The sequence below is a fragment of the Yoonia sp. SS1-5 genome (assembly GCF_038443705.2).
In the GTDB taxonomy this organism is placed as follows: domain Bacteria; phylum Pseudomonadota; class Alphaproteobacteria; order Rhodobacterales; family Rhodobacteraceae; genus Yoonia; species Yoonia rhodophyticola.
Window position 1 is genome coordinate 171,542 of sequence record NZ_CP151764.2, and the last position, 115,343, is coordinate 286,884.

The window sequence follows — 115,343 nt, forward strand, 5'->3', positions numbered from 1 at the left end:
TCGTCGACAATCCGTTGGCGTTCGATTTCTTTTGACTGCGTGTCCTGATCCTTGGCGATCCGCGCTTCGGTCAGGTTCTTGTCCTGGGCGATGCGGGCCTTCTCAATCGCCTCTTTGGCGGCAATATCAGCGGCCTGCGTGTCCTTGTCGGTCTTGATCCGGGTTTCGGCGAGAACCTTTTCTTGCGTGATACGTGCCTTTTCCACCGCCTCGCGGGCAGAAACCTCTGCCTCGTCGATGGTTTTTTGACGCTCGATCTCCTGCTGACGGATCTTACGTTCCGAGGCGATACGCGCCTCAGCAATCATCTCATCATTGGCGATGCGGGCTTTCTCAATCGCTTCCTTACTGGTCAGCGTCGCTTCTTCGCCCTCTTTCTCGCGCTCGCTACGTTCCTTGGCCAACTCTGCGCGTTGTTGCGCGCGGCGGAATTCAACGTCGCGTTCCTGTTCCAGACGCGCCTCTTCGCTTTCGCGCTCGATGGCAAGCGTCTCTTTCTCTGCTTGCAGATTGCGCTCGCGGATTTTGATCATCGTGTCCTGTTCGATGTCATTGCGCAGCTTGCGACGCGCTTCCACGGATTCGATGACACTGGTCAGGCCGATGGCGTCAAATTGATTGGACGGATTGAAATACTGAATATCGGTCTGATCGATATCAGTGATCGCCACGCTTTCCAGCTCCAGCCCGTTCTTGTCCAACCCTTCCTGCGCAAGCTCGGCCACCCGGGCAGTCACTGTGGTGCGTTTCATATGCAGATCGTTCAACGTCATCTCAGCGGCGACAGTCCGCAACGCGCTGATGAACTTGCCCGACAGCAAGCGATGCAAGCTCTCAGGTTCCAGCGTCCGCCGCCCCATGGTCGCAGCAGCAAGACTGACCGCAGCGGGGGTGCCACGGACCCGGACATAGAATTCAGCGTCCACATCGACACGCAGGTTGTCGGCAGTGATAAGCGCCTCTTCCTTCTCCCGAGAGATCGCCAGATCCAGCGAGTTCATGTTCACCGGCGTGATATCGTGGATAATTGGCCAGACGAATGCGCCGCCATCGATCACCACCCTTTCGCCCCGAAACCCGGTACGCACAAAGGCTACTTCCTTGGTTGAACGACGATAAAGCCAGTTCATCACCCAATAGAGGATGAACACGACGATCACGGCCATGATCAGCCATAAGATGAGTTGTCCGATAATTTGTCCGGTCATGAGATGTCTCCTCAGCGTCCGATTTTCTTGAACGCGGCGGTTTGCTCGCGCAGCGCAATTTCTGTGGGCAGACGCTCCATCGAGGACGCCCCGTAAAAGCCATGGCAGTGTCTGGTGTTCTTGAGCACGAAGTCCGCATCTTCGGGCATGGCCACTGGCCCGCCGTGGACCAGCACAATGATATCCGGGTTGACCTTGAGCGCGGCAGCGGCCCAAGTGTCTGTCAGCTCAGGTGCCTGCTCCAGTGTGACGGCCGTATCCGCACCGATGGCACCGCCCGTGGTCAATCCAAGATGCACCACGATGATGTCCGCGCCTGCTTCGGCCATGGCTGTCGCGTCATCTTCGGAGAAGACATAAGGCGTTGTGAGCATGTCCCGTTCATGCGCCAGGCGGATCATCTTAATCTCGTGGGCGTAACCCATCCCGGTTTCTTCCAAATTCTGGCGGAAGGTCCCGTCGATCAATCCAACGGTTGGAAAATTCTGTACCCCCGAAAAGCCTGCAGCTTTCACCTCGTCGAGGAACTTTGGCATCAGGCGAAAGGGGTCCGTTGCACAGACACCCGCCAGCACAGGCGTCTTACTGACGACGGGCAGTACCTCGCCGGCCATTTCCATCACAACGCCATTGGCGTCGCCATAAGGCATCAACCCGGCCAGCGATCCGCGCCCGGCCATGCGGTAGCGGCCCGAGTTATAGATGACGATCAGGTCAATCCCGCCTGCCTCTTCGCATTTGGCGCTAAGCCCCGTACCGGCACCGCCGCCGATGATCGGCTCACCCGCATCGCGCATTGCACGAAATCTCGTCATCAGCTTGGCACGATCAAACATGTATCAGGCTCCTTTGGCGGTGCGCTGCTGCCCGTGAAAGGACTGGAATGTCCGAACAATCAGGTCAGCAAATGCAGGGTCGTTAATGTTATGCGGCACGCGCACAAGTTGGCGGTTGGCGGTCGCGTTCACAGTGGATTCAAGGCTTTGGAACAGCGCGCGGTCAGCCTTTGGGTCCCAGAACGGCTGGCCAGGTGCGTCCAACAGGCTGACCCCGCCTTCAGGCAGGAAGAAACGCACAGCACTGGTCATCTGGTTCAGCTTATGGCCGATGAAGCGGCCAATCTTGACGTTTTCCTCAGGCGTTGTGCGCATGAGCGTGATCTGGGGATTATGTTCGTAAAAGAGACGCCCCTGATAACGGTCCGGGACAGTCTCGGGCGCGTTGAAATTCACCATGTCCAGCGCACCACACGCCCCGATAAAGGGCAAACCGGACCGGATTGCAGCATCAAAGCGCGTCTCATGGGCAGCAAAGACACCGCCTGCGACCATGTCACATACCTCGGTCGTGGTTAGGTCCAGCATCGCGTCCAGCTTACCGCTGTCCATCAGCTTTTCCATCGACCGCCCACCGACGCCCGTGGCATGGAACACGAGGCAGTCGTATGTTTCTTCCAGTGCAGCAGTGACCGTCTGCACACAAGGGGTGGTCACGCCGAACATGGTGATCCCTACAGCCGGTTTGTCACCGCCAATATCCGGTTTGCGCCGTTGTTGGCCTCGTACCATCCCCGCCAGCGCATTGGCTCCGTTCGACAGGACATCGCGGGTGATCGAATTGATGCCCTGCACATCCGCGACCGAATACATCATCGTGATATCGGACGGCCCGACGTATTGTTCAGTATTGCCGCTGGCCACGGTAGAAATGATCATCTTGGGCACGCCAACCGCCAAACCGCGGAATGCGGGCGCCACAAGAGCGGTGCCGCCTGAACCGCCAGCCGACAGGACACCGCCGACATCGCTGCGCCCCGCCATCCATCGCGCGAACGCCTCGGTCATGCCTGCAACGGCCGTGCCCCTGTCGCCCGTAAAGACAGCACTTGCGCCGCGCGGATGGGCTGCTGCAATGACATGCGGTGGGACATCGGCATGACTTGGCGCACCGGATGTGGACAGATCTACCAGCTGCACCGGCAGGCCGTTGGCCCGTACGATGTCGGTCATGAAATGCAGCTCTTCACCCTTGGTATCCAGCGTGCCGCAAACGTAGACGACCCGACGCGCACCTGATGCAGCCGCACTCTGTACCGCGCTCAAGGGTATGACCTTGTCGTCTACCGATGCCGTACCCACCGCTGTGACCGTGCGTGCCTGCTGTTCGATCACGTGCACTGGAACGGGTCGTGTCCACCGGTTCGGTACTTTGGGGTTTGAGATATAAATCCGCGTGACCGACGGCCCGGTTTCAGTGGGGGCCTCGATTGCGGTCGGCTGATCATCGGTTTCGTCGTGGGCATGTCGGCCCACCCCCAACAGCGCCTGTTGCAGGTCGCGATCACCGGCAAGGATACCACTGTCCATCACCCGATTGATCTGGCCGTTCACCATGATCGCCACTTGAGAGGCAACAGAACAGGCTACTCCGATATTCTGCTCGATAACCAATACATCGATCTCGCCTTCCTGTCCGAGACGGATCAGCATCTCTGCAACCTGATCCACAACGACAGGAGCCAACCCTTCGGTCGGTTCATCCATAACAAGAAGTTTCGGGTTCAACAGCAGCGCCCGACCGATGGCCAGCATCTGCTGTTCGCCGCCTGATAGTTGTGCGCCGCCGTTTGATTTTCTCTCGCCCAAACGGGGGAAGGTGGAATAGACCCTTTCAACGGTCCACGGACCGTCCCGTGTCGCGACAAGCTTCAGGTGTTCATCAACGGTCAGCGAAGGCCACAGCCGCCGCCCCTGTGGAACATAGCCGATCCCCATACGCGCAGTTTCTGAGGGGCCCAGTCCAGCGATACTTTGTCCACCGAAGGAAATTGCACCCGAGGCGACCGGCACCAACCCCATGATGGCCTTGCACAGCGTCGTCTTGCCCATGCCATTGCGGCCCACAACTGACACGACGCCGCCACCCAGCGTCAGGTTGACGCCCTGCAGCGCATGGCTTTGGCCATAAAAGACATTCAACTCCTTGATCTCAAGCGCGCTCAATGTGCGTCCCCCCCAAGATAGAGGGCCTGAACTTCGGGGTCTTCTTCGATCTCGGACGGCTTACCCTCTTTGAAGATCTTGCCGTTGTGCATCATGGTGACGTAATCCGAGACGCGCAGTGCGACATCCATGTCATGCTCGATGATGATGTATCCCATATGGCCGGGCAGATTGGTCAGGATCTCGATCAACTCACGCCTTTCGGTGGGTGATAGTCCGGCAGCTGGTTCATCAAAAAGGATGAAACGCGGGGCGCCCGACAGCGCCATAGCAATCTCTAGCTGGCGTTGTTGGCCGTAGGACAGATCACTGACCATCGTGTCGCGGTCGTCCCACAGATTGACCCGTTGGGTCAGCTCTTCGGCAGACGACACGAGTGCATCGTCGCGGCGGGGCCGCAAAAAGGAAAACCGTCCGCGGCTGACCCCAAGGCACGACAGATAGACGTTGTCGATCACACTCAAGCCCATGAACAAAAGCGAAATCTGGTAGGTGCGGCGCAGGCCCCTGCGGATCCTCTCATGGGGGGGAAACCCGGTAATGTCTTCGCCGAAGAAACGGATCGACCCTTTGCTGGGTGGAAAATCTCCCGTGATGCAGTTGAACAGCGTCGTCTTGCCCGCACCGTTTGAACCCAGAACGGCGCGCCGTTCGCCCGGCGCCACTGAGAGCTCGATGTCTGATAAGGCTGCCAGAGCACCAAATCTTTTGGACATGCCGCGCAGTTCAAGCGCATAGGCGGTATCGTTGGAGGTGTTCATGACCGACGCTCCCCTGTTAGGGGATCACGGTTGCGGCTTTCGCGCAGACGTCTCCAAATCCCAAGCAGCCCGTCGTTTGAGACATAAACGACAACCAAAAAGCCAAGGCCAATCAATAGTTGAAAGCGATCCCCACTCAGACCAAGCGCAATCAGCACATCGACCGCAAAGGTCTTTAGCAGCACGTATAAGAATGCCCCAATAAAGGCTCCTGCAGGGTGGCTGAGTCCGCCAACCACGGCGATAATCAAGATATCAATGGCGGGCTGAATGCTGACTGTCCCGGGGCTAATTTGCGCCGATTGCCAGGTCAGCAATATGCCACCCATGCCCGCTGGGATGGCAGAGAATGCATAGGCCGCCACCCGGTGCCCAGTCACGCTGAACCCTAGTGCCGCCATCCGGCGCGGATTGTCCCGCACACCTTGCAAGGCCAGTCCAAAGGGTGCGCGCGACAGATACAACACGGCAAAATAGGTCAACACCGCCCAGAACAGCGTCATGTAGTAAAAGGGCACGGGCTGCCGCCAGTTGACCCCAAATAGCTGCGGTGGGATGATAGAGTTAAAGCCCTGAAACCCATTGAATATCTCGTAGTTCTGTCGGGTGAAATAGAAAAATGCCGCAGCGATCGCCAGCGTGATCATGATCGTGTAGATGCCTTCGGTACGGACAGCTAACCAGCCTATCGCAGTGGCAAATAGCACCGTGATGATCAGTGCCAGCGGGATAACAATCCACCATGGCCAGCCCTGACTGATATTGGTAATTGCGCTGTCACCGAAGATGGCAATCATATACCCGGCAACACCAGCAAAGGTCATTTGTGCAAGGCTGACCATGCCGCCATAACCTGCCAAAAACATCAGCGAGGTTGCGATCATCCCCAAGATGAAGGTCCAGCCAAATATCTGGAACATCACAAAATCAGATGAAAACGCGGGGATAATCAGCAGCACAAAACCAACAACCCAATAGGTAACGGGAATGCGCTCGATCCATGGCCTGCGCCCGGCGCGACTGGCGCGGCTTGCATCGATCCTGTTGGCGAAGTCCTGCATGCTCATTGGTCTATGTCCCCAACAAGCCCTGCGGGCGGAAAGCCAATACAACCACCATAATCAGGAAGGTCAGCACCACAGCATAAGTCGGAAAGTAAACAGAGCCAAACTGCTCTGCCAGACCGATAAGAAGTGCGCCCAATGCAGCACCGGGAATGGACCCCATGCCGCCCACGATCACAACTACGAGCGAGGCAAGAAGGAACCGCACATCCTCTCCCGGGGCTGCAGACTGAAACGTTGCACCGACGACACCTGCCAACCCCGCCAGACCGGCACCAAAGAAGAAAACCCCGACAAAGACTAACTGGATACGGGCGCCGGTGGCGCTCAACATGTCGCGGTCGTCGACACCTGCACGTACCAACATGCCGATACGCGTTCGGTTAAGCACCAGCCACATCGCGACCCCAATGGCGACCGAGGCCAGAAATATCACGATCCGGACAGCCGGGTATTTCAGGTAGCTGGTGACAACCTCACCAGAGTTGCGGACCCGCTGACTGGTCACCAGATTGGTTTCAACCGGGCCGGACAACCACGCTGGCGGGGAAATGTTGTAAAAGTCGCCGCCAAAGCCCCAAAGCATCAGGTCGGCTATGACGATTGAAATGCCGATGGTCACAAGGGTTTGGCGCAGGTCTTGCCCTTCCATGCGGCGGAAGACGAAGATCTGCATCAACACACCCAGAAGGCCCACAATGATGAAGGCAACGGGAAAGGCCAACAGCCAATACCCGGTCCAGTCCGCGACAAAGAAACCAATATAGCCGCCCAGCAGATAGAGCGATCCATGCGCCAGATTCACATTGCGCATCAGTCCAAAAATCAGGGTGAACCCAGAGGCAACAAGAAAATAAAGCCCGCCCAGCGTGATCCCGTTAAAAAGCGCGTTGAGGAAGATTTTCTTACGACCGATGGCGTCGATCAACCACTCTGGCCAGATCGCAAAAACCAAATAGAGCAATATCAGCACAAAGAGCGCGATAAGCCCGGCCCAGACCGGATGACGACCCGCGAACGCCCTCATGCCGACGCTCCAAATACCCACGAGCGGGCCAGGATATCGCCCGGACCTGTCGTCATATCGGTTCCTCCCAACCCAAGACGCCTGCTGCGCCTTGGTAGGAAAGAGCCTAGATGACAGTTCCGATTTGGGCCGTATCCAGAAGTATTAAGGGGTTTCTCTTGGTCGCTAAATCGCGCGGGTCAACTGACCCTTGCAACGCGACGATAATCTGTCGGCGATATGCCAACATTCAGCGAAAAGAAACGTGTGAATGACGCTTGACTGGCAAAACCCAGATCATGGGCAATATCGGTCACGGTCTTATCCGTCGACAACAGATCCTCGATGGCGCGTTCAGATCGCAGAGTATTGAAATAGACATTCGGTGTGACACCTGTTTGCCGTTTGAACAGCTTGAAAAAATGCGGGCGTGACAGGCCAACTTCGCAGGCCAGCGCGTCCAGGCCGCCATGATCGCACAGATAGTTTTTCATCAGTTGCTGCGATCGGCGTACCCGAAAGTCGCTGAAACTGCGGACCGATTGCAGATCGGTAGGGCGCGTGCGACCGGCCCATGATGCCTCGTAGCAACGGGTGGTAAGATCAATCAGCAGCTCTTCGACATTGATATCGAAGCTATCGGACAACATCAGCCGCACCAAACGATGCAAAATGTTGTGCAGGTCTTCGGTGATCTGCAACCGCATCCGTCCAAAACTGAGTGCAAAATCAGACGATCCGGTATTCTCCAAAAACCACATGGGGCGAATATACAGCACAAGGCACAAGGCGGCCTTGCCCTCAATTGGTGAGAACGAATGCTGCGCCCAAGGGCTGACCGCAGCGGCGATGGCCTCATTACATTCAAATGCCTTGTCACCGATCGCGACCCGCGAATTGGTACCTCCAATCATAAAGATCAAGTGCCCCTCGCGGTGCGCATGGGTTGTAATTGGGCGATCCAACTCATAGAGCGCCGCACGACCAAAATAGCCATGCGACACAGCAAGCGCCGTACTCATGGTGTTCCTCCCTTGCCCGGATATTTTTTTTCCGGTGCAGGTATTCGGGCCTCGAATCTGATTCGAATCAACTTTTTTGGTCCAGAATCAGACGAATTGGTACAAATCGCGATGATTCGCGCCCTTTATGTCAGGCTGCGGTATAGGCCGTTTTGACCGTCGTGAAGAATTCAGCGGCATAGCTACCCTGCTCTCTAGGCCCAAAACTGGATCCCTTGGTGCCGCCAAACGGCACATGATAGTCAACGCCAGCGGTGGGCAAATTGACCATGACCATCCCAGCCTGCGCATGGCGTTTGAAATGGGTGGCGTGTTTCAGCGAGGTGGTACAAATGCCGGCTGTGAGACCGAATTCAGTGTCATTGGCTAAATCCAACGCATGATCATAATCGCGCGCGCGGATGGTCGTGGCGACAGGGCCGAATACCTCGTCACGGTTGATCCGCATAGCCGGGCTGGTGTCGGTAAAGAGTGTCGGCTCTAGGTAAAACCCCGGCGTTGCACACTTCACCAATGCGCCACCCGCCCGCAGATTGGCACCGTCTTTGCGCGCGCTGTCGATAAAGCCCACGTCTTGGTCCAATTGCGTTTGGTCGACCACCGGGCCCATCTGACTGGCAGCATCCAGCGCGGGCCCTACCCGCAGCGCCCGCGTCTTTTCTGTCAACATTTCAACAAATCGGTTGTGAACACCTTCTTCGATGATCAAACGCGACGATGCTGTACAGCGCTGCCCGGTCGAGAAGAATGCACCATTCAGCGCCGCGTCGGTCGCGATATCGAGATCGGCATCGTTCAAGACAACCAACGGGTTCTTCCCACCCATTTCAAGCTGCATTTTGCGACGGTGGCGCAGGCAAGCCTCGGCCACGATTTGACCGGTTCCGACGGAACCGGTGAAAGTAAGCGCGCGGATCGCCGGCGCTTCCAACATTGCAGCACCCACAACGCGCCCCGGCCCCATGACAAGGTTGAACACGCCATCAGGCAGGCCTGATCTGCTGATAATCTCGGCCATGGCCCAGGCGCTTGCGGGCACCAGTTCGGCTGGTTTGAGGATCACGCTATTGCCATAACATAGCGCTGGCGCGACCTTCCACGCCGGGATTGCGATTGGGAAATTCCATGGCGTGATAATGCCAACGGGGCCGACAGGTTCGCGCATCAGCTCCACACCGACACCGGGGCGCGATGAAGGCAGGGTTTCGCCACCCAGGCGCAGCGCCTCGCCCGCAAAGAAATCAAAAATCCGGGCCGCGCGTTCTGCCTCTGCGATGGCTTCGGGCAGTATTTTCCCCTCCTCGCGGGCCAAAAGGTGCCCAATCTCATCCTTGCGCTGCATCAGTTCATCTCCAATGAACTTCAGCACATCATGGCGCTGTTGGACGGGCGAGTGCGACCAGTCAGCAAATGCATCAGCTGCGGCGGCAATCGCGGCCTCTGTTTCCGATGTCCCGGCTTGAGCGTAGGTGTCGATCACATCGTCGGTGTCTGACGGGTTGATGTTGGCAAGGGCGTGGCTTGTTTCTGTCCATGCCCCATTGATCAAAAGCAGTTTCATGAACCGACCCTAATAGACTTCTTCGACAATGGTGTTCAGTCGCCTTGCAACGGGATCGGGTACATGAACGCGCGCGCGCGCGTCACTGACGGCACGCTGCACATCTGCCAGCGCGTAACCCATTTCACGCAAAGATCGATTGAGCGGAAGAGGGTCCAACATCCGTTCCACACTCTCTGATAGCGGTGTATTGCTGCCGGTATCCAGCACGCGCATCACAAGCGCCTCTTCCGTGCCCGAGATCAGCTTGAGATCCCGCAACAGACGCGGCAGCAGGATCCGTTGCAACGACCCGCTGTCAACATCGCCATGCGTCAAACGCGTGAGCGCATCCGCGATCGCCTGCACGAGGCCCGGCCCCTTTTGCTGCGAGATAGATCCATTCAATGAGGCCGCCATCAGGTCGCGGCTCTTGGTACTCATCAGGCCGTCATCCGGTAAAAGCGGCAGTGTCATCGCCAGCCGCCGCAGCCCTTCCACCGCCATGCCATCAGCCAGAGGGTTAAAACTTGATCCCCCAAAGGTGGCCAAACAGCGGCCCAGCGAAATCGCAAAGGCGTTGGCAACATCCGCGTGTTTTGAACCTGCAAGGATTGATGGGTCACAGATAATGACGTTGGGCGGCATCGTCTTTTCGCCTGCCGTCGCGCCGCTGGCCATACAAGGATCGGGCAGCCCATCAACGCCCGGTATGGCGAAGAAATCAGGAAGAAAACTGCGCGCACGCTTTACGCGCCTGTCCTTTTCGGAAAGCTCTGCATGGCGCGCTTGTGCCACCGCATGACGGCACTTCCTCCCATGTGCAATCGCACGCGCCGATCCGCATGCAACAATCGCATCCAATGGCCCTTCACTGTCATGCCCTAGCGCGAGTGCGGCAGTATCGTATTTGGTGTGCTCACCGTTGACCCACACCATATCGCGCCACACACTGTCCGGCATACCGATCTGGACGCGTTCCATCATCTGCCGGTTCACCTTGTCCGCATCCGCCACAAGCAGGACTTTGCGGTGCTGGCTTTCTTCCAGTTCTGCGCGCAATGCCTCTTCCAGCACGTCACTGGCAAAGTGGATCCGCGATTGAAAGGTGATCAAGGTCATCTTGGATACAATTCACAAAAGGGTCTGACACGCCGCGTGTGCGGAGCACGTCCGCATTGGGTGAGGTGGCGCGCCGCGGCGCGCCACCTGCTCTTGGTTGGTATGCCTCAATAAGAACTCTGGCAGGCCGGTGTTTCGCGCGACGGCAGACCGATGGCGGCAAAGGTACCCGCATCCAGACCCAGGGTCTGGTTGACGTTCTCTTTCAGCGCCACAAGCTGGGTCACCAGATTGCCATCGGCGTCTTCAACCACCTCAGACACAAAGTTTGTGCCAATGGCCTGCCGGTTTTCGTCCAACGTAATGGTTCCGTTCGGGGCCTCTAGCGTCAGATTGCTCAGGCAGCTGCGTAAATCCGACTGACCTTCACCCAGATTGCCGCCGACTTCATCCACGCATTGCAGCATTGCAGAGGTCGCGTTGTAGTAACCGGTGGCAAGCAGTGACGGACTGGGGAACCGCTGATCAGGTGGGAACGTGTCCTGATAGGCTTTGACATAGTCCTGCCAAGCCGGGTTATCCCAAGTGTCGGCCTGTGGCCCTGCCGAAGGTGTACCGACTAGCGCGTTCTTGGCGTCCCCTCTGGAATTCAAAACCGTGCCATCGACCATGATGGACCCGCCGATCAGATTGGCGTCACCCCCGGCCTGCTGGTACTGGTTGAGAAAGTTGACTGCATCACCGCCGCCAAGTCCAAGATAGATTGCGTCCACATCATCAGGCAAGGCTGCGATGATCGAACCAAAGTCCTTTGTGCCCAGAGGCACCCACAGCCGCTCGGTTACCTCACCGCCGGCCGCGCAAAACTCAGTTACCAGACCAAAGACCTGCGTGTATACGAAAGAGTAGTCCTCGCCCACTGTGGCAATCGTCTCGTAGCCTTTTTCGTTGTAGATGTAGTCACCCAGGCCGGCAGACCACTGGGCGCCGTCAGTGTTGAATCGAAAAAAATTCTCGGACGGTGTGACATACGTGGTTTCCATCGCGCCAGAGATACCGTTGATGAAAGTGACGTCAGGCTGGGTTTTGGAATAATCGCGAATGGCGATGCCCTCAGACCCCGAAAGCGGCCCCAGAACGATTTCCACACCATCCTGTTCGACCAGCTTGCGGGCACCACGAACGGCACTATCGGGGCTGGTGTCAGTGGACTGGATTATCAACTCAATCTCGCGACCTGCGGCCATACCGTCGGCCTGCGCCAAGGCGGTACGCACACCGCGGACACCGTCCTCGCCCAAAGCGGTATAGGTGCCTTCAAGCGTGGCCAGTACACCTACTTTCAACGGGCCAGTGTGCCCATCGGCCAGCGCCGATCCAGCGACAACACTAATCGCCAAGGCTGATACGTCCAATTTCAATGATCTGTTCATGTGATCCTCCCTTAATACCACGCAGCAATGGCTACGTCGGCTGATAACATTGAAGACTAGCGGCACGGGACTTGGGGATCACAAGAGGTGCGGGCACATTGCGATTGGTCTGCTTTTTTTTATATCCCCGTGTCATTTGGCGCGCCGACTGCCTTTGGCGCGGCCCGGCAAATACAGGGCCGCGCCTATTTGCAGCTTGCGATTTACTGATCGAGACTAAGCACTTCATCGCCATCGACCAGCGCCACCTGATCAAGAGCCTCTTCGCCCTGCCACTTGAAAATGCCAAAGATGCCAGCTGGCACCCCGGTATCGGTGTATTCCATCGACCCGGTCACACCGTCATAGTTGATCGCCTCACCAGCCCGAATAGCAGCAATGCCATCAGCATAGGTATAGACGATCTTTCCGTCGCCGCCGGTCACCTCATACATCGCAGTCGTCCACGCCTCGGACTCAGTTGTTCCAGCCTTCTCGATGGCCAGTGCCGTGGAAACAAGCAGGTCATAGTACTGCATCGCATAGGAGTTGCCTGCATCGCCGATCTTACCGGCATAGGACGAGGCATTCACCGCAGGTTCATAGAAATCCCAGGCTGGACTGCCCGAATTGGAATATGCGGCCAGAACGACTTCTTCATGTTTGGCCGCAGCCTCTGCTGTCAACGTTTGAATAAAGCCAGGTTCCTGCCATTCTTGGGTGCCGACAATGAACCAACTGTTGCCAGCTTCGGCAGCATTCTTGACGAAAGCACCGCCATCAGCGGGGGCCGAAAAGACGATAACCGCATCAGGTTCCAGTCCGGATATGCGGCTGACCACACTGCGATAGTTGGGCTGGTTTGGCTGAATGTCGATCGTTGCCAACACATCCATACCCAGCCTTTCCGCTGCAATGACCCCTGCATTCTTTTGAAGCTGCGAGCCCGCAACTTCAGTCGCAACGATCACGATGCTCGCTTTCCCAGCATTTGACGCGTGCAGGATCGCAGCAGCACCCTGCGCACTGTCCATCGGTGAGCCGCGGAAAAGCGGTTCTGCACCGCTGCCACCATATTCAGCTTCAATGGCACCGCCGTGCACAGAAGGCAAAAGTGGGCCGCCACGGTCACCGACCTTATCAAGGATGTAGTCCCGATAAGACAGATAGTTATGGGCCGCGTTCAGCAGGATGTCGATGTTTTCACTGTCGACCAATTTGCGCGCCGCGCGCGCCTCACCAATCGTGCCGATGTCCTGATGGATCGGGGCCAATGCCCGACCTAAAGGCGGGTCTTCATTAATCACCTCAAGTGCGAAATCAGTGACCGCATCAAAGAATTCTCCAAATCCACCGTATTCGCCGGTGTGATAGGTCAAATGACCCACTTTGATGTCCTGCGCCACAGCCCCTGTTGCAACGAGGGCAAGCATGGCCGTTGTTACCGTAAATCCCTTATTGATCATTGTCTTCCTCCCAATGGCCACGCGTATGCATGGCAAGTGTTTGGGCCGATGTCAGATATGATAGGCCTGCATCAGCCGTTTCATGCTGAGGGATTTTGCCTCCTCCAGCAGGTGCATCCGTCCAAGGCTCAAAACGAGAACCCGGTCGGCAATTTCCATTGTTTTCTTGGCATTCTGTTCGGCCAGAATAATGGCCAGACCGCGCTTTTCGCGGGCCTCGGCGATTGTCTGAAACAGTGTGTCGACATAGAGCGGCGACAGCCCGGCCGAGGGCTCGTCTAGCAGCAGCAGTTTGGGATCCTGCATTAGCGCCCGCCCGACGGCCAGCATCTGACCTTCGCCCCCCGAAAGACTTCCGGCACGCTGATCTTTACGCTCAGCAAGGCGCGGGAACAGGGTGTAAACCTCATCCAACCTTTCGTCTTTGGGGCGGGTGCCTACCAGTGCACCCAATGACAGGTTTTCGGCGACTGACAGGTTTGGAAACACGTTGCCTTCCTGTGGCACGTAGGCGATGCCGCGGTTGGACAACTCATGCGCAGGTGTGTGTGTCACCTGTTGACCATCCCATTCCAGCGCGCCCGCCCGCAAAGGCAGAACCTTTGCAAGCGTCTTGAGAAGCGTGGTCTTACCCGCGCCATTGGCCCCCAGAACTGCAAGAACTTCGTTGCCGATGCCAAATGTCAGATCAGACAAAACCTGCACATCACCGTAACCGCTGCTGAGATTTTGGACGTCAAACATCAATCAGACCCCCATGTACTTTTCAGCGACTACGCGGTTCTTTTTGACCTCCTCGGGGCCACCTTCAAACAGGATTGATCCTTCCGAGAGAAAATGGACATATGCACAATTCGACCAGATCAGATCAAGGTCGTGCTCTATAATGACAACCGTCATCTCACCCGCCTCGACCTTCTCCTGAACAAGGCGCATGACGTCTTTTGTGATCTCGTCAGGTAAGCCCGCCGTTGGCTCATCCATCAACAGCATTTGGGGTTTCACGATAATGCACCGCAAAATATCCAATAGCTTCTTCTCGCCGCCCGATTTGGCATAACCACCCGGGTCGCTGAATGGAAAACGCGTCAGCAAGGTGTCGATTTCGTCCTCAAGCGCGTCGTCTGCGGGGGGCGTGCGCCAGACGCTGCGCCAATCCTGCCGCGCCGGCGATGTCGCGGCCATCGAAAGACTGTCGCGGATGGTCAGGCTTTCGAAATCCTGAATGCGCTGGTTGGTTTTGACCAGACCAAGCCGCGCGACCTCGAACGACTCCAGATCCATCAGCGATTGGGCTTCTCCGTTCTTGGCAAAATGCACAGTCCCGGTGGTGGCTTCGATGCGGCGGGTCAGGCAACCCAAGAGTGTCGATTTTCCTGCGCCATTGGGGCCAATCAATCCTTCAATGCCGTGGTCACCAAAGCTGGCTGCAGAAATGTCCAGCACAGGGTGGCCTACATAGGATTTCGTCAGATTTCTCGCGGTCAGCTTCATGAAGCCGCCCCACCATCTTTGTCCGCCTTATCAGCCGCGGGATTTGAAGCGTCCTTCTTCGAGATCGGTGACTTTGGATTGACGGCGCCGTCCAGAGCTTTGATCCCTTTTTGCGCGATGGTGAGCGCAGTACCTGAGCCTGTTTTCATCGTCGTGCGCAGGCTGTCCCAAACCTGCTCTGGTGGTGTGGTCGGCGCAAGAAATCCAGTTGGTCGAAAAACCAGCACAGCCATCAGCAACAGGCCATAGAGAAAGAGCTTCAGGTTGGGCACAACCACGGCAAACTCTGGCGAAACCGGTGCATAAGTCTCGATCAGAATGTCGAATATCCCGAATGTCACAAAAACCCCAACCATCGCACCCAGCGAATGTTCCTTGCCACCAAGCACCAGCGCAATCCAGACCGCGAAGGTCACGGAAGGCACGATCATGTTGGGTGTCAGAAACTGGTTCAGTGGGGCCGACAAGGCACCCAAGAGGCACATGGCGACCGAAGCGGCGACAAACCAGAACATCTTGATCCGAAACGTATCCTTACCCAACGAGGCGCAAAGCTCTTCATTGTCGCGGATCGCCTGCAATAGCCGACCCGTAGGTGATTTATGCAGCCGCAGCACTAGGACTTGCATACCGACGACAAGGGCAAGCAGAAATGCGAAATAGAGGTACTCAGTGCCGTCCCCAATTCGGATCGGATACCTGATGGTCCCCAGCCCCACGACACCCATCGTCATCCACTTTTCAGTGACAATGAGCAAGGCGACGATGGCCGCAAAGGCAATCGTCGCGCATAAGGTGGCTTGCGGATCTAATCGCAGCACCAACCAGCCCATCAACCAAGACACGGCTGCCGACAGAACTGCCACGATGACGAATGCGTCCACAAACGAAAGGTCCAGCTGCACCTGAAACACGCCCATGGCGTACATGCCAACGCCCCAAAACCCCACGACGCCAAAGTTTGCAACGCCCAGCAGCCCGAACTGAATATGAAGGGCCAGCGCAAGGCCCAGATAGATCAGCAGCAGCGACAGCGAAAAGATCAGATAGGCCATCTACGCTACCCTCGGCCCGCGTTGCCACAGGATCAGGATGAAGGCCATAAGCAGGGCAACTTCGGCATAAAGTGGCTTTGTAATGAGTGTGATGGCCGACGTCAGGATACCTGCAACGATGGCCGCGATAAGGGCGCCTCGTACACTGCCGACACCACCAATGATCGACACCATCACGGTGATGAGGATCAGGTTCCACCCCATAAGCGGATTCACAAGGGCAAATACACCCTGAAAGATACCTGCTAGACCCGCAGCACAGCCTGCAATGAACCAGACATAAATCGAGATGCGATGTGGATCGATACCGCTGACCTGGGCAAGCTCTGGATTGTCCGCCAGCCCCCGTACTTTTTCGCCAAAGCCGGTTTTGTAGATCAGCCAATAAAGGTTGAAAGCGAAAGTGAAGACCAGAATCAGGGCGATGAATTGCAGGCTGGTCGCACCGGTCCCTGCGAATGTAAAGAACGCGATTGGAGGCTCGTCAAGAAACACATTTTCGGCCCCGACCATCAGGATCAAACCATAGCGCAGGACAAAAGACAGACCGACCGACAGGATGATCAACTCCGATGGCTTCACGCCACGCTGGATCGCGGGCCGAAAGACATAGAGATACGTCAGAACACTGACAGCCCCCGTCATAATCGCCGCTGGAATGATCGAAATGTAGAAACTCAATCCCAGTGAAACGTTGAGAAGCGAGGCGAAATAAGCCCCATAGGTGATCCCTTCACCGTAGCCAAAATTAATGAAACCGTTGAGGTAGTAAATCAGTGTAAAGCCCATGGCTGCGAGGATCAGCGGCGAGGCCTGCAACACACCGATAAAGACGGCGTCAATAATGAATGACACTTTGACCTCCCACTTGCGTCCGCCGTTCCAACCATTGTCAGTTCGCGGATCGCCCTAGCGTCAGTCACAGATGCCGGGCCAGTGAATGGCTGAATGGATCACAGCATTGCCAATCATCTGCTTTTGTCGGTGTCAGGGGCGCTGACGGCTTGATCGATGCCCTTCAGGAACGGCAGGCTTGTGAAATACAGCCGTGACAGGTCCGCAGAAAGGAACCACCGATGTCAAATGCTTTCAAAGACAATCGACTGCCCCTCGTGGTCTCTGCCGTGGCATTGGCCGTTGCAACAGTCATCGGGATCGTACCGGTCGTGCAGGACAATCGCCGTGCGGACGACAGGGCCGTAGCCCTAGTCGATGTCAGCTCTCTGGAAGAACGGGTGGCGTCACTGGAAAATGCCCCACCACCTGAGGTCGGATCGTCCATTGCGGACATCCCCGAAAATGCTGGCAACGCCCGGCTGCGTCAGGAGATCGATTTGATCACGCGGGGGCTGGCCAATCAGACGGGCCGTGTGTCGCGTCTGAAGACCACGGTCGAGGGCATAGTGGATGAGAACGGCGCGCTCGTGCCATCCCCGTTGGTGTCTGATGAAATCGCGTTGGCAAAGCGTGGTCTGGCAAATCTGACACGCAGGATCAACGCGCTGGAGGACCGGTTCGATGCGCTTGAGACGGCCGCAGCAGATATAACGCGGCTGCAACAGCAGATGGCGAATGTTGATCGGGCCTTTATGCGTTTGGCCCGCAATAGCAATGTCGCGCGGGACGAACGCGCGTCTTTGCTGGCTGCGTTGGATGCGTTGCCGGGCGGACGCACGGGAATTGGTGATGAGACCGATGCCAATAGCATAGAGGCCAAACTAGACGCGATCCTTCAGCAACTACAGGACTAAGGGGACTTCTCCAACTGTCGTCTGGGCTCAACTGCCTCATAACAGGTCGTTCACTGCCACGCTGGAACGGTTTCGTTTATACCTTTTCAAAGGCAAAACAGTCATTTCATGCCTCGCTGACCTCGACAGAAGATTGTTGGGTCATAAGCCACTCACATACGACATCTTATGAACAAAAGCGTATCCATGTTCCAGCGAAGCTCCAGGATTGTTGGACTGCGGTCCAACCTCAAAGCTAACTCCAAACATCCGATTGAGCACGATACAAGGCGATTTCATGTTGCACATTTAGTGCACATGCCACCGGTTAACAAATTGAGTTTAATAAATAACATGTCCAATCCATCACCGGAAAGACGCAAAAACCATCCTCGAATGACCGCTTCATACCAGACTTCAGACTTTGGTGCACATTGCAGCATCGGTCAAAGTTGGGCTCCCTCCCATCATTCGCTGCGTTGTTCACGAATGACCGCTGTTCCTCAAGACGGGTCTTATGCAGGCTGAGATTGATGAAAGCTCAATGAAGTAAGTGATCTCAGATGTAAGCGCGGCATAATCCGAAGCTCGGCATTATGGGCGAGCTCATGCGCCCAGACCCCGTAGAAGTTCCGCGGGTTCTCGAACCTGGAAATGGATGGCATGAACACCTTGTCCACGGGCGGTAGGTAGTAGGCTTCCGTCCCGGTGAAGACGGTCGTGATGTCAATGGCGTCGAAAAACGCCTGCATATGCGGGATGGGCTCGGACGGCGGATGCTCGGGCACGGGCTCCGGGTCGGGGAAGAAGCTGTCGGGCAAGCCCTCGATCTGGCAGGCATTGAACACGCGGTAGGATTTCTGGAATCGGAAGATGCGGGCCTCCTCGGAGCGATCATCCCTGTCGCTGCAGTCGTCCGCGCCATCGGCGTCTTTCCGGCTTTGGCCGTAATATACGACTACAGAGGATTTCTCTCCCTTGCGGACCTTTGCTTCCAGTGCATTGGCCTGCGGCAGCGTCATCCAGAAAGGTGAGCTATAACCCGCCATCACCGTTCGCATGGTGAGCAGGAAGTTGTTGACCCCTTGGTAAGGCTCTCCTCCAACGCGCAGAGGACGCGAGCTGCCACCTGCCGTCCAGGGTTTGCGCCACGGCAAAACGCCGCGCTCGATGATGCGGATGATTTCGTTGGTGATGACCTCGGAGGCATCGAATTTGGGCGTGCGGGATCGGGCCATGGCTGGCCTCCTTTCGAGTTTTGGTGAGAGGGAATGGTGATCAGATTGACTGACGGGGCCTCGGATCGTTGATGATCCTGGCACCGAGGGCTTCGACCGTGTCGATGTAGTCGGTCAGCGAGACGGACCTGCCAAGGGAAAGCGCTCGATCGGCGCGAGGGTCGACACGGTGGTCCAACCGAGGTGGAGGAATGTCCCGCCGTCTCCGCAGATCACATGCGCATTTGGCAATGACGCGGCCTGCTTGAGATAGCCGAGATCGCGGAGAACGGCTGTCCGCTCGAGCTGCCGTGCCAGATCCTTCTCGCCGGTTCGGCGCAGCTCTCTATGCCGCCACCAAGAGGCAGCGGTCGCGCGCAGCACGCGCAAGACACCTGTTTGCATGGGAATGCCCTTCATCCGGAACGACAGACCGGAATCCGGCCCGGACCCATCTGAGGGACCCCAAAGGCCCTCATCCGTCAGTCACAAAACCCGAAGGACACTTTTACTTTCCGACCGCCAACTGGACCGCGGAAACTGACAAGAATCCGACACCACTGCGGTTCACAAGGACTTCATGCAGTCAGTGCCGGTTGGGGTCCAAGATCGGCAAGGTATATCGGCAACCCCAGCCCGACCGCAGCAGTCTTTGTCATATTATCAATAACTTATCTGATGTTCTCGATCGGCAAAAAACGCGCCTACTGCGACTTTTCAGGCCCAAAAATTAGGATTTCCGACGCTCAGAGCTATACAGCGTTACGGATTAGCATGGGAAACGAAGGCACAGCACCTCCTGACAGCTTGAATTTCAGCAATATTGTCGCTATATACCGTCAGTATCACTGTAGGGGCATAGATCATGCACATCACGAACTTTGCTGAAGCTGGGCAATTCGAACCGCGCAAGATCGCCGCGGTGCTACGCACATCAGCAGAAGAGATCGCATTGACCGTCGGCTTGGGCAAAGACGCGTTGCAGAGGCGAACCCGCATCGGTTCGGACAAGACGCAGCGCCGCCTGCGCGAATTGGTAGAGGTGCTCAACAAAGTCGAACCCCGCTTCGGCTCGGAACTGATGGCCTATGCATGGTACCGGTCAGAGCCCCTGCCCGGCTTTGATGGCCGGACAGCCATGCAGCTGGTGCAGGAAGGCAAAGCTCAGCAAGTTCTGGAATACATCGATGCGGTCGATGCGGGCGTCTTTGCCTAAAGCGCGCCCCGCCAAGACATGAGACACCAAGACCCTGTCACACTTCATGTTCTCGGGACATCGGTGTCACACACATTATTTTTGAATGGCGGGGCGCAGAGATGCCGCTGAAAGATGGACGCTACTCAGGGCCGCTCTACCGCGCCCTAAACCCGGTCTATGCGCGTGAACCTCTGTCCGGACGAGGCGCTGAACTCTATGGAGGGCGCTTTAATGCCAAGGGCACCCCTGCCCTCTACACCTCGCTGGATCCCGCGACCGCTCTTAGAGAAGCCAACCAGGTCGGCAGCCTGCAACCCACTATCCTGGTGTCCTACAAGGCCGACCTTGGGCCTATTTTCGATACCCGCGATCAGGACAGGCTCGAACGGTATGGTGTGACAGCGTCAATGCTTGCCGACCCTGCATGGCGCATGAAGATGCTCGATGGCCAACCTGTGCCGACACAGGATTTAGCAATCGGCCTCATAGCGGATCGGTTTGCTGGGCTTCTGATCCAGAGTTTTGCGAAGGGCGCGTCATCATTGGACTTGAACATCGTTTTGTGGGCCTGGACTGACAATACTGGTTATTTGGAAGTGGTGGATGACGAAGAGCGGCTGTCACGCATGTGAGTTGTGAGACTTGGTGCCTGATCTGTCCACCGCGGTGGACATCAGCGGGTCGGAGGAACACGGATTGACCGTGCGTTATCGCCCTAGTTGCCGTCCAGACGTCCACCGCGGTGGACACTACGCGGTTTGCATAGCAGTTTTGGACAGACGCTTGATCAATACCACTGGATCAAACTGGTCTTGACGTTGGCCCAAGGTGATACTGTGAAAATACGCTCCAAAGTCCCTGATACGTTGTCCAAGTTGTAGCATGATGAAGATCGCGCATGACGCTTTCTGAGCTCCTACTGCATTCTTGGCTTTCTCGAATGTATCTGGGTGAATCCCCATCATGGGTGCAAGTGTTCGAGCATGGTTTTCAATGTCCAACCAGTTTCTAAGTCTCTCTGTGGAGAACGATGTCGCTTGATCGCAAACTGAGGTTAGCAAGTCTGGTTTCAGAGCTTCATTGCCTAGGTTGCTATCTAAATCTTTTTTTTCCTCTTCAGACTTAGATTGGTGCCGGACAGTTTGTCCGTCATTGGCGGGCAATTCTACAGCTTCTGGTGGGTCATCTGGGGTATGCAAACTCTGGCATTCTCTGTCTGTGTCTGCGAGCAGCGCGTGGTATTCAGGGAGGCTCAGCTTCCTGCGTAGAGCTTTCCGTGCGTGGTTGATGAATGTGTTGCTGGGATCATGCTCTTCCAAATGGGCGAGCTTTGTAAGGATCTGTTTGCGGGCAAATATCCGATCCCGTCGGTTATTTTCCATCTCATGTGCGATGGCGACAAGCTCGTTCGCGCGCTGGAGGAGGGGGGCTAGAGACAATCCATAGCTGATGCAATGACCGCCGGATGAGCGAACGCGGTAGCGCTTTCGGTTCGAGCTGTCATTGCGCTTGATGAAACCGAGTTCAACGAAACGGTTGATGTGTCTGCGGAGGGTCCGTTCATCGATACCGCCGACGCGCTGGCAAATCGAGTTGTTGGACGCGAAAACCGTTTCGCCGTGGCCTGGTTTCAAGAAACTGAGCATTGCTTGAAGTGTTTGTATATGGCCAGGACGTAGACCGAACACGCTACGTGCATCTCTCAGTGCCCTGAAGATGGTCCAAATGTCGGTTTCAGCCGCAGAAATTGGACCGCGTGATGCATCAGCGCCAGCGGTTCCGATCGATAGTTTTGTAAATGCCATGGTTTGTTCACGACGACCGTTTGGCCCACAACTTCCCTGTCTCTTCCCAAAATTTCGCTCAGGAAAAGGCAATAAAAATCCGTCCACCGAATCGGTGACTCTTGACCGGTTTGCTGGAGGTTGCTACATCATGAGTGCTGATCGAATGATGAGGGCTCTCCAGGGGAAGCTTTGGGGGGCTCTTTTCTTTCTGGTCTTCGCTTTTCTCCTCTGCTCGCGTTACTCTGTGTGGCTTGGGTTAGGACCCAGAGCCGCTCTCATTCCGCCACTGTTCGAAGAGCTGCAAAAGTGTTGCCTCCGCGCGCTCTTCGAGCCATCGGCCGAATTCTGGGTTGTCCTTCTTGGCGATCTTGATGGCGATCGTTTTCTGATCGACTGTCAGCGTTCCCACAGAGCTACCGTCCCCATCTTTGACGACGGACGTTAGGCTGCGGTTGTCTTGCTTCTTGTTGCTACGCGCCTTGTTCGAGCAAGCCGAGTAGACTGCCTGAAACTTCTCCGCGCTTGGAGTGTCGTCGGGCAGGGCGGCAATCGCCTCTTTGGCCGTGTTCACCAGATCTATATTTTTCGAGAACGCGGCCAGGTCACCCCATTGCCGTCGTCCGATGCCATGTGCCGGCCCGATCAGCTGTACAAGCCCTTCTGGCAGTTGCTCTATGACGACGCGATGGTTGGATACGCCCTGCCGTGTCAAGCCTAGAGCATCCTGAATTACGTTTGGCTTGTAACCTGATTCCTGCATCTCTTTGATAAAAAGAGATTTCTCGATGAATGACGGGTCTAGTCGGAGGTTGTTCTCTTGGCCCTGTGCGATCAGAGATGCGTCGTCATCCAAGGTTCGAACGATCGCCTTGACCGTTCCGCCGACCATGCGGATTGCTGCAAGTCTGCGTCGGCCGTAGATGATACGGTATCTGTCCGGTTGGGCCGATGGACGGACCATAATTGGCACTTGTTGCCCATGCTTGCGAATGCTTTCGGCCAACTCATCAATACTGGAATCCTCCAGCACCAACCGATCGCGCAGACCATCCATGTCAATCTGATCGGGCTCGATGTCCCGAATGGAATTCGCGGTGATCTCGCGCAAAGAGTCGCGCAAGCCGCCAACAGATCCTGGCAGTTTTGCCGCTTTCGGCGGGGTAGGGGAGGGGGCCGCGCTCTCCTTCTCGTCCTTTGGAGGCTGATTGAAGATATTTCGGGCCATCAGCGACGCCCCCAAGCCATTTGGATTGTTTGTTCCAACTCATCGCCAACGCCGTTCACGCTGGTCAGAGCGCGATCAATCGTTTTCCTGATGAACTGGCTCGGATCAACTTCGTAGACGGTTTGCTGGGTCATACCGGCGTCCGAGATTGCTGTAGACTTCAGCATTGGCTCAGTCATGACCTGTCCGGCCAAGATCGATCTCAGGTAGCCCGCCATCTGGGTCTGAGGCCCGTCCGACGGCTCGTATCTCGTGATCAAGAACTTTACAAAGTCCCATGTAACGCGCCGGCCAATGGCTTCTTCGACAGCCTTTACCGTTTCCGAAGCAAGTTTCAGGAACTGGCTCATTGAAGCAATGTCGAGCATGCCTGGTACGACCGTTACCAGGAGTCCCGTCGAGGCCGCCAACGCTGTTAGGGTCAGAAAGCCAAGTTGAGGCGGGCAGTCAATCAGCACGATGTCGTAACTCGCCTCAACTTCCTCAAGCGCTAAGGCGAGGCGCTCCGCAAATATGGGCTGCACCCGACGGGCGAGGGCGTTTGCCGTCTCAGTTTCGTATTCCGAGAGCATTAGGCCCGCCGGAACCATATCGAGCTTATGGAAGTAGGTCGTTTGGATGACGTCGGAGAGTGGAACTTGCTCCTCATATCTCAGAGCATCATAGATTGTGCCGCCTTCAGCGAACTCGAGCTCAGGCCGAAAACCGAAAAAAGTGGTCAGACTTGCTTGTGGATCGAGATCCAAAACCAATACTCGGTAGCCTCGCAAGGCATACCGTTGTGCAAGATGTATCGTTGCTGTCGTTTTTGACGATCCGCCTTTGAAATTGACGACAGATATCACCTGGAGACGATCGCCCTCACGCCGACCAGGACGGTAACTTTCTGCGTTCTTTCCAGTGCGCCCTAGAATATCGCGCAACTTATCAATCTCTTGGGCTGTGTAGAACCGGTGTCCGCGGTTGTCTGTATGCACTTCCGGGAAGCTGCCGTCCTTGTGCCGGTTGCGCAGGTTAGATGTGCTCACGCGCAGGAGGCTGGCGACCTCGGTAGAACTGAAACGGCGCAGGGACTTTCGTTCTTCGGGCTCGAAAGCGATCTTCATCTGGCGATCCAAAGACTCAGCCAGATTGTCGGCAAATGCTCCGATGTCGGAAGAGCCTATGCCTTGCGCGTATCCAACGTTACGATCATCCATATCCTGCCGCCCACTCTCGGCCTCTGTTGAGGCTCTTGGTCATTCTGACGGTGTACAGCGTATCTGACGCGTTTTGCCGTCAGAATGGGAATGCCACGATCCAGTGAGTCCGGCAAGAAGAATCTAGATGTAGTGTGAAAGTTATCCACAGCACCAATACGTTCAGTCGCATCAGGATAGCCGCAAACGTTTGATTTTATTGCATTAAGTCGACGTGATCGCGCTTCAAGCTACCAATCCGAATTGTTTGGATGGTTTCAGCTAAACCCATGCAACCAATGGCACAATTGACCTTCTAAAGGCGTCTGGAGCGATAGATTCAGTTGAATGAGTCCCTGCTAGTTACAGTCGGGAGTGAGCCGATTCTGATGAAATTAGACCAAGTCGCTCCGCTCGTTCGAGCAACATCTTGACCGAAGACGGCTGCCAGCTAGTGCGGCCTCGAGGGGTGCGCTCACGCATCGATTCCAGCCGGTCGCAGATCGCCTGCAGTGTGATTTCGGGGTCCGAGCCTTTGATGGCAGCCACGATAGCCGGCAGGCGGTCATCGGTTTCGCGACGTCCGGCGCGGCCAAGCACTGCATCTGGTAGAAACTCGTTGCGCACATATGCCTTCACAGCGCGGAGCAGGCGGCTTTGGGTCCAATGACGATCATGGGGCAGGGGGGCATTGATAATCCGCAGGACGTCTTCCCAAGCCATATCGGGGCGCAAACGGCGCACATGGGGCACCCAATCCTGCGCAGACTCGTTCAGGCGCTCCATGTAGCCGTCCTGCCGCGCCAGCCGCACCTTGCGCAGCGCGGCGGGGTCCTTGGCGCGAAGCCCTGGGTTGCCACCTACGCGCCCTTTGGCGCGTGCCGAGGCAAGCCCAGCCTTGGTACGCTCGCGGATCAGAGCACGTTCAAACTCGGCCGCAGCGCCCAGAACCTGCAATGTGAACTTGCCCTGCGGGGAAGCGGTGTCGATGGGGTCCTGCAGGGAGCGGAAGAAAGCTCGCTTGGCCTCCAGACGTTCGATCACCTCCAGCAAATGCGACAGAGATCGCGCAAGCCGGTCGATCCGCACAACGACCAGCGTATCGCCGCTCTGGACGCGTTCGAGCACGCGTGCCAGCACCGGTCGCGCGCGATTGCCGCCCGAGGCGTGCTCTTCAAAGATCTCGATGCAACCCGCAGATTGGAGGGCCTCCAACTGGGGCAGGGGGGTCTGATCCTCTGTGGATACGCGCGCATAGCCTATCAGGGACATGAAATCGGGCCGTTTCCAATTTAAGGTATCGCTATTAAACGACCGTTTGTAAACGAATGCAATGGCGCTCTCTATGGCCTTGCTCAACGGAAAGCCCTTGCTTTCCATAGGCTGAGCGCGATGAGAGAGCCCTCGCCGAACATCGCCCGCGCGTCCTATATAAGGAGCATAGGTGCACTCTGAAAAGACCCTTGGGTAAAGTGCATAATTTCAGTATTTTGCACACATGAAGACTCAAGCGACTGCTTTTTATGATGAATCGGATTATCACTTCTTTGACGCTGAGGAGGTGGAACAGTCGTCCGAGGACGATCTTTGGTTGTCGCGTTTAGTTCCCGATTTCAATTGAAGCGGTAAGCTGGAACCCAAGCGTCCAGATTTCACCTTAGCGTTTCACTAAGGCAGCAAGGATCGAAAGCTTCAAAGCCCCGCTGCCTTGGTGAGGTTGACCCGGAACCTGTCGCGCCTGCGCTGGTACCGTCGGGTCATCTCGGCCGACGTATGGCCGAGCTGTTTCTGCACATTCCGTTCATCGACTTCCGCCGACGAGGCCAGCCCGGCGCGCAGGCTGTGGCCCGAAAACATTGCCAGCTGTTTGGCTTCCGGCAGATCGGATCTGACGCCACTCTTCAGAACGGTTGCCTTGATCAGTCGAGCTACGTGCTTGTCGGAGAGGCGAGTCTCAAGGGCACGTTTGCCGTCCCGCGATGTGCGCACGAAGACCGGCCCAAAGTCGATGCGTCCGAAGTGCAGCCATTGCTCCAGCGCGTGCACCGGGCAGGTCTGGTCGCTGGACCCGCGCCCGATCTCAACCTCGCGCCATCCGGTCTTGGCATTGAGTGGCAATAGGGCACCCCCATCCAATACCTCGATCCAACCGCCTGAGTCCGGTGTGTCGTCCTTGTGCACATCGAGACTGATGATCTCCGACCGCCGAAGTCCCCCAGCAAATCCAATGAGAAGGATCGCCCGGTCCCGAAGCCCGCGGAGATCATGAGGAAGGGTGGCGACCATGGCGAGGATATCCTCCGGCAGGATTGCTTCCTTCTGCACCGGCGGGCGCGCATGCTTGCGTTTGATCCCGGCCAGGACCGTCGCGATGTGCCGGTCCCTGCGATCGAGCGTGAACCCGCGCTGTGTGTAGTTCCAGGAAAGTCCAGAGAGACGGCGCTCGATCGTGGAGACTGAAAGGGCAGGGGCCTTCCCGGCTGGTGCAGCCAGATCAGCCACATAAAGTCCAATCATCTCGGGCGCGGGGGGCAGAGGTTCCGTGCCTTTCAACCGGCACCAGCGGCTGAAGTGTTTCCAGTCGGCAGCGTAAGCCTTGTTTGTGTTCTCGGCTGTCGAGGCCTCGGCGTATCCGCGCGCCGTATCGATCAGCTGGTCGAGGGTGCCGGAGCCGGCGACATGAGCAGGCAGGACGATTGATGCACTTTCTACCTGTTCTCTCTCGTTGTGCTCGCCACCGTTCGGCGCGTCATCGGACGCTGAACGCGAAGTCTCGCGCTCTGGGGTGCCGGAACCCTCGATTTTGGTGCTGCTATTTGTGAGACTGCCCATGTTTTCGGGCATATCTTTCTATGTCCGATAATGCAAACTTATTGGACATAGAAAAGACCCGCAGAGTGGGGCGGTTTGTACACTATATTGTAGCGGAAAGCGCCGCCGTGCGATAGTCTTGTGGTATGACCTATGCCGCTGACCGCTTCGATACATTACCCAGAATGCCATCTTGGGTCACCTCTACGCGACCTGAAACCCCTGAAGATGTGGCGTTTTTGTCGGGCGCGGCGCTGAGCCATCTGCATCTTGTACTGGAGCGGGAGGAGGTCCCCCAGACCTTGCTGCGCGCGCGGCTGGCGTTGCGCGCGGCAGAGGTATGTATGACACATCAGGGACGCCCGGAACGGGCAGGGGAGTTGCGCGATGCTGTGGGATTTCTGCAGCCGGGCGATCACCCTGGTCCTGCGGGCGCGGTCTACCAGTCTTGGCAAAGGTCCGTAGAAAGACCTGTGTCCGTCAATGCACTTCACCGGGCGTTGCCTGATCTGGAACCAGAGCAGATTGCGACCTGGCTCGACGGGTGCGACCCGCGCGGCGCAGGGCAGGGGGCGCCGATCTCGCGGGTGGCAGGCGTTCTGCAGACAGCTCTCGCAGACCGACCCCGCGACCAGACCGCCGCTCTAGTCCATGCCGACGCGGCTTTGGCGCAGGCGCTCGGGTGGAGCCATGTAGTGCCGCTGCTGGCCGTTGGCCTAAAGCGCGCCGATTTACGGAAGACCGGCGTGGACCTGCGCATGGCCTGCCATCGGGCGATCGCGGCGGCCACAGTCCAGGTGACGCGGGAGGCCACTGATCTTGCCCGACGCGTGGCCCGCTTGAAGACGGTCGCACCGAAGCTTCGGGCGAAGGGCGCCGACGCGGCCGTCGCGCTTTTTCTGAGCCGGGACGCAGTCGCGCCGACGTCGCTCAACTCGCTCCGGTCTGGTCGTGCGGCACGCCGGTTCTGTGACCGGCTGGTCGAGTTGGGGGCCGTGCGCGAGTTGACCGGGCGCGACACTTTCCGTCTCTACGGGGTCTGAGTGATGGCGAAGGATCATGCCGACCCCGAGTTGGATCGAGACTTGGAGGAGTTGCCGCCTGAGCTGCGCTGGCGCGAGTGGATGCGCCGGATTGAAGCCGTGCTTTTTGCGAGTGCATCGCCTGTGCCGCCCGAAGACCTGGCACGTGTTGTGGGGCAGGGGGCCTCTGTCGGTCTTTTGATCGACGATCTGATGGCCGATCTTGAAGGGCGGTCCTTTGAAGTCGCCAAAGTTGCCGGCGGATGGATGCTGCGAACGCGGCCGGCCTATGCGGCGGCGATCCGGACCGCGGCGGATGTGGGCGAGCAGGACTTCGACCTGCGCGAATACGACGTCGCGGTTTTAGCGGCTATCGCGTACCACCAGCCGATCACGCGAGATGGGCTCAAGGATATCTTCGGTAAGGAGATCAGCCGCGACTTGATCGGGCGGTTGCACGCGCAAGGTTTGATCGCGGCAGGCCCGCGTTCGCCGCGACGTGGGGCGCCATACACCTATGTCACGACCGAAAATTTTTTGATCGCGTTCGACATGGAGACTCTGCAGGATTTGCCGGACCGGGAGCAGCTGGGTTGGCAGACGGATGTAATTTGAGCAACAGAAAATTGGCAGACCTTTGATCTTAATCGTGATGACCTCAAAAATGAATCCTCCGCGATCATTTCACCATGCCTGACGGTCGGGGATTGAATACTGACGCGGAGACCACTCTTAATGTGTAAAACTTCAGACTTGATCTGACGGACATCTCAGCTTGCGACGCTGAGAACGGGTTGCGCACTGTCCGATTGGTCGTGCGTTTTGATCGTCTTCTCGACAGCGATGTGTAGCGTTTCGCGGAAGGTCTGCATAGGTGTTTTGCCATAGCAGTGACGTCCCGAATGTGGCCGCTGTTCGTTGTACTTTGCCAGCCACGCATCCAGATCGGCCTGCAACTCTTCGACTGACCGATACAGTTTCTTGCGGAATGCGATGTCGTAGAACTCATCCTTGATGGTGCGATGGAACCGCTCGCAGATGCCGTTTGTTTGCGGAGAATTGGCCTTGGTTCGGGTGTGGTCCACGTCCTCGACGGCCAGATAAAGCTGGTAGGCGTGGTTCTCGACCTTGCCACAGTATTCCGTGCCCCGGTCTGTCAGGACGCGCAGCAGGCTGATCTCATGCTCTGCAAAGAACGGGATCACGCGGTCGTTCAGCAAGTCGGCCGCGGTGATTGCCGTCTTTTCAGTGTAGAGCTTGCAGATCGCCACGCGGGCATAGGTATCGACAAAGGTCTGTTGATAAATGCGTCCGACGCCCTTCATTGTGCCCACATAATAGGTGTCCTGGCTGCCCAGATAGCCAGGGTGGTGGCTCTCGATCTCGCCATGGGCTTCTTTCTTGGCCTTGGCTTTTTCCAGCGCGGCCAACTGATCCTCGGTGAGCAAGATACCCTCTTGGGCGGCACGGGCCTCCAGGGCCTTGAGGCGCTTTTTCATGGTTTCCAGATCATTACGCAGCCAGATCGACCGGACGCCCGACGATGACACCATGATGCCTTTCTGCTGCAGCTCCCACGACGCCCGTTTCTGACCCAGAGCCGGGTTGTCGATGGCCAGTTCGATGACCGCCTTCTCGACATGTTCTGGCACGCGGTTTTTCATCACCGGCTTGCGGCGGCTGAGATCCATCAGGGCTTCTTCGCCACCCTGATCGTAAAGTTCTCTGAACCGGTAAAAGCTGTCCCGCGAATAACCCATCACTTTGCAGGCCTGCGACACGCTTCCGAGCTGTTTGGCCAGTTCCAACAGCCCCAGCTTCGGCTTGATGATCTTCTCTTGAATACTTGTCATTGATCGACACTCCTTGATTGCGCTCCAGAAGAGCAGAAATGTCAGATCAAGTCGTGTGTTTTACACTTAATGTTGCCTCACCTTTAAAAAGGAAAGCAGTCGTCACAACACGTCAAAAACTGACCCAAGATCGTCTTGCTGTTCGTACTTGCGTTGCGCTTTGGTGATGGGATGCTTGGCATAATGCTCATCGAATACTTTCCCGAGACCCTTCGCATTCACCTTTGTGATCAGGGAACGGACGTCGGGGCCGGTTTTGAGGTCGACGCAGTATCTTTCGGTCTCATTTGAAATGGTTTCAGCAAGTTTGAGCGCATCTTCGGTAAAGGAACCGGAGGTCCAAAACTCAAAGCTGAATGCGCGACTCTGCAACGTCTCTTGTGCTCGGAAGTGTTTATGCAGACGGTGTGCTTTCGTACGTATCCATGCTTCGACCTCGTCGGCATCCACGCGATGTGTTGGCGCGTAGCCCTTACACTCAATGAGCCGGACGTTTTCGGCCGAAACGCAAAAGACGTCTATTTCGTAGCTGTCGCTGGGGCCAAGCTGCACTTTCTTTCCGATGTCGATCGAACCGCCGCCCTGCAATGTTGCGATATGCCCGACGATAAGTTCAAAGAGCGCGCCACGCAGGTTGCCAGCTGCACCTTCAATGTGGCCAAGCTGGCCGAACAATTGCTCGATGACCTCTGGGTTCTTGGCTGCAATTGCACTCGCATGCCGCAGAGTCTCAAGAAGGCCCGCGAGGCCGCGTGCTACATCACGTCCGAAGAGTGCGGACGGTTTTGTAGCGATGATCCCGTTGGCGCGTAGTGCAAGGAAGGCATCGTGGTGAAAGCCGTCGGCGATGATCACTGGAAGGAAGGAGGGCAGGCGGCGCATTGCGCGCGAACTCTCGCATTTGCGGAGGAACGCTTGGGCCGCTGCGGCGTCGATTTCGCCAACATACGCATCGACAACGAGAAATCCGGGCGCTGGCTTTCCATCTTTGTATCTCACCATTGGTGTGAGGTAACTGGGGGCGACCAGATCAAAGGCGTGTGTTCCGAATTGAGGGAGGGGCACGCCGCGCTCGCGGATCTCGACTTTGTTGTAGCTGACCATGCCAAGCTTTCGGGCCCAATCAGCGATTGCTTCAAGAAGCACCTGCTGGACGGTCAGCTGAGCCGCGTACCCGTCGAAATCCACGTGAAAACTGGAATGATGTGTAAAACACACGACTTGATCTGACATTTCTGCTCTTCTGGAGCGCAATCAAGGAGTGTCGATCAATGACAAGTATTCAAGAGAAGATCATCAAGCCGAAGCTGGGGCTGTTGGAACTGGCCAAACAGCTCGGAAGCGTGTCGCAGGCCTGCAAAGTGATGGGTTATTCGCGGGACAGCTTTTACCGGTTCAGAGAACTTTACGATCAGGGTGGCGAAGAAGCCCTGATGGATCTCAGCCGCCGCAAGCCGGTGATGAAAAACCGCGTGCCAGAACATGTCGAGAAGGCGGTCATCGAACTGGCCATCGACAACCCGGCTCTGGGTCAGAAACGGGCGTCGTGGGAGCTGCAGCAGAAAGGCATCATGGTGTCATCGTCGGGCGTCCGGTCGATCTGGCTGCGTAATGATCTGGAAACCATGAAAAAGCGCCTCAAGGCCCTGGAGGCCCGTGCCGCCCAAGAGGGTATCTTGCTCACCGAGGATCAGTTGGCCGCGCTGGAAAAAGCCAAGGCCAAGAAAGAAGCCCATGGCGAGATCGAGAGCCACCACCCTGGCTATCTGGGCAGCCAGGACACCTATTATGTGGGCACAATGAAGGGCGTCGGACGCATTTATCAACAGACCTTTGTCGATACCTATGCCCGCGTGGCGATCTGCAAGCTCTACACTGAAAAGACGGCAATCACCGCGGCCGACTTGCTGAACGACCGCGTGATCCCGTTCTTTGCAGAGCATGAGATCAGCCTGCTGCGCGTCCTGACAGACCGGGGCACGGAATACTGTGGCAAGGTCGAGAACCACGCCTACCAGCTTTATCTGGCCGTCGAGGACGTGGACCACACCCGAACCAAGGCCAATTCTCCGCAAACAAACGGCATCTGCGAGCGGTTCCATCGCACCATCAAGGATGAGTTCTACGACATCGCATTCCGCAAGAAACTGTATCGGTCAGTCGAAGAGTTGCAGGCCGATCTGGATGCGTGGCTGGCAAAGTACAACGAACAGCGGCCACATTCGGGACGTCACTGCTATGGCAAAACACCTATGCAGACCTTCCGCGAAACGCTACACATCGCTGTCGAGAAGACGATCAAAACGCACGACCAATCGGACAGTGCGCAACCCGTTCTCAGCGTCGCAAGCTGAGATGTCCGTCAGATCAAGTCTGAAGTTTTACAAATGATGATGAAAAGCGATTGCTGGACTGCCACCAAGATCAAGCTCGTCGACAAACCCGATCCCCTTAAGCCGCGCCAGCACCGCGTCGCTTCCAGTCTTCTTCTTCTGTTTGATGGAGGCGCCGGAGATGATCGGGAAAAACTCTTTTGGGACGATACCGCCCTTTGCGATCATTGCTGCGATGGCAGGTCCATATGTCGGACTTCCTTCCGTCAACGCACGATACTGTCCGTCGTCAGTGATTTTGGAACAGAAGTTTGCCGGAGCTAAGAGAGGATCTGGCGCATCTGTTTGTTTTGATTATGCGGCAGATTTGCGGTGAAGCAAGCGCCGGTTTTCGATTGTCTTTCGTTTGATCCTTTCTCGTTGTTTCAGAATGGTCTGGCCACGTCCGAAGTAGACATCGGCAGGCGTGAGGTTCTGCAGGCTCTCGTGGTAGCGCCGGTGGTTATAATGATCGACAAAGGCACCGATCCTCTGTCTGAGATCGCCGGGCAGGTAGTAGTTTTCGAGCAGGATGCTGTTCTTCAGGATCTGGTGCCAACGTTCGATCTTGCCCTGGGTCTGCGGGTGATATGGCGCACCTCGAACATGTTCCATCTTCTGATCTTCAAGCCAATCAGCCAGGTCACCAGAGATGTAGCTCGACCCGTTATCCGAGAGCAGGCGCGGCTTGTGTAGCACCGTTGCCTGATCACACCCCGATGCCTGCAACGCCAAGTCGAGGGTGTCGGTCACATCTTCGGTCTTCATCGTCGTGCAGAGCTTCCAGGCGATAATGTATCGGCTGTAATCGTCGAGGATTGTTGAGAGATAGAACCAGCCCCAGCCGATGACCTTGAGGTATGTAAAGTCCGTCTGCCAGAGCTCGTTAGGACGCGTGGTCTTGTCCTTGAACTCATCAGCGGCGGACAGAACGACATAGGCCGGACTGGTGATCAGGTCATAAGACTTGAGAATGCGATAGACGGAAGCCTCTGATACAAAATACTTTTCCGTGTCAGTGAACTGAACGGCCAACTCGCGCGGCGACAGCTCGCTTTCCTTCAAAGCCAAATCTTTGATCTTCTCGCGCACCGGTTCGGGAATACGGTTCCAGACGCGGGATGGCCTCGGGCTGCAATCCTCAAGTGCTTCGGGACCGCCGACCAGATAGCGGTCGTACCAGCGGTAGAAAGTGGTTCTGGGAATGCCGAGCTTATCCAGCGTGCGCTTCGTTGGCAGGTGCGAGCCTTCGACAAGACGGATGATCTCCAGCTTTTCGGATGCGGGGTATCTCATTCGTCGTCCTCCCCATCTGCGATCATGCTTTTTTTGAGCAGTCGAAGTTCCAAGGCCTGTTCAGCGACGACCTCTTTCAAATCGCGGGATTCCCGACGAAGGTCTTTGACTTCGGTCGAAGTCGCAGCACGGGCCGTGTCGCCTGCCAGGCGCTTCTTGCCAGCCTCTAGGAACTCTTTTGACCAGCTATAGTACAGGCTCTGAGCAATGCCCTCGCGGCGGCACAGCTCCGCGATGCTGTCTTCGCCCTTCAGGCCGTCCAGCACGATCCTGATCTTCTCTTCGGCAGAATACTGTTTGCGCGTCGCACGGCGGATGTCCTTAACAACCTTCTCACCGTGGCTCTTACGTGTTCCGGGTTTCTGTCTCATCTCCACTCCTTGGTGGTTACGATGTGCCAGAAACCCTCTCTTATCAAATCGACCTAGACTGTCCCATTGGTGCTGACGTCAGACAAGCTATTTTTCTACTTTTTGGGAAATAACTCATAAAAACAACTGTTTATGATCTGTTCATTGGACATTTTTGATAGGTTGTACAGCCGTCATTGAGGAATCTGCGACAGGGTTGTTGACAAGTGGTTGATGCTTAGTGATAGTATTTACTATCTTATCTGGAGGGCATCATGAAAACTTCATATTTGTTCGGAATTGGCGCCGCTGCTGCCCTTGTCGTTGGATCAGTTGCGTGGAACGCGCTGCAAGAGAACGCAGCTTCCGCTCCAGCACCGCCCACTCTGGACCAGATAGCATTTGCAGAGACTGCAACGCCCTCTGATGCTGAGCTGGCGGCGGTCTATGACCGATCCTGCCGCGCGTGTCATGCGTTGGACGGGGGCGGGGCGCCGCTGACAGGCCATGCAGCAGATTGGCGCGCCCGCGCTGAAGAGCGCGGTGGACTGCGGGCACTGACCGTATCCGCCATAGAAGGTTACGAAAACATGCCCGGTATGGGTCTGTGCAATGACTGCTCAGAGGGTCAGATCGTTGACCTTATCGAATTCATGATCGGGGAGGAACTCTGATGCGTATGTCACGGCGTACTGTTTTGAAGACGAGCGCTGCCGTTGGTGTCGCGGCTGCGATCCCCGGTGTACCGTATGTGAGATGGTCTACGCATGATCGTGAACGCACGGAGTATCAAGAGTCGGCGCAGAGGCTTAATGATCCAGCCAAATGGCACAATTGGTCAGGCGTTGAAAGCGCCACGCCGGAAGCGATCACAGTGCCGGAGAATGAGGCCGAATTGGCGGACCTGCTCGCCAATGGTGGCGGCAAGATCCGGCCAGTCGGAACCGGTCATTCCTTCACGGGATTGGTGCCAACAAATGGAAAGATCGTCGACCTGGCCAAGTTTGCAGGACTCGTTGAGACAGATCCGGAGCAAATGACCGCACGCATATGGGCAGGAACGCGACTGCGCCGAGGCGCGGGCTTACTCGCAGAAAAGGGGCTTGGACTGCACAATCTGCCCGACATTGATGTGCAAACCTTTGCTGGATCCTTTTCGACGGCAACGCATGGGACCGGCGCAAACCTTCCGGCGATCCATGACCATGTGATCGGGATGCGTCTTGTCACACCTTCCGGCGACGTGCGCGACCTGACCGCCACAAATGACCCCGACCTCTTTGCTGCGGCCAAAGTATCTCTTGGTGCGTTGGGGATCATTACCCAATACACGCTCCAGCTCCGGGAAAACTACAATCTCAACCGAAAACTCTATATCCGACCGATGGCGGACATTTTTGACGGCGCCGAGGAAAAGTTCAGCGCACATAGGCACTACGAGTTTTTCTACGGACCATCATCACCGTTGGGCTTGGAGGTTGTTCATGACGAGTATCAAGGCGAACCCTACGGTCTGACTGAGACCGAAGACAGCAACGAGTTGCTCGATGCGTTGGAAGGCATTCGCAACCATTTGGGTTGGTTCCCCTGGCTCCGCCGGCAGACTGTGAATGCGCTCTTCCCACAAGGTGAAATGGAAGATGTGGGCGACCAATACTGGCGGATGCTGACATCCTCACGGCCGTTCAAATTCAATGAAATGGAATATCACCTGCCCGCCGAGGACGGGATCAAAGCGGCGCGGGAGATTGCTGTGATCCTCGACAGCAACCCCAACAATTTCTATCCGATGGAAGTCCGCAAGATCGCGGAAGACGACGCGTGGCTTAGTCCATTCAACGGTGGGCCACGTGTTTCGATCGCTGTCCACGCCGCCCATACGGAAAGCTACGCGCATTTCTTCAAGGACATCGAACCTGTCTTTCAAAAATATGGTGGCCGTCCTCATTGGGGCAAATTGCACTCGCTCACCGCGACTGACCTCAAAGCGCTTTACCCTCGGTTTGATGACTTCATTGCGCTCAGGCAAGAGCTTGATCCAACCGGGCGGATGCTAAACCCCCATCTTTCAGCGCTTTTCGAAGACCAGACCTCCTGAGGATCTGACACAGGTTCACTTGCGCACAACGCGTTCCGGCCAGGGCAGGGGGCCTGCTCTTTCGACAAATTCACGAACAGTGGGGCACACCATGTTTTTCGCCATCCTCATGCTGACGCTGCCAGCCGCACTCATCTTTCTTGCACAAAGGATTCCTGCATTAGACCGCCTCGGTGTCGTCATGCTCACCTTTGGTTTGGGATTTCTGATTGCGATCTTTGCTGGCGACAAGCTTGCGGAGGTCCGAGACATTCAAGGAACTCTGTCAGAAGTCAGCGTGGCGCTTGGCCTGCCATTGATCATCTTTTCGACAAATGTGTTGATGGCACTGCGGCGATCCAAGGGCGCCCTGCTGGCCATGGGATTTGCAATGGTGTCCGTCTGCGTTGCCAGTTTTCTGGGCGCGCTTGTCTTTGCCGGCAGCGTGTCGGAGGTCTGGCAAGTTTCGGGCATGGCGGTCGGTGCCTATACTGGCAGCGGGGTGAATTTGAGCGCGGTAAAGGCGGCAATAGACGGTAGTGAAGACATTTTCCTCAAGATGATAACCTATGATCTTGTTTTTTCGGCAATCTACATGCTGGTTATTCTCAGCGTCGGCCAACGTCTGGCCGGTTTGGTGCTAAGACCATATGCGCCAGTCGCCGTCGGCGGTTCCGATACATCCAAAGAGTTCGAGCATCTATCCGATGAAAGTGCCGCAGGTTACAATCGCCTGATCAATCGCAAAAATATTGCCGGTACGTTGTTGGTCCTTATTGCCTCCGGGGTTGCGGTTGGCATTGCCGTCGCTTTGGCCGGTTTTGCGCCGCGGGCTTATGAATCCCTGTTCATCATCCTTGGCCTCACCAGTCTGGGTATTGTTGGGTCCTTCATCGGGCCGCTGCATCGCGTTTCGACGAGCTTCCATCTGGGGATGTATCTTATCTTGGTGTTTTGCCTGACAACAGCAACGATGCTCGATACGTCCATTTTTACCGATATGGATTGGGCGCTCGGAGGTTACTTCGCAGCAATCTTGATTGGTGCAATGATCCTCCAGATCGTCCTATGTCGTCTCTTCGATATTGATCGCGACACCTATCTTATCGCGTCGGGTGCCTCGATTATGTCGGTACCCTTCATTCCGGTGATCGCTGGCGCGCTGAAAAATCGTGACCTCCTTATCCCAGGTATGGCCATTGCTGTGCTTGGGTATGCCCTAGGAAACTATCTGGGCGTTGTAGTGGCCTTGGCGACGCGATCCATGATCGGACAATGATACGCAATTTTTGGTATTCTGGTTTCATGCTTTTGAAAACCTGCGCGCTTGGATTCATCATCGTGCCACAAGCAGCATGGGTGGCCGCCCGTGCGGCACGGCTACCCGAAGCGTCTGGAGAACGGACCGGCGCATCTGGAACCGGGCCAGCCTTGAGCGTGATGACACTTGGTGACAGTTCGGCGGCTGGTGTCGGCGTGGAACATCAACGCGACGCACTGGGCGGGCGACTGGCCGCAGAACTGGCAAAGCGTTTCACTGTGAGGTGGGATATCGTCGCAAAGTCAGGTGGCACCGTGCGGAGTACAACCAAAATCCTGCGCTCCATACCCCCGCGGAAGATTGACTTCGTGCTGATTGCTTTGGGTGTGAACGACAGCAAGAACGGCGTCTCACTCAGAAAGTGGCAGACCGGTTACCGCAAATTGTTGGATGAGATTTCGGACAAGTTTGATGCGCCGCAGATCTGTGCCTCAGGTCTACCACCTGTTCGGCATTTCCCGATCCTTCCGCGACCGCTCCGCACCGTTCTGGGGGATCGGGCCGAACTGTTCGATGTGCATCTTCGTCAAATTGTATCGACGCGCGCGAACACACACTATATTCCGATTGATTTCACGCTTGATACGACCAAGATGGCACGTGACGGCTTTCATCCCGGCCCTGAGATTTATGCGCAATGGGCGAGGCTGGCATCCGATGTATTCGAAACCAGCCTCGGCGATCAGTTGCCCTGAGAGACATGCGCGGACATGCCTCTCAACTCTTTGCGCAAGACCTTTCCGATGTTTGACTTCGGCAGGTCGGGAACAATCCGAATTTCGCTCGGAACCTTGTAAGGCGTGAGGTGGGTTCGGCAATGTGCCTGGATTTGCTCTGCGGAGACGTTTGATGTCTGCAATACAACGTAGAGACAGACCGACTCACCGGTTTTCTCGTGAGGGATGCCCACCGCCGCGCATTCGGCGATTTCAGGCATCAAGGCTGCAGCGTTTTCCACCTCAGCAGGATAGACGTTGAACCCTGACACGATCACGATATCCTTTTTTCTGTCAACGATCCTCAGAATGCCGTTTTCGTCTTGTGTCGCGATATCGCCTGTACGCAACCACCCATCCGAAGTCAGCGTCTCTGCCGTGATTTCAGGTTTGTTCCAATACCCTTGCATCACCTGTGGACCCCGAACCCAGAGCTCGCCCGCTTCGCCCGGCGCAGCGACCGCGTCATCCTCATCACGCAGGCTTATCTCTGTTCCGGGGATCGGTTTGCCAATGGACCCGATCACTTCCTGGCCTGGCAAGTTCGCCGCCACCAAGGGCGATGTTTCGGACAAACCGTAGCCCTCAGTCGCTGTGCATCCCGTGGTCTGACGCCAACGATCCGCCACATCTTGCGTCATTGCGGCCCCGCCTGTGATCGTGAGAGATAACGCATCGAAATTGAGGTCCCGAAAACCCTTGTCGTTCATCAAGGCCACCATGAGCGTATTGATGCAGACCATCCCGGAAAATCGCGTGGTTTTCAGCGTCTTTACGAATCCGGGAATGTCACGCGGATTGGGGATCAGGACGCTTTGACCACCCAGGGCTGTCAACAAGCCATTGTGCACAAAGAATGCCAGGATGTGATAAAGTGGCAAAGGAGCGATCCAGCACTCGGACCCCTCGTTGATACACCCGTCCAGATGTTCCAGGGTTTGTGTGATGTTGGCCATAAGATTGGCATTGGTGAGGATTGCAGCCTTTGGCAGACCCGTCGTCCCACCCGTATATTGAAGCAACAGGGTATCATCGGGTGCCCCGGGATGGACTATCGCCAGATTGCGGTGCCCGATCGCCATGGCGGCGCGGAAGGAAATGGCGCTGTCGATCTGATAGTCTGGCACCATCTTTTTGACGTGACGCACGACCGCGTTGATCAGAACTCTCTTTGCGGGCGGGTGAAGATCTGCGAGCTCTGTCACAACGACCGTGTCGATTGGTTCCTCCCTCAGCGCCTCGGCCGCCACATGAGCGACATTGGCGAGCGTCACGAGCGCTTTGGGTTTGCTGTCTCTCAGGATGTGGACAAGCTCCGTCTTTGTATAAAGCGGGTTGAGGTTCACAATGGTTAGGCCGGCCTGCAATGCACCCAGCATTGCGACAGGATACTGGAGAACATTCGGCAATTGGACCGCGATGCGGTCCCCCGGCTTCAATCCCCGCGATTGCAGAAAACCGCAAAAGGCGCGGGCAGCATTGTCGGTCTCACGATAGCTAAAGCTTACGCCCATACAGCTAAACGCGGTCTGGTCTGGCCACTTCTGTACAGCACGTAGAAACAGCTCATAAAGTGATGCGCAACTTGCGACTTCGGTAGATGCGTTCGTGATTGATGGGTGTGTATGTGCGTTCATTGAAAATTCCTCCCGTTTTTCAATTCGGATGACATCACGCGCTCATGGGCAGCGGGTCCATCCAACCTGCAAATTTGTGATCCTTGATGGTTGCGATCGGTCCAAACTGGAGCATGACCGCCTCACTCTGTGTCGGCCTGAAGAGCACAAAATCATCTGGCTTGAGGGTCATGTCTGAGGGGCCCACAAGAAGTTCCTGGTTCGAAGATCGACCAATCAAGGAGGCGTGTTTCAAACCGGCGGGGTCCACAGGGACCGCCTTCCAGTATCCGCCGTGAATAAAGACCGACTTGCGCTTTTGGCGTGCGAACAAGTTCCGTATTGGATCAAGCCATTCGAGCACCGGCATTTGCACACCGTCCAGCACCTTGAGCGCTGGTGTAGCGATAAAGGCAGCCGGCGCAAAATGACTGAGGTGGGGCAGATCAAAATCCGTCGGCTTCACCAATACGGAGCCCGCAGAGATATCATTTACGATGTCTGCGTCCTTGTAGAAGGGCAGGGTGGGGCTGCCTGCCCCATTCCTGATGATCCGTTCAGATACGTCATTGCCCAAAACAGCGCGAATGATATCAAGCGCAGCTTCAAACCGCTTTTTGGTCTTGGCTTCCGCGCTGCGCTGAAGGCCAAAAGCCGTTGGGGCCTTGCCGACATGGGCATCATACCCCATCACGCCAGTCAGGTTGAGCTGCGGACAGTCCGCAATTTGGTCGAGCGCCGCAACAAGAGCGTCCTTGCGGGCAAAACCACCGCGATGCAATCCGATGTCAAGTTCAAGGCAGATGTTCAGAACGGTCTTTGTGTCTTGCGCGAGTTGACCGTATTGCGCGAGGCGTTCGGGCGTATCGATCAGCCAATGCACCTGGGCGGCGTCTCCACCCTGGGTGAGGAAGGCCTTCGCTGCGGCAACAGGAAAGGGCTTGCCCAAAAGATGGTCGAGTTGAGGCATTGTCGATGCCAGCGTTTGCAGCATTGGCAGGTTGAACGTCATGACGCGTTTCGTGTTTGCGCGTTCTAATGCGCGCTGGATGAGATCGGGTATCGGAAGGGATTTCACCACAAGGCGAAATGCCATGTCCGCCGGAAGCATCGACAGAAGGCGATCAAGGTTGCGATCAAACAGATCAAGATCAACAACTATTGTGGGTTGGGTAACACCCTCGGACTTCAAGGCCTGGCGCACCATTTCGAAATAAGGGTGCCGTCCTGGACGGTTCTCGCATTCATTTTGCATTTCGACTTCAAAGTGGGCATCAATTCGACTGCTTTTCGTCGTGTCGGCATTGCCGCGCTTGAGTGGTTTTGGTTTGGTTTCGATCATTGGCATGCCACATGCTCGCCGCTGAGCGATGCCTTGATCAGCGTCATTGTTTCGTCCCAAGCGCGCGTGGCAGCCGGGACAAATGGGACTAAGTTCACCATCGGATGGACGAGATCGTCGAAAACCCTCACATGGGTCGTAACGCCTGCGTCCTGCAGCTTTTGGGCATAGGCAAGTCCTTCGTCTCTAAGAGGATCAAACCCTGCGATCAGGACCACCGCCGGGCACAACCCTTCGGTGGTACCCAAAAGAGGCGAAGCTTTGGGGTTTTCGGCGTCTTGGGCTGATTTGACGTAGTTGTCGATGTACCAGTCCATCGTCGGTTTTTCGAGAAAATAGCCGACATCAAAGAGCTCGTAGGAACGCGTATCGGTCCGCATTTCCATCCAGGGAACCCAAAGCACCTGCAAGGCTGGCGGAATAGGTGCATCGCGCCGTTGTTGCGCAAGAACCGCTGTAACATTTGCACCGGCGCTGTCGCCCCCGATGATGATACGCCGTGGATCGATGCCAAAGGTCTGTGCGTGGTCCGCAATATGGTCATAGGCGGCCAGACAGTCTTCGATACCGACAGGGAACGGGTTTTCCGGGGCAAGGCGGTAATCAATGGCAAACACCGTGCAACAAAGCTCCTTCGCAAGCCTGTGAGCGACGGGGCGGTGCGACATCAAGGACCCGCCCGAATGGCCGCCACCATGAAAGAAAAGGAAAGCAGGCGCAGGACTTGTTTGACCAACGCGCTGATGAACCTCGCAGTTGATCGCCCCATGTGGGCCATCGATTTGAATGGTCCGGATGCCAATTGACGGGTCAAGCGGTTTTGAAAGCCAGGTTGCCTGAATATCGAAGGTGCGGCGAAGGGTATGAAGTTCGGGCACTTTACCAGGTGGGTCAGCAAACCATCTCAGCGTCAGCTGAATAAGCGGATCGAGTTTTTGGCCGTCGATGGAAATCGCAGGCCCGGCCAATCGCTTTATGAGCGGTTCGGGCAGACGGCAGACACAACGCGCACCAAACCCCATCAATTGATCAAGAACCGTTGCTCGGTTTGGGTTGCTAAATTTGTGATCGACCATGACGCTCGTCCTTGTTCCGAGGGTAGCTGAAGGACCGACATCCTGCTTAGGCGCCCGCCGCCCAAGCCGTTCTCGGTAATGGGTTACTTCTTGATCTTGCTATTGACGAAAGCGCGAAACAGTTTTCCGTATGGTGGCCGCACCATCTTGAGGACATCGAAAGGTGATTGTTGAAAGACACCCTTCTGATGGCTGAATGTTTTGAAACCATCCTTACCATGATAATGACCCATCCCGGACGAACCGACCCCGCCAAATGGAAGGTCATCCTGAGCGATATGCATGATCGTGTCGTTGATCGTCACGCCGCCCGATGTCGTCTGCGCGAGTACCTTCTTCCGCTCGGCCCGGTTCTTGCCGAAGAAATATAGCGCAAGCGGCCGATCACGTTCGTTCACGTAGGCAAGTGCGCCATCTAGGGTGTCGTAATTCACGATCGGAAGCAACGGTCCGAAGATCTCTGACTGCATGACCTCCATATCACTCGTCGCGCCCAAGATGAGCGTCGGGGCAATCATATGTTGATGCGTTGTCCCACCACCCGATGCGGTTCCAAGAGGCAAAACCTCTGCGCCTTTTTTGTCAGCGTCGCCCATCATGGCAATGATGCGTTTGTGATGGCGTTCACCCAAAAGCGCGGTGTAGTGCCCTGATTTACCAAGGCCCTCTGGGAACATGTCCCGGGTCGCATTGGCAGCGGCGTCGGCGAATTCATCCTCTTTGCCCTTGGGCAAAAGAACATAGTCCGGGGCAATGCAAATCTGGCCAGCATTAAAAATCTTACCATGAAGTATCCGCGTCGCAGCAGTCTTGATGTCGGCGTCAGGTGCCACAACCACTGGCGACTTCCCCCCTAACTCCAGCGTCACTGGTACGAGATTGTCGGCGGCTGCGCGCATCACATGCCGCCCGACAGCAGTCGAGCCGGTGAAGATGATATGATCGAACGGTAAGCCGGAGAATGCTGCGCCAACGTCGGCTTCGCCTGTGATGATGGCAAATTCGTCCGGCTTAAATGCCTTAGCGACTGCGTCCTGCATCAAGTCAGAGGTGCGGGGGGTAAACTCGGACGGCTTGGCAAGGGCGCGATTGCCGGCCGCAAAGACACCGGCAAGGGGCGAAAACACCATCGAGATCGGAAAATTCCACGGGGCCATGATGCCAACAACGCCTTTGGGCTGGTACTGGACAAAGGACCGCGCTCCCGTGAGGTTCAAGGGAAACTCAGTATGGCGGCGTTCGGGCCGCATCCAGGACTTAACGTGCTTGCGTGCGTGCCGTAGGGCATTCACCGAGGCCCCAATGTCCGCGAAAGCCGACAGGTCGGCGGAACGGTAGCCGAAATCTCGGCTAATAGCCTCCTCAAAGGCGGCACGCTTATCGACGAGGAGCGACACTGCACGGCTTAGACGATCAATTCGTTCCTCCGCAGAAACGTCCGGGCGCGCCAAAAAGGCCGCCCGTTGACCGGTGAGAAGACGATCCATTTCAGAACCTTGCGCGGTTTGTGAGTCGAGCATCTTTGCCACCTCCAATTTAGGATAGTAAATACTATCAAAATAGATCGGTCAAGCAAAATGGCGCATCAGTCGTGCTTCGTCCTATTTTTCAAGGTGAAACAGAAAGATATCAGCGGTATCAGCGATCAATACGTTAGCATCGAGGTCAGGGTTCTCAGCGATCATCTCGATCAAGCCATTCCCAATCTCAACCAGAAGCCTTGCGCGCAAATGGGCCGCGCGCTCGCCAAGGCGCTCGGATAGCTCGGGCAGAATAGCCAGGATCGACTGCGTCGCATCGTTATGTGACGATAGACGAATTTCAGCCAATTGTGGCGTGGCATAAAGTGTCTTGAGAATGCCGACGCCGCCGGGATGCTCCTGCGTGACCACTACCTGTTGGCGCAAGACGTCGATCATCAATTCACGGGAAATGCCCTCTTCCCTCACTTTGGAGCCAATCCGAACAAGTTCTGAATTCTGCAACTTCATGAGTCTGAGAGCCAGCTCGGACAAAATCGCGTATTTATTCGGAAAATAACGATAGAGTGCTGGCGGTGTCATACCAGCTGCGGCGCAAATCTTGTTGGTTGTCAGCTTTTCAAAACCTTCATCCTCCAAGAGTTCCGCAGCGGTTCTGAGGATCAGGTCAAAGGTTTTGTTCGCTCGCTTCTGAGAGGGTTCTTTTTTGGTTTTCAGGTCTTCTTCTTGCATTGCTCGTGATCCTGTGACGTTAGGTCAGACCAGTTTGGTCGCCGGTCTCATTTGACAGACGGCATTTCATAAGAATAGTATATACTATCTTTTTGGGAGGCGCCATCCATGTCCGATGCTTTTGAAATATCACACTCTGCACAAATTGCTCATCTTAAGTTTACACGCGCAGACAAGTCTAATGCGATGGCTCATGCGTTCTGGAGCGACTTCCATCCCGCAATTGCCGAGCTGAATCGAGACGGTCAAACCCGTGTGCTCGTGATCTCGGGGGAGGGGAGGCATTTTTGCTCAGGTATGGATGTCTCGATGTTCATGGGGGACACGCCAAAAACCGTGACACCGGACGATCGAGAAGCCTTTGTTGAGGTTGTTCGAACGATGCAGATCGCCATCTCTGCGCTTGAAGAGGCGCGGTTTCCCGTCATCGCCGCCGTGCAAGGGGCTTGCCTGGGAGCTGGCTTCGATCTTGCGGCTGCCTGTGACCTTCGGTTTGCCAGTCGGGATGCAAAATTCCGTATCGAGGAAACGAATATCGGTATGATGGCTGATCTCGGCGTGTTGCAGCGACTGCCCAGACTTGTGCCAGAAGGCATTGCACGGGAAATGGCCTATCTCGGAAAATCCTTACCCGCGGAAGAGGCCCATCGCTTTGGTTTGGTAAACGGACTGGCAGAGGATGCGGCTGGCGCTCTGGACCTCGCGATGGCCGCCGCCAAGCAGATCACGCTGAAGGCGCCACTTGCGATTGCAGGAAGCAAAGCATCGATTACCTACGCCCGATCGCACAGCACGCAAGAGAGCCTCGCACACACTTGCCTTTTGCAGTCAGCGCTGTGGAAGCCGGAGGACATCATGACTGCGTTTGGTGCCCGCACCCAAAAGAAAGATGCAGAATTTCAACCTCTCAAAGCGTTGGCCAAATTTCCTTAGGCCCAGCCCGATTGCAACCACAGAATCCAAAGCGGAGGATTTCCTCAATGTTTGATGCCAATGCCGATCAACCTTATCCCCACCTGTTTGCGCCGCTCGATCTGGGTTTTCGCACCCTAAAGAATCGTGTGCTGATGGGGTCTATGCATCTTGGCCTTGAGGAGCAGGATGGTGGCTTTCAAAAAATGGCCCGCTTTTATGCTGAGCGCGCGCGCGGAGGTGTTGGGCTGATCGTAACGGGCGGGATTGGGCCCAATCCGGAAGGGGCGGTCATTCAAGGTGGTGCAATACTGAATGACGAATCAGAAATCCCGCATCATCGCCTCATTACCGATGCCGTTCATGCCGAAGGTGGTGCCATCGCGATGCAGATTCTGCATACAGGTCGCTATGCGTACAATCCCAACCAGGTTGCGCCGTCCTCGGTCAAAGCGCCGATCAATCCATTTACCCCCAAGGAACTTGACCAAGCCGGTATTGAAAAACAGATCTCTGATTTCGTGCGCTGTGCCGAGCTTGCGCAGAAGGCGGGGTATGACGGCGTAGAAGTAATGGGGTCCGAAGGATATCTCATCAATCAGTTTATTGCCGAACGTGTGAATCAGCGCACCGACAGTTGGGGCGGTGCCTTCGAAAACCGCATTCGCTTCCCAGTCGAGATCATCAAACGCATGCGCGCGGCGGTCGGGTCGGAATTCATCATCATTTTTCGGCTGTCGATGTTGGATCTGGTTGAAGGCGGCAGCACCGCAAAGGAGGTCATAGAGCTCGGCCTGGCAATCGAAAGGGCAGGTGCCACGATCATCAATACGGGCATCGGCTGGCATGAAGCGCGGATTCCCACCATTGCCACGTCGGTGCCGAGAGCCGCATTTACCTGGGTCACTGCGCAAGTCCGCAAGCATCTCAGCATTCCGATTGTCACCTCCAATCGTATTAACACGCCAGATGTGGCCGAGGACGTCCTGCGGCGTGGAGATGCGGACATGGTCTCGATGGCGCGCCCGTTTCTCGCAGACGCAGACTTCGTCAGGAAGGCGCAGAATAATCAAGCCGATGATATCAACACGTGTATCGGGTGCAATCAGGCATGCCTTGATTTTGTATTCCGGGGGAAAGTCACCAGTTGCTTGGTCAATCCGAGAGCGTGTCACGAAGATGAATTCGATGTTCCGCTCGCGACCAAACCCAAACAGATCGCAATTGTTGGGGCGGGTATGGCCGGATTAGCTTGCGCAACTGCCGCTGCGGAACGGGGACATAAGGTCACGCTCTTTGAAAAGGCGTCCGAAATCGGCGGACAGTTTAATCTCGCAAAGCGCATCCCCGGGAAAGAAGAATTCTACGAAACTCTCAGATACTTTCAGGGCCGTCTTGATAGAACCGGTGTTGTCCTTAAGTTGGGCCGCGCGCCAAGCAAAGATGATCTGTCTGACTTTGATGAGATTGTCTTTGCGACGGGCGTTCAACCGCGGACACCGGAGATTGAAGGGATCGATCACCCGAAGGTGCTATCCTATGTTGATGTCATCAACGGCGCCGACGTCGGATCGAAGGTTGCGATTATCGGCGCCGGCGGCATTGGCTTTGATGTCGCTGAACTGCTCGCGCATGCTGGGCCCTCGACAAGTCAAGACGCCGACGCATTCCTGCGTGAATGGGGGATTGATGTCTCCCGCGAAGCACGGGGCGGCATAGAAGGCCAAGTGCCCGACTTTGAGCCGTCGGAACGCGAGATTTGGTTGTTGCAGCGCAAGGCCAAAAAACCAGGTGCAGGTCTTGGTCCGACAACAGGCTGGATCCATCGTGCAAATCTATCCAAGCGTGATGTGAAAATGCTGGCGGATTGTTCTTATGATCGCATTGATGACGCTGGGCTACATCTGACGATCGCGGGCGAAGCGCACATACTTGACGTCGATCATGTGATCATCTGCGCGGGACAGCGAAGCGAGCGGTCTTTCGCAGATCAAATCGAAAATTGCCCGGTCCACGTGATCGGCGGTGCGGACGTCGCGGCTGAACTTGATGCGCGGCGGGCCATTGAACAGGGCATGCGCACGGCTTTGGCTCTTTAAACCAAGAAATACCTCCCTGAACTGACCCGGCTGTCCCGCCGGGCCTTTTTTTGTTATACTTGAGGATATCTGGCAGGTGAAATTTCGGGGGGTGCAAGGGTCATTTTCTGGCGATATTGCACAGGGGTCATACCTGTCCATCGCCGAAATGACCTATGGAAAGAGCTTACTTCGCTGAAGCCGCACTTTTCTGCAATCTCCATGAGATCCAATCGCGCCTCTTGAAGCAATACACAGGCGCTTTGTGTTCGCAGTTCATCTTTGATTTGTTGAACAGATGTGCCTTGACTGCTGAGGCGACGATGCAGAGTCGATACAGATGTGTTAAGTTCTGTGGAAATTGCAGTTGTTGTCAGTGGCGAACTTCCTGCGTGCCGAGCCAGAATATGGCGGACAGCGGCAGCAGTGTCACCGGGCTCTAATTGCAAACGCAGCAGGCTCAGCGGGTAGTTGGCAATCAGGTCCGTGATTGTGTTTTCGGCTTGAGACGACACGCGTTCCAGATCTTTTACACGATATGTGACTGCAGCGCACTTGGACTCAAACACAATATGTTCAGCCGTCACCAAAGGAGAAATAACCGCATGCACGTCGCGCAATCCGACAAGCTCGAGCCGGACAATGGGCAGTTCGGTGTTTGCCAGCCATGATGCGAACCGACACCAGATCAACATTCCAAAATTTGCAAGATATCCAACATCATCACACGTGTTCGGGTCCGGCGGAAGTTGAAAACGGATAAGCCGATCTCCCTCATGCACCACCGGTGATCTCTCAATACCCTTTATGATACTGAGAAAACGGATCGCGCGGGTCAGCCCTTGACGGACCGATCCACCTGACAGCGCACATTGGCACAACACTCGAAAAGACCCGTTGGGAACATTTCTCGTTCCCGGCAATCCGAAGAACTCGTCCTGAAAATATGCGATGGCAGCGCGATAGTGAGATCCAAATTCACGCTTACATGGTGGGTAAGATGATGAGCGCTCCGGCCTTACCGCGCCTCGTGCAAGTGCCCCAAAAACAGAGGAAGGAGACGCTTGTCTATCGCGGACAGCGATTTCTAAAGTGTCGAAAAACCACCGCGTGGTGGGATCCGTTTTCCTAGTTGATCCGACATTTGGTTGCGACAAACGGCTCCTCCTCTGTGTCGCAGATGGCATCTCATGGTTAACAAGGCAGTCTGACACTACAGGTTCATAAAACGATAGTAAATGTTATTGAAAACGATGTCTATAGCGATCACGCTCCTGCGATAGTCCAGGGGAGGGAAGTTATGAGACGGATCGCACAGACCGCATTTTTCATGGCAACGATTACGTTTGGCGGAAACGCTTTTGCGGCAGGTTTCGAGTTGGGAGAGCGCACGCTTGACCCGTTGTTTGAGGAGGGTGGTTATGCCGAAATTTCCACCTTTTCGGTGGATGTGTCGGTGTCAGGAACGGCTGCGGGATTTCCAACTGGAGATGTGGGTGACGATTTCTTCACAGGTAGTCTCGCTCTCAAAAATGATCTATCAAGTGAGTTGTCGTATGCGCTGATCATCGACCAACCTTTTGCCCGCGACCTGACATATGGGGTGGGACCTTTTGCGGGCACGGAAGCCCATTTGTCGAGTTTGGCCGTAACAGGTTATCTGCGCTACAAGTTCGAAAACCGTGTCAGCGTTCATGCCGGCCTCCGCGCACAATGGCTCGACGGGGTCTTGTCGGACCCGACTACACGCATCCGGTTTTCAGATGATTGGGGATTTGGATATTCGCTGGGTGTTGCTTACGAGATTCCTGAGATCGCTTTAAGAGCCTCTCTCACATATGATTCCGCAATCAAAACTGAACACAACACGCGCTTCAACGGTGCCAGCGTTCCGGGGCTGACAAACACTTCGATTGAGACCCCACAATCGGTCAACCTGAAGTTTCAAACTGGCGTGCGGGAAGATACTCTGGTCTTCGGTGGAATACGTTGGACCGATTGGGACCAGGTCACGCTCGATCCAGGAAACGGAGGTGGACCAGACCAATTTGGTTTCCGTGACGGCCTGACCTACACGATTGGTGTTGCACATGTCTTGAATGATCGCTGGACAGGGTTTGCAGTTGCCGAATTCGAAAGAAAGACCAATCTTCCGGCATCCAGTCCGATTGACGTCGACGACAACAGCCGTGCACTGACGCTCGGCGCCCAATATGTCGCTGGAAATGCGACGATCACAGGATCAATCACATACGTTGATCTTTATGATCGCAATGGGAGCATCGGTGGTGCGCCGGTGAGCTTCTCGGACAACAATGCAGTCGCACTTGGCCTCAAGGTCGGGTGGTCATTCTAGCCGTGCTTGGTTCGAAACAGCTGGCGATGTCACATCTAAGACCGTCAGCGTTTTCGGCCGAGTGGAAGAATAGTCGCCTCCCAAGCCGCGTAGAGCATTGTCTTGGCCTCTTCCATTGCGAAATCGCCCAGATCGTCCTCAAGGCTGACGGCAGTTGTGACAGCCGCGCCGCCGAAATTGATGAGGATCAAGAGCGCGACTTTCGCTTGCTCATGAACCTCTGGCCGGAACAAATGGCGTGATGCTTCGAAGATGAAGTCGCGATTGCGAACACTATCATTGTCATCGATGTCGCGGAGCTCTTTGTCAGCATGATATCCGGCCCAGATATCGCGTACGACAGGATCTTGTTTTTGAAGTCTATAATATTGATCGAGGAGTTCCGTGACCGTGCTGGCCAATTGAACCAAGGAACGTGGCTTGTCTGTCAGGATGTCTTCATTGCGGCGGGCGTTCTCTTGAAGAATTTGTTCCGCCAGGGCGGCTATGATGGCACGTTTGTTGGGGAAATACTGATAGATTGAGGCCATCGAAATACCTGCGGTTTCTGCAATCTGGTTCATCTTTAATGCTGCGGCCCCACGATGTGCGATGAGTGCCCGCGCGGCTTCAAGAATTTGAGAAACACGCATTTGGCTGCGCGCTTGCACGGGGTTGCGGATGACTTCAATTTGACTGTCTGGCATCTTTACACCCGATACATGACTAAATGTCAGATAAACATATCCGATTTTTCTCAAAATATAGCGAAAAATGACTTGCCGCAAGCTGGAAATTCGCAAACTTGCTGAAAATACCTGACGTAAAATCAGTTTTCACTTGACGTTTTCAGCATGCGCACTCAAAAGCTGACACATCGTCACATTTTGAAAGTGGAGATCTGAAATGCACACGAAGGCACTGAATAGCCTGGCGAAATCTATCATCGGCTTGATGGTCTTGGCTTTGTACTTGAGCACCAACTCTACCGCCTTTGCCCAAGATCGCCCGGTTCTGGTAAAAACAGCAATTGTTGAACCAGCCCCGAACGGCACCGATCGTAGTTTCTTTGGGAAGGTTGCAGCTCGACAATCAGTGGATCTGGGTTTCCAGGTAGCAGGACGGATCATGACTTTCACCGCGCCTGAGGGGGAGTTGGTCCGCGAGGGCGAGGTTATCGCCGAACTGGACCAGACACCGTTTCAGATCAAAGCAGATCGCGCTCTTTTGGCCAAACAGCAGGCCGACCGAACGGTCGCACGGTACGAGAAGTTGGCGGGCGCGACAATCAGCGAAGCCCAAGTCCTTGATGCGCAAACCAATGCAAGAATTGCAGCCGTGGCATTGGAAAGTGCGGAATATGCACTGGGCCAATCAACGTTGTGCGCGCCATTTGATGCGTTAATCGCGACCTGCGCTGTTGGAAACTACTCAACTGTTGCGGCCGGTACACAAGTTGTGCGGCTTCTGGACCTTTCGGAATTGAGAGTTGAAATTCGCGTGCCCGAAACACTTGTACAAGTCCTCGGTGACGGTCCGGATGTCGAGCTTTCGGCCAGGTTTCCGGGAAGTGAAGACAGCTATCCTTTGGCGTTCAAGGAAGCGAATGCCGAGACGTCCGAGGTGGGGCAGACCTTCCAGGTAACGCTTGCGATGCAGGCGCCCATCGACCGGCTCCTTTTGCCGGGAGCGTCCGTGACCGTTGATGCGCGCTTCAAAGATCTGTCCGCAGGGATTGCAATTGCGCCATCTTCGATTGGCATGGATGCATCGGGGCAAACCTTTGTCATGCAATTGATAGCTGATGGGGATGAGGCGTTCGTCAAACGCGTTCCAGTGAGCCTGTCTGTTTCTCCATCCGGAGAGATTGAAGTTCTGTCCGGTGTCGGAGCGGGTGCGGAGATCGTCACCAGTGGCGTCAACGTGCTGACCGACGGGCAAGCTGTTCGGCGTTTTGTCCACGATTTTGATTGAGGGTCTGACAATGGATATCGCACGCATTAGCATCGAAAAGCCCATCCTTACCTGGATACTGATTCTCACATTTCTTTTTGGCGGCATCGGAGCCTTTACGTCTTTGGGACGACTTGAAGATCCGGCATTTACGATCAAGGTAGCGGTGGTTGCGACCCAGTACCCCGGCGCCTCGGCCGAGGAGGTGGCGACGCAAGTGTCAGAGCCGCTCGAAAGCGCCATTCAGAAAATGGGCGAGGTTGGCAAGATCACCTCGCGCAACACCCCAGGGCTTTCGCTGATCGAGGTCGAAATTTCTGACAACATCACTGGCTCGGAACTTCCACCAATCTGGACGAAGCTACGTGCCCAGGTTGCGGATGCGGCCCCAACGCTGCCACAAGGCGCAAGTCAGCCATATGTTGATGATGCGTTCGGAGATGTCTTCGGAATGTATTACGCCGTGACGACCGAGGGTTTCAGTGACCGTGAAAAACATGATCTTGCGCGTTATTTGCGCCGGGAACTTTTAGCGGTGGATGGTGTCTCAGATGTGGCTTTGGCTGGCTTGCCGGAAGAAGCAGTCTTTGTGGAACCTGATCTGGCAATAGCCGCGAACCAGAACATCCCGATAAATGCATTTCTTGGCACTATCGGTTCATCAAGTTCCATGGCAGATGCTGGAAAACAGGGGCAGACGAGACTGCAAATTCCCGAAGGGGCAGGCGGTGTTGCCGATATTGCGGGCCTATCTGTTGGGGTCAGCGGAACTGTTGTTACCATCAGCGACCTGGCGCAGGTCACGCGGCAACGTGTGGATGACCCAAACCTTATGGTGCGCTTCGATGGTCAGGATGCATTCACAATCGGTATTGCGGGTTTGCCATCTGAAAATATCGTCGCAGTCGGTCAACAGGTCGAAGATCGCCTGACTGAAATGTTTGAAGAGTTGCCAATTGGTGTGTCGCTGCATCCGATCTACGAACAGCACAAGGTCGTCGACGAAGCATCAAACGCCTTTCTGGTGAACCTGGCTATGTCGGTCGCGATTGTTGTGGTCGTGCTCGCTGTCTTTATGGGATGGCGCGCTGCGCTAACGGTTGGGGTTACCTTGTTTCTGACGGTTTTGGGCATCCTTGTCTTTATGTACGCTTTTTCAATCGAGATGGAACGTATTTCCCTGGGCGCGCTGATCATTGCCATGGGTATGCTGGTCGACAATGCGATCGTTGTTGCCGAAGGGATGCAAATCGCCATGCTGCGCGGCAAGTCGTCGCGAGAGGCCGCAACCGAGGCCGCAGCAAAAACACAAGTGCCTTTGTTGGGGGCGACGGTGATCGGCATCCTAGCGTTCGCGCCGATCGGATTGAGTCCGGACTCGACGGGTGAATTCATGTTCTCTCTCTTCGCAGTCATCGGCATTTCGCTTCTATTGTCCTGGCTCCTTGCTCTGACGGTGACGCCGCTTATGGGCCACTACACCTTCCAGCAAGGCAGGGTGTCATGGTCACGTAATTCGTGAGACTCACGATTGATTTTCTTGTTTGTTTTGAGCGGCGACTTGGTAAGGTTAACTTTGGGATGGTAAAGTTATTTATGAGATGGTAATTCTAACCGTGAGACAGTTTTCATTGTGGATAGCTTTAGATTTTGACGGAAGAAGCAAGTGACAAAGCGCTAGAAAGGGCAGAGGTGCTCCGGCCACTCTTGTCGCCGCTTGCTCAGGGCCAGAGTATCGGGCGGGCGGTGGAGTCGGCCGCGGGTCAGTTGAACATATCGCGGAGCACAGCCTGGCGCATTTTGAGCACGCTGCGTGAGAATGATGGTCGGGCAAGTTCACTCCTTCCCAAACGCAGCGGCCCCAAGCCCGGCTCCCTCCGTCTGCCAGCACAAGTTGAAAGCATGATCGCCCGGGTCTTGCGTGAACGATATCTGGTTCCGGAACGCCCGAGCTTTCGCAGGATAACGGGCGAGATCCGTGCTGAGTGCGTTGCCAAAGGTTTTCAACCACCGGCACGGCAAACGATCAAGGCCCGCCTTGATGCCATGGACCAGCGTGAGGTGTTGCGGAAGCGGAAGGGGGCGAAGGCCGCCAAACAGGTTTTCGAAGCGAGGGCAGGGCGGTTGGAAGTAGAACGGCCACTGGACGTCGTCCAGATCGATCACACGTTGGCGGATATTATTCTAGTTGACCAGGTTGAACGCAAACCTCTGGCGCGACCATGGCTGACACTCGCGATCGACGTTGCGACACGTGTGGTCTTGGGTGCCTATGTCACTTTCGACGCTCCATCCGTCTTGTCCATTTGCCTTTGCCTTGACCACTGCGTGCGGCCGAAGTCCATCCGGACACCGAGTTCGCTGGAGCAACTATATTGGCCGACAGCCGGGATTCCACAGGCCATCCATGTCGATAACGGGCGGGATTTTCGCAGTGACGCCTTCCGATCGGCCTGTGCGGAATGGGGCATCTCGATCAACTACCGGCCGCCGGGCCGAGTGCACTTTGGCGGACATATCGAGCGCCTGATCGGCACGACTATGGGTGCTGTGCATGTACTGCCGGGAACGACGCAATCTTCGCCAAAAGACAAGGGCGAGTATGAAAGCGCTGCCAAGGCCTCAATGACCCTGGATGAGTTCGAGGATTGGTTGCAGCTGGAGATTTGTCGGTACCATAATACACGCCACAGCGGATTGCGGCGAACCCCGCTCGCCGCCTGGGCCGATCTTGGGGGCGACGATGCTGGCCGGCAGGTCGTGGACACCGATGCCTTCCGGATCAGTTTCCTTCCGTCAGAACGCCGCCAACTTGGCAGGACTGGGATCAACCTGTTTTCTATCGGCTATTGGAGTGACGCCTTCGCGCTGATGATCGGGCGCGGCGCGGGGAAGGTTACAGTCAAGTACGACCCGCGAGATATGTCCCGGATTTGGGTGGTCACAGACGATGGTCGAACAATTGCGGCGCGCTACAAGGATCTTTCGCGGCCCAAAGTTTCCCTTTGGGAGTCGCGGCGCGCCAATGCAATCTTCCATGAGCGGCACGGCGGAAGGATATCGGAAGCAATTCTGTTCGGGATCATTGAAGAGCAGCGGCGCATCGCCCATGCGTCGCGGCAACGGACGCTTACGGCGCGCCTGGACGAAGAACGCAAAGCACGCCTGCCAAACGACAAGCCGAAGCGGGATCCGTCCCGAGAGATGTTCGCAATTGATACAAGCAACCCCAACCTTCCAACTTACCCGATAGATGACTTTGATGGACCTCGACGAAAGACTTGATCTCATTCGCAGCGATCGCTGGATCGCCTTTGACCGCGCAACCATTGTTCTCAACAGATTGACATCCCTGATGGAAATGCCTCGGCAGTCCAGAATGCCGGGCCTCATGGTTTACGGCAGCTCCGGCATCGGCAAGACCATGATCGCCAAGCGGATGGAGAGCCTCTACCCGAGTAATTATCGCTCTGACCTCGGGGTGACGCGCACGCCGATCCTGCTCCTGCAGGCGCCGCCTGCACCGGATGAGCGGCGGTTCTATCAACATATCCTGGCGTCGATCGGCGCGCCAATGTGGGGCCGTCACACCATCTCCGAACTGGAGGTGCGGGCTCTCAGCCATTTGCGCGGCATGGATCTGAAGATGATCATGATCGACGAGGTCCACAATCTTTTGGCCGGAAGCTATCGTGAACAACGCCGTTTCCTGAACATGCTGCGCTTCCTTTCCAATGATCTGTGCGCTTCACTCGTCGTTTTTGGTGTTAACGAAGCCGCTGAGGCCGTTCGCGGTGACGAACAACTTGCGCGCCGGCTGGACGAACATTTTCTGCCACTCTGGGATGATGATGTAGAGTTTTCCCGGCTGGTCCAGACTCTGATCGCGGCAATGCAGTTGGAGCGCGGGTCCGGTCTAAGTGTTCAGTCACTGCGCACCATTCTCGGTATTACTGGCGGCATCACGTCGCGTGTGTTCACGCTGATCAAGGCGCTCTCCATCGACGCGATTGAAACGGGCGAAGAGCGGATCACTGACGAGGCCGTCCAATCTTGGCAGCCAATCTGGGCCAAACACAGTTGGACCGTTCGGAACCAACCACAACCGGCATTTTAGTGTACCGCAAACCTTTGCCAAGACGTCCGGCACCTTGTCCGGACGAACTGCTGTCAAGCTGGATCACCCGTCTGGCAGACGCCAACTTTTGTTCGGTCCCAGAGCTCTGCCGACATCTGGGGCTTGATCAAGAACGTCCGCCGGAAACGCAATCGGAGTTGGCTGGCGTAAACCGCGACAGGTTTTGCGCAATGTTACGTCTGCTTCCTGCGGAGCTCGATAGCATGTTGCTCAGGCGACGAGTTCAGTTCCCGGTTGAGTGCATTTCGTGGTCGGATTTTCAGAACTGTCCCGAATGCACTCATAGTGTACCGGGGATATCGTTGCGCCACTGGCGCTTCGCGTGGTCGCTGCAATGCGAAGTCTGCGGGTCTGAGTTGGTGCCAATGCGCGGTGAGCCAGCGGCATATGTGCACCTGCGCACCCGGCTCTGCACCCGCGCCAAGGCGGGAGCGAAGCGGCTGATGCTCGCCAATCGACGCGGGGGCCACCATTCTGGTCGACGGATGGATCTGACGCTGCAAGTCGCTGGTGTGCTCGCGCCAGAAATACGTCACGGTGCGCTCTTTTCCCAGAACCGAATAGATCGCTTCAAAGCCCTCGCCGCCATCAATCTCGGAATGACCCGGCCTTTGCTAGCGGTTGCGTTGTTGATGAAGAACGATCCCACCGTGGAACGCAAACTCCGTGCTGCCTTCCCGCATAGACGGAAACTGGTGGATCGATTGGCAAGCCTTGCCGGCAAACTACGGATTCTCAGATTCTGGAGCGGAGATAATCTCGAAGGCCAACCAAAGCGACAACCCGCATATATCAGCGCTTCGCCTCCGCCCGAGTATCTCGCAGCGGCAAAGTTGGCGATCATACAACTCGGTGTAAATGCGGACCGCGGCGAACTGCTCAAGTACGCCGAAAGTATCCTTCAATCTGCCAGACAGCGATCTGTGGATATCCAGTAATTAAAGGCACAAGACTCGTCCTAATCCCTGCCAATACATCAGCGTCCAAGAATTAAGGGCACAGTGACAGCAATGCGGCACCTTGACGATATCGAAGCATGGTCAACACGGGCGGAAGTCGAGATGTCCCCACTCTCGGGTAAAACCCCGCCCGCTTTGCTTGCAGCCCTAACCGAATGGCCCTTGGTTTCCGCTCCGATGGCCCAAACTCTGACGGGTGCCAGCCGAGCGGCCGTTCAGCGCAACCTCGCGTGGATGGAAGCGCGAGGCCTCATCCGTGAAGTTACGAGGCAGGGGCGGTTTCGGATGTGGCGGGCAGCGACTTAAGGGGTGCCGAAGGTGATCCAACACGCATAAGCACGCATATGTTAAGCCAGCGTTCAGTCACATTTGCCTGCCACAGTTCTCAAGAAATTTCTCCGGTGCCTATTTGATCCGAAATGACTGCAGGTAAGACGAGTTCAAATGAAATCTGCTACATTCCCTGTATTTGCTCAAGCAAGCAGATCGATCCTCCAAAATGGTATGAGAATTTCTCGGTAATTTTAAATGTCTAATTAGGCTATTGGCGAGAAGCGAAAGCATCAACAACCGTGGATCTGCTCTGAACAGCGCCAGTTTGAAGATACTCCATCGCTTTGAGTGCCGCGTTATGCGCTTCGATTGATGATCCGGCCACGCAATCCTCTACCACTCTACAAAAGTAATCTGACTGGTGCGCATCTACGAATGTGTAGTGAACACACACATCTGTCAGTCCGCCACAAAGAAAGAGCGTTTCCGCCTTTAGTCCCCGTAGTAAGATTTCAAAATCGGTGCCAAAAAAAGCTGAGTAGCGACGTTTGGGAACGACATAGTCCCCGTCACGAAACCCCATTTCGTCTTTGGCCACTTCGGTGCGTGGGTCACCTTCCAGGCAATGTACGTCTTCGTCGCCGTCCAATTCACGGCCAAAATCTACCATATCGGAGCGATGAATCTCCTGAATAAACACCACCAGTACATCGTTTTCATGGGCAGCATCGACCAAACCGCGCGCTGCGGTCATGCGGTCCTTGTAACCTGGCATGTTGTTGATGGAGCGTACTTCGCTATCATCAATGAATGTGCTTTTCTGGATATCAATCACGATCAGCGCGGGCCGACCTTCGATCAGTTTTCGGGGCTGTTTTTGTTTGGTGGTCAAGATCAGTATCCTTTGTGTTTGCGAATGGTTACGTCGGAACGTCACAAATCCTTTAACGTTGGGCAAGGTTTGCGGAAGTACGTGATCAATCTTCGATCTCCGCATACTGCTTGCCGATATTGGTTAGGACGCAAAAAGCCAGTCAACCAAACCTGGCTTTTGCGGTAACCGCTAGGACGGAATCTTCCCGCCGACCTAACCGAGCTTCACGATCAGCTCCGGCACGGCGTCGAACAGGTCCGCGACCAGCCCGTAATCCGCCACCTGAAAGATCGGCGCTTCTTCGTCCTTGTTGATGGCGACGATGATCTTGCTGTCCTTCATGCCTGCAAGGTGCTGGATCGCACCGGAAATACCAACCGCGACATAAAGCTCAGGGGCCACAACCTTGCCGGTCTGACCAACCTGCCAGTCGTTCGGCGCATAGCCAGAGTCAACCGCAGCACGAGAAGCACCGACGGCCGCGCCGAGTTTATCGGCCAGCTTTTCGATCAGCGCGAAGTCTTCTTCGGAGCCAACACCACGACCCCCGGAGACAACCACACCAGCCGAGGTCAACTCGGGACGATCAGAGGCCGCAACCTTGTCCTCAACCCAGGAGGAAAGACCGGGATCAGCCGCCGCACCGATAGTCTCTATCGAAGCGGAGCCACCCGCGCCAGCCGCATCAAATGTTGAAGTGCGGAAGGTGATGACTTTCTTGGTGTCCGATGATTTTACCGTCTGCATCGCGTTGCCCGCATAGATCGGACGCTCAAACGTGTCGGCATCTACAACGCCGGAAGCGTCAGAGATCACCATCACATCGAGCAATGCCGCAACCCGCGGTATGACGTTTTTAGCGTCTGTGGTGGCCGGGGCGACGATGTGGTCATAATCACCGGCCAGTGACACGATCAGCGCCGCAGTGGCTTCCGCCAGACGGTGGCCCAGTGTCGCGTCTTCGGCAACTAGTACCTTGGACACGCCCTCAATCTTCGACGCCGCCTCACCTGCCGCCGCAGCAGAGCCGCCCGCCGCCAGAACAGTGATATCGCCCAGTGCCTTGGCAGCGGTCACGGCCTTGGCCGTGGCATCCATCGCCAATTCGCCGTCGGTTACTTCTGCAAGGAGTAGAACAGCCATTACACAGCCCCCGCTTCTTTGAGTTTCTCGACCAGTTCATCCACCGATGCGACCTTGATGCCCGCCGCACGTTCCGCAGGCTCAACCGTTTTCACGATCTCCAGACGGTTCGTGACATCCACCCCGTAGTCGGCAGGTGTCTTCTCGTCCAAAGGCTTTTTCTTGGCCTTCATAATGTTGGGGAGCGAGGCATAGCGTGGCTCATTAAGGCGCAGGTCAACTGTTACAACGGTGGGCATGGAAACCTCGATGGTCTGCAGGCCGCCATCCACTTCGCGTGTGACCTTGGCCTTGTCGCCAGCAATTTCCACTTCGGACGCAAAGGTCGCCTGTGACCAGCCCATCAACGCTGCCAGCATCTGGCCGGTCGCATTCATGTCGTTGTCGATCGCTTGTTTGCCGCAGAGCACGAGGCCCGGCTGCTCTTCTTCAACGACCTTGGCGAGGATCTTTGCAACCACTAGAGGTTCAATGTCGTTGTGCGCATCGTCGGTAGCTACCACCAGAATGGCACGGTCCGCACCCATGGCTAACGCCGTGCGCAGTGTTTCCTGGGCCTGTTTAACGCCAATGGACACGGCGACGACTTCGTCAGCCTGACCGGCTTCCTTCAGGCGGATTGCCTGTTCGACAGCAATCTCATCAAAGGGGTTCATGGACATTTTCACGTTGGCCAAATCGACGCCGCTACCGTCCGCTTTGACGCGAACCTTCACGTTATAGTCGATCACACGTTTTATGGGGACGAGAACCTTCATTTGAAATCCTTTCGAATTTAAGTGGTGAAGTGTGCTAGAGCTTGATCCACGCGGTCTTAAGATCGAGGAACTTGTCAAAGGCATGCAATGATTTGTCGTGGCCGTTTCCTGATTGCTTCATGCCCCCCATCGGGACGGTGACATCAGGGCCGCCATAGGTATTGACGTGCACCACCCCGGTCTGCATTTCGCGTACCATGCGGTGAGCGCGCGAAAGGTCAGAGGTCCAAACGCCGCCTGCCAACCCAAAGTCTGTACTATTGGCAAGACGGATTGCATCGTCTTCGTCTTCAAAGGCGGTCACAGCAAGCACCGGCCCGAAAACTTCTTTCTGAGCGACTGTGTCCTGTTCTTTGACACCCGTTATGATCGTAGGTTCCATGTAAAAGCCGCCGGTGTCTTGGAGTATGCGGTTGCCCCCGTGGCGGAGCGTGCCACCTTCTGCTTGGGCAGTTTCAACAAAAGACAGATTTTGCGATAGTTGGACTTCGTTGTTGATCGCACCAGCCTGTGTGTTCATGTCCAATGGGTCGCCTACACGCATCGCAGCTGCCGCCTTGGCCAATTCAGCAACAAATTCGTCATGAATTGAGCGTTCCACGAGCAGTCGGGAGCCTGCAACGCAAACCTGACCGGAGTTCCGGAAGATACCCGCTGCACTGACCGCAGCGGCCTCGGCAAGGTTTTTGGCGTCTGCAAAAACGACGTTGGCGGATTTGCCGCCAAGTTCCAGATAGCACCGTTTCATGTTCGATGTGGCAGACGCCTGCAACAGGCGACGTCCCGTTCCGCCGGACCCTGTAAACACGATAACATCCACTTCCATGGAATGCGACAAGGCTTCACCCACGATCTTACCTTCGCCGGTGACAACGTTCAGCACGCCAGGCGGCAGACCTGCTTCATGTGCAAGCTCTGCCATGCGGATGAGGGTAAGGGACGCGGTCTCGGACGGTTTCAGAACCACGGAATTGCCTGCTGCGATGGCCGGGCCCAGTTTCCATGCGCCGATCATCAATGGGAAATTCCACGGTATGATGGCCGCGACAACACCGATTGGTTCCCGGTGGATCAAGCCCATCACATCGTCGCTTGTCGGGGCGATTTCGCCATAAATCTTGTCGATAGCTTCAGCGTAGAACCGCAAAGTGGCGGCGGCTGAGCCGGGCTCGGCCCGCAGAGCCATGCCGATTTCTGTGCCGTTGTTCCGCACGCCCAGAACTGCCAGGTCAAGCGCTTCTGCTTCTATCAGATCGGCCCACTTAAGCATTATCCTTTTGCGCGCAGCGGGGGGCATACCCCGCCAACGCTTGTCATCAAATGCACGCCGCGCGGCGGAAATAGCACGTTCGGTATCTTCCTTTGTGCCTGCCGCCGTCGTGGTCAAGACCATCCCGTTCAGAGGTGAGATCACCTCATCCCTCTGCCCGGAGGCACTGTCGCTGAACTGGCCGTCAATGAGCAGCTTTTGCGGCGCAATTGCCTTCTCACGAAGGGCGTCGATTTGGGATTGATCTGTCACAAGATGTTACCTTTGCTGAGTGTCATGCAGGTCGTGATCGATCTCTGACTCTGCCAGCCGAGCCTTATGCTCTTTGCGCAAAGTACGAATGTGCATCAGGATCACGAGAACGATCAGAACGGCGAGGATTGCGGCGATGGGCCGTTCGACGAAATCAAGCGGATCTTTTACCCGGATCATCGCAGAGCGGAGCTTGACCTCCATGATGCCACCGAGAACCATACCAAGAACGATAGGGACAATGGGCAGGTTCAGGCGTTTCAGGACAAGACCCAAAACACCGAAGCCGGAGGCGATCGCACAATCGACCACAGAGTTGCGCAGGGAATATACCCCCACAAAACTGAGCGTCAGAATGATCATGCCAAGAAACCGTGTCGGAACTTGGATCACCTTGGTCAACAAGTTCGTTGAGAAGATCAAGAAGATGATGACGATCACATTGAGCAGGATCATCGCGATATAGAGCGCATAAACAAAATCCAGTTGATTTTGAAACAACTGCGGACCCGGAATGACATTGTGCACATAGAACACAGACAGCATCATGGCGGTCAGTGCTTCACCCGGAATACCCAACGCGAGAAGGGGGATCATCGCGGCGGCCGGAACGGCGTTGTTCGCAGCTTCCGATGCAATCAAACCCTCAGGAGATCCATCGCCAAATTGCTCCGGAGTTTTCGAGGTTCGCCGCGCATAGGTGTAGGACATGAATTGCGCCGTGAATTCACCGACGCCCGGGATCATGCCCATCAGCACCCCAAAACCGCCAGCGACTGTGGCAACGCGTTTGTAGAGCCAAGTTTCTTTCATGGCGCTTGCGAGCGAACCTTCCACTGGCTGCGGATCGGGGGAGCTGTCCTTTTCTGTCAGCAAGAGAAACGCTTGCGACAGCGCGAATAGGCCCAAGACCACGACAATCAGGTCGAAGCCACCCGTCAGCCAGGTTTGCTCAAACGTCATGCGCTGGTTGTATTTGACGTCCAATCCAACCGTGTGCAGCAGGATGCCAAAACCAGCCAATCCGCCCGCGGCAAACACTTGGCCTCGGTGAGCAAGTACGACAAGGATAATACCAAGAAGAGCCGCTAAGAAGATTTCTCGACTTCCGAAATGAGGCGCAACAAGCGCCAGAACCGGGGACAAAAAGATCAGACAGAGTATCCCGAACATGCCGCCCCAGAAGGAGGCGGAATAGGCCAATGCCAAGGCGCGACGTGCCTGTCCGCGTTTGGTCATGGGATAGCCGTCATAAGTCGTCAAGGCATTGACCGCAGTGCCGGGCGTGTTGATCAATATGGCAGGCAGTGCACCGCCATACATGGACGATCCATAGATTCCCAACAACATTGTCAGTCCAACAATTGGATCAAGCGAAAAGGTCGCTGGAAGGAGAATGGCGATAGCAACCGCAGCACCGACGCCCGGAATTGCGCCGATGATCACGCCACCGACTGATCCAATAAAGAGCGCCAGGACAACATCCCAACGCATGAGGAGTTCTACACCTGAAAAGAAGGTTTCCATTTCGGGCTCCTAGAAATACGTCAGGAAGAAAGAGCGAAGGGCCGTGGGCAAGAGCTCGTAGGCTGCCCCACCCGGTACCTTGACCTGTAGCAGCGTCTTGAAGATGATCACCACTACCGCGCCAAAGAGCGCGGCTGAGCCGAGAAATTTTAACCCCCGGTATCCCAGGCGAATGGACAGCGCGACCGCAAAGAGGATTGTGGTCGGCAAATAGCCAAGTTGCGGAACTGTGATCACATAGATCATGAACCAGCCGGCAAACTCTACGGATTTGAACCAGAAGCCGATTTCTTGCCAACGGCCGTCCAATTTCGGTGAAACCATACTCGAAATAAGATGTAGCACCGAAAACAACACCATCGAGATGACCGCGGCATAGGGCCAAAATGCGGGCTGTGCGAACAGCTTGGTGTTGGAAACCCAAGTCGTTTGTGCTGACAGGTTCAAAGCCAAAAAGAGACTGAAAACGACGCAAAGGACGCTGTATGGTAGATCGCCTGGTCTCCGATACCGTTTGAACAGGTCTTGTAATGTACGCGCTTTGATCATTTGCCCCTCCCGCAACTCTGATCGAATTTGAAATGAGGCGAGCATTTCAGACCCGCCTCATTTCCTTACATGTGATCGAGATCACTCGAGCATTGCGTTGATCTTTGCCAGAGCTTCCGCATCGGCTTCGATCTGGGCCGCCGTATCTTCGGCGTTTTGCCAGTAAACCAAGGCACCAGTTTTCGCCATAAAGTCCTGTGCACGTTCAGATGCCATCGTTTCTTCAGCGACTGCGATGATCTTTTCGCGCACATCGGCGGGGGTATCCTTGTGGACGAACAAGCCGTTCCAGAGTGCGAGGGACAAGCTGGGGTCCAGTTCGCCAACTGTTGGCGTGTCTGGTGTCAGACCAATCCGCTCGCCGCCAATGGAGGCCAAAACGTTGATCTTGTCCAAGCACGGCAGAACCAGCTGCAGTGTTGTGTTCATGACATCGACGTCACCAGAAGCCAGTGAGTTGCAGTCTAGGATGTCGAACGCGGCGTCTGCAGCAAACGAAAAGCCTTTTTGCTGGGCCAGTGCGAACGTGACCTTTGTCGGGATCAGCGGGGCACCAAAGTGGCCAAGGACAACGTCATTGTCCTGCGCATGTGCCGCCAACTCGTCTACGCTTGCGTAAGGCGCGTCCTTGCTGGACACGATGACGAATGGGTAAGTGAGGAATGCGCCCAAGGGTTCAAACGGGTTTGGGTTCAGCTCTGGAATGCCGATGTTTGGACCAATCACGGGGACCGCCAAAATGAATGAGCCCACTGTGTAACCGTCGGCCGGTGCATTTGCGACTTCAACGGCTCCTGGGAACGGACCACCGCCACCACCTGGTTTGTTCACGACAGCCGCAGGAACGCCATACTTGTTCTGGAAGTCTTCGGCGATCATCCGCGTCAGGACATCTTCAGCATCGCCCGGAGGCCACGGTACAACAAACTCAACCGGCTTCTCTGGATACTCCGCGGCAGCAATGCCTGGCAGCATTGTTGCGATCGCTGCAACGCCGGCAATCAACGTCTTCTTCATATTCTTCTCCCTATAGTTGGTACACTATTAGCACCGTTGGTGTAAAATACATTGATCTAGAAATTAACATCTGTCAACAATGAGGAAAGATCGACAGTTCGGTTGTCACAGATGACGAGCATCGAACGGATAGGGGAGGCATTCAAGAAGCCATGCAACCATATGAAAAGCGTGCTGTTTTCTTTTGGGCAACAGGCCTACCTGAGATGCCCACGTTCAAGTTCGACTGCTTCTTGAGCGGGTTCGACCACGCTTCAAGAACAGCGATTCCCGAATCGAATTTGAAGGCATCTTGGTGCATCAGCGTTCCATTTTTCCAAGGTGCGCGCTGAGATGCCCCATGAAGAACCGATGAAAGCGCTTGTTCTTGATTTCGGTGGAGTGATTTCAAAAACGCTGTTCGAAACTCACTCCAATACAGAACGAGCGCTTGGTCTCGTACCCGGGCAACTGACCTGGAAAGGACCGTTCGCTCCGGAAACAGATCCACTGTGGGTTTCGATGCAAGCTGATGAGATTTCCGAGCGGGACTACTGGCTGACGCGCTCGAAAGAAACTGGAAGTTTGGTCGGTCAGGACTGGACCAAAATGTCAGATTTGCTGATCGCAGCACGCGGCGACGTGCCAAATGAAGTTATCCGCCCCGAGTTTCTGGAAACGCTGGCGCGCACCAAAGATGCCGGATGCTTGGTGGCCATTCTGTCCAATGAGCTTGATCTGTTCTATGGAACAGAGTTCCGAAAAAAGCTGACATTCTTGCCTCAGATCGACGTCATACACGATGCTACGTACACCAAGACGCTAAAGCCCGTGCGTGAGGCATACCACAATCTGATCGCGGACTTCGACCTGCGCGCTGATCAGTGTGTTTTCGTGGATGATCAAATGCGCAACGTCGTTGGCGCAAGGGCTGTAGGCATGGCCACCGTACATTTTGACGTATTGAACCCACAACAGAGTTACGCCGAGGCGGAACGCCTATTGGGGCTGCATGAAAGGATAGAAAAATGAAGGACGACAATTTTCTGAAAGAGAACAATGCGCGCCATATGTGGCATCCTATGGCGCATCCTGCAGACAGCCTGGCTAACCCACCGAAAATTATCACTAGTGGCAAAGGTGTTCGTATCGTTGATGTGGACGGGAGTGAGACGATTGATGCGGTAGGCGGTCTTTGGAACGTGAACCTTGGCTACTCTTGTGCGCCGGTTAAGGAAGCCATTGCGGCTCAACTTGAACATTTGCCGTACTATTCGACCTTCCGTGGTACGTCCAATGATGCGGTAATTGAGCTGAGCTTCATGCTGCGTGAGTTCTTCGAACCTGACGGACTGAGCCGTGCGTTTTTTACCTCCGGCGGTTCGGACGGAATTGAGATCGCTTTGCGCCTCGCGCGGCAATTTCACAAGGTCCGTGGTGAGGCCGGCCGCACAAAATACTTGAGCCTCAAAAAGGGCTACCATGGCACGCATACGGGCGGTGCCTCGGTCAACGGCAATGCCAACTTCCGCACTCAGTACGAACCACTTATGCCGGGCTGCTTTCACATTCCCGCCCCTTACACCTATCGCAATCCATTCAATGAAACAGATCCCGAGAAGCTTGCGCAGATGTGTCTTGCCGCGCTGGAGGATGAAATCGCTTTCCAAGGGGCAGGCACGATCGCGGCCTTCATTATGGAACCGGTGCTCGGCGCAGGCGGTGTCATCCCGCCGCACAAAAGCTTTATGCCGGGTGTGCGCGAAATCTGTGACCGCAACGGTATCTTGCTGATCGCGGATGAGGTGATCACCGCCTATGGACGCACCGGGTCATGGTCAGGCTCACGGCATTGGGGGGTGAAGCCGGACTTTTCGGTGACGGCAAAAGCCATCACCAACGGGTACTTCCCATTTGGCGCCGTGATGATCGCGGACCATATCGCCGAGACCTTTGAGCAGGACGAAACCGGCAAGGCGAATATCGCGAGCGGCTATACCTATTCCGGCCATCCGGTCGGCGCAGCTGCCGCAATTGCCTGCATCAAGGAAACCCAGCGGCTAAAGGTCAATGAGAACGCCGCAGCGCGCGGTCGCGAAATGATGGCGGGCCTTGAAGCCCTGAAAAAGAAACATGGCATTGTAGGTGACGTTCGGGGCGGCGAAGGTTTGATGAACGCGCTAGAACTTGTTTCTGATCGAGAAACCAAAAAGCCATTGGATGCTGCACGGACAAAGACCGTTTTTGACACGACGCATGCAAATGGCGTGATGGTGCGGGTGTCCGGACCAAACCTGATCCTGTCGCCACCTCTTGTGCTAACGGCTGAGGACGTCAAGGACATCCTGTCCGCTCTCGACGCGGGGCTGGCCGCAGCATGAGCAAGACATTTCCCCAAACCGCCCCTGCAGTGATCATCGGTGGTGGCATCATCGGGATGTCCACGTTGTATCATTTGGCCCATCGTGGTGTGCCTGCCGTCCTGATTGAGCGGCGCAAGATTGCCAGTGGCACGACGTGGCATGCAGCGGGCATCGTGGGTCAGCTGCGTGACAGCACAGCGCAAACAGAGCTTGGCAAATATACCGCGCGCCTATTCCGCGATCTGGAAGAGGAAACGGGGCAGGGCACAGGTTACAAACAAAACGGCACGATCAACATCTCGCTCAGCGATGTTCGTCACGAACAGCTTTTGCGCACCCATGACCATGCCGCCCGTATGGGCATCCCCAGTCGGATGCTATCGCCAGAAGAGGTGAAAGAGCATTGGCCTGCACTGGTCATTGACGACGTACAGTCAGGGTTTTTCGTGCCGTCAAACGGTCAGGTGAACCCGCTGGATGTCACCATCGCGCTGTCCAAGGGCGCGCGTCAAAAAGGCGCTCAGGTCTTTGAGGAAACGACGGTCGAAAAGCTGGAAATCCGCGACGGTAAGGTGGTCGGCGTTGTCACGGACAAAGGCACCATTGCTACGGGGCAGGTGCTGATAGCGGGCGGGATGTGGTCCCATCTGTTCGGCAAATCGCACGGGATCACTGTGCCGCTGCATGCGGCGGAGCATTTCTATGTCGTCACCGAACCGGTGGAAGGCCTGCCGTCAACGCAGCCCATTCTCAACATCATGGAAGAGCGGAACTACTGGAAAGAGGATGCAGGCAAGATCCTCATTGGCGGGTTCGAGGCGCAGGGCAAGGCCTGGGCCAAGGACGGGATCCCCGATGATTTCGAATTTGACGAACTGCCTTTTGACATGGAGCATGTCGAAGAGGACTTGATGCGCATGTTTGCGCGGATGCCATCGCTCGAAAACATGGGCATCCAGACGTTCTTCAACGGTCCTGAAAGTTTCACTCCTGATGGCCGCCCCTACATGGGGCCTGTGCCGGATATCAAAGGGGTGTTTCTGGCAACGGGCATGAATTCCAACGGAATCCTCAATTCCGGCGGGACGGGGCTGACCATGGCTGAGTGGATGATCGACGGCATGCCGTCACGGTCCATGGCACCGTTGCTGGCGGTGCGCGCCCATCCGTTTCAGGCCAACACGCGCTACAATCAGGAACGGGCGGCAGAAAGCGTCGGGTTCCACTATGGCATCGCCTGGGCCGGGCGGCAGGTTCACTCCGCGCGCGGTGTGCGCCGTGTGCCCCTGCATAATGAGTTCAAGGCGGTAGGCGCTGTCATGGCCGAACGGATCGGCTGGGAAGTGCCGATGTATTATGACGCCGACAATCCCGCCTGGTCGGATGCGCCGTCGCTGCGGTGGAAGCCTTGGTCGGAGCGGGTCAAACAGGAATGTCTGGCCGCGCGCGACAATGCCGTTCTGCTGGATCAATCCATGTACGCCAAAATTTTGGTTCAGGGGCCGGATGCGGTGCGGGCGCTGAATCATGTGAGCGGTGCTCAGATGGACGTTGAGGTCGGGACCTCGGTCTACACCCAGTTCCTGAACACAAATGGCGGGATTGAGGCGGATGTGACCGTCACCCGTATCGCACCGCAATCATTTATGGTTGTAACCGGGCATCCCAGCCAGATGCGCGACCAATTCTGGCTGAAATCCAATGCAGACCCGTCTTGGAACTTCGAAGTGTTCGATGCGACCTCGGGCTATTGCTTGCTGACATTGCACGGCCCCAAGTCGCGTGCGATTCTGCAATCGCTCAGCACAGATGATGTGTCCAACGAGGCTTTCCCGTTCGGGGCAGCGCGTGAAATGGACGTGGCCCACGCCCGCGGCTGGGTGATCCGCCGGTCTTTCCTGGGTGAACTGGGGTACGAAATGATGTTCCCCACCGAGTTCACCCAAGGCGTTTATGAAGCGCTGCTGGAGGCGGGCGAACCCCATGGGCTGCGCCACATGGGCATGTTCGCGATGAACGCCTGCCGCATCGAAAAGGGCTTCCGCCACTTTGGCCATGACATTGCCGAGGATGATACACCCTATGAGACGGGCCTTGGCTTTGCCGTGAAGCTGGACAAGGAAGATGATTTCCTTGGAAAGGCGCGTCTGGCACAGCAAAAAGCGGATGAGGGGCCGGCCTACAAACACCGCATGGTGTCCATCAGGGTGCCCGGTCTGACTGCCGAGGAGGGGCCATACCTGATCCACAATGAACCTATCTGGAAAGGTGGCGAGATTGTGGGCCATGTGACGTCCGGCGACTGGGGGTTCCGGGTGGAAGCTATGGTCGGTCTGGCCACCATCGAAAAGGATGGCGGCGCGCCGAAGGCCTGGATCGACGAAGGAGGCTTCGAGGTTCAGATCGCCGGAAAAATGTATCCAATCGAAGCGCAGCTTGGGCCGTTCTACGACCCCAAAGGCGAAATCATGCGCGGATAATCGAATACGACAGGGAGGAAACATATGTCTGATAAAACAATTCTGGTGGTCGGCACTTACGACACCAAAAACGACGAACTGGAATATATGGTGGAACGGGTGCAATCGCTCGGCGGTGGCACGTTGAGCATGGATATCTCTGTGCTGGGGGACCCCGAAAAGCCTACCGACTATTCCAAGCATGATGTGGCCGAGGCAGGTGGAAGCTCGATTCAGGCCGCCATCGACAGTGGTGACGAGAACCATGCGATGCAAATCATGGCAAAGGGTGCCAGCACGCTGGCAGGTAAGCTTTTTGAGGAAGGCAAGTTCGACGGGGTGGTCATTCTAGGCGGTACGATGGGGACGGATGCTGCACTGGATATTTGTCAGGCCTTGCCACTGGGTGTGCCGAAATACGTAGTTTCTACGGTTTCCTTCTCGCCCCTGATTGAACCTCAGCGCTTGTCAGCAGATATCCAGATGATCCTCTGGGCCGGTGGTCTCTATGGATTGAACTCTGTCTGTAAATCTTCGCTAAGCCAAGCGGCAGGTGCGGTTCTCGGGGCTGCGCGCGCTGTTGAACGACCAACGAATGATCGCCCAATGGTCGGTATGACATCGTTGGGATCTTCATGCCTCAAATACATGAAGAAGCTGAAGCCAGAATTGGAAAAACGGGGCTTCGAAGTCGCAATCTTTCACGCAACCGGCATGGGTGGCATGGCCTATGAAAGCATCGCTCGCGAAGGTCGGTTTGCCTGTGTGATGGACTTTGCCCTGCCGGAATTGGGCAACCTTCTGGCAGGGTCTGTGATCAATGGCGGCGATGACCGGATGATGAATGCGGGTGCCGCCGGCATTCCGCAGATCGTGGCACCGGGCTGTCTTGATTTGATTGATTTTGCAGGCTGGCAGGATATTCCGGCGCAATATCAGGACCGCCCGTTTCATGCCCACAACCGGCTGATCAAATCTTCTGGCCTTAATGCCGAGGAACGCCGCGAAACAGCACGTGAGATGGCGAAGCGTCTGAAATCATCGGACACACCTGCGCATGTTATTCTGACCAACGGCGGGATTGAGGAATGGGACCGCGAAGGGCAAGAAGCTCACGACCCGGAGGCTTTCGCGGAGTTCTGTGACGAGATGCGCAAACAGATGACTGATCCGATACTGTTTACCGAGTTGGACTGTCACATCAACGATCAGGCGTTTGTCGATACCGTTCTAAAAGTTTTTGATGGATGGATCGCGGATGGGACGGTTAAAGCAGGAGGGAACTGATATGGCTGACGGATCACCAAAACGCGACGCAAGGTACGATATTCTTTTCGAGGAAGTTCAGATCGGCCCGATTACAGCGCCGAACCGTTTCTTCTCGGTGCCACATGCGACGGGGCACAATCCATTGATGCCCAACGGGTCCATCGGGATGCGCGAGATGAAAGCCGAGGGCGGCTGGGGCGTTGTGTCGATGCAGTTGGCAGAGATCGATCCAACCTCTGACATCTCCAACCTGCCAATTGAGAAGTTCTGGGACGACACAGATGTAAAGTCCCACGCGCTTCTGGTCGAGCGGATCAAAAAGCATGGTGCGTTGACGGCGATTGAATTGGCCCACACCGGCATCCGCGCGCGCAACATGGACACCGGCACGCCCGTGCTTGGCCCATCGTCGATGCGGATTTTGAAACCGCAGAACCCGATCCAGTCCAAGGCGATGGACAAGCAGGACATCAAGGCGTTCCGCGACAGCCACAAACGTGCGGTGCATCGCGCCAAGCAGGCGGGCTATGATATGGTCTATGTTTACGCGGCCCATGATGCGTCACTGGTGTGGCACTTCCTCAATCCGATGTACAACCAGCGCACCGATGAATACGGCGGGTCATTTGAAAATCGTCTGCGCCTGTTCCGCGAGGTATTGGAAGACACGGTCGAAGCCGCAGCAGGCGATGTGGCCGTAGCGGTGCGTATTCCTGCCCACGACTTCAAATCCGGCAGCCCGCTGACCTACGACAACGAGGCGCGCGCGGTGATCGAAAGCCTCGCCGAGGTGCCCGATTTGTGGGATGTCAACGTCGCAGGCTGGCCGCGCGACAGTGGCACGTCTCGGTTTGACGACGAAGGCCATCAGGAGAAATATACTTCTTATGTCAAGCAAGTAACCACAAAACCGGTTGTCGGGGTAGGGCGCTATACCTCCGCCGATGCGATGGTAGGCCTCATCAAGAAGGGCGTCTTTGACCTGATTGGCGCGTCGCGACCATCGATTGCGGACCCCTTCCTGCCCAACAAGATCAAAGAAGGCCGCATCGACGACATTCGTGAATGTATCGGCTGCAATGTTTGTGTGTCCTCGGATGCCTATTCTGTTCCCTTGATGTGCACACAAAACCCCACGATCAGTCAGGAATGGCGTCGTGGGTGGCACCCCGAGAACATCCCGGCAGCGCCGAAGAAAGAAAACACGCTCATCATCGGCTCCGGTCCTGCAGGTCTTGAATGCGCATTGACACTGGCCAAGGCTGGCCATGACGTGACGGTTGCTGAGAAGGCCTCCGAATTTGGTGGCCGTGTGATCAAGGAAAGCGCGTTGAAAGGTTTGAGTGCCTGGGGGCGGGTCAAGGATTATCGCCTGTACCAACTGCAACAGATGGGCAATGTGTCGCTTTATGCCGAAAGTGAGATCGGTGCCGCGGATGTGGCCGACTTCGAGGCGGACAACATCGTCGTCGCGACAGGGTCCAAATGGCGCAACGATGGCGCTGGTGCCACGACCTTCAGTGCGATCGAAGGTTTTGCTGAACATGCGCTGACGCCGGACGACATCATGAACGGCGGCGAGATTTCCGGGCCTATCGTGATCTATGACGACGATCACTACTATATGGGCAACATCCTGGCAGGGCATTTGGCGGCCAAGGGGCATGAGGTGCATCTGGTATGTCCGCTACCCTCGATTGCCGAATGGATGGGCTACACCCTGGAAAGCCCCCGTGTGCTGGATGAGATGGTTGAACTTGGCGTGCATATGCACCCCAACACGACTGTTCATGGCTGGAACGATGGCGCACTTGAGGTGTCCCGTTCGGACAGCGGACGGGTATTGCCGCCGATCAAAGGCGCACATCTGGTCGCTGTCGGGGCGCGGCTGCCGGATGATGCGTTGCTGTCAGAACTGCGCGCGCAAAGCGCGTTTGAGGGCAAAGTCACCGGCATCGGTGACTGCCTTGCGCCGGGCATCATTCAGGCCGCAGTCTTTTCCGGTCATGCTGAGGCGCGTCGGCTGATCGGTGACGTGCCCAAGAGCGGCATATACAAGCGCGAAACACCGGTCTTGTTTGATCGATGACGCGCTCAATTGGCGGCGAGGTTCTCTCCCTACCTTGCCGCCTTTGAATCTGACGCCGAGGTGCATATGCCCGCAATGAAAAGATCCATAACGCCAGCCAAAGCAGTCGAATTCATCCCTGACGGGGCCACCATTATGGTGGGCGGTTTCATGGGTGTGGGATCACCCAACCGACTGATCAAAGCACTCGTTGCGGCAGGAAAACGAAATCTGACGCTTGTGGCAAATGACACTGCCATGCCGGGAAAGGGCATCGGCAAATTGGTCTCAGCGGGATGTTTGGAACGCGTAATTGCGTCCCATATCGGACTGAACCCTGAAACACAGGCGCAAATGAATGCAGGCGATCTCGCGGTCGATCTCGTCCCGCAAGGCACGCTTGTGGAGTGCATCCGCGCCGCGGGGGTTGGTCTTGGTGCGGTCATCACTCCAACGGGCATCGGAACTCCGGTGGCTGAGGGAAAGGAAGTTCTTGAGGTCGATGGTGTGCCTTTTCTTGTCGAAAAGCCCATCAGAGCTGAGTTCGCGCTGATTGCAGCGCGTCAATCTGACTATGCTGGAAACCTCGAATACGCGCTGACAGCACAGAATTTCAACCCAATCATGGCAATGGCAGGTGACATTGTCATCGCTGAGCCAGAGCATATTGTCCCGGTTGGGATGATCTCGCCTGACGCGGTGCGCACGCCAGCAACCCTAGTCGATCACCTGGTTGAAAGGGCTCTATGATGGACCCAAAGGAACGCATTGCTCGCCGTGTCGCGCAAGAAATTGCGCCAGCAACTCTCGTCAATCTCGGAATCGGTTTGCCGAGCCTGGTCGCAATTTTTGTTCCGCCGGAGATGGGGGTCTTCTTTCAATCAGAGAATGGAGTGATAGGGCTCGGCGCGCGTCCACCGGAAGGCATGGAAGATCCGGACCTGACAGATGCAGGCGGCGGGTTCGTGACTGCGGTACCCGGTGCCGCTGCTATCGACAGCGCCATGAGCTTTGGGTTGATCCGAGGCGGACACATCGACATGACCGTGCTTGGTGGATTGGAAGTTGATGCAAAGGGGCTTCTTGCGAATTGGATGATACCGGGAAAACTGACACCCGGAATGGGCGGTGCCATGGACCTTGCCACGGGTGCGAAAAAGGTCGTTGTCGCCATGCAGCACGTCAACCGAGGCCAATCGAAAATTGTTCAGACATGTGAACTTCCCCTCACATCGACGCGTCCTGTCGATCTGATCGTCACCGATTTGGCCGTTTTTCAAGTTTCACCGCAAGGACTGGTTTTGGTCGAGCATTCAATGGAGATTGGCGTGGGAGGGGTTCGCGAGGCAACTGAAGCAGACTTTCTGGTATCACAAGATCTGAAAGTGATGTCATTGAGTTAGCGATAAGTTTCTTTTTTTTTGCTCGTCCGTACAGGCCAACTGAGATAGTTTTCTTCGGTCTCTACAAATTGTAAAAGCTGGTGTTTGGGAAACCAGGGGCTATTCAGTCTTCGGTTTCTTCAACTGGTGTGCACCTATTCGACTGTACCACTTCTTCAAGCAGAAAGACGTTTTTTCAGTCACCCCGAACAATCTGATTGCTATCAGTGCGGGGTCCCGTTCCCAATCAGAATTTTGACTCACCGTGACCTCGTGGCATTCTCTTCGAGCCTTGATCGCTGATTGATTATCACTGCCCCCCGTCCTCCAAAATAGTATTAGGGACCAGTTCAGTAGCAAAAGATCAGTAGAGCCTGGCATCTGCCTGGCTGTTCTGGGTCTGCTATCATTTAGAAACGGATATGTTTCAGCGGTGTTGCCGAACTATGCGCGGTAGCTTCTGGGGCTCTGCCCAAAACGCGTCCGGAAAATAGTTGAAAAATTCTGCAAGTTCGAAAACCCATGCCGAAACGCAATTTCGCTGATGGAAAGCCGCTGGAACCGTGCATCGCGCAGATCGCTGGCCACGGCGTCAAGTCGCGTCTTGCGAATAAACGCGCTGATTGAGGTGTCTTCTTTTGAAAAGATGTCATTGAGCCTACGCACGGACATTCCGATTTGAGCAGCGACCATATTGCGGTCAAGGCCCGGCTCACCAAGGTGCGCCCTGATATATGATTTGGCGCGCAGCATGACGTGTTGTTCGGGCGATGACAGCTCAATCTTATCGGCCCCATGTGACGCCAGCCCCGTCGCAATCAGATCAATCAGCGTGTCCTGCAGCAAAGACTGAACCATGGGATTGGCCGTATTCACATGTTCAGCAAACGCCAGAATGTTTTCGCGGACTAGTTTCCCGATGCCCGATTGGCCGTCAATCTTGCGCGCCGTTAGCATCTCGGCATTGGGCAAACGCTCAATCAGTTTTGCCGATGGAAGCTGCACCACAGTTTTGGAAAAATCATCGCTCAGCTTCAGCGTGTAGGGGTCTGTACTGCTATACAGCGCCATATCGCCTGGGTTCAAAACGGCGGTTTTGCCAAACTGCGTCACCTGCGATGATTCGGCGGTTTGCAGGCTCAACAGGAAATAGGAGTCCGTGGTCGCGCGGATATCGCGCTTGCGCCGCTCAACCGTATGCGACAAGCCCGAAACCTTTGATATCGACACCACCGAGTGTCGCGCGATATCAATCAATCCCCGGAAATTGCTTCGATTTTCGGTGTCACATCCAAGCTGCACATAGCTGTCACATACGGATTCTCGCCAATACGCAAAGCGATCCTGCGGTGCGACGTCGTCCGTATTGTAGCGTGTTTGGATATCCATGAACACTATTCCCAAAGTTAACTAACTATGCCGGTACTTCCCAAAAACACAAGTTTTTCCGCCGAAACCCAAAAGCGGTCCCATTCGTAACTATGTCAACCTGTCTTCAGTTACCGGAGGAAATCATGACACAATCAAAAGTCGCAGCTGTTCAGGCTGCCCCTTGCTTCTTGGATTTGGACGCTGGCGTTCAAAAGGCCGTTGGACTGATCGAAGAGGCCGCAAAGAACGGCGCGAACCTTGTTGCGTTCAGCGAAACATGGCTGCCTGGCTATCCAAACCACATTTGGCTTGGCCCTGTTGCGTGGCAGATGCAATTTGTCGGACGTTATTTTGACAATTCCATTGTGGCCGGCTCGACGCATGAACAAAAACTCGCCAAAGCCTGTCGCGACAACAAAATTCAGTTGTCCATTGGCGTGTCCGAACGCGACGGCGGTTCACTTTACATTGCGCAATGGCACTTTGACGAAACGGGCGAGGTCATAAACCGCCGCCGCAAGCTGAAGCCAACCCATGTGGAACGTACGGTTTACGGCGAAGGCGACGGGTCTGACCTGAACGTCGTCGATACATCCATCGGCCGTGTCGGTCAGCTGGCCTGCTGGGAGCACCTACAGCCGCTTTCCAAATACGCCATGTACGCCCAGAACGAACAGATCCACGTGGCCGCCTGGCCGAACCTGCACCTCTACAAAGACATGGCCTACGCACTTGGGCCGGAAGTCAATAACGGTGCCTCAATGCTGTACGCAGTCGAAGGGTCCTGCTTCGTGGTTGCTCCATGTGCGCTGGTCAGCAAGGAAATTCAGGACCAGCTGTGCGACGGGAATAAAGAGATGGAGGCCATGTGTCCCATCGGTGGTGGTCATACCCGCATCTTCGGCCCTGACGGGTCCGAATTGGCCGAACATATCCCGCATGACCAGGAGGGCATCATGTATGCCGACATTGATCTGCATATGATTGGTTACGCCAAGGCTGCAGCCGACCCAGCGGGCCATTACGCCAAACGCGACAGCACGCGTTTGCTGATCAACCGCAAGAAGCAGTCTGCGGTGGTGAATTTCGACGACGCATCTGGATGGGAAGAGGTGACTGAAATGTCCTCCGCCCCGGCTGAAGCCGCAGAATAAAGCCCCGTGGCCCCGCGTGACAGCGGGGCCGCACATGTTTTCAGGGAGGTCAACATGTCAGACCCAACACCAGCCATTCCGACCCATGACGATTTCTACACCGACGCGCAGCGCAAGCTGCAGGATGAGAATGGCACAACCAAGCTGTCCCATGCCGTGGTGCAAGCCATCGTGCGCGACGAGCTGGAAGACTACCACATCGACTATATTGAAAGCCGCGACTACTTTTTCCTGTCTACGGTGACCGCAGATGGCGAGCCGACGGTGTCTTACAAGGGTGGGCCTGTGGGCTTTGTCAAACACCTGGGCGACGGCAAACTGGTCTTCCCCAATTACGACGGCAACGGGATGTGGCTTTCGATGGGCAATATTGATGCGGCCAGCAAGGTCGGCATGCTGTTCATGGATTTTGAAACCCCGTGGCGCATTCGCGTACAGGGTGATGCGAAACTGTCTAAAGACCCCGAGCTGATGGCCCATTTCCCTGGCTGCAACATGGTCGCTACGGTCGATGTGACCCGCGTGTTCCAGAATTGCGCCCGGATGATCCACAAGCACAAACGGGTCGAAGATCATTCGATCTATGTGCCCGATACCGAAGGCAAACAGCCCTTCCCGGCTTGGAAACGCATCGCCCCCTTGCAGGATTTTCTGCCCGAAAAAGATCGTGGCAAAGCCGCTGAACACGGCGGGCTGATCATCGAAGAAGAATACATGGGCAAAGTCATGGACGGCACGTCCTAAGCCCCAACATATCCAACAGGAGACGACCAATGAAACTGCAATTCACCCTGACCACAGGGGCGGCGGCGCTTTGCCTTGCCCTGACTGGCACGACCGCTGCTGCCGATGGCCAGGCCCCAACGTGCGGTCTGAACACAGGCGAGGCCGCAAGTGGCGATCCGATCAAAGTCGGCGGCATCAACGGCAACGCCCCTCCCGGTGACTTTTCCGGCGGCACGGATGCGGCAGCGGCCTATTTTGACTGCGTGAACGCCAACGGCGGCATCAATGGGCGTCCCATCGAATACATCGTTGAGAACGACCAGTGGAACCCGGAGCTGGCCGGGCAGGTCGCGACCAAGCTGGTCAAGGATGAGGGCGTCGTGGCGCTTGTCGGGAACGGCTCGGTTGTGTCCATGGCCGTGAACGCCGGCCTCTATAAGGACGAGGACGTGATGGTCATGGCCTCGGGCTGTGCGATCTCGGAATGTTACGAGTCCACGAATATCGTCTCGACCAACCAGGGCCCATTGCCCTCGGGCATAGGCGCGCTGACCTACGCGGTTGAAGAGCTGGGCACGACAAGTGCGGCCTGTATCGGGTTCAACATCCCCAACAATGGCGGCTGGGCCTGCGACTGGATGGAAGACTACATGTCCAGCCAAGGGCTCACCGGCACGTCGATCCTGATGGATCCCACAGCGGTCGACCTGAATTCGGTCTATCTGCAAGCGATTGCCGAAGGGGTCGACACGATCCTACTGATGCTGCCCGCTGGCCCCGCGATTGGGCTGCTGAAAGTTGCCGAAGAACAGGGCGGTCGCGATCTGTTCAAATGGGTCTCGCCAACCCCGCTCTATGAGCCGGGGGTGGCCGAGGTGCTGGGCGACTATTGGAACGACAATCTGCATATCCATACTGCATATCCATATCGAGCTGGCCCCCTTCGACAGTGACGGCCCTGACAACCAGAACTGGATCAAGGTGATGGATGCTTACGGTCAAGACGGCGACCGTCGCGATACGTTCAGCCAGTCCGGCTACATCTCGGCTAAGTTCTTTGTCGAGGCACTGCTGGAGCTTGACGCAAGCAGCATCGACCGCGCTTCCGTAAGTGCCGCAATCCGTGGGATTACAAACGCTGAATTCGATCTGCTTTGCGCGCCATACTATGTGGGCGATGCCGACCGGCATATGCCAAACCACGCAGGACGCATGGTGTCCTACACCGGTGGTGCCTTTGAAGTGGTCCGCGATTGCTACGACATTGAGAGCAGCTACCTCGATCCGATCCGCGCGCAAGAAGCCGCACTCGGTATCACGCAGTAACCTCCCTGGCCGGTGGCCAGGCCAGTCCTGCCTGCCGGTTTTTTCCAAAGGATTGAAGCAATGGTTTACGGGCTCTTTCTTGTTTCAGGTCTGGCCGTCGGGTCACTTTACGCCCTTGGCGGCATTGGGCTGGTGATCCTGCGCAACTCGACCGGCGTGTTGAATTTCGCCTACGGGGCCATAGCGGCCTTCAGCGCGATGTTTGCGTGGCAGATCGCGGATTGGGGGCTGCCCGGTGTGATCTCTTGGATCGCTGCGGTTGCCACGGGCATCGCCCTTTCTGTCGCCTATGGTCGTTTGATCGCCCCGTCACTGGCGTGGCGCGAGCCTGCGGTCAAAGCCATCGCGACCCTTGGTTATATGTTGATCCTGCTAGGCCTGATCGGCTTCATCTGGGAAGACGCGCTGCGAAAGATTGAGCTGCCCAGCGACAAGGCCGCCATCAGCATTCTGGGCGTGCGGGTCACGATGACCCGGATCATCGCCTTCACCGTTAGCATCGCTGCGGTCATCATTATGGTGCAATACCTGCGCCGGTCCCACACTGGCCTGAACATGCGCGCGCTGGCCGACAATCGTGACCACGCGGCATTGCTTGGCATTCCGATTGTCAAAACCGAAACGCTGGCTTGGGGCATTTCAGGCGCTTTGGCTGGGTTCACAGGACTGATCTTTGGCAGCCTTGTGCGGCTCGAGCCGACGGTCATCACCTTCATGGTCATCCCGGCCACGGCTGCGGCCATCTGCGGACGGTTGAATTCACTGCCAATGACGCTGGCGGGTGGACTGTTCATCGGTGTCGCAGAATCCATGCTCACGCTGTACAAACCCGCCGCCCCGCTGCGCACGATGGCCCCCTTCGTCATTGCAGCGCTTGTGATCCTGTGGATGCAGCGCGGCCAGAAACTCACCTTTGCGAAGGAGGCCTGAGATGTCCAAATCCCTCATCCCCCCACTGATCTTTCTCGCGCTCTGCCTGTTCGGGCTGCCGCTGGTGCTGTCAGCGCTTTGGGTCAAGGTGGTGACGTCCGCTGCGATCTTTGCCCTGGCAGCTGCCGGTATCTCGGTCCTGTTCGCGCAGCTTGGCTTGATCAACCTGGCGCAGATCGCCCTTGTCGGCGTCGGCGGCTGGATCGCGCTGCGGCTGAACTACGGCACCGCGCTGCCGGTCATATTGATCGTCGCAATCGCGGGCGTCGCAACAGCCATCATCGGTGCCATCCTCGCGCTGCCTGCCTTGCGCATGCGCGGCCTCTACCTGGCGCTGGTCACGTTGATGGCGGCAGGCGCGTTTCAGATCCTGTTCAACGCATTCCAATTCCCCAATGGCGGGGAGGGGTTCTGGGGCGTCGCCCGGCAATCAGCGGCTGACATCCGGTCGCCCCTCATGGTGCAATCAGACGCTGGCTACCTGCGCTATACCATAGTGATAGTGGGCCTTTGCTTCGGCCTCGTCGCGCTGCACCGCGTCACGGCACCGGGCCGCGCCTGGGCGATGATCCGGCAGTCGGAAGCCAATGCCATGGCCGCAGGCGTCAACGTGACCTTCTACAAAATCTGGGCCTTCGCCCTGTCCGGGCTGCTGGCCGGAGTCGCGGGTGCATTGCTCAGCAACGCTCTGGGGCAGTTGGACGCGCGCTCGTTCCTGGCCTCCGAAGGGATCCTGCTCTTCGCCTTGGCGGTGGTAGGCGGGGCCTATTCTTGGGTCGGTGCGGTGATTGCCGGCATTCTTTACAAGCTGTTGCCTGCTCTTCTGAACGACTTCGGCGTCAGCGCGGACATTGCCCTGATCATCTTTGGTGCCGCCCTTCTGCACGCCATCATGACGGCACCGCGTGGGATTGCCGGGCAGCTGATGGGCACTCTGCAAAGGAAACCGACATGATCAATATCGAGAACTTGACCGTGAAATACGGTGGCGTGGTCGCGTTGGATCACCTGACACTAAGCGTTGCAGATGATGTGGTGGGGCTGATTGGACCATGCGGCGCGGGCAAGACGACCATGACCAACGCCTTCTCGGGCTTTGCGTCAATTGCAGAGGGAAACATCGTCATTGACGGGATGAACCTGCTGGCCTTGCCGCCGCATAAGCGGGCCTGTTGGGGGCTCGCGCGGTCGTTTCAGAAGGTACAGATCGCTGACGACCTGACGGTCGCCGATCATCTCAAGGCGGTCTGCGATGCCAAGGGGGTCAAAAGCAAGGACCGCGCGGCGCAGATCAACCACGCGCTTGATTTCGTGGGGATCGCCGATTGCGCCGATACCATCGGGGAGAAATTGAACCCCTACCAGAAACGCATGACCGAGATCGCGAAATGCCTGGTTGGCCAGCCCAAGATCGTACTGCTCGATGAGCCGGGCGGAGGGTTGTCTGAAACCGAGATGCTGGACCTGCGGCGGATCATTACGCAAGTGAAGGCGCGCTTCGGGGCACATATCATCATGGTTGACCATGATGTTGACCTGATCCGCGACGTCTGCACATCCACCGCCGTGCTTGATTTCGGCAAGCTCATCGCCTTCGGGCCAACACGCGACGTGCTTCAGGATGAGGCCGTGAAAACCGCCTATCTGGGCCGGTGAAAGGGTGAAAGACATGCTTAAGGTCAGCAACATCACAATAAAATCCAGCGCCCGGACCGTGATCAGCGACGTGTCACTGGAACTTGCCAAAGGCGAAATCGTCGCCTTGCTTGGCCCTAACGGTGCCGGCAAGTCCGAGCTGGTGCTGGGCATCGCAGGCGTCATGCCGCTGGCCTCGGGTGCTGTTGCGGTTAATGACACATTCATCAACGGAGCAGGGGTGCAAGCAATCCGCGCCGCGGGCGTCGCCGCCGTGCCCGAAGGCCATCAGGTCCTGGCCGGCCTCAGCGTCATCGACAATCTGCGCGCGGCGGGGCCAACCCTGACCCCGCCAGACCGGCAGGCAGAGGTCGAAAACGCCTTCGAGATTTTCCCCGAACTGCGCGCAATCAAGGGGCAGGCGGCGGGCTCTCTGTCTGGCGGGCAACAGCAGATGGTCGCCATCGGGCAAGCCTTGGTCTCGCGCCCGCAATTCCTGCTGATCGACGAGATGTCGCTTGGGCTGGCACCTGTGATCATCGACCGGCTCATCGGCGTGGTCCGCGACCTACGGGCGAGGGGGATCGGCATCCTCCTCATTGAACAATTCACCCAGCTGGCCTTGGACATTGCCGACCGCTGCTATGTGCTGTCGCAAGGTCAGATCAGGTTCGAGGGCAGCCCTGCACAGCTGAAAAGCGACCGCCAAATTCTGGAACGCGCCTATCTGGGTGCCTAAAGCCCTGCGATTTTGGTTAGGAACTTGCGCAGCTCAGCCTGCTCACTTTGTGTGAATTCCGACATCATTTCTGCATCGAACCGTGCGGCCTCATGGTAGAGGTCTTGAAAAACCCGCTTGCCTGAGGCGGTCAGGCCCAAAACCTCATGACGGCGATCATCGGGGGATTGGGCGCGTTTAAGATGCTTTTTGGTTTCCAACGCACGCACCGCGCGGCTGACCTTGGTTTTATGTATGCGGGCGCGGTCGCAGATTTCCTTGGCCGTCATCTCGCCGTAGCGGCCCAGATGAAACACCACCCGCCATTCAGTGCGCAACATGCCGTATTTTGATTTGTAATAGGCCTCGAACCGGCGACTGGTCATGTCTGCCGCCTGATTCAAAAGGTAGGGTATGAAATCGACCAAGTCGAATGACGTTTTATCTTCCATAAAGTGAAATTAGCCCTTGTTAGTTACAAAAGCAACTACTATTGATGATGTTAGTTACGAAAATGACTATCTGATGAACAAAGATATTTCACCGTCCCAATTGAAGTCTGCGGCAACCCCTGTCGGCACCGTCGCCGGCTATATGCCTGGCTTTGGTAATGACTTCGAAACCGAGGCGCTGCCCGGTGCGCTGCCCCAAGGCATGAACTCGCCCCAGAAGGTGAACTATGGCCTTTACGGCGAACAGCTTTCCGGCACTGCCTTCACTGCCCCAATTCATCAGAACGAACGGACGTGGTGCTATCGCATCCGCCCGTCTGTAAAGCACACACATCGCTTCCAAAAAATCGATCTGCCCTATTGGAAATCAGCCCCTCATGTGGACCCGGATGTCGTCTCTTTGGGTCAATACCGCTGGGACCCTGTCCCCCATAGCACCGAAGGCCTGACATGGCTGACCGGCATGCGCACGATGACAACGGCGGGCGATGTGAACACCCAGGTGGGCATGGCCAGCCATATCTATCTGGTCACGGACAGCATGGTGGACGCCTATTTCTACTCAGCCGATTCCGAGCTGCTTGTCGTGCCACAGGAGGGCCGTTTGCGCTTTTGTACCGAGCTTGGCGTGATCGACATCGAACCCCAGGAAATCGCGATCATCCCTCGCGGGCTGGTCTACCGCGTCGAAGTGCTGGAAGGCCCGGCCCGCGGCTTTGTCTGCGAAAATTACGGCCAGAAGTTTGAGCTGCCCGGTCGCGGCCCCATCGGGGCGAACTGCATGGCAAACCCGCGCGATTTTAAAGCCCCCGTCGCAGCCTTTGAGGATCGCGATGCCCCGTCAACGGTGACTGTCAAATGGGCCAGCCAATTTCATGAAACGCAGATCGGTCATTCCCCTTTGGATGTGGTCGCGTGGCACGGCAACTACGCGCCCTGCAAATATGACCTGCGCACCTATTGCCCGGTCGGCGCGATCATGTTTGACCACCCAGACCCCTCCATCTTCACGGTGCTGACCGCGCCATCCGGCGTTGAGGGCACGGCGAACATTGACTTTGTGCTCTTCCGGGACCGCTGGATGGTGGCCGAGGATACATTCCGCCCGCCATGGTATCATAAGAATGTCATGTCCGAGCTAATGGGCAATATCTACGGCATTTACGACGCCAAGCCCAAAGGCTTCGTTCCCGGCGGCATGTCGCTGCACAACATGATGTTGCCCCACGGGCCTGACAAGAACGCCTTTGAGGGTGCGTCCAATGCCGATCTCACGGCGGAGAAGCTGGAAAACACCATGTCCTTCATGTTCGAAACCCGCTTCCCGCAGCACCTCACGACCTTCGCGGCGCATGAGGCGCCATTGCAGGACGACTACATCGACTGCTGGGCGGATATCGAAAAGAAATTCGACTGGACGCCGGGGAAGAAATGAAGCTTTATTCCTACTGGCGCTCGACCACATCCTACCGGGTGCGGGCCGCGCTGAACCTCAAAGGACTGGCCTATGAGACCGTCCCGGTCGATCTGGTCGCAGGCGATCAGCGCGACGCGGACTATGCCGCGCTGAACCCCGGATTGGGAGTGCCTACGCTGGTGCTGGATGACGGGACCGTGCTGACGCAATCGCTGGCGATCCTTGACTATCTCGATGCCATCGCGACCCCTCGGCTGCTTCCCGAAGATCCGTTGATGCGCGCCAAAGTCATGGCAGCCGCCCATGCGGTCGCGCTGGATATCCACCCCGTCAACAATCTGCGGGTCGTGCAATACCTGCGCAAGACCCATGGGGCCAGCGCCGATGACGCGCAGGGCTGGATGCAGCACTGGATGCAGTCGGGCTTCGCGGCGGTCGAGGCGATGGTGTCAAAGGACACGCCGTTTGCTTTTGGCGACACGCCCGATCTTGCCGACATCTGCATCACCTCGCAGCTGTACAATGCCCACCGATGGGGCGTCGATCTGACGGCCTTCCCGAAGCTCACCCGGATCGAGGCGGCATGCCTCGCCCTACCGGAAATCGCCGCCGCCCATCCCGATCAACAACCAGATGCGAAAGTCACCACATGAGCCTGATGAAATCATGGGTCGCAAGCGCCAACAGCGCCGAGACACCTTTTCCTTTGAACAACCTGCCATACGGCGTCTTCTCGGTCGGCGAGGATGAGCCGCGCTGCGGCGTGGCAATCGGGGACATGATCCTTGACCTTGCCGCGACCGAGGCGGCGGGATTGCTGGAGCTTTCCGAGGATTTGCTGTTCGACGTGCCCTTCTGGAACGATGTGATGTAGCAGGGCCCCGCGCTTTGGGCGGCTTTGCGGGCTCGCCTCACAGACTTGCTGAAGGCTGGCGCATCTGAAGAAGCACAGCTCACCCCGCTCCTTGTCGCGCAATCAAAGGCGCGGATGCACATGCCGTTCCTTGTTGCCGAATACACCGACTTTTACGCAGGCAAGCACCACGCGATGAATGTCGGCACCATGTTCCGTGGCCCCGAAAACGCGCTGCCGCCCAACTGGCTGCACATCCCGATTGGCTATAACGGGCGGGCCTCCTCGGTCGTGATCTCAGGCACAGACATCATCCGCCCTAACGGGCAGACCAAGGCACCTGATGCCGAGATGCCGGGCTTTGGCCCCTGCAAGCGACTGGATATCGAGCTGGAAATGGGGGCCGTCATCGGCACGTCAACGCAGCTGGGCCAGCCCATAACCGTGGCTGAGGCGGATGCGATGATTTTTGGCTATGTGCTGCTCAATGACTGGTCCGCGCGCGATATTCAGGCCTGGGAATACCAGCCGCTCGGGCCGTTTCAGGCCAAGGCCTTTGCCACATCCAACAGCCCATGGATTGTGACGACAGCGGCGCTGGACCCGTTCCGCACATCAACGCCAGAGCGCGAAAAAGACCTGTTGCCCTATTTGCAGGAGCCGTCGCCGATGCTGTTTGACATCGACCTCTCGGTCACGATGGCCCCCGCCGGAAAGACGCCAACGACCATTGCGCGGACCAACTATAACCAGATGTATTACTCAGCCGCCCAGCAGCTGACCCACCACGCCTCTTCTGGCTGTGCCATGACAGCGGGCGATTTGCTGGGGTCGGGCACGATCTCCGGCCCCGAAAAATCCGAGCGCGGCTCGCTGCTGGAACTCACCTGGGGCGGCAAGGAGCCCATGACGCTCGACACCGGCGAGACGCGCACATTCATCGAAGACGGCGACACGCTGACTTTGCACGGCGCGGCGAAAGGTGACGGCTATCAAATCGGCTTTGGCAGCTGCACCGGAACGATCCGGCCTGCAATCAAGTACCCGTAACACCCCGCTTTGTTCAGAATATTCCCGCCAGAGACCTCTGGCGGCCCAATAAGGACCTTACCCATGGCAAAAGCATTCGCATCACAAGGCGACATGACCGAAAAGAAAATTACCTTCGACGAAGTTGGGCGCGACCTCTACGCCTTTACCGCCGAGGGCGATCCGAACTCAGGCATCATCATCGGCGATGACAGCGTGATGATCGTTGAAGCTCAAGCCACCCCCCGCCTCGCTGAAAAAGTGATCGAGCGGGTGCGCAGCGTCACCGACAAGCCCATCAGTCACGTGGTATTGACCCACTATCATGCAGTGCGGGTTTTGGGTGCCTCTGCCTATGGCGCCGATCAGATCATCATGTCCGACGTCGCACGCGGCATGGTCGAAGAGCGCGGTCAGGAAGACTGGGACAGCGAATTCCAACGCTTTCCCCGCCTTTTTGAAGGCCATGAAAGCATTCCCGGCCTGACCTACCCAACCACGACGTTCAGCGACTCGATGACCGTCTATCTGGGCAAGCGCCGGGTCGATATCAAACATATCGGCCGCGCGCATACCGCAGGCGACGCTGTGATCCATGTGCCGGATGAAAATGTGATGTTCACCGGCGACATCGTCGAGGATCACTCAGCGTGTTATTGTGGCGATGGGCACTTTGCTGACTGGGGTCAGACACTGAACAACATCAAAGACTATGACGTTGATGCTATCGCCCCGGGTCGGGGTGCGGCGCTTGTTGGGAAAGATGCGGTTGAACGTGCGATTGAAAGCACGCGAGACTTCGTAACCTCGACGTACGAACCGGCCAAAAAGGTGGCAATGAAGGGTGGAACGCTGAAGGACGCATGGGACGCGGTGCGTGCGGCCTGTGATCCGAAATTCAAGGACTATGCCATCTACGAACACTGCCTGCCATTCAACGTCAGCCGGGCCTATGACGAAGCCCGAGGCATTTGGCATCCCCGCATCTGGACCGATAAGCGCGATTTGGAAATGTGGGAACAGTTGCAAGGCTGAAGCTCTAATATAGGGGAGGGAATACCATGGTCGACGTTCGCTACGACATCGCATTCAAACTGTATCCGTATGAAAAAATAGCGGCGCAGCAGGAAGCGGCGCAACGCCATCCTGTTGTTGTCATCGGCGGTGGTCCGATCGGTATGGCCGTGGCCCTTGACCTGGGACGAAAAGGGACACCGGTCCTTGTCCTAGATGACCACGAAGGTGTCGGTCAGGGAAGCCGTGCGATCTGTTTTGCCAAACGGACTTTGGAGATCTGCGACCGGCTGGGCGCAGGTGACGCGATGGTGGACAAAGGGGTTGTATGGAACGTCGGAAAGGTGTTCCACGGCGACGAGCGAATATTCGAGTTTAACCTTCAGCCCGAAGACGGTCACAAGCGACCGGCCTTCATAAATCTGCAACAACCCTATTTCGAAAAGTTCCTGGTTGACGAAATTCGCAAAGCACAATCAGAGGGCGCTCTGATCGAAATCCGAGGGCGCAACGCCGTCAGGGCACTTACTCAAAAAGAAGATTACAGCCTGTTGGACGTCGATACACCTGACGGGCCATATCAAATTGAGGCCGATTGGGTTGTTGCTTGTGATGGTGCACGTTCGCCGGTTCGCGACATGCTTGGACTGAGCTTTGATGGCCGTGTTTTCGAAGACAATTTCCTGATCGCCGACGTCAAGATGACCGCTGATTTTCCAACCGAACGGTGGTTCTGGTTCGAGCCACCTTTCAAGGACAGCGGTTCCTCCGCTCTTTTACATAAACAGCCCGATGACATCTGGCGCATTGATTTCCAACTTGGCTGGGAAATCGATCGAGAAAAAGAACTCAAGGAAGAGAACATCCGCGCACGCGTCGACGCGATGTTGGGTGAAGGGGCGGAGTACGAACTTGAGTGGACGTCAATCTATACGTTCCAATGTCGGCGCATGAAGGAATTTCGCCACGGCAACGTGATCTTTGCGGGTGACAGTGCGCATCAGGTTTCGCCGTTTGGAGCGCGAGGCGCAAACTCTGGCATTCAGGACGCAGAAAATCTTGCCTGGAAGCTGGACCTTGTGGTCAAAGAGCTTGCAACTGAAAGTTTACTCGATAGCTACTCAGAAGAGCGCGCCTATGGTGCGGATGAGAATATTTTGAACTCGACACGTGCGACAGATTTCTTGACCCCAAAGAGCGACGTCAGCAAGACGTTCCGAAATGCGGTTCTTGAGTTGGCCAGAGACTATGAGTTTGCCCGGCCTTTGGTGAACTCCGGGCGGCTGTCCGTGCCGTGCGTTTACGACGAGTTGTCGCTAAATGGCCCCGATCACTTATCTGGACCGGCAAGAACCAGGGTAGGCGCGCCTTGTGTCGACGCTCCGCTTGGTGATGGTTTCCTTCTCGGGCGGCTTGGCGGTGAGTTTACAATCCTGGCCGTGAATGAACCCGCGCCTTCGGTTTCGAATGTCGACGGCATCTCTGTTGCGTCAATCGAACTCTCAACGGACAATGATGATCCGACAGGTGCGGTCAAGGAACGGTATCTAGGGTCAGAGACTTCCGGGGTCTATTTGATCAGACCGGATCAGCATGTCGTTGCAAGATGGAAGACGGCGAGTGTGGCAGATATCGAAGCCGCATTGCGTACAGCGATCGGAAAGGGACACTAAAATGACATTGAACCTTTTACCAAATATCAACGACCCCGACGGCTTCTACGATGAGCTTCTTGAGAGCCATCAAGGCCTCACCGACAAAGAGAGTGAGGCTTTGAATGCTAGGCTCATTCTCGTCCTTGCAAACCACATTGGGGATCGAGACATCTTGCGTTCCGCCCTAGACGCCGCGAAAAGAACTTAGGTTACGTCCATAGGTTCACTATAGACAACATAGGTGATTTTGCTAGTGTGCCCTAAGAACAGAATTAGGCGGGACACTAGATGAAGACGGTCGACAAGGCGCTATCGGTTCTTGACCAGTTCTCAATGGAAAACACCGAGATCGGGTTGAGCGAACTGTCTCGAATGGCAGGTTTAGACAAAGCTGCGACCCGCAGGCTGCTTGTCGCCTTGTCCAAACATGGTTTTATCGAGCAGTCGTCAGACACGCGCAAGTATCGCCTTGGTCATGGATTTCTTCGACTTGCTCGTATTCGCGAAGCGACGGTTCCGGTAACCCGTGCCGCGCAAGAGGTTGCAAATTGGCTGGTCGAACAAACAAACGAAACCGTGCATGTGAGCATTCCAGGGGCGCAAGGGATGACCACGATCGCCCACAGGCTTCCAAACAGGGGGCACGTTGTGAACATCGTGCCCTCGCAAATTCTATACTATCATGCGACAGCATCCGGCTTGGCATACCTCTCGTTTGCGAGCGCCGAAACAGCAAACAAGATTCTGTCGATGAAGCGAGAAAAAATGACTGAAGCGACCGTCACTTCGAAACCTGAGCTTCGGAAAATGACGAGCACGTTTAGGTCTCAAGGATATTCTCAAACACGTAACACTTTCGAGTCAGATGTATCGAGCATAGCGATGCCATTCTTTCAGGATGAGCACGACCCCGCAGGGTCAATTGCGTTGGCTCTGCCAAAAAGTGATCTGACAGATGGTAGACGAGACGAACTGTTACCCTTTTTGAAAGAGGCCGTTTCTCGGTTGGAAACAGCGTTAACGGGCTTGCAGTCAAGCTAGCGTTTTGACCGGTTAGGAGCTGACCCACGGTAGCTGGCAGTCCAAGCCTCAGGCACGTCATTTTCCTCAACCAGTCCAAGCACAACGCCTGTTTGCCCGCCATCTTGGCGTTTCTTAGCTATTTCGGCATCAGATATGGTGACCCGCTGCGACATTCGAAGTGACCAATCATGCAAATAGACATACATTGCTGCTCTTGCGTCGATGTAATCAGCGTTTGTTCCGAGATCTTTCAACTCCTCAGGGTCGTTGGCCAGGTCAAACAGCATTGGCGGCAAGCCGCCTTCGCAATGGACAAGTTTCCAGTCGTGGGTGGCAACCATAAACATCCTTGCATCTTTGGCAGGCACATCAATCTCTCTACAAACTGGGTGACTTGAATAGTCATATTCACTGACAGCATAGGTCCTTGGGTTAGGATGTTCTCGCCCTTGCAGGTAAGGCATAAGCGAGCGTCCTTCGACAACGTTTAAGGGGACTTCGCATCTGGCCGCATCAATGATGGTTGCTGTTACGTCAATCGCTTCGACGAGATCATTGCAGACCGTGCCGCGTGTCATTTCGGCGCTTTCGCGAGGATCGTAAATGATCAGAGGAACCTTGACGGACGGGGCATGAAAGAGATCCTTTTCGCCTAACCAATGATCACCCAGATAATCCCCATGATCAGATGTAATGATGATCATGGTGTCTTTGTCGCGCCCTGTTTCCTTTAGGTACCGCAGCAGACGCCCCACCTGGTCATCGCATTGCTTGATCAACCCCATGTAGATCGGAATCACTTTCTCACGGACATCTTCACGGGAGAAACTCTTTCCTACGCGACCGGAGGCAAAAGCCTCATAAATGGGGTGGGGGTTCTCCAGTTCTGCCGGGTCTTTGACAACCGGAACGATATCCTTAGCGGAGTACATGTCGTGGTAGGGGGCCGGGACAATATAGGGCCAATGGGGTTTGATATAGCTTATGTGCGCGCACCAGGGTTCAGATGTAGCGTTCATGAACTTGATGGCTTCCGTTGTCAGCCACGGGGTTTCGCTGTCAGCCTCGTCAATGTTAGCCGGTAGGTCGGCGTTTTTCATAAACCAGCCGCTGGCGATTTCATTGCCGTCGAGGCCGGCGTTTGCAAAGTCAGCCCAAGGGTTTTCGCCTTCGTAGCCTTTTGACTTCAGATATTCGTTGTAAGGGCTTCGTTTAGCATCATAGGGCCCATCAGGACCGACAGCCCAAAGGCCATCGTCCCTGCACCAAACATCAAACCCACATTCGGATTGGCGGGCACCAATGACAGAATCGGGCGACAGGCCAAGGCGCTCCATTCCCTTTATGTCCGCTTTCATATGCGTTTTACCGACCAACCAACACCCGACACCACCAGCTCTAAGGTGATCGCCAAGGGTCAGTTCACCGACCCGCAGAGGATATCCATTCCATTGCGCGCCATGGCTGCTGACGTATCGACCTGTATAAGCGCTCATGCGTGCAGCACCACAGACGGGAGATTGCGTGTAGGCCTCAGTAAACCGCACGCCCTTTGCCGCGATTTCGTCAATGTTGGGGGTGTGCAATGTGGGGTGACCCGCGCAACTCAGGTAATCAAACCGAAGCTGGTCGAACATGATGTAGAGAATGTTCATAGAGAGGCCTCCTTAAGATCGGAACGCAGAATTTTCGTTTAGAGCAGATTGACAATTCTCGCTAGATTTTGCAATATAAATTCCGTTGGTGACAATAATGATCCTATTTTCAAAGGAAGTCGAAGAGCCATGAGTTACGATCTATTGTTCGAACCCGTCAAAATTGGACCCGTTACGGCACCAAACCGCTTTTTCGCCGCGCCTCACGCTACGGGTCATGGATTTTCTCTGCCTGCAGGCTCAACAGCCCTGAGGGCAATGAAAGCGGAAGGTGGCTGGGGAACAGTCGCCGTTCAGATCACTGAGGTCAGCAACAACTCTGATATGGCAAATCACCCGATCGAACGAATTTGGGACGATGTCTATCTGGACCAACACGCCAAGCAAGTTGAAGCGATCAAGGCACATGGCTCCTTGGCAGCGATCGAGTTAGCACACGGCGGGATGAGGGCGCGAAACTTTGCCACAGGCGTGCCGGTGATTGGACCATCAGACTTGCCTATTTTGCGGGCTGAACTGCCGGTGCAAGCAAAGGCTATGGACAAATCCGACATTCGAGAGTTCCGACGTGCGCACAAGAAGGCCGCACAAAACGCCAAGGATGTTGGCTATGACATTCTCTATGTCTATGCCGCACATGACATTTCGCTCCTCTCACATTTCCTGTCACGGCGCACGAATTTCCGCAGCGATGAATACGGTGGATCTTTGGAAAACCGCGCGCGTCTTTTGCGCGAAATTCTTGAAGACACACTTGAGTTGGCTGAAGGGGAGCGCGCTGTAGCTTTGCGGTTTGCCGTGCATGAGCCAGGTGCCAAACATGCAATGACCTACGATGGCGAGGGCAGGGAGGTTGTCGAAATGCTCGCAGACCTTCCCGACCTTTGGGATGTTAACATTTCCGGCTGGTCAGCTGACTCCGCGACATCTCGTTTCACTGAGCAAGGCTACCAGCTTGAGTTTACGTCTTTCGTAAAGCAGGTCACGAACAAGCCAGTAGTAGGTGTGGGACGATTTACGTCACCGGATACGATGGCATCGGTCATCAAATCCGGCAAGTTAGACTTGATAGGTGGCGCACGCCCATCAATTGCCGATCCTTTCCTGCCCAATAAAATAAAAGAGAACCGCGTTGAGGAAATTCGCGAATGTGTGGGTTGTAACATCTGTGTCAGCATGGATGCTTACGGTGTCCCACTTCGATGTACCCAGAACCCAACGATCGGAGAAGAATGGCGGCGCGGTTGGCATCCCGAAATCGTAGGACAAGCGAACAAGCAGGAAACCAGTCTGATTGTTGGTGCCGGTCCCGCTGGACTGGAATGTGCCCTGACTCTTGCAAAGGCGGGGCATCAAGTGACGCTTGCCGATGCAGCAGACGAGGTTGGCGGTCGCGCTCTTCTGGAGGGCGGACTTCCGGGCCTGCACGGGTATCGGCGCGTGATTGATTACCGGCTGTGGAACCTACAGCAAAGGGGTAATGTCGATATCTACACCGCCAGCCCACTCGAAGCTGGCGATCTTGGCGACTTTGGCGCCGACAATATCATTTTCGCGACCGGCGCATCCTGGCGTTGTGACGGTGTCGGGCGGTCAAATTTTGACGCCGTCGATTGGGCATCGGGCACGAATGTACTGACGCCCGCGGACATCATCGCCGGTAAAGTGCCGGACGGCCCTGTCGTGGTCTATGATGACGACCACTTCTATATGGCGAGTGTTCTTGCTGAACACCTGCACGCCAAAGGGTGCGACGTGACCTATGTTACACCGCTTGAAAGCGTTGCAAGTTGGACGGCATACACGCTGGAACAGCGCAGCATCATTGGCCGCTTCAAGTCGCTTGGCATTTCCATGCACGTAAATAGCACTTTCAGAGATTATCGTGCCGGGGTGGTTACAGTGGAAGACGCTTATGCTTGTGACAGCGAGAAACGGTTTGAAGCATCTGCATTGATCTTTGTCGGTGCTCGTACGCCGAACAAGGCGCTATATGAAGGCTTCGCGCAGAGCCAGCCAGATTCGAGGGCATTCTTAATAGGCGATTGTCTGGTGCCGGGGATGATTCAGGCAGCCATTCACTCCGGCCATCGAGTAGCAAAAGAGCTGATCGATGACGGCGTTGTTCCGTTCAAACTCGAAAAGCCCATTGCCGCAGAGTAATGCACTGAAAGACTATAAGTTGGTAAAGCAAGCGGGTGTTGGGCTCACAAACCAAACGCATGCATAAAGTTAAGGCATTGAATTCACTGGATTTTGAGGTTCAGTCGGAGCGAGACGAAAATCCTACGCTCTATGGCTAAGAAAAACAGGGCTTCCGTCAAGCGACACGTCGACACAAAGAAGACCGACGTAGTGAGATTTCGCAGCCTGACAGTCGCCAGAGTTAATCGGAAGACAGAATACGGCTTAAGAATCATCGGGTTCGCGCGCAACAGCACAACAAGTATTTAGGATCACTGGCAACAGTAACATCGGCATTACTTATCGTTAGCATCACTCTGCTGCGATGACCGAAGGGGTGTCCAAGGTTGTCACCAGTTTGGGTGGATCCACTTTTATCGTTTCGGCCTTCAAGCCGTTGGCGCGTCCAAATACTTTCTCGAAGAATTGCGTGATACGGGACAACCCAACGAACACAGCTGGTACGCAAAGAACTACCACAGCCGTCCCGAACAAGACGCCGTATCCGATTGAAACTGCTAAGGGAACCAGGAACTGGGCTTGAATTGAGGTTTCCAGTATCAATGGATAAACGCCGAGGAAAGTTGTCACTGACGTCAGTAAAATGGGACGGAAACGCTCCTTTGTCCCGCGAACAACTGCCTCTTGCAGCTCAAGCCCTTGGGTCAAATATTCGTTGTATAAGTCAACCAACACCAGAGAGTTGTTGATCACGACTCCGGCCAATCCGATGATGCCGAAGATGGACAAAAGTGACAAAGGCACGCCGACGATGAGGTGGCCTGTTACAGCTCCAATCAACCCCAATGGGATGGCCAGCATCACAACAATGGGTTGCACATATGACCGGAAGACCAGTGCCAAAAGAGCAAAAATCACAAAGAGAGCAATAATAACGGCTTTCCCAAGTGATGAGGCCGCGTCGCCTTGAGTTCGCTGCTCTCCGCCGAACTCTACGATCAGTCCGTCAAACTGAGACGTCAAAGCGGGAACCAGTTTGCTTCGAATAATCCCATTCGCCTCTTGGCCTGTGATGATCGAAGTATCAATATCAGCGGTCACTGTTGTAATTTGCCGCCCGTTACGCCTCAAAATTTCTGTTGGGGCTAGGTCCTCCTCGATGTTCGCAACCGCTGATAGCGGAAGAAGGGTACCGGAAGGGGTGTGGATCCAGCTGTCGAGTAGATCGGAAAGGCTGTCCCTGTCCTGTTCGGGATAGCGCACAATTACCGCCACATTATCTGCACCTCTTTGGACCGTCGTTGCTTCGAGGCCGTAGAAACCGGCGCGGGTTTGAGTCGCAAGATCTTCGATTGAGACGCCCCAAATTCTGGCCTCATCGCGCAACGCAAGACGGTATTCCATTCGTCCCGCTGAATTGTCATCTCGTATCGCAAAAACTCCTGGTATTTCGCGAAGCTCATTGCGCAAATCCTCAACGACAGTGCTGATGTCTTGACCGTCGGGGAGTGATAATTCGACTGAAATGGGGTCACCAGCACCTACGAGCTGAGCCGAAACAGTCAAACTGTTGACTCCAGCAATATCTCCGATAGCGCTATTCCAAGCGGCTTCGAAATCGCGAGTAGGCCAATCGCGTAATTCGGGGTCAGTGATTTCAACTACGACATGGGCAACGGTTGCGCCAGCGGCCGCCGGACCGGCATCGGGACCACCTTGAGGCGCAGCTCGGCCAACAACAACGTTTACACCGACTAAAACAGGGGGCGCGTCGGACGACAATCGTGATTGTATCGTGTCAGCGGCTTCTATTGCAGCTAAGCGGACAGTTTCCGCCACGTTTTCAGTAGTACCAAAGGTAGTCCCGTCAGACATTTCAATGCTGGCAGTGACAAAGGCTCCGTCGATGGACGGAAAAAACACGAAGCGAACGTAGCCATGCGCAAGCAAACCAACGGTGAGAATCATCAATGCAATCGCACCGGCAATGGGCACAAGAACGCGGCGTGTCGCAAATCGAAGAACGGTATCAAGTGGTCCATTTATGAATTTCTGCAGCAGCCAGTCGACGCCAGATCGGGCGCACCCTAGCGTCCGCAGAACGATATTTGGCCGATAGTCCGGCGACACATCGAGTTTGGAGAGATTGCGAGGCAATATGAACAAAGCTTGCAGCATCGACATCGACAAGACAATCATCACCACAAGCGGAATGTCAGACAGGAATTTTCCAAGTGTGCCGGGCAACTGCAAAAGGGGCCAAAACGCGACTAGCGTTGTGACAGTTGAAAAGACCACTGGAATGGCTATGCGTTGTGTCGCCCGGATTGCCGCCTCTAACGGCGTCATCCCTCGTTCGCCGAAAGTGTATATATTCTCTGAAACGACAATGGCATTGTCCACAATGATGCCAATCGCAAGAATAAACCCAAACAAGGAGATCATGTTGATCGACATGCCTGCTGCAGACATAACAATGAGAGCGGCCGCAAATGACACCGCTATCCCCACCGCCGACCACGCAGCCAGCCGGAAATCCAGAAAGAGCGCAAGGCAAATAATCACCAGCGCAAGACCAAGGACGGCATTGCTGACCAAGATGTCCAGGCGCGATTGCAGTTCGCGTGCATCATTTTGCCAAATTGTCGCGGAAACACCATCTTGTAACTTCGGGCGGAATTCATTTTGAAGGTAGTCCTGCGTAGTCTCTACGATACCAAGAACCTGCTCTTCTCCAACTCGAAAGACGTTTACGGCAACAGAACGCTCGCCTGCAAAACTTGCTGAAAAATCGCTGTCCTCGAAACCATCGACTACTTGCGCGATGTCACGTAGAAAAATTCGGCCGCCATTTTCACCTGTACGCACGACTATGTTTTCAAAATCGGCTTGGGTGAAATTTCTGCCGATGGTCCGAATGGGAAACGTCAAAGCGTCGGTTTCAATCGCGCCACCCGGGAGCTCGAGGGAGTTTTGTTGAATGGCTCGTGCGACCTCAGCCATCGTAAGGCCATAGGCACGTAAGGTGTCGCGGTCTACTTCGATGGCCACCTCATAGTCGCGTCGGTTGCCCACCTCGACATAGGAGATTCCATCCAGAGTGATCAGTTCGTCTCGAAGACGTTCTGCAGTTTCTGTGAGTATATGTTCCGAAGCCGAGCCGTGAATTGCGATTTCGACCACCCGAGAAGAGTTTGTCGATTGAACAACAACCGGGTCTTCAACGTCTTCTGGGAACACATCGATGCTGTCGATTTCAGTCCGAATCTCATCGAGCTTTTCGGCCAGATTTTCGCCAAGAAGGAATGTAACGGTGATCCCGCCGCGGCCCTCTGAGATGCTTGCAGTAATTTCGTCTATGCCATCCACAACCGTAAGCTCATCTTCGATTGGACGGATGACGCTCTGCTCTAATTCCTGCGGAGACGCCCCGGGATAGGCAACCGATATACTTACCGAATCCAATGTGAATTCCGGGAAGGTTTTTTGGGGCATTGTCATGGCGGTCAAAGTTCCGAGCGCCAAAAGAAACAACACTGTGAGCATCGCGGCGACCGGATGCTCTGTGGTCCAGCGAATAGCAGAGTTCATTGTGACACCTCAAGGGAAGCACTGATCATTTCAGATGTATCGCGGACCGGCATTCCAACAGACGGTGCAGCCAACTGGGATAAAACAACACGCGCAGAGTTGTTGAGGTCAGTTGTTTGCACGAATGTCCAGTCACCATCCACATGGATCCGCCGGACGTCTATGTTTGCCAGCTTCCCATTGTCATTGATCCAGATGCTATCGTTGCGCACGGCGACGGTTGGGATACGATACAGGCTGTCCTTTTTGACCCCGGAGATCTGCACGCGTGCAAAGGTGTTGACCAAAGCAGGGGGCGCATCTGACGAAGGTCTGTCAACTATGGTCCCGTTCTCGACAAGGCCCATAAGCGCTTCCAGTCGAACAGTGACACTCAGCGTGCGGGTTGCCTGGTCCAATTGTGGTTCGACCCGTTCAACGTAACCGCTCCAACGAAATATACTAGTGGCAAAAGGAATATCTATGCTAGCCCGCGCTTGACCACTTGCAAAAAGCCGAGGAATCAAAGCAGCTTCGGCTTGTCGAACCGGTACGGTGACCTCAAGCTCATCGACAGTGAAAATCTCAGCCAGAGCCTGCCCAACTCCGATAACATCTCCGCTTTCAACGAATTTGGACAACACGGCACCATCAAACGGGGCAAGTACCATACGATCATCCAAGGCAAACTCAGCGGACAATCTGGATGCCTGGAGTCCTTGTAAGTTTGCTTGCTGCTCGGCAAGTTGGCTTTCCAGAGTGTCAACCTGCGTTTGCGTGGCAACTTGACGGCTCAAAAGTTCCTCGGCCCGCGCAAGATTATCCTCCAACTGCGAAATCCGAACGTTGGTTGCGGTGATGGCCGCGTCGGTTTGTGCCAAAGCGGCGCGCTCAGCCCGGTCATCAAGTCGGATCAACACTTCACCTTCAGAAAACAGCCCGCGAGACAGGATCGATGGATGAACGTCGATCACCCGTCCTCCACTCTGTGCAGACAATGTCAACTGTTGATGCGGAACAACAAACCCTTCGGCTCGAATTGGGAGGGGAGCGTCCCAGATCTCCGGTACAACAGTCTCAACAAGCGCTATGGGCCTTTCAATCTGTTGTGCTTCCACGACGACTTTTTTGTCGCCGAGATACTGGAAGCCGAAAACGCCACCACCGACGATCGCCACGGCAACTGCAACCCAAAACAACTCACGTAGTCCCACATAGAGCAAGCGAATGTATTCTTTTAGCATTGTCAGCTCCTAATCACAGACAGATTGATTGACCTAAGATCAACTATGAGATGGGTTCGTGTTGTGAAGTGAACCCACCAAGTCGTCGCCTATCCGAGAAGCTGGTAAGATGCTGGGACGAACCGGAACCCGTTCCCGCGTGTCTCGACATAGCCCACGCCCGGGAATGGCATGTGGTATCCAATCATCGGGATTTGATCGGCAGCTAACATTCCTAAGACCTGGCGGCGCGCGGACGAAGCTGCCTCGGGATTAGCATCAAACTTAAATGCCCAATCCGGTTCCGCAAACGACCAAATGTAGTGATTGGCGAGATCTGCAGTCATCATGATCTGCTGGCCTTCGCTCTCCAGCCGAACACACATGTGACCGGGCGAATGCCCAAAAGACGCCTCTAGAGATATGCCAGAAACAACTTCCCCTCCGTTTCCAAGAAACGTCGCGCGTTCCGCCAAAGGCGTGAACAATCTGCGTACCATGTCTCCGACAAAGTTTCCTTCATCCATTTTTGCCCAAAAGTTATATTCGTCGGAGCCTGTGACGTAGCGGGCATTCTTATAGATAGGCAGGCCGTCGGCCATCAAACCACCGATGTGATCGGGGTGCATGTGCGTAATTACGACGATATCAATGTCGTCTGGCGATACACCTGCTTCCGCGAGGGATTTTTCAAGACCACCTTTCCCGACGCCGGTATCAACCAGAATTTTTTGACCAGCAGTCTCGATGAGGGTAGGCGACATATAGAATTGTAGGGCATCGGCCGGAATGAAGTTCGCAGCAGAAACCTTCGCGAATTCCTCGTCTGTAACGCTTACACCGTATTCGGCTTTCGGGTCATCTTTGAATCCGGAGACATCAAGCAACTGCGTAAACTTCATGTTCCCCAGCTGATATTGCGGTGACACGCGACCGATAACTGGCGCGCCTGCAGGGGCACTTTGGGCAAATCCGGTGGCGGCTACAGAGCCCAAGGGCAGAGCAGCTGCTCCGGTCAAGAGATTGCGGCGGTTCAATACTGTATTCATCTTTCTGGCTCCGTTTGGTTGTTTTGCGCTTAGTAGCGGACTTATGACTGGATAGTCAGTCATGTAAATCATTATGACCGGACGTCCAGTCAAAACGTGTCTTTTTTTTGATACTTGGGGAAAATATCTTATAATACACTGATTATTATAAATAATATTTTACCGCACACTAAACCTGCGGAGATTGATAGGAGGACAAATAGATGCGATCAGACCAGATCCGAACTAGTTCAGCAAAGCTAGATCACACGGCGCTGACTACTCAAGGTCATGCTCAGTGAAAGCTTTTTTGGCTTCAGCCGAGATTTCGGATGAAGTCAAAGACTTAGAGAAATTCAGTCATCGCCATTGGACTGGCTACATGAACTGCAGATAGATGAACATGAACACAAGAACTAAGACGACCTGAAGAACCATTGCAACGATGAGGAACCTGGAGCGTTTGAAGTCATCTTCGACATCAATCTTTTTCATTATCTTACTCCTTTGAAAGAAGGGTTATTGCGCCACCCCTCATTCAGGGGTGGCGCAGATCTCATTCGGCAGGTTTTCCAGCCGATTGCAGCTGGCGTGATAGCAAGCTGATCACCAGCATTATGGCGGCAACCACAGCAAGAGCCCCAGCGAAAGTCGCGAACAATCCGCTCAATCCAACGGAAGGTGCAAGAAGTCCTGCAATTACTGGCCCAGCGAACTGGCCTGCAAAGACAAAGGTTGTCAGAACACCAGCGGCACGGCCTCGCGCTTGTGGAGCGACAGAGCTCATTAGCCACATGTTCTGATTGGGCATGATAAAGCCCAACGCCGCACCAACAAACAACCCACCTACGATGATCTGGGCATAACCATTCGCCGTAGTGATGATGGCGAACCCAATGAACATCGAGCTGAAGCCGAGTGCATAAATGCCAGTGGGAGAGAGTTTGGCTCGGATTCGCTGGAAGTTAAGCGATGCAGGAACACCGGCTAATGTTACTGCGGCAATTGCGGCGCCGGAGGCGGCGGGAGATGTAACACCGATTTCAGCCAGCAAAAAAGGTAGACGCGTCGGGATCAGGTAAAAAACTGCCATCGTGAAAAAACCAAGGATGCCAATTTTCAGGCAGATGCCCCAATCGAGTTTCACTTTCTGGGCTGTGGCTGCAGGTTTGGTCATCACATCATCGGTTAGGTTCGCCATGCACAAAACTGCGAAGGGGAGTGCCAACAGATAGATCCCGAATGCACCCCGCCATGAGATCTCAGCGAGCGCACCGCCGACAAGTAGAAAGACAATCCCGCCCATGCTCATGACAGCGGCTTGTTTGCCCATAAACTTCATCCGGGCTTGGCCAGTCCAGAGGTCAGCAGCCAGCATCGTCGCGATAGTCATCGCACCAGCAACACCAACGCCAAGGACAATACGCCCGATAAGGAGACCATTAAGCGTATCCAAAACAAGGCCGGATGCGCCGCCTAGTGCATAGAGAATGAGCGAAACATACAAAACGGGCTTGCGGCCGATTTTGTCTGCAATAATCCCAGCGAGACCAGCAGTCAGGATAATTGCAAGAGATGGAAGGCTCAGAAGTAATCCTAGGAGCGTCTCCACATTTGGGACGTCAGCAAATGCTTGTGCCAAACCGGGCAGGGATGGTGCGATGGTAGCGTTTGCCATGATTGTGAGGCTGGAAATTGCCAAAACGGCAAGCGTTGGTCCGATTGCCGGGGATGTGCCCGGATCATGATGTGCGTGAGGGTTCATGAAAACTGTCCTTCGATTTATGATTTTCCTTGGCCCGGCACCGGCGGGAGGAACCGATGACGGGCAGGCGGATTAGAATAGGTTACTTGCCTGCTGGCGGCTTACCGGGGCGGCCACCAATCTGTTCAAAGAACTCGAGGCCATTGTGCTCGTCCCAATGCTCGGCAAATTTGCCATCCTTGATGCGCCAAATGTCGATACTGGTCATCGTGATGTCCTTGCCGGTAGCAGGCACACCAATGAACGAGCCCGTATGCTTGGCGCGGAATGTAAAGCGTCCGACAACACGATCACCGTCAACGATCACGTCTTCGACGGTGACTTTGGTATCGCTGAACCCTTCGTTCCAAGCGTTTACGAAGAACGCAACGCCGGGGATGCCTTGTGGAACAAAAGGGTTGTGCTGCACGTAGTCTTCATGGACCCATTCGCCAATGGTGGCGACGTCATGGGTTTCCATTGCACGGGCAAAGCGGTGTGGGAGGTCTTTAAGGTCAGTCATTGTAGGCTCCATTATTTGAGAGAGTGATTACGACCGCCGCTTGAACGGCGTTTGTTGGATCGGCACTGGTCGGGGTCTCGGCTTGATCCGAGGTTTGAATGACCAGACCGATGATTATGGCAAACAGCAAAGCAGTGGATTTGAAGGCTTGGATGTTTGGCATTGGGTACGTGGGCTTGGCCCAGTAGTTCGGTTCATCACGCGCCCAATTGTCGAGCTGCGCAGCGTTGAAAATATGTTCGGTCATCCGTCCTGCTCCGGTTCAGAAAGGACGGGAAGACCTAGCGCCTCGATGGGCATGACGCAGATGGTGAGGTCGTGAGCGTCATCAGCGCGATCGGACGGGTAGAGGACCAGATTGATCGGTCCGCAGACCCCAAATGCTTCATCGGTTTCGGTGGCGGACGGGTCTTCGATTTCTACGACCGGGTAAGCCAACAGAACTGTTGCGGATGCGAACATGCCAACACAGCAGATGGCGAAGCCAAATAGCAGATTGATGAGGATTTCTGAGAGTTTCATGTTCATACTTTCGGGCGAATGGGAAAATGTGTGTGTGAAGGTCGGAGTGGGGCTAGGCGTCCTGTAGGGCGTCCATGCCAAATTGAAGGAGTGGGGCAACTTGGCTGACGACAACGGCACCCAAAGCTGCGATTTCACCGCTAACCCAAACGTCGCGATCAAATGCCCGTCTGACGATGAAGCCTTTGAGCTTGACGTGTTCGGCGTGGATATGATCGTCGTACTGTGTGAAGCCCTTTGGCATACGGGTCAGCCGTTGCATTTCGGATAGCTGATGGCCTTGGCTTTTGAGCGTGTCGAGAATTGTGGAGAATTCATCTGCTTGGTCGATGATCCGCTGGCGGATCGCGTTCAGCTTTGGGGTCGGCAGTCGGTAGAAGCCGCCCGCGACAAAGCCGCCGGTTGGGTCCATCTGAATAAACGCCATACCGTTCATTTCAGCTTTCGTGCCGGAACGAGTCATCATGCCAGACACGGATGGTTTGTAGGGGCTTTTGTCCTTTGAGAACCGAACGTCGCGGTGCATCCGAAACATCGTTTGCTCGCTACCTTCCAACGGCAAGGGCTCACCCGCAACGCGGTTTGTTATCTGGTCGAGAAGTAGCGCGAAAGGATCGAGGCAAGCGGCTTTGAACGCAGCCTTGTTTTCGGCGTACCATTCTTTGTTATTGTTATCGCGAAGACCTTCCAAAAGTTGGAAAGTCGTGTCTGTGAAGGCGACCTGTTGTGTCATTTGGAAAGCTCCTTTTGTCGAGGTCTGAAGAGAGAAGGTGGGGATGGCTTGCGCCATCCCCGAGCGCTTTTAGCCGTGCATCTGGTATGTGAACGGCACGAAGCGGAAACCGTCTTCGCGGGTCTCAACATGGCCGACGCCTGGGAATGGCATGTGGTAGCCAATCATCGGGATTTTGTCGGCTGCGAGCATGCCCAGAACTTCGCGACGTGACTTGGACGCCATGTCTGTGTCGCCGTCGAAACCAAAGGCCCAATCCGGTTTTGCGAAAGACCAAACATAGTGGTTCGCAAGATCGGCGGTCAGCATGATCTGTTGGCCTTGGCTTTCGAGCATAAAGCAGAGGTGGCCAGGGGAGTGCCCGAAGGACTCGATGGCCGCGATCCCTGAAACCGTCGTTTCACCGGCACCAATGAACGTGGTTTTCTCGGCCAGCGGCGTGAACATCATTTTCACGAGCTTGGCAGGCAGCATGTCGAGCGGCATCTTTTTCCAAAAGTCATACTCTACAGCACCGGCAACATAGCGCGCGTTCGGGAAGGTTGGGCGGCCCTCGGACATCAAGCCGCCGATGTGATCTGGGTGAAGGTGTGTGATGATCACAACGTCGATGGACTCTGGTGAAACGCCTGCCTCAGCTAAAGAAGCGGTCAGACCGCCTTTGCCCATGCCCGCATCAATCAAGATGCGCTCTTTGGGTGTCTCAATAAGTGTGGGCGTGATGAAGAACTGCAATTCCTCGATGGACAGGAAGTTGTCTTTAGACACCTGTTCCCACTCGGCCTGTGGAACCTCTTTGGCGTATTCGCTCTTTGGGTCGTTCTGTAGGCCAGTCACATCAAGCAGCGACGTGATTTTGAAGTCGCCCATGTAGAACGCCCGAGAAACACGCGGTGTCGGAACACCTGTTGTCGGCGTATCTGGGTTGATCGCATCTGCAAGGTGCGCAGGCAGGCCGGGAGGGGACATGCGGTTGTTGGGATCGAAAGCTGGTTTGTTCATTTGGTATGTCCTTCGTTTTCGTTCTAGTGAAGTCGTCGTGACTGGATAGTCAGTCATCTATATCATCGTGACTGGACGTCCAGTCATATATTCATTTTTCTTCGTAGAAATTCCTTAAGTAATTGATTTTAATCAAATAAAAATATGGTTTGAAGGAGAACTGATATCAGTTCTCGATTGAGTCACGAAACGCAAAGAGAATGACGGTGCAGATTACTTCTTGTTTTAGAATTACAAATGCCCGCCTACTACAACGCGACGGGCATCGACAAAGGAGAATGAAAAGGAATGAAATTCATGCGGGCACAAGTCCGCGATGAACCATATTGAGCGCTTGTTCGCGAATTTTCGCAAATCGTTGTTTTGGGAGGCTGAACAATCCTCGATGCAAAATCAGGCCATCAACAACCGAGGCGAGGGCCCTGCCAAAATGGGCGGGATCGATATCGCTATGAACCAGTTTCTTGGACTGTAGGTATCCGATCTGCGCTTCGTAATTGAGGCCCAGTTGTTCGAAGAATTCTCCAAGCTTTGTGACAACGGGGTCACCATCCAGGCTTGGGCCAAACATCTCATAGAACAAACGAATGAGGCGGGTTGCATCGTCCGGAATTGTCGTGCTGTTTCTGAGTCGATCCATCATCTCTTCAAGAGTTTCAGGATTGCTTTGTGTCATAAGATTCGCTTGCAACCTCTCAAAGTGCCGGTCAACGATTGCGACTGCGATACTTTCTTTGTTCTTGAAATAGAGATATAGGGTACCTTTAGCGACACCTGCGCCTTCTGCCACATCAGCGATGGTCGCCGAATGGTATCCCTTTTCAATGTATACTTCCGTCGCTGCATTTAACAGACTGTTCTGCATTGCCTCGCGATCAACGATTTTGGCCATGACAGAAATCTCCTTGGTGAATAATGAGGTATGTCAGGCCAGATATACATGACTGGACGGTCAGTCAAGGCACTAGGGTTACTTTATGTTGTGGGCAGCCCATTTGAACATCGCGAGGAGGGCGATGCCGGCAGATTTAGCGTTCGTGGACCACAAGGCCCCATCGGAAGGTTTCTTCGTAGAACCACGCTAAGGGGGAACGAAAACTGAACATGGCTTATGGTGTAGCGTTTCTGATCACCTTGTAAGCTGTTGATCTGCCTATGCCGAGGTGTTTTGCGGCCTGGGCGACGGATTGTCCTGCGCTGACGAGATCCTGGAGGGCTGAGATTGTCTCGGGTTGCAATGGTGGGCGCCCAGGGTTGCGACCATGCTTTCGGGCGTTGATCAGGCCATCTTTGGTGCGCTCTGAGATCAGGCGGCGCTCGAAATGCGCGATGGCCCCGAACACGTGGAATACGAGTTCGCCAGCGGCAGATGTCGTGTCGATCCGCTCTTCAAGGCTGATCAGGTTGATCTCTCTGGCCTTCAGGTCATCGACGGTTTCCAGCAGCTCCTTGAGCGAGCGTCCCAAACGATCAAGGCGGATAACGGCGAGGGTGTCGTTGGGGCGCGCCTGATCAAGCAGTTCTGTTAGCCCAGGTCGGTTGAACGTCTTGCCGGAGATCACGTCCTCGAACACGCGAATAGCGCCGTGTTGTAGCAACCGGTCTTTTTGGCCGGACAGGTCTTGGTCGGCGGTGGAGACTCTTGCGTATCCGAGGATGTCGCCAGTGCGTGTCATGGTGTCGCCAAAACGGCCGTTTTGTGGCCTGACTTCACGTCATCGATGTGATCCTGAATTGGCGTGGAAAATATGTCTTTTTATTGGTCTCCATAATATTCGAGGTCTTCAAACGTGCAACTACGTTTTGAGGACACCTTATGGCCCGCCGACTACTTTCTTCCCGCGCGCATGCAGACCTCTTCGAGGTGCCGACAGATCCTGATGCTTTGATCCGCCATTATCTGCTGAGCGGGGACGACATTGACCTGATCCGCACTCGACGTCGCGCCGAAAACCTCCTTGGTGTCGCGGTGCATATTTGTCTGCTGCGCTACCCGGGCTTCGGGTGGAGCGACGGCATCATGCCGCCAGCGGAACTGATCACTTGGCTTGCTGAACAACTTCAGGTGGAGGCTTGTACTCTCGACGAATATGCCATCAGGCGGAATACGCGGCACGAACATCATGCCGTCGCGATGCGCCACTTGGGGCTTGCCCCTTTCGGACCTGAACATGTCCAGCAAGCGGAGGATGTCGCCACGAGGGCGGCCTTCGCGACGGATCACGGCGTGAAGATTGTTGAGACGCTGGTCGGGGAGCTGCGCAAGCAGCATCTGGTGTTGCCGAGCGTGGATACGCTCGAGCGCCTTGCGCTGAAAGGGCGGGCCCGCGCCCGGCGCGAGGCTGCCGCCGCGCTGTTTGATGCTCTCTCACCGGAGCAACGTGTCCAGTTGCAGGCGCTTTTGGTCAATGATCCATCGGTTGGGCAAACGCGTCTCACGTGGTTGCGGGGCTATCCGTATTCGACCAGTCCGGCCAGCATGACCGCGCTTCTGGATCGCTTGAACTATCTGCGATCGCTGAATTTACCGCCAAACCTTGGGCACGGCCTCCACCCCGACCGGCTGCTCAAGTTCGCGCGCGAGGGCGCTGTGGCCCCTGTGAGCTTGCTGAACGATTTTGGCGAACGACGGCGGATTGCAACGCTCGCGGCGCAGATGGCGGATTTATCCATCACGATCACCGACGCGACCATCGCCATGTTCGAGCGACTGACAGGCCAGCTCTTCTCACGTTCCCGCAATCGCCAAGAGGAGGTCTGGCGCATGGGAAAAACCCGGGTTGGCAAGCTGATGCAGCTCTTTGGCGCGTCCATTGATGCCATGGCCCGCGCACAAGATCTGGGGCAAGATCCCTTTGCTGCGTTGGATGCTGATGTCGGATGGGAAACTCTCTTGGGCAAGCGTGACGAAATCGCTGGTTTCGGAGAGCTGGCAACGAGTGACCCGCTCGCTCTGGCGGCTGAGCGCTACGCCTATATGCGCAAGTTTGCCCCTGCATTCCTTGAGGCTTTCGAGTTCAAGGCCACCGATGCGGGGGATGACCTCAAGGACGCAATCGCCTTGCTGCGCGAACAGAACCGCACAGGTAAACGCAAGTTGCCCGATGATCCGCCCATGCCCTTCGCGGCCAAACATTGGTCGTCGCTGATCGTCCAGGATGGTCAGCCACAACGGCGTGTGTACGAGACCGCCGTTGTGTCCACCTTGCGCGAGCGCCTGCGCGCCGGGGATATCTGGGTCGACGGAAGCCGTGAGTATCGCCGGTTCGACAGCTACCTGAAGCCCCGGGACAAGGCTGAAACCATTATGCGGAATGCGGGCTTCGAGACAGATCCGGAAGCATGGTTGTCTGATCGGCGAGTGACGATTGAGAAACGTTTTGACCAAGTAGAGCGCGTCCTGAAGCGCAAGGCGCTCTCTGGTGTCCGAATTGAGCGCGGGCGATTGAAGATTACGCCGCATGACGCGGTCACACCGCCCGCCGCCGTGCGACTGGAACGGGCGATTGATGCCGTGATGCCCCGCATCCGCATCACGGAGTTGCTCTGGGAGGTAAACGCGCAGACCGGGTTCCTTGATGCCTTCACTGACCTGCGGTCTGGCAAGCAGCACGATGAACCTGCCGCCGTTCTGGCCACGATCCTGGCCGGGGCCACCAATCTCGGCCTGGAGCGGATGGCCCATGCCTCATCGCGTGTCAGCCACGCGCAGCTGACTTGGGCGCAGACATGGTATCTTCGGCCGGAGACATTCGCGGATGCCTTGGGGCGTATCGTCGACGCCCATCATGGTTTGCCCTTCGCGCAGCACTGGGGTGCGGCGGAGCACAGCTCATCGGACGGCCAGTTCTTTGCTGCCAATCGCGGCAGCGGGCTCATCAACGCGAAATACGGGCCTGATCCCGGCCTGAAACTCTATTCCTTCCTGTCGGGCCAGTACGGATCCTTCCATTCCAGCGTCATCGGGGCAACGGCAGGCGAAGCCCCTTTCGTGCTTGATGGCCTCCTGACCAACCCGGCCAGCTTCGACCCACTTGTACATTACACAGATACCGGCGGCGTGTCGGACCACGTCTTCGCCCTGTTCCATCTCTTGGGGATGACCTTTGCCCCGCGCCTGCGCGACTTTCCTGACCGGCGGCTGGCATGCTTCGGGAGCGCGAAGGCGTGGCCCACTCTGTCCTCCCTCATTGGGAGGCCAATCAACGAAGAGGTGATCCGGCAGCATTGGGGCGATATCATGCGGCTCGCGGCCAGCATCCGCGACAAGTCTCTCAAACCGTCTGAAATCCTGCGCAAGCTTGGGGCGTACCGCCAGCAAAACCGGCTATATCTCGCCCTGGGTGAAATCGGCCGGATCGAGCGCACACTCTTCATGCTCGACTGGATCGAGAGCGCCGACCTACGCATGGAATGCCACGCTGGCCTGAACAAAGGAGAAGCGCGCCACTCATTGGCCAGGGCCGTCTTTGCCCACGCCCAAGGGCGCATTCATGACCGCTCTGACGCGGCCCAACAAAAACGGGCCATGGCGCTCAACCCCGTCATCGCCGCCATCACGTTTTGGAACACGATTTACATGGGCAAGGCCGCCAACCACCTCGCGCAGAACAGCCCCCTCTATGACGCCAAGCTGCTTGCGCATACCTCGCCGCTCGGATGGGAGCACGTCATCCTATCAGGCGACTTCGATTGGCATTCCGGGGCCGCCGACCGCAAAATTGCGCGGCCACTGAACATCAGGCCAGCCAGAGACTGGGGAACCTGATTGTGTTCGCTGGAAGTTCTTCCTTAGCGTGGTTCTACGAACAAACCTTCCGATGGGGCCCACAAGAGCGCAGCCGATGGTTGCGTCACTGACACGGTATGGCGTCTATGCATACTTCGACCCATCTGGTCAATTTGGCTGCCATCGAATTAGCGGTCCGTCCTGTCAGGACGCTGCGCATGTAGATAAGGCGTTTCACCGAATTCCGACCTGAAGACTTTTGAAAAATGAGAGGAAGAAGTGAAACCTGTGGCAAGCGCAACCTGGATGATCGACATGTCAGTTGTTGAAAGCAAGTTTTTAGCTTGATCAAGCCGGAGCCGTTTGTAATGCCGCCCCGGAGAATGCCCAATGTACTTACGAAAAATCCGTTCGATTTGTCTTACCGATACGCCAATCAGATGCGCAATCTCAGGTGTAGTAAGAGGCTCTTCGATGTTGGCCGTCATCAATTCTAATGTCCGCAGCAAAATCTGATTTCTCGTTCCGTAACGGATGTGATTGGGCATTCTTTGCAATTCGCCTTGCGCACGCACCCTGGGCAGGACCAATTGATCGGCGATGGCGCGTGCAAAGTCCGCGTCATGGTCTTGTTTGATAAGATGAAGCATGAGTTCCGCTCCAGCTGTTCCGCCTGACGCAGTAAACGGTCGACCGTTTGCGCAGAAAGCCTCTTCGCTGAGGTTTATGTCGCGGAAGTTTTCGCGGAACAGCGGGTAGTACTCCCAATGAACTGAGCATGAATGATCACTCAGAAGACCTGCTTGTGCTAGTATGTAAGCCCCAGAACATAGCGCCCCAAGTTGAACGCCGTGCCTATGTTGAAGCCGTAAGTAGTTATAGAGCCGGTCGTCGCCCTTCGATTGGGCGTTAACACCTGAAACGACATAGAGCTTTGTTCTTTGTCGCAAGTTCCGGAGCTCTGAATCGACTAGGGTGACCAGACCGTTCGAACTCGTTTGGTTTTCGCCCTGCGGTGACATCAAAGACCAACGATAAAGCTCCTGTTCGCTCAGCAGGTTCGCAACCCGCAAGACCTCAATGCTCGAAGACAACGCGAGGTGCGTAAACCCCTCCAAAAGGAGAAATACAAACTCCTCTGGCTCTCTTGGGAAGCGAAGATTCTGGAATGAGTTTTTCACAGGCTTGTGCGTTTTTTCTTCGTTGACGTTGTTTGTATTGTATTTGTATACAATAAGTATAGGAGAAAGATAATGCCAAAACACAAAAAAGCCTTTTGTGCTGCTGATCTCAAGGATCGCATTCTGACCCTGGATATCGTGCCCGGGAGTGATCTTGATGAAGCCAGCCTAGCAGAGGAGTACGGCATTTCTCGGACACCGCTGCGCGAAATTCTGCACCGTCTTGCTGGGGGGGGCTTGGTTAGGCTTGAAGAAAATCGCGGCGCAAAAGTCGAGTCGATGGACATCGCGACGATGCGCGTTTTCTTCCAAACCGCGCCATTGGTCTATTGTTCGATCGCAAGACAAGCTGCCGAAAACAGGACTTCGCGTCAGCTCGCTGAGCTGAAAGATATCCAGATGCGGTTTTCCGAAAAAGCAAAAGAAGGGGAGGCCGCCCAGGCTGGCCTACTGAACCATGCTTTTCATGAGCAAATTGGCCATATGGCGCGGAACCCATATCTGCTAGCGGGGCTGAAGCGGATGTTGGTCGATCATACCCGACTAGGGCAAACATTCTTTGCGCCACAGTCTGAGGCCGATAAATCCCGTGTCGTCAAAGCCGTAGAGCAACATGACGCAATGATTTCCGCCGTTGAGGCGCAAGAACCAGCCTTAGCTACTGATTTGACATTGCAACACTGGGACCTTTCTCGCGACCAACTAGAGAAATACGTCCGGCCCGATCCGCTTCCACTAGACGTGATCTCAATGAAAGACAAACGCAATGCGCTTTGAAGGCATCTACACACCAATTGTAACCCCGTATTTCGATGATTTTTCCTGCAATGAAGACGCTCTCGAAAAGACAGTCGAACATCTGATTGGAGCGGGTGTTCATGGCATCATCGTGGCTGGGTCGACCGGCGAATACTATGCACAGACCGAACAAGAGCGGATCTGGATGATGAACCGCTGCGCCGAATTGATTAAGGGTCGAGTGCCAATGATCGTGGGCACCGGCGCGATCAGGACAGAAGATAGCGTCCGTTTCGCGGAGGCGGCGAAAGCGGCAGGGGCCGATGCGCTCTTGATAGCAACCCCACCCTACGCTTACCCGACAGGCCGCGAAATTGCACTGCACGCTTTAGCCATTGATCGTGCGGCAAACCTCCCTGTGATGCTATACAACTATCCCGGCCGAATGTCAGTCAACATGGACGAAGAAACGCTGGATAGATTAGGTCGTTCTCCCAATTTCTGCGCAATCAAAGAAAGCTCTGGTGATATCAACCGTGTCCATATGCTGGCGCGCGATTATCCGCATATTGGGCTCTCGTGCGGTATGGACGACCAAGCGTTGGAATTCTTCGCATGGGGCGCTCGGTCATGGGTTTGTGCCGGGTCCAACTTCGCCCCGGAGGCCCACATTGCGCTCTATAAAGCCTGCGCCGTAGAAGGTGACTTTACCAAAGGGCGCGCCATTATGTCAGCGATGTTGCCATTGATGAGCGTGCTTGAGCAGGGCGGTAAGTTTGTCCAATGCATCAAATACGGGCTTACACTGCGCGGCATCGACGCCGGTCCGCCGCGGAAGCCACTACAACCGCTTAACAAGGATGACAAACGGCAACTGGCCGAAGTGATCCGCACCATGAACACCACAATTTCCAAAATCATCGGAGAGGCGATATGAGTGATCTTCTGACACTTGGCGAGTATCAGGCTATTGCAGCAGATCTGGATCTGCCTCGCACTGCCTTTATCGACGGCAAGTTCCGCGCAGGCAGCGGGGCGAAGTTTGCTACCATTAACCCGGCTACCGGGGATGATTTGGTCGAAATTTCGGGCTGCAACTCCGATGACGTGGACTTTGCCGTGGGCAAGGCCCGCGAAGCGTTCGACCAAGGCGGCTGGTCCAAGATGCATCCATCCGACCGCAAAGATGTGCTGATCCGGCTGTGCAAACTGATGACGCGCAACCGTCGCGAACTGGCAGTTATGGAGAGCCTTGATAGCGGTAAGCCGATCCTCGATTGCGAAACAATTGACGTGCCTGAGACTATACACTGCATCAAGTGGCATGCTGAGGCAGTCGACAAGATTTATGACCAAACGGCGCCCACCGGAGACGATTCAATATCGATGATTGTGCGCGAACCGATTGGTGTGGTGGGTGCGGTGCTGCCGTGGAACTTTCCATTGATGATGCTGGCCTGGAAAATCGGTCCGGCCCTGGCGGCTGGCTGTTCAGTGATCGTAAAGCCTGCCGAACAGACATCTTTGACCGCGTTGCGGGTGGCGGAGCTGGCTCATGAAGCGGGCGTGCCACGCGGCGTGTTACAAGTGTTGCCGGGTGACGGTCCCTCGGTAGGGGAGCCTTTAGGGATGCACATGGATGTGGACATGGTCAGCTTCACCGGCTCAACCGAGACCGGCAAGCGCTTCCTACGTTATGCGGCTGACAGCAATCTCAAGAAGATTGTACTGGAATGCGGCGGCAAGAATCCGGCTGTGGTCTTTCATGACGCTGAGAACCTCGATCACGTCGCCGAGCACGTAGTCAACGCGGCTTTCTGGAACGCAGGCCAAAACTGTTCGGCGACGTCGCGATTGATCGTGCATGCGACCGTCAAAGCGCCGTTGCTGAAACGCATCGAGGCGAGGTTGCGCGACTGGAAAGTGGGCGACCCGCTGGACCCCGGCAACCGTATCGGCGCGCTGATTGACGCCGAGCACTGCAACAAGGTGCGCAGCTTTCTGAACAAAAAAGACATGGGTGACGGCCCATTTGTGTCGCCCGTAATTTACGAGGTCGGCGCAGACGATTCTAAAGCCAAGGACGAGATCTTTGGCCCCGTTCTGAGTGTGATCGAAGTAGCCACCAACAACGAAGCCATCGCGGTTGCCAACCAGACCGAATACGGTCTCGCGGCCAGCGTGTTTACGGCCAACACCCGACGGGCGATCCGTGCGGCGCGTGACATTCGTGCAGGCACCGTGACTGTAAATTGCTACGGGGAAGGTGACATCTCGACCCCGTTTGGCGGCTATAAACAGTCGGGCTTTGGCGGGCGCGACAACGGCGTACACGCCCATGATCAATTCACTGAACTCAAAACAATCTGGATCGATCTGACAGATCCATCTGAAGGAGATAACGTCGGATGAGCGTTGATGCTGTAGGAAAAACACGTCGTGGGCGCGGCGCACGTAAGGCGGTTCGTCAAAAACGTGACATCAAAATGTTGCCTGCGCTCAAGCGCGGCATTCCGTTGATGGAACCCATGAGCGCAGAACAGATTGAAAAAATCGATAACGCCTCCTTGGGCATTCTGGAAGATGTGGGTGTTGTATTCCGCGATCCAATCGCGTTGGAAGACTGGAAGAAAGCAGGGGCAGATGTGCGCGGCGAAACCGTGCATCTGGACCGTGGCTTGGTGCGGGATCTGATAAAGACGATCCCTGCCAGCTTCACCTACAACGCGCGTAACCCGGCCAATAACCTGCCGTTCGGTAACGACCATTCGATCTTTGTGCCCATGACTGGCGCGCCCTATTTACGCGACCTGGAAGACAAGCGCCGCAACCCGACGCTGGACGATCTGGCAAATTTCCACAAACTCAGCCACATGCTGCCTGCGATCCATTCGTCAGCACACCACATCGTCGAGCCATATGATCATCCGATCAGCCAACGGCATTTGCGGATCACCTATTCGTCGATGAAGCATAGCGACAAGACGTTTATGGGCATGACAACCAGCCCCAAGAACGCCGAAGACGTCATGGAAATGTGCGCCATCTTGTTTGGCAAAGAGTTCATGCTGAACAATCCGGTCGTGACCGGGAACTGCAACGGCAACTCCCCGCTGGTGTGGGATGAGACCATGCTGGGCGCGATGCGGGCCTTTGCGAAATACAAGCAACCCGTGCTGTGCTCTCCCTTTGTTTTGGGTGGTGCTAACACGCCCGCAGGCGTCGCGCCGACCGTGGCGCAGCTGAACGCTGAGGCACTGAGCGCCTTGGCCTACACGCAAGTTATCCAGAAGGGGACACCTGCGATCTACGGCCACTATCTGTCGACTGTGTCAATGAAATCCGGGGCGCCAATGGCGGGCACGCCCGAGATCAGCTTGATGAACATGATGATCGGCCAAATGGCACGGCACTATAACATTCCATGGCGGACCTCGAACACATTGGGCGGAGCCAAGACATTCGACGCCCAAGCCGGATACGAAAGCGCCAGCACAATGATGGCGGTTCTGATGTCCGGGGCAAACTACATATGGCACTCAGCAGGTTGGAACGAGGCCGGCATGCATTGTTCGATGGCGAAGTTTGTTGTCGATGCAGAACAATGCGCAATGGGCTATCGCATGGCGCAGGGTATCAAATGGGATGACTTTGACGAAGCACTGCAGGCCGTCCGCGATGTTGGTCCGGGCGGGCACTACCTAGGCCATCCGCATACCTTGGAGAATTTCCAAAAGGCATTCTTCATGCCAGAGATGTTTGACAACAACTCCATCGAGCAATGGCAGGCTGACGGTTCTGTCGAAATCAATGAGCGCGCTTTGCAACGGGTCCGTGATCTGCTCAACGAGTATGAAGACCCCAAACTAGACGTCGCCGTTGATGAAGCGTTACTGGACTACATCGCGCGTCGCGAGCGTGAAATCCCGGCAGCGGACGCGCTGAATCAGGACCTCTAATATGAGCCGGATCGACGTCAAAAAACTACCAGTCGACCCCGGGCCCGCCGCCTGGAACAGGCTGTTGGAGGACGCCGATCCGGCACAAGAACTCAAAGACACCATCACCGCGGACTGGCTGGTGATAGGCGCGGGTTTTGCGGGGCTGGCCGCAGCCCACAGGTTGTCACAGCTTTGCCCAACCGACCGGATTGTGGTGCTTGAAGCGCGGCGTGTGGCGGAAGGGCCCGCAGGCCGCAACTCTGGCTTCATGATCGATTTGCCGCACGATCTGGCTTCGTCGGATTATGGGGGCGCATTGGAAAAGGACATGGCGCTGACGGCAGATAATCGTCACGCGATAGATTTTGCGGCGCAAATGGCTTCCGTTTTTGGGCTGGGCGAGAACGTCTTCGTGCGCAGCGGCAAGGTCAATGGCGCGGCCACAGCGAAAGGCGACATACACAACCAACAGTATGCCCAACATCTTGCTGCAATGGGCGAGTCGCACGAAATGCTCGACGCTGCTGACATGAAGGCCTTGACCGGTACGGATTACTACCAAAGCGGATTGTTTACGGCAGGAACCGCAATGATCCAACCCGCAGCTTTCGTGCGCGGTATTGCAAGGGGTCTGACGTCCAATCGCGTGCAAATATTCGAAAACAGCCCAGTGACGAATCTGTCCAAAGATGTTGATTGGACAGCCGCAACACCTAATGGGTCGGTGACAGCGCCAAAAGTCATCTTGGCCGTTAATGGTCACCTCAACAGCTTTGGCTTTCTGCCAAATCAGTTGATGCATGTGTTTACCTACGCCTCGATGACCCGCGCGCTAAGCGATGCGGAATGCGTGCAACTTGGCGGGCAGTCGACTTGGGGGATTACACCCGCGGACCCGATGGGAACAACGGTGCGCCGTATCAAGGCGGCGGACGGGCACCGCATCGTCGTACGGAACCGTTTCACTTTTGACCCGTCGATGGAGGTCTCGGACAATCGTATCAAATCTGTCGGCCGTGACCATGATCGTGCCTTTGATGCGCGTTTTCCGATGCTGAAAGGGGTAGACATGCAATATCGTTGGGGCGGGCGGCTTTGTCTCAGCCGCAACAATGTGAGTGTCGTCAGAGAACTAGAGAACGGACTTTATTCCGCGTGTTGCCAAAACGGGTTGGGAACTACGCGTGGCACGCTTTCTGGTATGCTTGCAGCAGAATTGGCGACGGACACACAATCTGATCGGCTTAAGCGCGCTC

98 protein-coding genes and 6 pseudogenes (2 of these 104 running past the window's edge) are annotated in these 115,343 nt (G+C 55.6%); 49 read left to right on the forward strand and 55 right to left on the reverse strand.

Annotation, left to right across the window (positions count from 1 at the left end):
* The 15 genes from AABB31_RS00870 to AABB31_RS00940 form a co-directional block, all read right to left on the reverse strand.
* A protein-coding gene (locus AABB31_RS00870) for a flotillin domain-containing protein (RefSeq protein ID WP_373634709.1) crosses the window boundary here: on the reverse strand, nucleotides 1-1,208 show its 5' end (the start). It extends 2,260 nt beyond the left edge of the window; 1,208 of the gene's 3,468 nt are visible here — the first part of the coding sequence; it begins with the start codon at nucleotides 1,206-1,208; the stop codon falls past the left edge of the window.
* A gap of 11 nt (nucleotides 1,209-1,219) precedes the next feature.
* Nucleotides 1,220-2,044, reverse strand: a complete 825-nt coding sequence (locus AABB31_RS00875) for a phosphoenolpyruvate hydrolase family protein (RefSeq protein ID WP_373634710.1) — start codon at nucleotides 2,042-2,044, stop codon at nucleotides 1,220-1,222.
* A 3-nt stretch (nucleotides 2,045-2,047) separates the two neighbouring features.
* Entirely contained in the window at nucleotides 2,048-4,210 is a 2,163-nt protein-coding gene (locus AABB31_RS00880; RefSeq protein WP_342075027.1) for an ABC transporter permease, read from the reverse strand.
* The gene (locus tag AABB31_RS00885) at nucleotides 4,207-4,971 is read right to left on the reverse strand and encodes an ABC transporter ATP-binding protein (protein WP_373634711.1); all 765 of its coding nucleotides are present in this window, start codon (nucleotides 4,969-4,971) and stop codon (nucleotides 4,207-4,209) included. The genes AABB31_RS00880 and AABB31_RS00885 overlap by 4 nt, the downstream gene beginning before the upstream one ends.
* Complete coding sequence (locus tag AABB31_RS00890) at nucleotides 4,968-6,038, reverse strand: branched-chain amino acid ABC transporter permease (protein ID WP_373634712.1); 1,071 nt, start codon at nucleotides 6,036-6,038, stop codon at nucleotides 4,968-4,970. The genes AABB31_RS00885 and AABB31_RS00890 overlap by 4 nt, the downstream gene beginning before the upstream one ends.
* A 4-nt stretch (nucleotides 6,039-6,042) precedes the next feature.
* Nucleotides 6,043-7,062 (reverse strand): branched-chain amino acid ABC transporter permease, encoded by a 1,020-nt coding sequence (locus AABB31_RS00895; RefSeq protein WP_342075026.1) that lies wholly within the window; start codon nucleotides 7,060-7,062, stop codon nucleotides 6,043-6,045.
* 179 nt (nucleotides 7,063-7,241) lie between these two features.
* A complete protein-coding gene (locus tag AABB31_RS00900; protein ID WP_342075025.1) occupies nucleotides 7,242-8,063 on the reverse strand; it encodes an AraC family transcriptional regulator in 822 nt (273 codons plus the stop codon).
* 130 nt (nucleotides 8,064-8,193) lie between these two features.
* Nucleotides 8,194-9,624: an aldehyde dehydrogenase family protein gene (locus tag AABB31_RS00905; RefSeq protein WP_373634713.1), complete on the reverse strand. Its 1,431-nt coding sequence runs from the start codon at nucleotides 9,622-9,624 to the stop codon at nucleotides 8,194-8,196.
* A 9-nt stretch (nucleotides 9,625-9,633) separates the two neighbouring features.
* On the reverse strand, nucleotides 9,634-10,725 hold the full coding sequence (locus AABB31_RS00910; protein WP_342075023.1) for an iron-containing alcohol dehydrogenase: 1,092 nt from the start codon (nucleotides 10,723-10,725) through the stop codon (nucleotides 9,634-9,636).
* A 107-nt stretch (nucleotides 10,726-10,832) separates the two neighbouring features.
* Nucleotides 10,833-12,098 carry an ABC transporter substrate-binding protein gene (locus AABB31_RS00915; RefSeq protein ID WP_373634714.1) on the reverse strand — a complete coding sequence of 422 codons (1,266 nt, stop codon included), beginning with the start codon at nucleotides 12,096-12,098 and terminating at the stop codon, nucleotides 10,833-10,835.
* A 203-nt stretch (nucleotides 12,099-12,301) separates the two neighbouring features.
* Nucleotides 12,302-13,543 carry an ABC transporter substrate-binding protein gene (locus AABB31_RS00920; RefSeq protein ID WP_342075022.1) on the reverse strand — a complete coding sequence of 414 codons (1,242 nt, stop codon included), beginning with the start codon at nucleotides 13,541-13,543 and terminating at the stop codon, nucleotides 12,302-12,304.
* Between the two features lie 51 nt (nucleotides 13,544-13,594).
* Entirely contained in the window at nucleotides 13,595-14,287 is a 693-nt protein-coding gene (locus AABB31_RS00925; RefSeq protein WP_373634715.1) for an ABC transporter ATP-binding protein, read from the reverse strand.
* 3 nt (nucleotides 14,288-14,290) lie between these two features.
* Entirely contained in the window at nucleotides 14,291-15,037 is a 747-nt protein-coding gene (locus AABB31_RS00930; RefSeq protein WP_342075019.1) for an ATP-binding cassette domain-containing protein, read from the reverse strand.
* Nucleotides 15,034-16,092: a branched-chain amino acid ABC transporter permease gene (locus tag AABB31_RS00935; protein ID WP_342075018.1), complete on the reverse strand. Its 1,059-nt coding sequence runs from the start codon at nucleotides 16,090-16,092 to the stop codon at nucleotides 15,034-15,036. Before AABB31_RS00935 ends, AABB31_RS00930 begins: the two co-directional genes overlap by 4 nt.
* Nucleotides 16,093-16,947 carry a branched-chain amino acid ABC transporter permease gene (locus tag AABB31_RS00940; RefSeq protein WP_342075017.1) on the reverse strand — a complete coding sequence of 285 codons (855 nt, stop codon included), beginning with the start codon at nucleotides 16,945-16,947 and terminating at the stop codon, nucleotides 16,093-16,095.
* A gap of 221 nt (nucleotides 16,948-17,168) precedes the next feature.
* Here AABB31_RS00940 and AABB31_RS00945 point away from each other — a divergent pair, with 221 nt between their 5' ends.
* Entirely contained in the window at nucleotides 17,169-17,843 is a 675-nt protein-coding gene (locus AABB31_RS00945) for a hypothetical protein (protein WP_342075016.1), read from the forward strand.
* Nucleotides 17,844-18,418: 575 nt separating this feature from the next.
* Here AABB31_RS00945 and AABB31_RS00950 read toward each other — a convergent pair.
* Nucleotides 18,419-19,060, reverse strand: a pseudogene (locus tag AABB31_RS00950) (ArdC family protein); the annotation flags it as partial.
* Nucleotides 19,061-19,100: 40 nt separating this feature from the next.
* Nucleotides 19,101-19,459, reverse strand: a pseudogene (locus AABB31_RS00955) (hypothetical protein).
* A 445-nt stretch (nucleotides 19,460-19,904) separates the two neighbouring features.
* On the opposite strand from AABB31_RS00955, the gene AABB31_RS00960 reads away from it, so the two are divergent.
* Together AABB31_RS00960 and AABB31_RS00965 are read left to right on the forward strand one after the other, a co-directional pair.
* Complete coding sequence (locus AABB31_RS00960; protein ID WP_005617048.1) at nucleotides 19,905-20,255, forward strand: MbcA/ParS/Xre antitoxin family protein; 351 nt, start codon at nucleotides 19,905-19,907, stop codon at nucleotides 20,253-20,255.
* Between the two features lie 101 nt (nucleotides 20,256-20,356).
* Nucleotides 20,357-20,869, forward strand: coding sequence for an RES family NAD+ phosphorylase (locus AABB31_RS00965; RefSeq protein ID WP_342075015.1), 513 nt, complete (start codon nucleotides 20,357-20,359; stop codon nucleotides 20,867-20,869).
* A 117-nt stretch (nucleotides 20,870-20,986) separates the two neighbouring features.
* Here AABB31_RS00965 and repC read toward each other — a convergent pair whose 3' ends face one another.
* From repC to AABB31_RS00990, 5 genes are all read right to left on the reverse strand, one after another.
* Complete coding sequence (gene repC, locus AABB31_RS00970) at nucleotides 20,987-22,042, reverse strand: plasmid replication protein RepC (RefSeq protein WP_373634716.1); 1,056 nt, start codon at nucleotides 22,040-22,042, stop codon at nucleotides 20,987-20,989.
* A 238-nt stretch (nucleotides 22,043-22,280) separates the two neighbouring features.
* Nucleotides 22,281-23,249 (reverse strand): plasmid partitioning protein RepB, encoded by a 969-nt coding sequence (gene repB, locus AABB31_RS00975; protein ID WP_342075012.1) that lies wholly within the window; start codon nucleotides 23,247-23,249, stop codon nucleotides 22,281-22,283.
* A complete protein-coding gene (repA, locus tag AABB31_RS00980) occupies nucleotides 23,249-24,448 on the reverse strand; it encodes a plasmid partitioning protein RepA (RefSeq protein WP_036562688.1) in 1,200 nt (399 codons plus the stop codon). Before repA ends, repB begins: the two co-directional genes overlap by 1 nt.
* A gap of 342 nt (nucleotides 24,449-24,790) precedes the next feature.
* Entirely contained in the window at nucleotides 24,791-25,699 is a 909-nt protein-coding gene (locus AABB31_RS00985) for a recombinase family protein (RefSeq protein WP_373634767.1), read from the reverse strand.
* Between the two features lie 420 nt (nucleotides 25,700-26,119).
* A complete protein-coding gene (locus AABB31_RS00990; protein ID WP_373634717.1) occupies nucleotides 26,120-27,259 on the reverse strand; it encodes a tyrosine-type recombinase/integrase in 1,140 nt (379 codons plus the stop codon).
* Nucleotides 27,260-27,384: 125 nt separating this feature from the next.
* On the opposite strand from AABB31_RS00990, the gene AABB31_RS00995 reads away from it, so the two are divergent.
* Both AABB31_RS00995 and AABB31_RS01000 read left to right on the forward strand, forming a co-directional pair.
* A complete protein-coding gene (locus AABB31_RS00995) occupies nucleotides 27,385-28,281 on the forward strand; it encodes a DUF1403 family protein (protein ID WP_342075010.1) in 897 nt (298 codons plus the stop codon).
* 3 nt (nucleotides 28,282-28,284) lie between these two features.
* Complete coding sequence (locus tag AABB31_RS01000; RefSeq protein WP_342075009.1) at nucleotides 28,285-28,875, forward strand: SMC-Scp complex subunit ScpB; 591 nt, start codon at nucleotides 28,285-28,287, stop codon at nucleotides 28,873-28,875.
* A 155-nt stretch (nucleotides 28,876-29,030) separates the two neighbouring features.
* Here AABB31_RS01000 and AABB31_RS01005 read toward each other — a convergent pair whose 3' ends face one another.
* The gene (locus AABB31_RS01005; protein ID WP_342074941.1) at nucleotides 29,031-30,113 is read right to left on the reverse strand and encodes an IS481 family transposase; all 1,083 of its coding nucleotides are present in this window, start codon (nucleotides 30,111-30,113) and stop codon (nucleotides 29,031-29,033) included.
* Between the two features lie 102 nt (nucleotides 30,114-30,215).
* A complete protein-coding gene (locus AABB31_RS01010) occupies nucleotides 30,216-31,346 on the reverse strand; it encodes a hypothetical protein (protein WP_342075008.1) in 1,131 nt (376 codons plus the stop codon).
* Between the two features lie 38 nt (nucleotides 31,347-31,384).
* On the opposite strand from AABB31_RS01010, the gene AABB31_RS01015 reads away from it, so the two are divergent.
* Complete coding sequence (locus AABB31_RS01015) at nucleotides 31,385-32,467, forward strand: IS481 family transposase (protein WP_342074941.1); 1,083 nt, start codon at nucleotides 31,385-31,387, stop codon at nucleotides 32,465-32,467.
* Between the two features lie 27 nt (nucleotides 32,468-32,494).
* Here the strand turns inward: AABB31_RS01015 and AABB31_RS01020 are convergent, their stop codons facing one another.
* Both AABB31_RS01020 and AABB31_RS01025 read right to left on the reverse strand, forming a co-directional pair.
* Nucleotides 32,495-32,674: a hypothetical protein gene (locus AABB31_RS01020; RefSeq protein WP_342075007.1), complete on the reverse strand. Its 180-nt coding sequence runs from the start codon at nucleotides 32,672-32,674 to the stop codon at nucleotides 32,495-32,497.
* A 126-nt stretch (nucleotides 32,675-32,800) separates the two neighbouring features.
* Nucleotides 32,801-34,152 (reverse strand): IS3 family transposase gene (locus AABB31_RS01025; RefSeq protein ID WP_342075006.1). Its coding sequence is split into 2 segments (ribosomal slippage): nucleotides 32,801-33,816 and nucleotides 33,816-34,152, totalling 1,353 coding nucleotides; the frame shifts between segments, so codons are not numbered across the junction.
* A gap of 254 nt (nucleotides 34,153-34,406) precedes the next feature.
* Here AABB31_RS01025 and AABB31_RS01030 point away from each other — a divergent pair.
* From AABB31_RS01030 to AABB31_RS01045, 4 genes are all read left to right on the forward strand, one after another.
* The gene (locus tag AABB31_RS01030; protein WP_342075005.1) at nucleotides 34,407-34,805 is read left to right on the forward strand and encodes a c-type cytochrome; all 399 of its coding nucleotides are present in this window, start codon (nucleotides 34,407-34,409) and stop codon (nucleotides 34,803-34,805) included.
* A 5-nt stretch (nucleotides 34,806-34,810) separates the two neighbouring features.
* On the forward strand, nucleotides 34,811-36,229 hold the full coding sequence (locus AABB31_RS01035) for a D-arabinono-1,4-lactone oxidase (RefSeq protein WP_373634768.1): 1,419 nt from the start codon (nucleotides 34,811-34,813) through the stop codon (nucleotides 36,227-36,229).
* Between the two features lie 91 nt (nucleotides 36,230-36,320).
* On the forward strand, nucleotides 36,321-37,487 hold the full coding sequence (locus AABB31_RS01040; protein WP_342075003.1) for a DUF819 family protein: 1,167 nt from the start codon (nucleotides 36,321-36,323) through the stop codon (nucleotides 37,485-37,487).
* Nucleotides 37,484-38,224 carry an SGNH/GDSL hydrolase family protein gene (locus tag AABB31_RS01045; protein WP_342075002.1) on the forward strand — a complete coding sequence of 247 codons (741 nt, stop codon included), beginning with the start codon at nucleotides 37,484-37,486 and terminating at the stop codon, nucleotides 38,222-38,224. Before AABB31_RS01040 ends, AABB31_RS01045 begins: the two co-directional genes overlap by 4 nt.
* On the opposite strand, the gene AABB31_RS01050 is transcribed toward AABB31_RS01045, so the two are convergent.
* The 5 genes from AABB31_RS01050 to AABB31_RS01070 form a co-directional block, all read right to left on the reverse strand.
* Nucleotides 38,212-39,882, reverse strand: coding sequence for an AMP-binding protein (locus tag AABB31_RS01050; RefSeq protein ID WP_342075001.1), 1,671 nt, complete (start codon nucleotides 39,880-39,882; stop codon nucleotides 38,212-38,214). The genes AABB31_RS01045 and AABB31_RS01050 overlap by 13 nt on opposite strands.
* A gap of 34 nt (nucleotides 39,883-39,916) precedes the next feature.
* Nucleotides 39,917-41,203 (reverse strand): alanine racemase, encoded by a 1,287-nt coding sequence (locus AABB31_RS01055; protein WP_342075000.1) that lies wholly within the window; start codon nucleotides 41,201-41,203, stop codon nucleotides 39,917-39,919.
* On the reverse strand, nucleotides 41,200-42,279 hold the full coding sequence (locus tag AABB31_RS01060; protein WP_342074999.1) for an alpha/beta hydrolase: 1,080 nt from the start codon (nucleotides 42,277-42,279) through the stop codon (nucleotides 41,200-41,202). Before AABB31_RS01060 ends, AABB31_RS01055 begins: the two co-directional genes overlap by 4 nt.
* An 83-nt stretch (nucleotides 42,280-42,362) precedes the next feature.
* Nucleotides 42,363-43,799, reverse strand: coding sequence for a coniferyl aldehyde dehydrogenase (locus AABB31_RS01065; RefSeq protein WP_373634718.1), 1,437 nt, complete (start codon nucleotides 43,797-43,799; stop codon nucleotides 42,363-42,365).
* 81 nt (nucleotides 43,800-43,880) lie between these two features.
* On the reverse strand, nucleotides 43,881-44,492 hold the full coding sequence (locus AABB31_RS01070; RefSeq protein ID WP_342074998.1) for a helix-turn-helix domain-containing protein: 612 nt from the start codon (nucleotides 44,490-44,492) through the stop codon (nucleotides 43,881-43,883).
* Nucleotides 44,493-44,600: 108 nt separating this feature from the next.
* Here AABB31_RS01070 and AABB31_RS01075 point away from each other — a divergent pair, with 108 nt between their 5' ends.
* On the forward strand, nucleotides 44,601-45,425 hold the full coding sequence (locus AABB31_RS01075; RefSeq protein WP_342074997.1) for an enoyl-CoA hydratase-related protein: 825 nt from the start codon (nucleotides 44,601-44,603) through the stop codon (nucleotides 45,423-45,425).
* A gap of 47 nt (nucleotides 45,426-45,472) precedes the next feature.
* Nucleotides 45,473-47,503, forward strand: a complete 2,031-nt coding sequence (locus AABB31_RS01080) for an NADPH-dependent 2,4-dienoyl-CoA reductase (protein WP_342074996.1) — start codon at nucleotides 45,473-45,475, stop codon at nucleotides 47,501-47,503.
* 53 nt (nucleotides 47,504-47,556) lie between these two features.
* Here AABB31_RS01080 and AABB31_RS01085 read toward each other — a convergent pair whose 3' ends face one another.
* Nucleotides 47,557-48,639, reverse strand: coding sequence for a helix-turn-helix domain-containing protein (locus AABB31_RS01085; RefSeq protein ID WP_373634719.1), 1,083 nt, complete (start codon nucleotides 48,637-48,639; stop codon nucleotides 47,557-47,559).
* 143 nt (nucleotides 48,640-48,782) lie between these two features.
* On the opposite strand from AABB31_RS01085, the gene AABB31_RS01090 reads away from it, so the two are divergent.
* On the forward strand, nucleotides 48,783-49,838 hold the full coding sequence (locus tag AABB31_RS01090) for a hypothetical protein (protein ID WP_342074994.1): 1,056 nt from the start codon (nucleotides 48,783-48,785) through the stop codon (nucleotides 49,836-49,838).
* Between the two features lie 44 nt (nucleotides 49,839-49,882).
* Here AABB31_RS01090 and AABB31_RS01095 read toward each other — a convergent pair whose 3' ends face one another.
* Entirely contained in the window at nucleotides 49,883-50,605 is a 723-nt protein-coding gene (locus AABB31_RS01095) for a TetR/AcrR family transcriptional regulator (RefSeq protein ID WP_373634720.1), read from the reverse strand.
* Between the two features lie 118 nt (nucleotides 50,606-50,723).
* On the opposite strand from AABB31_RS01095, the gene AABB31_RS01100 reads away from it, so the two are divergent.
* From AABB31_RS01100 to AABB31_RS01130, 7 genes and pseudogenes are all read left to right on the forward strand, one after another.
* Nucleotides 50,724-51,791, forward strand: a complete 1,068-nt coding sequence (locus tag AABB31_RS01100; RefSeq protein WP_342074992.1) for an efflux RND transporter periplasmic adaptor subunit — start codon at nucleotides 50,724-50,726, stop codon at nucleotides 51,789-51,791.
* Between the two features lie 10 nt (nucleotides 51,792-51,801).
* Nucleotides 51,802-53,265 (forward strand): annotated as a pseudogene (locus tag AABB31_RS01105) (efflux RND transporter permease subunit); the annotation flags it as partial.
* 251 nt (nucleotides 53,266-53,516) lie between these two features.
* Nucleotides 53,517-55,055, forward strand: a complete 1,539-nt coding sequence (locus tag AABB31_RS01110; protein WP_373634769.1) for a Mu transposase C-terminal domain-containing protein — start codon at nucleotides 53,517-53,519, stop codon at nucleotides 55,053-55,055.
* Complete coding sequence (locus tag AABB31_RS01115; protein WP_342074991.1) at nucleotides 55,033-55,887, forward strand: TniB family NTP-binding protein; 855 nt, start codon at nucleotides 55,033-55,035, stop codon at nucleotides 55,885-55,887. The genes AABB31_RS01110 and AABB31_RS01115 overlap by 23 nt, the downstream gene beginning before the upstream one ends.
* A pseudogene (locus tag AABB31_RS01120) lies at nucleotides 55,887-56,237 on the forward strand (TniQ family protein); the annotation flags it as partial. The gene AABB31_RS01115 and the pseudogene AABB31_RS01120, both read left to right, overlap by 1 nt.
* Nucleotides 56,238-56,393: 156 nt before the next feature.
* Entirely contained in the window at nucleotides 56,394-56,846 is a 453-nt protein-coding gene (locus AABB31_RS01125) for a hypothetical protein (protein ID WP_342074990.1), read from the forward strand.
* Between the two features lie 63 nt (nucleotides 56,847-56,909).
* Nucleotides 56,910-57,173 (forward strand): annotated as a pseudogene (locus AABB31_RS01130) (hypothetical protein); the annotation flags it as partial.
* A 235-nt stretch (nucleotides 57,174-57,408) separates the two neighbouring features.
* Here AABB31_RS01130 and AABB31_RS01135 read toward each other — a convergent pair.
* The 7 genes from AABB31_RS01135 to AABB31_RS01165 all read right to left on the reverse strand — a co-directional run bounded on the left by AABB31_RS01135 (nucleotide 57,409) and on the right by AABB31_RS01165 (nucleotide 64,530).
* Entirely contained in the window at nucleotides 57,409-58,032 is a 624-nt protein-coding gene (locus tag AABB31_RS01135) for a cysteine hydrolase (RefSeq protein ID WP_342074989.1), read from the reverse strand.
* A gap of 195 nt (nucleotides 58,033-58,227) precedes the next feature.
* On the reverse strand, nucleotides 58,228-59,157 hold the full coding sequence (locus AABB31_RS01140; RefSeq protein ID WP_342074988.1) for an FAD-binding protein: 930 nt from the start codon (nucleotides 59,155-59,157) through the stop codon (nucleotides 58,228-58,230).
* Entirely contained in the window at nucleotides 59,157-59,915 is a 759-nt protein-coding gene (locus AABB31_RS01145; RefSeq protein WP_342074987.1) for an electron transfer flavoprotein subunit beta/FixA family protein, read from the reverse strand. Before AABB31_RS01145 ends, AABB31_RS01140 begins: the two co-directional genes overlap by 1 nt.
* A gap of 34 nt (nucleotides 59,916-59,949) precedes the next feature.
* Nucleotides 59,950-61,437, reverse strand: coding sequence for an aldehyde dehydrogenase family protein (locus AABB31_RS01150; RefSeq protein ID WP_373634721.1), 1,488 nt, complete (start codon nucleotides 61,435-61,437; stop codon nucleotides 59,950-59,952).
* A 6-nt stretch (nucleotides 61,438-61,443) separates the two neighbouring features.
* A complete protein-coding gene (locus AABB31_RS01155; RefSeq protein WP_342074986.1) occupies nucleotides 61,444-62,964 on the reverse strand; it encodes a tripartite tricarboxylate transporter permease in 1,521 nt (506 codons plus the stop codon).
* 9 nt (nucleotides 62,965-62,973) lie between these two features.
* The gene (locus tag AABB31_RS01160; RefSeq protein ID WP_342074985.1) at nucleotides 62,974-63,513 is read right to left on the reverse strand and encodes a tripartite tricarboxylate transporter TctB family protein; all 540 of its coding nucleotides are present in this window, start codon (nucleotides 63,511-63,513) and stop codon (nucleotides 62,974-62,976) included.
* Between the two features lie 81 nt (nucleotides 63,514-63,594).
* Nucleotides 63,595-64,530 (reverse strand): tripartite tricarboxylate transporter substrate binding protein, encoded by a 936-nt coding sequence (locus AABB31_RS01165; RefSeq protein WP_342074984.1) that lies wholly within the window; start codon nucleotides 64,528-64,530, stop codon nucleotides 63,595-63,597.
* Nucleotides 64,531-64,863: 333 nt separating this feature from the next.
* On the opposite strand from AABB31_RS01165, the gene AABB31_RS01170 reads away from it, so the two are divergent.
* The 7 genes from AABB31_RS01170 (at nucleotide 64,864) to AABB31_RS01200 (ending at nucleotide 74,071) form a co-directional block, all read left to right on the forward strand.
* Nucleotides 64,864-65,541, forward strand: a complete 678-nt coding sequence (locus tag AABB31_RS01170; RefSeq protein ID WP_342074983.1) for an HAD-IA family hydrolase — start codon at nucleotides 64,864-64,866, stop codon at nucleotides 65,539-65,541.
* Nucleotides 65,538-66,890 carry an aminotransferase class III-fold pyridoxal phosphate-dependent enzyme gene (locus tag AABB31_RS01175; RefSeq protein ID WP_373634722.1) on the forward strand — a complete coding sequence of 451 codons (1,353 nt, stop codon included), beginning with the start codon at nucleotides 65,538-65,540 and terminating at the stop codon, nucleotides 66,888-66,890. The genes AABB31_RS01170 and AABB31_RS01175 overlap by 4 nt, the downstream gene beginning before the upstream one ends.
* Nucleotides 66,887-69,352 (forward strand): FAD-dependent oxidoreductase, encoded by a 2,466-nt coding sequence (locus AABB31_RS01180; protein WP_342074982.1) that lies wholly within the window; start codon nucleotides 66,887-66,889, stop codon nucleotides 69,350-69,352. The genes AABB31_RS01175 and AABB31_RS01180 overlap by 4 nt, the downstream gene beginning before the upstream one ends.
* A gap of 24 nt (nucleotides 69,353-69,376) precedes the next feature.
* Entirely contained in the window at nucleotides 69,377-70,618 is a 1,242-nt protein-coding gene (locus AABB31_RS01185) for a Tm-1-like ATP-binding domain-containing protein (RefSeq protein ID WP_342074981.1), read from the forward strand.
* Between the two features lies 1 nt (nucleotide 70,619).
* Nucleotides 70,620-72,689, forward strand: coding sequence for an FAD-dependent oxidoreductase (locus tag AABB31_RS01190; protein ID WP_342074980.1), 2,070 nt, complete (start codon nucleotides 70,620-70,622; stop codon nucleotides 72,687-72,689).
* Between the two features lie 75 nt (nucleotides 72,690-72,764).
* Complete coding sequence (locus AABB31_RS01195) at nucleotides 72,765-73,418, forward strand: 3-oxoacid CoA-transferase subunit A (RefSeq protein WP_342075171.1); 654 nt, start codon at nucleotides 72,765-72,767, stop codon at nucleotides 73,416-73,418.
* A complete protein-coding gene (locus tag AABB31_RS01200; RefSeq protein ID WP_342075170.1) occupies nucleotides 73,418-74,071 on the forward strand; it encodes a 3-oxoacid CoA-transferase subunit B in 654 nt (217 codons plus the stop codon). The genes AABB31_RS01195 and AABB31_RS01200 overlap by 1 nt, the downstream gene beginning before the upstream one ends.
* A gap of 423 nt (nucleotides 74,072-74,494) precedes the next feature.
* On the opposite strand, the gene AABB31_RS01205 is transcribed toward AABB31_RS01200, so the two are convergent.
* A complete protein-coding gene (locus AABB31_RS01205; protein WP_342074979.1) occupies nucleotides 74,495-75,439 on the reverse strand; it encodes a helix-turn-helix domain-containing protein in 945 nt (314 codons plus the stop codon).
* A 125-nt stretch (nucleotides 75,440-75,564) separates the two neighbouring features.
* Between AABB31_RS01205 and AABB31_RS01210 the strand changes: the two genes are divergently transcribed.
* The 8 genes from AABB31_RS01210 to AABB31_RS01245 are packed head-to-tail and all read left to right on the forward strand — an operon-like array spanning nucleotide 75,565 to nucleotide 81,931.
* Nucleotides 75,565-76,575 carry a carbon-nitrogen hydrolase family protein gene (locus AABB31_RS01210; RefSeq protein WP_342074978.1) on the forward strand — a complete coding sequence of 337 codons (1,011 nt, stop codon included), beginning with the start codon at nucleotides 75,565-75,567 and terminating at the stop codon, nucleotides 76,573-76,575.
* Between the two features lie 54 nt (nucleotides 76,576-76,629).
* Nucleotides 76,630-77,319 carry a pyridoxamine 5'-phosphate oxidase family protein gene (locus tag AABB31_RS01215; RefSeq protein WP_373634723.1) on the forward strand — a complete coding sequence of 230 codons (690 nt, stop codon included), beginning with the start codon at nucleotides 76,630-76,632 and terminating at the stop codon, nucleotides 77,317-77,319.
* A 29-nt stretch (nucleotides 77,320-77,348) separates the two neighbouring features.
* Nucleotides 77,349-78,254 carry an ABC transporter substrate-binding protein gene (locus AABB31_RS01220; RefSeq protein ID WP_342074976.1) on the forward strand — a complete coding sequence of 302 codons (906 nt, stop codon included), beginning with the start codon at nucleotides 77,349-77,351 and terminating at the stop codon, nucleotides 78,252-78,254.
* A 31-nt stretch (nucleotides 78,255-78,285) separates the two neighbouring features.
* On the forward strand, nucleotides 78,286-78,627 hold the full coding sequence (locus AABB31_RS01225; protein WP_342074975.1) for a hypothetical protein: 342 nt from the start codon (nucleotides 78,286-78,288) through the stop codon (nucleotides 78,625-78,627).
* A gap of 60 nt (nucleotides 78,628-78,687) precedes the next feature.
* Nucleotides 78,688-79,557, forward strand: coding sequence for a branched-chain amino acid ABC transporter permease (locus AABB31_RS01230; RefSeq protein WP_342074974.1), 870 nt, complete (start codon nucleotides 78,688-78,690; stop codon nucleotides 79,555-79,557).
* Nucleotide 79,558: 1 nt separating this feature from the next.
* Nucleotides 79,559-80,512: a branched-chain amino acid ABC transporter permease gene (locus AABB31_RS01235; RefSeq protein ID WP_342074973.1), complete on the forward strand. Its 954-nt coding sequence runs from the start codon at nucleotides 79,559-79,561 to the stop codon at nucleotides 80,510-80,512.
* Nucleotides 80,509-81,213 (forward strand): ATP-binding cassette domain-containing protein, encoded by a 705-nt coding sequence (locus tag AABB31_RS01240; RefSeq protein WP_342074972.1) that lies wholly within the window; start codon nucleotides 80,509-80,511, stop codon nucleotides 81,211-81,213. Before AABB31_RS01235 ends, AABB31_RS01240 begins: the two co-directional genes overlap by 4 nt.
* 13 nt (nucleotides 81,214-81,226) lie before the next feature.
* A complete protein-coding gene (locus AABB31_RS01245; protein WP_342074971.1) occupies nucleotides 81,227-81,931 on the forward strand; it encodes an ABC transporter ATP-binding protein in 705 nt (234 codons plus the stop codon).
* On the opposite strand, the gene AABB31_RS01250 is transcribed toward AABB31_RS01245, so the two are convergent.
* Complete coding sequence (locus AABB31_RS01250; RefSeq protein WP_373634724.1) at nucleotides 81,928-82,296, reverse strand: MarR family winged helix-turn-helix transcriptional regulator; 369 nt, start codon at nucleotides 82,294-82,296, stop codon at nucleotides 81,928-81,930. The two genes, AABB31_RS01245 and AABB31_RS01250, sit on opposite strands and share 4 nt — an antisense overlap.
* Before the next feature lie 139 nt (nucleotides 82,297-82,435).
* Here AABB31_RS01250 and hmgA point away from each other — a divergent pair, with 139 nt between their 5' ends.
* From hmgA to AABB31_RS01285, 7 genes and pseudogenes are all read left to right on the forward strand, one after another.
* Nucleotides 82,436-83,797: a homogentisate 1,2-dioxygenase gene (gene hmgA, locus AABB31_RS01255; protein ID WP_342074969.1), complete on the forward strand. Its 1,362-nt coding sequence runs from the start codon at nucleotides 82,436-82,438 to the stop codon at nucleotides 83,795-83,797.
* Nucleotides 83,794-84,432 carry a maleylacetoacetate isomerase gene (gene maiA / locus AABB31_RS01260; protein WP_342074968.1) on the forward strand — a complete coding sequence of 213 codons (639 nt, stop codon included), beginning with the start codon at nucleotides 83,794-83,796 and terminating at the stop codon, nucleotides 84,430-84,432. The genes hmgA and maiA overlap by 4 nt, the downstream gene beginning before the upstream one ends.
* Nucleotides 84,429-85,682, forward strand: a pseudogene (gene fahA, locus AABB31_RS01265) (fumarylacetoacetase). Before maiA ends, fahA begins: the two are co-directional and overlap by 4 nt.
* A gap of 63 nt (nucleotides 85,683-85,745) precedes the next feature.
* Nucleotides 85,746-86,696, forward strand: coding sequence for an MBL fold metallo-hydrolase (locus AABB31_RS01270; protein WP_373634725.1), 951 nt, complete (start codon nucleotides 85,746-85,748; stop codon nucleotides 86,694-86,696).
* Between the two features lie 26 nt (nucleotides 86,697-86,722).
* Nucleotides 86,723-88,348, forward strand: coding sequence for an FAD-dependent oxidoreductase (locus AABB31_RS01275; RefSeq protein ID WP_373634726.1), 1,626 nt, complete (start codon nucleotides 86,723-86,725; stop codon nucleotides 88,346-88,348).
* Nucleotide 88,349: 1 nt separating this feature from the next.
* The gene (locus AABB31_RS01280) at nucleotides 88,350-88,538 is read left to right on the forward strand and encodes a DUF2783 domain-containing protein (RefSeq protein ID WP_342074967.1); all 189 of its coding nucleotides are present in this window, start codon (nucleotides 88,350-88,352) and stop codon (nucleotides 88,536-88,538) included.
* Nucleotides 88,539-88,618: 80 nt separating this feature from the next.
* Nucleotides 88,619-89,371, forward strand: a complete 753-nt coding sequence (locus tag AABB31_RS01285) for an IclR family transcriptional regulator (RefSeq protein WP_342074966.1) — start codon at nucleotides 88,619-88,621, stop codon at nucleotides 89,369-89,371.
* Here the strand turns inward: AABB31_RS01285 and AABB31_RS01290 are convergent.
* Complete coding sequence (locus tag AABB31_RS01290) at nucleotides 89,368-91,008, reverse strand: sulfatase-like hydrolase/transferase (protein ID WP_342074965.1); 1,641 nt, start codon at nucleotides 91,006-91,008, stop codon at nucleotides 89,368-89,370. The two genes, AABB31_RS01285 and AABB31_RS01290, sit on opposite strands and share 4 nt — an antisense overlap.
* A 129-nt stretch (nucleotides 91,009-91,137) precedes the next feature.
* Here AABB31_RS01290 and AABB31_RS01295 point away from each other — a divergent pair, with 129 nt between their 5' ends.
* Complete coding sequence (locus AABB31_RS01295; RefSeq protein ID WP_342074964.1) at nucleotides 91,138-93,171, forward strand: FAD-dependent oxidoreductase; 2,034 nt, start codon at nucleotides 91,138-91,140, stop codon at nucleotides 93,169-93,171.
* Between the two features lie 333 nt (nucleotides 93,172-93,504).
* On the opposite strand, the gene AABB31_RS01300 is transcribed toward AABB31_RS01295, so the two are convergent.
* From AABB31_RS01300 to AABB31_RS01350, 11 genes are all read right to left on the reverse strand, one after another.
* On the reverse strand, nucleotides 93,505-96,744 hold the full coding sequence (locus tag AABB31_RS01300) for an efflux RND transporter permease subunit (protein WP_342074963.1): 3,240 nt from the start codon (nucleotides 96,742-96,744) through the stop codon (nucleotides 93,505-93,507).
* On the reverse strand, nucleotides 96,741-97,967 hold the full coding sequence (locus tag AABB31_RS01305) for an efflux RND transporter periplasmic adaptor subunit (RefSeq protein WP_342074962.1): 1,227 nt from the start codon (nucleotides 97,965-97,967) through the stop codon (nucleotides 96,741-96,743). Before AABB31_RS01305 ends, AABB31_RS01300 begins: the two co-directional genes overlap by 4 nt.
* Nucleotides 97,968-98,056: 89 nt before the next feature.
* Complete coding sequence (locus AABB31_RS01310) at nucleotides 98,057-98,995, reverse strand: MBL fold metallo-hydrolase (protein WP_342074961.1); 939 nt, start codon at nucleotides 98,993-98,995, stop codon at nucleotides 98,057-98,059.
* Between the two features lie 535 nt (nucleotides 98,996-99,530).
* Complete coding sequence (locus tag AABB31_RS01315; protein ID WP_342074960.1) at nucleotides 99,531-100,739, reverse strand: MFS transporter; 1,209 nt, start codon at nucleotides 100,737-100,739, stop codon at nucleotides 99,531-99,533.
* Nucleotides 100,740-100,821: 82 nt separating this feature from the next.
* Complete coding sequence (locus AABB31_RS01320; RefSeq protein ID WP_342074959.1) at nucleotides 100,822-101,241, reverse strand: ester cyclase; 420 nt, start codon at nucleotides 101,239-101,241, stop codon at nucleotides 100,822-100,824.
* Nucleotides 101,234-101,488 carry a hypothetical protein gene (locus tag AABB31_RS01325; protein ID WP_342074958.1) on the reverse strand — a complete coding sequence of 85 codons (255 nt, stop codon included), beginning with the start codon at nucleotides 101,486-101,488 and terminating at the stop codon, nucleotides 101,234-101,236. The genes AABB31_RS01320 and AABB31_RS01325 overlap by 8 nt, the downstream gene beginning before the upstream one ends.
* The gene (locus tag AABB31_RS01330) at nucleotides 101,485-101,763 is read right to left on the reverse strand and encodes a hypothetical protein (RefSeq protein WP_373634727.1); all 279 of its coding nucleotides are present in this window, start codon (nucleotides 101,761-101,763) and stop codon (nucleotides 101,485-101,487) included. Before AABB31_RS01330 ends, AABB31_RS01325 begins: the two co-directional genes overlap by 4 nt.
* A gap of 52 nt (nucleotides 101,764-101,815) precedes the next feature.
* Complete coding sequence (locus AABB31_RS01335) at nucleotides 101,816-102,496, reverse strand: DUF2461 domain-containing protein (protein WP_342074956.1); 681 nt, start codon at nucleotides 102,494-102,496, stop codon at nucleotides 101,816-101,818.
* Nucleotides 102,497-102,565: 69 nt separating this feature from the next.
* Complete coding sequence (locus AABB31_RS01340; protein ID WP_373634728.1) at nucleotides 102,566-103,498, reverse strand: MBL fold metallo-hydrolase; 933 nt, start codon at nucleotides 103,496-103,498, stop codon at nucleotides 102,566-102,568.
* 295 nt (nucleotides 103,499-103,793) lie between these two features.
* A complete protein-coding gene (locus tag AABB31_RS01345; protein ID WP_342074953.1) occupies nucleotides 103,794-104,390 on the reverse strand; it encodes a TetR/AcrR family transcriptional regulator in 597 nt (198 codons plus the stop codon).
* Nucleotides 104,391-104,607: 217 nt separating this feature from the next.
* The gene (locus AABB31_RS01350) at nucleotides 104,608-105,174 is read right to left on the reverse strand and encodes a recombinase family protein (RefSeq protein ID WP_342074900.1); all 567 of its coding nucleotides are present in this window, start codon (nucleotides 105,172-105,174) and stop codon (nucleotides 104,608-104,610) included.
* Nucleotides 105,175-105,314: 140 nt separating this feature from the next.
* Here AABB31_RS01350 and AABB31_RS01355 point away from each other — a divergent pair, with 140 nt between their 5' ends.
* The gene (locus AABB31_RS01355; protein WP_342074952.1) at nucleotides 105,315-108,266 is read left to right on the forward strand and encodes a Tn3 family transposase; all 2,952 of its coding nucleotides are present in this window, start codon (nucleotides 105,315-105,317) and stop codon (nucleotides 108,264-108,266) included.
* Between the two features lie 149 nt (nucleotides 108,267-108,415).
* Here AABB31_RS01355 and AABB31_RS01360 read toward each other — a convergent pair whose 3' ends face one another.
* Nucleotides 108,416-109,492, reverse strand: a complete 1,077-nt coding sequence (locus AABB31_RS01360; RefSeq protein WP_342074951.1) for a GlxA family transcriptional regulator — start codon at nucleotides 109,490-109,492, stop codon at nucleotides 108,416-108,418.
* On the opposite strand from AABB31_RS01360, the gene AABB31_RS01365 reads away from it, so the two are divergent.
* The 5 genes in view from AABB31_RS01365 to AABB31_RS01385 are tightly spaced (at most 1 nt apart) and all read left to right on the forward strand, a layout consistent with a single transcriptional unit that may run on beyond the window.
* The gene (locus AABB31_RS01365) at nucleotides 109,481-110,185 is read left to right on the forward strand and encodes a GntR family transcriptional regulator (protein ID WP_373634729.1); all 705 of its coding nucleotides are present in this window, start codon (nucleotides 109,481-109,483) and stop codon (nucleotides 110,183-110,185) included. The two genes, AABB31_RS01360 and AABB31_RS01365, sit on opposite strands and share 12 nt — an antisense overlap.
* Complete coding sequence (locus tag AABB31_RS01370) at nucleotides 110,175-111,083, forward strand: dihydrodipicolinate synthase family protein (RefSeq protein ID WP_342074948.1); 909 nt, start codon at nucleotides 110,175-110,177, stop codon at nucleotides 111,081-111,083. Before AABB31_RS01365 ends, AABB31_RS01370 begins: the two co-directional genes overlap by 11 nt.
* Nucleotides 111,080-112,558: an aldehyde dehydrogenase gene (locus AABB31_RS01375; protein WP_342074947.1), complete on the forward strand. Its 1,479-nt coding sequence runs from the start codon at nucleotides 111,080-111,082 to the stop codon at nucleotides 112,556-112,558. Before AABB31_RS01370 ends, AABB31_RS01375 begins: the two co-directional genes overlap by 4 nt.
* Nucleotides 112,555-114,105: a trimethylamine methyltransferase family protein gene (locus AABB31_RS01380; protein ID WP_342074946.1), complete on the forward strand. Its 1,551-nt coding sequence runs from the start codon at nucleotides 112,555-112,557 to the stop codon at nucleotides 114,103-114,105. Before AABB31_RS01375 ends, AABB31_RS01380 begins: the two co-directional genes overlap by 4 nt.
* 1 nt (nucleotide 114,106) lies before the next feature.
* Nucleotides 114,107-115,343, forward strand: the 5' portion of a protein-coding gene (locus tag AABB31_RS01385; RefSeq protein ID WP_373634730.1) for an NAD(P)/FAD-dependent oxidoreductase. 104 nt of this gene lie beyond the right edge of the window; only the first 1,237 of its 1,341 coding nucleotides appear in the window; it begins with the start codon at nucleotides 114,107-114,109; its stop codon lies off the right edge, out of view.

Coding starts and splice junctions, on each gene's coding strand:
- AABB31_RS01330 (WP_373634727.1), bottom strand. CDS start 101,763: ATGAAACTCTCAGAAATCCTCATCAATCTGCTATTTGGCTTCGCCATC.
- AABB31_RS01300 (WP_342074963.1), bottom strand. CDS start 96,744: ATGAACTCTGCTATTCGCTGGACCACAGAGCATCCGGTCGCCGCGATG.
- AABB31_RS01055 (WP_342075000.1), bottom strand. CDS start 41,203: ATGATCGAAACCAAACCAAAACCACTCAAGCGCGGCAATGCCGACACG.
- AABB31_RS01305 (WP_342074962.1), bottom strand. CDS start 97,967: ATGCTAAAAGAATACATTCGCTTGCTCTATGTGGGACTACGTGAGTTG.
- AABB31_RS01160 (WP_342074985.1), bottom strand. CDS start 63,513: ATGATCAAAGCGCGTACATTACAAGACCTGTTCAAACGGTATCGGAGA.
- AABB31_RS01310 (WP_342074961.1), bottom strand. CDS start 98,995: ATGAATACAGTATTGAACCGCCGCAATCTCTTGACCGGAGCAGCTGCT.
- AABB31_RS01335 (WP_342074956.1), bottom strand. CDS start 102,496: ATGACACAACAGGTCGCCTTCACAGACACGACTTTCCAACTTTTGGAA.
- AABB31_RS01115 (WP_342074991.1), top strand. CDS start 55,033: ATGGACCTCGACGAAAGACTTGATCTCATTCGCAGCGATCGCTGGATC.
- AABB31_RS01175 (WP_373634722.1), top strand. CDS start 65,538: ATGAAGGACGACAATTTTCTGAAAGAGAACAATGCGCGCCATATGTGG.
- AABB31_RS01195 (WP_342075171.1), top strand. CDS start 72,765: ATGAAAAGATCCATAACGCCAGCCAAAGCAGTCGAATTCATCCCTGAC.
- AABB31_RS00895 (WP_342075026.1), bottom strand. CDS start 7,062: ATGAGGGCGTTCGCGGGTCGTCATCCGGTCTGGGCCGGGCTTATCGCG.
- AABB31_RS01030 (WP_342075005.1), top strand. CDS start 34,407: ATGAAAACTTCATATTTGTTCGGAATTGGCGCCGCTGCTGCCCTTGTC.
- AABB31_RS01090 (WP_342074994.1), top strand. CDS start 48,783: ATGAGACGGATCGCACAGACCGCATTTTTCATGGCAACGATTACGTTT.
- AABB31_RS00890 (WP_373634712.1), bottom strand. CDS start 6,038: ATGAGCATGCAGGACTTCGCCAACAGGATCGATGCAAGCCGCGCCAGT.
- AABB31_RS01170 (WP_342074983.1), top strand. CDS start 64,864: ATGCCCCATGAAGAACCGATGAAAGCGCTTGTTCTTGATTTCGGTGGA.
- AABB31_RS00915 (WP_373634714.1), bottom strand. CDS start 12,098: ATGAACAGATCATTGAAATTGGACGTATCAGCCTTGGCGATTAGTGTT.
- AABB31_RS00985 (WP_373634767.1), bottom strand. CDS start 25,699: ATGTCCCTGATAGGCTATGCGCGCGTATCCACAGAGGATCAGACCCCC.
- AABB31_RS01065 (WP_373634718.1), bottom strand. CDS start 43,799: ATGCTCGACTCACAAACCGCGCAAGGTTCTGAAATGGATCGTCTTCTC.
- maiA (WP_342074968.1), top strand. CDS start 83,794: ATGAAGCTTTATTCCTACTGGCGCTCGACCACATCCTACCGGGTGCGG.
- AABB31_RS00910 (WP_342075023.1), bottom strand. CDS start 10,725: ATGACCTTGATCACCTTTCAATCGCGGATCCACTTTGCCAGTGACGTG.
- AABB31_RS01080 (WP_342074996.1), top strand. CDS start 45,473: ATGTTTGATGCCAATGCCGATCAACCTTATCCCCACCTGTTTGCGCCG.
- AABB31_RS00935 (WP_342075018.1), bottom strand. CDS start 16,092: ATGGCCTATCTGATCTTTTCGCTGTCGCTGCTGCTGATCTATCTGGGC.
- AABB31_RS01355 (WP_342074952.1), top strand. CDS start 105,315: ATGGCCCGCCGACTACTTTCTTCCCGCGCGCATGCAGACCTCTTCGAG.
- AABB31_RS01005 (WP_342074941.1), bottom strand. CDS start 30,113: ATGACAAGTATTCAAGAGAAGATCATCAAGCCGAAGCTGGGGCTGTTG.
- AABB31_RS01020 (WP_342075007.1), bottom strand. CDS start 32,674: ATGATCGCAAAGGGCGGTATCGTCCCAAAAGAGTTTTTCCCGATCATC.
- AABB31_RS01145 (WP_342074987.1), bottom strand. CDS start 59,915: ATGAAGGTTCTCGTCCCCATAAAACGTGTGATCGACTATAACGTGAAG.
- AABB31_RS01325 (WP_342074958.1), bottom strand. CDS start 101,488: ATGACCGAACATATTTTCAACGCTGCGCAGCTCGACAATTGGGCGCGT.
- AABB31_RS01045 (WP_342075002.1), top strand. CDS start 37,484: ATGATACGCAATTTTTGGTATTCTGGTTTCATGCTTTTGAAAACCTGC.
- AABB31_RS01180 (WP_342074982.1), top strand. CDS start 66,887: ATGAGCAAGACATTTCCCCAAACCGCCCCTGCAGTGATCATCGGTGGT.
- AABB31_RS01035 (WP_373634768.1), top strand. CDS start 34,811: ATGTCACGGCGTACTGTTTTGAAGACGAGCGCTGCCGTTGGTGTCGCG.
- AABB31_RS00885 (WP_373634711.1), bottom strand. CDS start 4,971: ATGAACACCTCCAACGATACCGCCTATGCGCTTGAACTGCGCGGCATG.
- AABB31_RS01000 (WP_342075009.1), top strand. CDS start 28,285: ATGGCGAAGGATCATGCCGACCCCGAGTTGGATCGAGACTTGGAGGAG.
- AABB31_RS01320 (WP_342074959.1), bottom strand. CDS start 101,241: ATGACTGACCTTAAAGACCTCCCACACCGCTTTGCCCGTGCAATGGAA.
- AABB31_RS01235 (WP_342074973.1), top strand. CDS start 79,559: ATGTCCAAATCCCTCATCCCCCCACTGATCTTTCTCGCGCTCTGCCTG.
- AABB31_RS01220 (WP_342074976.1), top strand. CDS start 77,349: ATGAAACTGCAATTCACCCTGACCACAGGGGCGGCGGCGCTTTGCCTT.
- AABB31_RS01290 (WP_342074965.1), bottom strand. CDS start 91,008: ATGAACATTCTCTACATCATGTTCGACCAGCTTCGGTTTGATTACCTG.
- AABB31_RS01350 (WP_342074900.1), bottom strand. CDS start 105,174: ATGACACGCACTGGCGACATCCTCGGATACGCAAGAGTCTCCACCGCC.
- AABB31_RS00990 (WP_373634717.1), bottom strand. CDS start 27,259: ATGGGCAGTCTCACAAATAGCAGCACCAAAATCGAGGGTTCCGGCACC.
- AABB31_RS01245 (WP_342074971.1), top strand. CDS start 81,227: ATGCTTAAGGTCAGCAACATCACAATAAAATCCAGCGCCCGGACCGTG.
- AABB31_RS01205 (WP_342074979.1), bottom strand. CDS start 75,439: ATGGATATCCAAACACGCTACAATACGGACGACGTCGCACCGCAGGAT.
- repC (WP_373634716.1), bottom strand. CDS start 22,042: ATGGCATTTACAAAACTATCGATCGGAACCGCTGGCGCTGATGCATCA.
- AABB31_RS01010 (WP_342075008.1), bottom strand. CDS start 31,346: ATGTCAGATCAAGTCGTGTGTTTTACACATCATTCCAGTTTTCACGTG.
- AABB31_RS01210 (WP_342074978.1), top strand. CDS start 75,565: ATGACACAATCAAAAGTCGCAGCTGTTCAGGCTGCCCCTTGCTTCTTG.
- AABB31_RS01125 (WP_342074990.1), top strand. CDS start 56,394: ATGGATCTGACGCTGCAAGTCGCTGGTGTGCTCGCGCCAGAAATACGT.
- AABB31_RS01185 (WP_342074981.1), top strand. CDS start 69,377: ATGTCTGATAAAACAATTCTGGTGGTCGGCACTTACGACACCAAAAAC.
- AABB31_RS01380 (WP_342074946.1), top strand. CDS start 112,555: ATGAGCGTTGATGCTGTAGGAAAAACACGTCGTGGGCGCGGCGCACGT.
- AABB31_RS01140 (WP_342074988.1), bottom strand. CDS start 59,157: ATGGCTGTTCTACTCCTTGCAGAAGTAACCGACGGCGAATTGGCGATG.
- AABB31_RS01225 (WP_342074975.1), top strand. CDS start 78,286: ATGGATGCTTACGGTCAAGACGGCGACCGTCGCGATACGTTCAGCCAG.
- AABB31_RS00965 (WP_342075015.1), top strand. CDS start 20,357: ATGCCGCTGAAAGATGGACGCTACTCAGGGCCGCTCTACCGCGCCCTA.
- AABB31_RS01040 (WP_342075003.1), top strand. CDS start 36,321: ATGTTTTTCGCCATCCTCATGCTGACGCTGCCAGCCGCACTCATCTTT.
- AABB31_RS01165 (WP_342074984.1), bottom strand. CDS start 64,530: ATGAAGAAGACGTTGATTGCCGGCGTTGCAGCGATCGCAACAATGCTG.
- AABB31_RS01275 (WP_373634726.1), top strand. CDS start 86,723: ATGGTCGACGTTCGCTACGACATCGCATTCAAACTGTATCCGTATGAA.
- AABB31_RS01250 (WP_373634724.1), bottom strand. CDS start 82,296: ATGACCAGTCGCCGGTTCGAGGCCTATTACAAATCAAAATACGGCATG.
- AABB31_RS01340 (WP_373634728.1), bottom strand. CDS start 103,498: ATGAACAAACCAGCTTTCGATCCCAACAACCGCATGTCCCCTCCCGGC.
- AABB31_RS00920 (WP_342075022.1), bottom strand. CDS start 13,543: ATGATCAATAAGGGATTTACGGTAACAACGGCCATGCTTGCCCTCGTT.
- AABB31_RS01015 (WP_342074941.1), top strand. CDS start 31,385: ATGACAAGTATTCAAGAGAAGATCATCAAGCCGAAGCTGGGGCTGTTG.
- AABB31_RS00945 (WP_342075016.1), top strand. CDS start 17,169: ATGTCAAATGCTTTCAAAGACAATCGACTGCCCCTCGTGGTCTCTGCC.
- AABB31_RS00930 (WP_342075019.1), bottom strand. CDS start 15,037: ATGAAGCTGACCGCGAGAAATCTGACGAAATCCTATGTAGGCCACCCT.
- AABB31_RS01295 (WP_342074964.1), top strand. CDS start 91,138: ATGAGTTACGATCTATTGTTCGAACCCGTCAAAATTGGACCCGTTACG.
- AABB31_RS01240 (WP_342074972.1), top strand. CDS start 80,509: ATGATCAATATCGAGAACTTGACCGTGAAATACGGTGGCGTGGTCGCG.
- AABB31_RS01190 (WP_342074980.1), top strand. CDS start 70,620: ATGGCTGACGGATCACCAAAACGCGACGCAAGGTACGATATTCTTTTC.
- AABB31_RS01315 (WP_342074960.1), bottom strand. CDS start 100,739: ATGAACCCTCACGCACATCATGATCCGGGCACATCCCCGGCAATCGGA.
- repA (WP_036562688.1), bottom strand. CDS start 24,448: ATGGATGATCGTAACGTTGGATACGCGCAAGGCATAGGCTCTTCCGAC.
- AABB31_RS00905 (WP_373634713.1), bottom strand. CDS start 9,624: ATGAAACTGCTTTTGATCAATGGGGCATGGACAGAAACAAGCCACGCC.
- AABB31_RS01050 (WP_342075001.1), bottom strand. CDS start 39,882: ATGAACGCACATACACACCCATCAATCACGAACGCATCTACCGAAGTC.
- AABB31_RS01365 (WP_373634729.1), top strand. CDS start 109,481: ATGCCAAAACACAAAAAAGCCTTTTGTGCTGCTGATCTCAAGGATCGC.
- repB (WP_342075012.1), bottom strand. CDS start 23,249: ATGGCCCGAAATATCTTCAATCAGCCTCCAAAGGACGAGAAGGAGAGC.
- AABB31_RS01215 (WP_373634723.1), top strand. CDS start 76,630: ATGTCAGACCCAACACCAGCCATTCCGACCCATGACGATTTCTACACC.
- AABB31_RS01230 (WP_342074974.1), top strand. CDS start 78,688: ATGGTTTACGGGCTCTTTCTTGTTTCAGGTCTGGCCGTCGGGTCACTT.
- AABB31_RS00960 (WP_005617048.1), top strand. CDS start 19,905: ATGCACATCACGAACTTTGCTGAAGCTGGGCAATTCGAACCGCGCAAG.
- AABB31_RS00925 (WP_373634715.1), bottom strand. CDS start 14,287: ATGTTTGACGTCCAAAATCTCAGCAGCGGTTACGGTGATGTGCAGGTT.
- AABB31_RS01155 (WP_342074986.1), bottom strand. CDS start 62,964: ATGGAAACCTTCTTTTCAGGTGTAGAACTCCTCATGCGTTGGGATGTT.
- AABB31_RS01345 (WP_342074953.1), bottom strand. CDS start 104,390: ATGGCCAAAATCGTTGATCGCGAGGCAATGCAGAACAGTCTGTTAAAT.
- AABB31_RS01375 (WP_342074947.1), top strand. CDS start 111,080: ATGAGTGATCTTCTGACACTTGGCGAGTATCAGGCTATTGCAGCAGAT.
- AABB31_RS00995 (WP_342075010.1), top strand. CDS start 27,385: ATGACCTATGCCGCTGACCGCTTCGATACATTACCCAGAATGCCATCT.
- AABB31_RS01070 (WP_342074998.1), bottom strand. CDS start 44,492: ATGCAAGAAGAAGACCTGAAAACCAAAAAAGAACCCTCTCAGAAGCGA.
- hmgA (WP_342074969.1), top strand. CDS start 82,436: ATGAACAAAGATATTTCACCGTCCCAATTGAAGTCTGCGGCAACCCCT.
- AABB31_RS00875 (WP_373634710.1), bottom strand. CDS start 2,044: ATGTTTGATCGTGCCAAGCTGATGACGAGATTTCGTGCAATGCGCGAT.
- AABB31_RS01100 (WP_342074992.1), top strand. CDS start 50,724: ATGCACACGAAGGCACTGAATAGCCTGGCGAAATCTATCATCGGCTTG.
- AABB31_RS01280 (WP_342074967.1), top strand. CDS start 88,350: ATGACATTGAACCTTTTACCAAATATCAACGACCCCGACGGCTTCTAC.
- AABB31_RS01075 (WP_342074997.1), top strand. CDS start 44,601: ATGTCCGATGCTTTTGAAATATCACACTCTGCACAAATTGCTCATCTT.
- AABB31_RS01060 (WP_342074999.1), bottom strand. CDS start 42,279: ATGGTCGATCACAAATTTAGCAACCCAAACCGAGCAACGGTTCTTGAT.
- AABB31_RS01285 (WP_342074966.1), top strand. CDS start 88,619: ATGAAGACGGTCGACAAGGCGCTATCGGTTCTTGACCAGTTCTCAATG.
- AABB31_RS01270 (WP_373634725.1), top strand. CDS start 85,746: ATGGCAAAAGCATTCGCATCACAAGGCGACATGACCGAAAAGAAAATT.
- AABB31_RS00900 (WP_342075025.1), bottom strand. CDS start 8,063: ATGAGTACGGCGCTTGCTGTGTCGCATGGCTATTTTGGTCGTGCGGCG.
- AABB31_RS01370 (WP_342074948.1), top strand. CDS start 110,175: ATGCGCTTTGAAGGCATCTACACACCAATTGTAACCCCGTATTTCGAT.
- AABB31_RS01200 (WP_342075170.1), top strand. CDS start 73,418: ATGGACCCAAAGGAACGCATTGCTCGCCGTGTCGCGCAAGAAATTGCG.